We start from the raw sequence: 115343 nt of genomic DNA on the forward strand, positions 1-115343 counted from the left end.
CCATCGGCGAGTACGACCCCGATTACCCCATCCCTGCCTCATGATATTGACGTTCAATTGATCGACTGCGAAGCCGACGACGCTCCTGTCGGACAGCCCCGGCCGCCGCTCAAGCGGCCGTTGCTGCTGCTGTTGGGGCTGGTGCTGGTGGCGTTGAACCTGCGGCCTGCACTGGCGAGCATTGCGCCGTTGCTCAACGGTGTTTCCACCAGCCTGGGGTTGTCCGCCGCCGAAGCCGGTTTGCTGACCACGCTGCCCGTGCTCTGTCTTGGATTGTTCGCGCCGTTGGCGCCGAGGCTGGCGCGCCGGTTTAGCAGTGAGCGGGTGGTGTTCGGGATTTTGCTGATGCTGGCGGCGGGGATCGTTTTGCGCAGTTGTTTCGGTGTGGTCGGGCTGTTCACGGGCAGCCTGCTGGCCGGGGCCAGTATCGGCATTATTGGCGTGCTGTTGCCGGGCATCGTCAAGCGGGACTTCCCGAAACAGGCGGGGGCCATGACCGGCGTCTACACCATGGCGCTGTGCCTGGGCGCGGCCATTGCGGCGGGTTCGACGGTGCCGTTGAGCCAGCACTTCGATGACAGTTGGGCCATTGGCCTGGGCTTCTGGATGATCCCGGCGCTCCTGGCGGCCATCGTGTGGTTGCCTCAGGCGCGGCGCGGGCATGGCGTGCACCACGTGGCGTATCGCGTGCGAGGCTTGCTGCGCGATCCGCTGGCGTGGCAGGTCACGTTGTACATGGGCCTGCAGTCGTCCCTGGCGTACGTTGTATTCGGCTGGCTGCCGTCGGTGCTGATCGGCCGAGGCATGACGGCCACGCAAGCCGGTTTGTTGCTGTCCGGTTCGATCATGGTGCAACTGGTCAGCGCCTTGACCGCGCCATGGCTGGCGACACGGGGCAAGGATCAACGCCTGGGCATTCTGCTGGCCATGGCATTGACGCTGGCGGGCCTGTTCGGCTGTCTGTATGCGCCGCTGGACGGCCTCTGGGGTTGGGCCATCGTGTTGGGTTTGGGGCAGGGCGCGGCGTTCAGCCTGGCGCTGACCCTGATTGTCCTGCGTTCCCGGGATTCCCACGTGGCCGCCAACCTGTCGGGCATGGCCCAAGGTATTGGCTACACCATTGCTTCCATCGGGCCTTTCGCCGTGGGCGTCGTGCACGATGTCACCGGCGGCTGGGACGCCATCGGCTGGATATTCGGGGTAATCGGCGTCGCGGCAATCGTCGCAGGTATGGGCGCGGGGCGGGCGCTGTATGTGCGGGTCAGCAGTGAAAAAGTTTAAGTCCCGGCATTTGCCAGGCGAATGGGCATGGCAAATCCTCGGTTGGCCGCTTATCGTGCAATCACCTTTTGCTCCAATGGAATTGCCTGCATGAGTGATGAAGACAAACGCCTGATCAACAACGCCCTGATCACGCGCTTTTATGAGGCGTTCAATCGGCTGGACGCGGAGGCCATGAGCGCGTGCTACACCGACGACGTGGTGTTCAGCGACCCGGTTTTCGGCGAGCTGCGCGGCGCGCAGGCCGGTGATATGTGGCGCATGCTCACGTCTCGCGCCAAGGATTTCTCCCTGACCTTCGACAACGTGCGTGCCGATGAGCGAACCGGCGCTGCGCACTGGGTGGCGACTTACCTGTTCACCCAGACCGGCAACACGGTGGTCAACGACATTCAGGCGCGTTTCGTGTTTCGTGACGGCAAGATCTGCGAGCATCACGATCACTTTGACCTGTGGCGCTGGTCGCGTCAGGCGCTGGGTGTCAAAGGGCTGTTACTGGGTTGGACGCCGCTGGTGCAGAACGCCATTCGTGCGCAGGCGCAAAAGGGCTTGAAAGCGTTTCAGGCCGTGCGTTGAGGCTCTGCTAGAATCGCCGCTTTCGCGTCTATCGACTTGCCCGCCATGCACGACACGTCATCCGCCGTTATCGACACGCCCTCCGAACCCGCCGCGAGCAAGCCCTGGTTCGTCTATTTGGTGCGTGCGGCCAACGGCTCGTTGTATTGCGGCATCAGTAACGACCCGCAACGTCGCTTTGCCATGCACCAGAGCGGCAAGGGCGCGCGCTACTTCAGCTCCAGCCCCGCCGTGGCGCTGGTGTACGTCGAAGCCTGGCCGGACAAGGGCGAGGCGCTGCGTCAGGAGCGGTTGATCAAGAAGCTGAACAAGCGCGCCAAAGAGTGCCTGGCCGCGAGTTTTCAAGGCGAGTCGATCCATCCCTGTGATGACGCAACATCAGGCTGCTCGGACAGGCCCGCAGGCGGTTAAGCTGTTGGCTTTCCATCTGCCGGACAGCCGATCATGACCGAACTCATCCTGCACCATTACCCAGCCTCCCTTTTCGCCGAAAAAGCCCGCTTGATGCTGGGCTTCAAAGGGTTGTCCTGGCGCTCGGTGATCATCCCGTCGATTATGCCCAAACCCGACCTGACGGCGCTCACCGGTGGTTATCGCAAGACGCCGGTATTGCAGATCGGCGCTGATATTTACTGCGACACGGCGTTGATCGCCCGTCGCCTGGAGCAGGAAAAGGCGTCCCCGACGCTCTATCCCGAAGGTCAGGAGTTCACGGTCAGCAGTTTCGCGGCATGGGCAGACTCGACGTTGTTCCTGCATGCCGTGAGCCTGGTGTTTCAGCCGGAGTCGCTGGCCGCACGCTTCGCCAAGGTACCGCCTGAAATGGCCAAGGCGTTTGTTGCCGACCGCGCCGGTATGTTTGACAGCGGCAACGCTAGCCGACTGCCGGCGGTGCAGGCGCGGCATCAATGGCCGACGCTGATGTCTCGTCTGCAATTGCAGTTGTCGCGCAACGGTGACTTTCTGTTTGGCCAGCCTTCCATCGCTGATTTCACCGTGGCGCATACGCTGTGGTTCCTCAAGCAGACCCCGGTTACTGCGCCTTTGGTGGATGAATACCCCGACGTTGTTGCCTGGCTTGGTCGCGTTTTGGGTTTCGGTCACGGTGCGTCCAGCGAGTTGAGTTCAGCCGAGGCCTTGGACATCGCCGCCAGATCGACGCCAGCGGCGCTGCCGGACGAGGTTTTTGTCGACCCCAATGGCTTCAAGCCCGGCGATCACGTGGCGATTGCCGCCATCGACTATGGTGTTGATCCGGTTGAAGGCGAACTGGTGTTCAGCGGGCGCGAGGCGTTGATCCTGCGTCGTGAGGATCAACGCGCGGGCGTCTTGCATGTGCACTTTCCACGGTTCGGATTCGGGATTGAGAGGCGCTGAATAGCGGGGTGGGCCGGTGCGTTGTAACAGTAGCCTTCCCGGCTAAAGCCGGTCCCACGAAGGTGAACTGACCCCGAAAAGTTGGACGGTCTTGTCAGGCAACTCGCGGCTGGGTTCCGTAGGCGTCGCACAATGTTCCTGACACCGTGGGACCGGCTTTAGCCGGGAAGGGGTATTTCAGTCGATGCAGATGCAGCAGACGCCTGGCCTCTTCCCGGCTAAAGCCGGTCCCACGAGGTGAACAGTAATTCCCGGCTGAAGGCGGCCGATGGAGGATAGGTTTGCGTTTTGAACGGTGCTGAATATTTGCCCATGAAAACGCCCCAAAGTCTGGAGAAGTGCCCAGCTTTTGGGGTGCAGTTCAAGCAATCACTTCAACGCCGCCAGAATTTCCTCTTCGCTGAAGCCCCGGATGATCGTGCCATTCACGTCAATCATCGGGATGCCACGGCCGCCAAGGGCCTCATACGCCTTGCGGCCTTCCGGGGATTTCTCGATGTCGTATTCCTTGAAGGGAATGCCTTTGCTGTCGAGAAAGCGCCGGGTCTGTTTGCAGTAGCCGCACCAGTCGGTGGCGTACAGCACCACCTGGGCTTGAGCCTGGGTTTGCGCCGTGACCCCGGTTGAGGGGATGAAGAAGTGTTCGATCTTGCCCCAGTTCTGGTAAGCCACCACGAACAGCATGATCAATACGACTTTCTTCAGGGTGCGCATCAACATCGCGTCAGGCCCTCAGCGGCGTTTGAGTTGATCGGTGAGCTGGGTCGGCAGGCCTTTGATGATCAAGGTGCCGGCTTCTTCGTTGTATTCGATCTTGTCGCCCAACAGGTGGGCTTCAAAACTGATGGACAAGCCTTCTGCACGACCGGTGAAGCGCCGGAACTGATTGAGGGTGCGCTTATCCGCCGGGATCTCCGGCGACAGGCCGTAATCCTTGTTGCGGATGTGCTCGTAGAACGCACGGGGGCGCTCTTCGTCGATCAACCCGGACAACTCTTCCAGGCCCATGGGTTCGCCCATTTTGCTCTGGCTGCTGGCGTAGTCCACCAGGGTCTTGGTTTTCTCGCGGGCAGACTCTTCCGGCAGGTCTTCGCTTTCCACGAAGTCGCTGAACGCCTTGAGCAGCGTGCGGGTTTCGCCGGGGCCGTCGACCCCTTCCTGACACCCGATGAAGTCCCGGAAGTACTCCGACACCTTCTTGCCATTCTTGCCTTTGATGAACGAGATGTACTGCCTGGAGCTTTTGTTGTTCTGCCATTCGGAAACGTTGACCCGGGCCGCCAGGTGCAGTTGACCGAGGTCCAGATGCCGCGACGGGGTCACGTCCAGCGCATCGTTCACCGCCACGCCTTCGCTGTGGTGCAGCAGGGCAATGGCCAGGTAGTCGGTCATGCCTTGCTGGTAGTGGGCGAAGAGAACGTGGCCGCCCACGGACAGGTTGGACTCTTCCATCAGCTTTTGCAGATGCTCCACCGCGATCCGGCTGAACGCGGTGAAATCCTTGCCGCCGTCCAGGTACTCCTTGAGCCAGCCGCTGAACGGGTGCGCGCCAGACTCGGCATGGAAGAATCCCCAGGCCTTGCCTTGTTTGGCGTTATAGCTCTCGTTGAGGTCGGCCAGCATGTTCTCGATGGCCTGGGACTCAGCGAGTTCGGAGTCGCGTGCGTGGAGGACTGCGGGCGTACCGTCGGGTTTTTTGTCGATCAGGTGGACGATGCAATGACGGAACGGCATAGGCTTCTCGGCTGTATGTGAGCGAGCGGGGTGGCTCGATTGAACGGCGGCCAGTGTAACGCACCAGAGACCCGAAACGGCCTTGTACCCCTTGGTTTTGGCCTTGATTCGGCCGTAACCCCCGTTATTTTGGGCTGAAACACTTTAATCCTGTCCAAACGGGTAGGTTAGTGCGGATATTTACGCGGCTCTGTGCTAGTTTTGCGCGGTCTTGCGCACTACAGCGCGCTAAGCACCGCAGTTTGTGTGTGATCGAGCCGAACCAAAGCCCGGTTTCAGTATCTACATTTCGTGATTAATCGTGGCTGCTACTGGAGGGCCAGGTTCATTGCCTGGCCCCAGGCCGACACCGCATCCTGCAATCCAAATGAATTTGATAGGGAAGGAACACCACCATGGCTCTGACTAAAGACCAATTGATCGCCGATATCGCTGAAGCTATCGACGCGCCAAAAACCACCGCGCGTAATGCTCTTGACCAATTGGGCCAGATTGTTGCCGACCAACTGGAAAGCGGCGCTGAAATCACTCTGCCGGGTATCGGCAAGTTGAAAGTGGCAGAGCGTCCAGCTCGCACTGGCCGCAACCCTTCGACTGGCGCAGCCATCGAAATCGCTGCCAAGAAAGTTATCAAGTTCGTACCAGCTAAAGCGCTGAGCGACTCGATCAACAAGTAAGCGCACGCTTGCTGTGAAAAAGCCGTGCTCCGGTTTACCGGAGCACGGCTTTTTTGTGGGCGTCAGATGCCGGATCTGTTGGAGCGAGGCTTGCCCGCGAATCAGGCACCTCGGTGGCTCAGATCCACCGCGTTAGCGTTCTTCGCGGGCAAGCCTCGCTCCAACGGGATCTGCTAAACCCAACGCTCCTGCCGCCAGGCCGCTTGCTGGGCCTTGTCCAGAAAGGTCCAGGCCACAAAGCGGCTTTGCTTCTGGCCTTGGCCCATCTCGATGATGCGGCTTTCAAACACGCCGGCTTTTTTCAGCGTGCTTTGAATCAACGGCAGGTTCGACGCCTTGGACACCAGCGTGCTGAACCAGAACACCTGTTTCGGCAAACGCGTGCTCTCGTTGATCAACTGCGTCACGAAGCCGATCTCGCCGCCTTCACACCACAGCTCCTGGGATTGCCCGCCAAAATTCAGCACGGGCAGTTTGCGTTTAGGGTCGGCTTTACCCAGCGCCCGCCATTTACGCTGGCTGCCGCGTTGCGCTTCGTCGATGGACGAATGGAACGGCGGGTTGCACAGGCTGACGTCGAAGCGTTCATCGCTCTTGAGCAAATCCAGCAGGATCTGTTTGCGATTGGCTTGCAGACGCAAGCTGATGGCTTTGCTCAGGCTGTTGGATTTGACGATGGCAGTAGCGGCGGCAATAGCGGTCGGGTCGATATCCGACCCCAAAAACTGCCAGCCGTAATCGCTGTGACCGATCAACGGGTAGACGCAGTTGGCACCCATGCCGATGTCCAGCGCCTTGATCGACAGGCCACGGGGGATAACGCCCTCGTTGCACTCGGCCAGCAGGTCGGCCAGGAAGTGCAGATAGTCCGCTCGGCCCGGAATCGGTGGGCACAGGTAATCCGCCGGAATATCCCAGTGAGCCACACCGTAGAACGACTTGAGCAGCGCTCGGTTGAACACACGCACGGCTGAAGGGTTGGCAAAGTCGATGCTTTCCTTGCCATACGGGTTGAGGATCACGAATTCTGCAAGCTCAGGGCTGCTTTTGATCAACTTGGGGAAGTCGTAGCGGCCCTGATGGCGGTTGCGCGGATGCAGCGTGGCCTTTTCCCGTGGCTCGGCAGGTTTTGCCTGACGCTCGGTTTGGGGCTTCTTGCGGGGTGTCTTGGGTTTGTCTGGGGTGGTCATAGGTTGATTCTGGTGGTGCGGGCGCAACACCCCTGTAGGCGCGCGCTTGCCCGCGATAGCGTTTGATTGAACGCCGCGCCATTACGATCGGATCGTGGACGCCAGGGCTGGCCCCATCGCGGGCAAGCGCGCTCCTACAGGAATCTATGTGTGATCGGCCGGCCTGTTTCCAGGCTGGCCGATCTGTTGCTTACAAGCTGGAAATACGCGCGTGCTGCTCTGCCAGTTTGCCCAAGGCCTGTTCAGCCTCGACCATTTTGGCGCGTTCCTTGGCGATGACTTCCGGCGGTGCCTTGTCGACGAATGCAGCGTTGGACAGTTTGCCGCCGACGCGTTGCACTTCGCCTTGCAGGCGCTGGATTTCCTTGTCCAGACGCGCCAGCTCAGCGGCCTTGTCGATCAGGCCGGCCATGGGCACCAGCACTTCCATCTCGCCCACCAGTGCGGTGGCGGACAATGGCGCTTCGGCGCCCGGCTCCAGCACCGTAATGGATTCCAGCTTGGCCAGTTTCTTCAGCAGGTAGTCGTTTTCCTGCAGGCGGCGCAGGTCTTCGGCATTGACGTTCTTGAGGAACAGTTGCAGCGGCTTGCCGGGACCGATGTTCATCTCGCCACGAATGTTGCGGGTCGCGAGCATCAGGCCCTTGAGCCATTCGATGTCGTCTTCGGCCGCCTGATCGATGCGTGCTTCGTTGGCCACGGGCCAGGGTTGCAGCATGATGGTCTTACCCTGGACGCCCGCCAGCGGTGCCAGACGTTGCCAGATTTCTTCGGTGATGAACGGCATGAACGGATGCGCCAGACGCATTGCCACTTCCAGCACGCGAACCAGTGTGCGGCGGGTGCCACGCTGACGTTCAACGGGTGCGGTTTCGTCCCACAGAACCGGCTTGGACAGTTCCAGGTACCAGTCGCAATACTGGTTCCAGATGAACTCGTACAAGGCCTGCGCCGCGAGGTCGAAGCGGAACTGATCCAGTTGGCGGGTCACTTCGGCTTCGGTGCGCTGCAGTTGCGAGATGATCCAGCGATCCGCCAGGGACAGTTCGACCGCTTCGCCGTTCTGACCGCAATCTTCGCCCTTGTCCAGCACGTAGCGGGCGGCGTTCCAGATCTTGTTGCAGAAGTTGCGATAGCCTTCGACGCGGCCCATGTCGAACTTGATGTCGCGACCGGTGGACGCCAGCGAGCAGAACGTGAAGCGCAGGGCGTCGGTGCCATAGCTGGCGATGCCGTCGGCGAACTCGTCACGGGTCTGCTTTTCGATTTTCTTCAGCAGTTTCGGTTGCATCAGGCCCGAGGTACGTTTCTGTACCAGGTCTTCGAGCTCGATACCGTCGATGATGTCCAGCGGGTCCAGGACGTTGCCTTTGGACTTGGACATCTTCTGACCCTGGCCATCACGCACCAGACCGTGCACATAAACGGTCTTGAACGGGACTTGCGGCGTGCCGTCTTCATTCTTCATCAGATGCATGGTGAGCATGATCATCCGGGCAACCCAGAAGAAAATGATGTCGAAGCCGGTTACCAGTACGTCGGTGGAGTGGAAGGTCTCCAGAGCCTTGGTTTTTTCAGGCCAGCCCAGCGTCGAGAAGGTCCACAGCCCCGAACTGAACCAGGTGTCGAGCACGTCGTTGTCCTGTTGCAGCGCAACGTCCGGGCCCAGGTTGTTCTTGGCGCGCACTTCGGCTTCGTCGCGGCCGACGTAAACCTTGCCGGACTCGTCGTACCAGGCCGGAATGCGATGGCCCCACCAGAGTTGACGGCTGATGCACCAGTCCTGAATGTCGCGCATCCACGAGAAGTACATGTTTTCGTACTGTTTAGGCACGAAGGCGATGCGGCCGTCTTCAACGGCGGCAATGGCCGGTTCGGCCAACGGCTTGGTGGACACGTACCACTGGTCCGTCAGCCACGGCTCGATGATCGTACCGGAACGGTCGCCTTTCGGGACTTTCAGAGCGTGGTCATCGACGCTGACCAGCAGGCCCGCAGCCTCGAAGGCAGCAACGATCTGTTTGCGCGCTTCGAAGCGATCCAGGCCGGCGTATTCAGCCGGCAGGCTACCGTCAATGGTTTCGTTCAGCGTGCCGTCGAGGTTGAACACCTGGGCGGCGGGCAGCACGTGGGCGTTCTTGTCGAAGATGTTCAGCAGCGGCAGGTTGTGGCGCTTGCCGACTTCATAGTCGTTGAAGTCATGGGCCGGGGTGATTTTCACACAGCCGGTGCCGAATTCCGGATCGCAATAATCGTCGGCGATGATCGGGATGCGGCGGCCCACCAGCGGCAGCTCGACGAATTTGCCGATCAGCGCTTTATAGCGCTCGTCTTCCGGGTTCACGGCGACGGCGGCGTCACCGAGCATGGTTTCCGGGCGAGTGGTGGCAACGATCAGGTAATCCAGGCCGTCAGCGGTTTTCGCGCCGTCAGCCAGTGGATAACGCAGGTTCCACAGGAAACCCTTCTCGTCGTGGTTTTCCACTTCAAGATCGGAAATTGCCGTGTGCAGTTTGGTGTCCCAGTTGACCAGACGCTTGCCGCGATAGATCAGGCCGTCTTCATGCAGGCGTACGAACGCCTCACGGACCGCGTCGGACAGACCGTCGTCCATGGTGAAGCGCTCGCGGCTCCAGTCCACGGACGAGCCCAGGCGACGGATCTGACGGCTGATGTTGCCGCCGGACTGATCCTTCCATTCCCAGATTTTTTCCAGAAACCTGTCGCGACCCAGGTCGTGACGGTTCAGGCCCTGTGCCTCGATCTGACGCTCCACCAGCATTTGCGTGGCGATACCGGCGTGATCGGTACCCGGCTGCCACAGGGTGTTGCGACCCTGCATGCGGCGGAAGCGGATCAGGGCATCCATGATCGCGTTGTTGAAACCGTGGCCCATGTGCAGGCTGCCGGTGACGTTCGGCGGCGGGATCATGATGGTGTACGGGTCACCCGAGCCTTGAGGCGCGAAATAATTCTCGGATTCCCAGGTTTGGTACCAGGAAGTTTCGATGGCGTGGGGCTGGTAGGTCTTGTCCATGCGCGGCGGGAACCTAATTGGCATTAATTCAGGAAAGCCGACAAGTATAACGGGGATGAACGGCTTGGCGTAGAGCGGGGCGATGATGGGTGGTGAAAAGTCTCGATCCAGAGTCGGGTGATGCTTTGTTGGAGCGAGGCTTGCCCGCGAAGCTTTCTGTCAGGCGTCGCAGATGTGGCGAATGTACGGGCCCTTCGCGGGCAAGCCTCGCTCCAACGGAGCGGCGTCAATTCTGCTGTTGGCTGAGCAGTCGCTCCATCCTGGCTTCAAGACGGCGTTTGATTTCGGTCTCGATATGCGGGGCGAAGTCGTCGATGACGTCTTGCATGATCAGTTGCGCGGCGGCGCGCAGCTCGGTTTCCAGATGCAGCAGGGTATCCGGGTTGGCGGCGGGTTTCTGAGGCGCTTGTGCCTGAGCGGGCTCGGCCTGATGAGCCGGCGGCTGCGGTGTGAGCGTCGGAATGTCGGCTTCGTCGGTGTCGAAGTCCAGATCATGGCTCAACGCAGGCCGGGTGCCCACTACATCGAACAACAACGGGATCTGCGTTTCGCTTTTGACGGTGTCGGTCAACAGCGGTGGCTGCAGTGAGTCATCGCCCAGCAATTGCCGGATCGACTCCAGGTCGTCCAGAAGGTTGGCAGGCTGTTTCAGGGGTTTGGAAGTATCCATCGTATGCTCAAAGACGCTGTAGACGGTGATCTTGCAGAGGATAGCCGTGTTCACGGTAGAAGCGGAAACTCTCTCGTGCGGCCAGACGTATAACCGGGTCTTCCACGACGATTTCGGCCACGCGGGCAAACCGTTTGAAAAATTCGGGGATGCGCAAATCGAGGTTGACCAGCAAATCCTGGTGTTGCCCCGGATCTTCACCCAATCCCAGCACCACGGGGCAGACGTCATCGTCTTCAGCGGCACTGTGGGGGACGAAGCTTTCGCCCTTGAAGCGCCAGAGCCGTGCATCCAGGTCATCACGTTGCGCGGCATCGCTGCAATGCAGGTAGACGCGGTGACCGAGACGCCAGGCTTTTTCCGTGAGCTTGCAGGCAAAGTCCAGGCGAGCCGAAGGTTCGGCGCTGGGGAGAATATAGAAATCGACTTGGGTCATAGAGCTTGGGTCATGTGGTCATCCGGTGCGCAAATCGCGCCTGCCCGAAGGCAGGCACGCTTATGCAGGCCGTTATACGCCGGCGCGGTCAAGCAGGTATTGAGTCAGCAGCGGGACCGGACGGCCAGTGGCGCCCTTGTCTTTGCCACCGCTTAGCCAGGCCGTACCGGCGATGTCCAGGTGCGCCCACTCGTAGGCCTTGGTGAAGCGCGAGAGGAAGCACGCCGCGGTGATGGTGCCGCCTTTGGGTCCGCCGATATTGGCGATGTCAGCGAAGGGGCTGTCCAGTTGTTCCTGATACTCGTCGAACAGCGGCAGTTGCCAGGCGCGATCGTCTGCCATTTTGCCCGCGTCCAGCAATTGGTTGATCAAGGCATCGTTGTTGCCCAGCAGGCCGGAAGTATGGCCGCCCAATGCCACGACGCAAGCGCCGGTCAGGGTGGCAATGTCGATCACGGCCTGGGGCTTGAAGCGCTCGGCGTAGGTCAAGGCATCGCATAGCACCAGACGGCCTTCGGCGTCGGTGTTGAGGATTTCGACGGTCTGGCCGCTCATGGTCGTGACGATATCGCCAGGGCGTGTCGCGGTGCCGCTGGGCATGTTCTCGGCACACGCCAGGACGCACACGACGTTGATCGGCAGTTGCAACTCAAGCACGGCGCGCAGGGTGCCGAACACACTGGCGGCACCGCACATGTCGAACTTCATTTCGTCCATGCCGGCTGCAGGTTTGATGCTGATGCCGCCGGTGTCGAACGTAATGCCCTTGCCGACCAGCACAAACGGTTTTTCGCTTTTCTTGCCGCCCTGATAGTTCATGACGATCAGGCGTGGCGGCTGAGCGCTGCCTTGGGCGACGGCCAGGAATGAACCCATGCCCAGTTCAGCGAGTTTCTTCTCGTCGTGAACCTCGACCTTGAGATTCTTGTGAGCCTTGCCCAATGCCTTGGCCTGCTCACCCAGATAGGTGGGGTGGCACAGGTTGGGCGGCATGTTGCCCAGGTCACGGGTCAATGCCATGCCGGTGGCAATCGCTTGGGCGTGGGCGGAGGCGCGCTCCACGTCGGCAACGCTGAGCTTGTCGGTCAGCAGGGTGATTTTTTTCAGCGCTTTGGGTTCGGCTTTCTGGGTCTTGAAGCGATCGAAAACGTATTCGCCATCGGTCAGGGTTTCTACCAGCAGGCGAGTCTTGCCATAGGTGTCGCGGTTTTTCACGGCCAATGGATCAATGGCGATGGCCGCGTCTGTGCCGCCCAGACCCTTGAGATTCGACAGCACGCAGCTGACGACTTTCTTGAACTGACGGTCGGACAATTCCGCGTCTTTACCTGTGCCGACCAGAAGCACGCGTTCGGCTTTCAGGTTGGGCAGGTTGTGCAGCAGCAGGCTTTGGCCGACCTTGCCGGCCAGGTCACCACGCTTGAGCACTGCCGAGATGGCGCCACCCGCGAGGGCGTCGATGGCTTTTGCAGCGTCGCCGAGCGTGCGACCTTCGCCCACGGCAACCACCAGCGTGGCGGTCTTCAAGGTTTCTGGACTTACGCTTTTAACAACCAATTCCATGTCGGGGTCCCCGAATAAACGATGAGCTATGCGAAATGAATGACGTGCGCGGCAGGGCAGAGGTGTCTCGCATGACGATGCCAGCGACAAGGCCCGCAGTTTGACCCCGGCAGACGACCCCTGACAACCCCGTAAAACTCGGGGGTGAGGCCGCGTGTAGGACGTGTACGTGCGAACTATCCCCAGTGCGCAGTGACAGACCACCTCAATCACAGGATAATGCCGCATATTTTTTTGGTGGTTCCCTGTTTGTCGGGTTTAAACCGTATGACCGCTGATACCTTTTTCTTGTCCGGCCGCGTGTGCCGGGCAACCCTGGAGTGTCTGGTTTGATTGTCTTCCGTTACCTGTCCCGAGAAGTGCTCGTTACGCTGAGCGCCGTCAGCGCCGTGCTGCTGGTCATCATCATGAGCGGACGCTTCATCAAGTACCTGGCCCAGGCCGCGTCCGGCGCGCTGGACCCTGGCGTGCTGTTCATGATCATGGGGTTTCGTCTGCCAGGGTTCCTGCAGCTGATTCTGCCGCTGGGTCTGTTTCTGGGCATTCTGCTGGCTTACGGCCGGCTGTACCTGGAAAGCGAAATGACCGTCCTCGCCGCCACCGGCATGAGCCAGCAACGCTTGCTGTGTATCACCATGGCCCCGGCGGCGCTGGTGGCGCTGCTGGTGGCGTGGTTGAGCTTCAGTCTCGCGCCACAAGGGGCGACGCAGTTTTCCCTGTTGATCAATCAGCAGGACGCGATGACCGAGTTCGACACGCTGGTCCCGGGCCGTTTCCAGACCTTGCGCGATGGCAGTCGGGTCACGTACACCCATGACCTGTCTGACGACCGCTCGAAGCTGGGCGGCGTGTTCATTTCTGAAAAGCGCATGTCCGGGGACAAGTCCAAGGATCGCGGCATCACCGTGCTGGTTGCCGAGAAGGGCCATCAGGAAGTCAAACCCGATGGCAGTCGCTTCCTGATTCTGGAAAACGGGTATCGCTACGACGGCAATCCGGGCGAAGCCAACTACCGCGCCATCAAGTACGACACCTACGGTGCCTTGCTGCCCAAGCCGGAGATCAGCGACGAAGTCACCGACCGCGATGCGATCCCCACCAGTGAGCTGTTCGGCAATGACACGCCTCGCTATAAAGCTGAACTGCAGTGGCGCATCTCCCTGCCGATCCTGGTGTTTATCGTGACGTTGATGGCGGTGCCGCTGGCTCGCGTCAATCCGCGTCAGGGTCGCTACCTCAAATTGCTGCCTGCCATTCTGCTTTATATGGCTTACCTGACTATCCTGATTGCCGCCCGTGGCGCCCTTGAAAAAGGCAAGCTGCCCCAGGCGCTGGGATTGTGGTGGGTTCATGCCCTGTTTCTGATGATTGGCCTGGGACTTCTGTACTGGGAACCGCTGCGCCTGAAAATGGCAAGTCGCCGCAGCGCACCGGAGGTGACCCGTGGTTAAGCTCGATCGCTACATCGGCAAAAGTGTTTTTGTCGCGATTCTCGCTGTGCTCGGGATCATCCTCGGGCTTGCCTCGCTGTTTGCCTTCATCGATGAGATGGGTGACGTCAGCGACACCTATACCTTGTTCGATGCCAGCAGCTTTGTGTTGCTCACCGCGCCGCGCCGCCTGTATGAAATGCTGCCGATGGCCGCGCTGATCGGCTGTCTGATCGGCCTGGGCAGTCTGGCCAGCAGCAGCGAGCTGACGATCATGCGTGCGGCAGGTGTGTCCATCGGGCGCATCGTCTGGGCGGTCATGAAGCCCATGTTGGTGCTGATGATCGCTGGCGTGTTGATTGGCGAATATGTGGCGCCGGCCTGCGAAAACCAGGCACAGGCCAACCGCTCGCTGGCGCAAGGCACCGGTGACGCACAAAGCGCACGGCATGGCTTGTGGCATCGTCAGGGCGAGGAATTCATTCACATCAATACCGTCCAGCCCAATGGTCTGCTGTACGGCGTGACCCGTTACCGCTTCGACGATCAGCGCCATATGCTGTCGTCCAGCTTCGCCAAGCAGGCCAACTTCAAGACCGATTACTGGGAGTTGAAAGACGTCACCACCACGTTCTTCCGCGACGGCAGTACCGAGGTGATCAACACCCCTGACGAGCGCTGGGACGTCGCGCTTAGCCCGACGCTGCTGAGTACCGTGGTCTTGCCGCCGGATTCCCTGTCCATCAGCGGCTTGTGGAACTACGCGCACTATCTGACGGATCAGGGGCTCAACAGCGGTCGTTACTGGCTGGCGTTCTGGACCAAGGTGCTGCAACCCCTGGTGACCGTGGCGCTGGTCCTGATGGCGATTTCCTTCATCTTCGGTCCGCTGCGTTCGGTGACGCTGGGCCAGCGGGTGTTTACCGGCGTGCTGGTGGGGTTCACCTTCAGGATCGCGCAGGACTTGCTCGGGCCATCCAGCCTGGTATTCGGCTTCTCGCCCCTGTTTGCGGTGCTGGTTCCCGCCGGGGTCTGTGCACTGGCCGGGATAGTGTTGCTGCGTCGGGCCGGGTAGCGGTCAGTCGTATTGCAGATGCAAAAAAGCCGACGTCAAGTCGGCTTTTTCGTCTGTGGAGTCCGGCCTGTCGGTGCTCGGGCCAGCGCCAGGGCATTGATGTAATCACCGGGATCCCCAAATTCAGTCCTGCGACAGCGTCAGGCAAGGCGCCCTGAAAAGCGGCTGTTGCTGTCAAACCGGCTGCGACTGTAACTACCGTCACTTCAATCCCTTGCTTACTGTCATGGCTCAACCTTACGGAGTGATGACCATGCCGGACGCCGCCAATCTCTATCTTTTCGTTATCGCTGCCTTGCTGCTGTTGATCGTGCCGGGGCCGAACATGGCGTTTGTGACCAGCCATGCGTTGGCCCACGGTTGGCGCGCGGGGTTCGCTGCTGCTCTGGGTATTTCCGTCGCTGATTTGCTGATGACCGCGATGGTGAGCGCAGGTATTGGCGCTCTGGTCATGAGCTGGTCCCCGGCGTTCGAAGTGCTGCGCTGGGCCGGGGCGTGCTATCTCATATGGATCGCCTGGCAGGCTTTGAAAACGCCGGCAGCGGCTCAGGGCGCTCAACGTCAGCTGGCTTCCCTGTGGAAAATCTTCGGCCGAGGCACTGTTAACAGCCTCTTGAATCCCAAAGCGCTTTTGTTCTTTATGGTTTTCCTGCCTCAATTCGTCAGCGTAGAAACCGGCAGCATTAGCCTCCAGCTGATGTTCCTTGGCGCACTCCTTGCGCTCATTGCGCTACTCTTCCATGCCGCACTTGGGCTGTGTGCCGTGCAGCTAGGCGCAAAACTGGGCGGCGGCAACCTCTCCAGGCGTCTAGGGACGTATGGATTCGCCTTGGTGATGGCAGCGTTAGCGGCACGCCTGGTGTTTCTTGAGCGTCCGCGTTGACCCGGCAGGCCGTCCAGCACGCCTTGTGCGTTTAAAAAAGGAGACAGGTATATGGAAGTGCATTGCACATCAATCGAAGAGGTTCGCCAGCACATAGACCGCATTGACCGCGATGTGGTCGCACTTCTCGCCAGGCGCGGCAACCTCGTTACCCAGGCGGCAGCCTTCAAGAAAACTGCTGAGGATGTGCGCGCTCCAGCGCGGGTTGAACAGGTCATCAGCAAAGTGCGCGCCATTGCAGACGATGCCGGCGCCTCCCCTGATGTCGTGGAGCGGGTATACAGAGCCATGATTGCTGCGTTCATAGACGAAGAGTTGAAAGCCCATTCAGTCTTGAGATCCCAGTCTTGAATAGGGCAGCTTTCATGATTGCCGAGTCAGCGCGGGGCTGAAATCCTGGCTCCGCGACGTCAAGACGCTGATCCCGGTGTTCACTTCTGCTTCGGAATGCGCACCAGTTGGCTGCCGGAATACAGGTCATGCCAGCTGCGTTTTTGTTTGTCGAACAGCGACCACACAAAGCCCAGCCCCAGGCACAGCCAGGAGGCAATGGAAACCACGAAGCGCAGCAGGGCTTGCCAGAGGCTGATGCCGGTGCCGTCGGCGTTCTGCACGCGGATGCCCCAGACCTGCATACCCAGGGTTTGCCCGGAGTGGGTCCAGAATTTGGCGAAGAAACCAAACAGGACGAAGAACAGAATAGTCGACAGCAACGGGTCGCCGTCCAGCGCGCCTGATTCTGATAACGCGCGCAGCCGGGCTTCACCCACGAAGGCCATCAGCACCAGTTTGTAGATAAACGCCGTCACTATCAGCAGCGCGAAGCACAGCAAGGTGTCATAGCCGATCGCCGCAAGCCGTCGACCCAGCCCCACAGGCGGAAATTCACCTTGTGGACGCAGCAGATGTTTGGACATGGGGAGGCTCTCGGACTGGGGAAGATCCGCATTTTACGGAATCGCACCCAAAAAAAAGCCCCTGATGTCAGCATCAGGGGCTTTTTTTGGTGGCGGTCGTTAACCTTCCGCTTGAACCTCGTCCGCCTGCATGCCTTTCTGGCCTTGCACGGCAACGAAAGTCACCTTCTGACCTTCTTTAAGGCTCTTGAAGCCGTTGCCTTGAATAGCGCGGAAGTGCACGAACAGATCCGGTCCGCTCTCTGGAGTGATAAAACCAAAACCTTTCTCGTCGTTAAACCACTTGACGGTACCGCTCTGACGTTCAGCCATTTTCTTATTTCCTTGAAACTCAAAATTAATGACAGCTTCTTTCTGGTGAAAGAACTGGGCTGGTTGCAGGAAGTAAGAAACGTAGAGCGGGATGTAGCAAAACATTGAGCTACTGCCCAGGTCCCGATTCAAGCGACCTATGCAAACACAGTGAATAAACTCTACGCTATCTCTTGTTACAAACACAAGCCCCCTGAGAGCCCCGTTTTTGCTGGCTTGCAGGGTATTTTTTAAAATATTAACCAACGTGCAAGGTTTGATAGTTTTTAACTTTCAAGTGCGCTTTTCAGGTGCGCCCCGTGAGCGGTAACTGTGCTCTTCCAAACAGTGAAATGGGGGTGTGAAACTTTGTATCGGTGTTGTCACACACCCACCCATTTTTTTGACGGCGGTTATTAGCCGCGGAAGTAACGTTGTGCAACGAAAGGCATTTTGCTTACCACCATGGGCACTTGCTTGCCACGCACAATGGCCCATACCGGTGTATCCAGCGCGGTAAAGGCGTTATCCACGTAGCCCATGGCCAGCGGTCCGCCCAGGCTCGGGCCGAAGCCGCCACTGCAAACAGTACCAATGGTCTTGCCGTCGCCATCGACGATTTCCGCACCTTCACGCACCGGGGTGCGCTCTTGTGGCAGCAGGCCGACGCGTTTGCGTGCAGGTGCCGATTGTTGCTGGGCGAAAATCCGTTCCGCGCCGGGGAAGCCGCCAGCACGCGGGCCATCAGCGCGGCGTACCTTGGAAATGGCCCAGAGCAGGCTGGCTTCGATGGGCGTGGTGTCGGTGTTCATGTCGTGACCATAGAGGCACAGGCCCGCTTCCAGGCGTAGCGAATCCCGGGCACCGAGGCCGATGGGGGCCACTTCCGGCTCTGCCAGCAAGCGCCGCGCCAGTGCCTCGGCCTGATCGGCCGGAACGGAAATTTCATAGCCGTCTTCCCCGGTATAGCCGGAGCGACTGACGTAACACTCAACGCCCATCAACGTGACGCTGGCAAATTGCATGAAGGTCATCTTCGCGACCTCCGGTGCCAGGCGCGCCAGAACGGTGACCGCTTGTGGGCCTTGCAGGGCGAGCAGGGCGCGCTCGTCGAACAACGGCTGGATTTCACAGTGGCCGGCCAGGTGTTTGCGCAGGTGGGCGAGGTCTTCGTTTTTGCAGGCGGCGTTGACCACCAGCATCAGTTGATCGTTGCCGAGGTTGGCGACCATCAGGTCGTCCAGAATGCCACCGGTTTCATTGGTAAACATGGCATAGCGTTGCATGCCGACGGGCAGGTCAATGATGTCCACCGGCACCAGAGCTTCCAGCGCTTTGGCGGCTTCGGCACCGGTCAGACGGATCTGGCCCATGTGCGAAACGTCGAACAGGCCGGCTTTTTCCCGGGTGTGCAAATGTTCCTTCATAACGCCTGCCGGGTACTGGACCGGCATGTCGTAGCCTGCGAACGGGACCATCCTGGCACCCAGTTCGCGATGCAGGGCGTGCAATGGGGTCGTGAGCAATTGTTCGGTGGTCATGGGTGAATCCTTTTCAATAGTGGCGCTGACGCGTGGCAATCGCCGTGGGGCCGGCTAAAGCCGGTCCCACGCTAAAGGATCACGCCTCTTGATAGCTCTCGATGGACGGGCAGGCGCAAACCAGATTGCGGTCGCCGAACACGTTGTCGACACGGCCAACCGGCGGCCAGTACTTGCCGTCGATCAGCGATTCCACCGGATACACCGCTTGTTCGCGGCTGTACGGATGGTTCCACTCGCCTACGATTTCCGCGGCCGTGTGCGGCGCGTTTTTCAGCGGGTTGTCTTCTTTATCCAGCGTGCCGTTTTCCACCGCGCGGATTTCCTCGCGGATCTTGATCATGGCATCGCAGAAGCGATCCAGCTCTTCCCTGGATTCGCTTTCAGTCGGCTCGATCATCAGGGTGCCTGCCACCGGGAACGACATGGTGGGGGCGTGGAAGCCGAAGTCGATCAGGCGCTTGGCCACGTCATCAACGCTGATGCCGCTGCTGTCTTTCAGAGGGCGCAGATCAAGGATGCATTCATGCGCGACCAGCCCGCTTGTACCGGTGTAGAGCACCGGGTAATGCTCTTCCAGACGACGGGAAATGTAGTTGGCATTGAGGATCGCCAGTTGTGAGGCACGCTTGAGGCCTTCGCCGCCCATCATACTGATGTACATCCAGGTGATGGGCAGAATGCTGGCGCTGCCCAGGGCCGCTGCGCACACCGCGCCTTCCTTGCGCTCCAGAGTACCGTGGCCCGGCAGGAACGGCGCCAGGTGTGACTTGACGCCAATCGGGCCCACGCCCGGGCCGCCGCCGCCGTGGGGGATGCAGAAGGTTTTGTGCAGGTTCAGGTGGGACACGTCACCACCGAACTTGCCCGGCGCGCACAGGCCCACCATGGCGTTCATGTTGGCGCCGTCGATGTAAACCTGCCCGCCGTTGTCATGCACGATGCCGCAGATTTCCCGGATGCCTTCCTCGAACACGCCGTGGGTCGACGGGTAGGTGATCATCAGGGCCGCCAGGTGGTCGCGGTGTTCGATGGCTTTGGCGCGCAGGTCTTCGATATCGACGTTGCCTCGTGCATCACACGCGGTGACGACGACGCGCATGCCCGCCATGTTGGCGGTGGCCGGGTTGGTGCCGTGGGCCGACGACGGGATCAGGCAGATGTCGCGGCGCTCGTCGCCCCGGCTCTGGTGGTAGGCGCGAATGGCTAGCAAGCCTGCGTATTCGCCTTGCGAACCGGCATTCGGCTGCAAGGAAATGGCGTCGTAACCGGTGGCGGCGCAGAGCATCGCTTCCAGTTCCTGGGCCAATTGTTGATAACCGGCGCTCTGTTCGGCGGGGGCGAACGGGTGCAAGTTGCCGAATTCAGCCCAGGTAACCGGGATCATTTCGCTGGCGGCGTTAAGCTTCATGGTGCACGAACCCAGCGGAATCATGGTGCGGTCCAGGGCCAGGTCCTTGTCGGCCAGTTTGCGCAGGTAGCGCATCAGCTCGGTTTCGGAGTGATAGCGGTTGAACACCGGGTGGCTGAGAATCGCTGATTGGCGCAGCAAATCTTTGGGCAAGTGCGATTTAACGCTGTCTGCCAAGGCCGCGAAGTCCGGCAGGCTCTGGCCTTCGTCGGCGAAAATGGCCCACAGGGCCTGGATCGCCGAAGGCGACGTGGTTTCGTCGAACGACAGGCCCAGGCGCTGATCATCGATTTCACGCAGGTTAACCTGCTGTGCGCGGGCCTTGGCATGCAGCGCAGCGGTCCTGGCACCCGTGGTCAGGGTCAGGCTGTCGAAAAAGAATTCCTGTTCGACGTTGAGCCCCAGTTCGGCCGCGCCCCTGGCAAAAATCGCCGTCAGGTGATGCACGCGATGGGCGATTTGCGTCAGGCCACGTGGGCCGTGGTAGACGGCGTACATGCTGGCAATGTTCGCCAGCAGCACTTGCGCGGTGCAGATGTTGCTGGTGGCTTTTTCGCGACGGATATGTTGCTCGCGGGTCTGCATGGCCAGGCGCAAAGCCTGCTTGCCATGGCGATCCACGGACACGCCTACCAGACGTCCCGGCATGTCGCGCTTGAACGCATCGCGTGTGGAGAAATACGCCGCGTGCGGCCCCCCGAAACCCAACGGCACACCAAAACGCTGAGCGCTGCCAATGGCGACATCAGCGCCGAATTCACCCGGCGGCGTCAGCAAGGTCAAGGCCAGCAGATCGGCCGCTACCGCTACCAATGCGTTAGCGTCATGGAAACGCTGCACCACTTCGCGGTAATCGAACAGGTCGCCATTGCTGGCCGGGTATTGCAGCAGGGCACCGAAGAACGGGCTGACATCGCCCAGCTCGGCTTCGTCAGCCACCACCACGGTAATGCCCAGCGGCTCGGCACGGGTGCGCAGCACGTCGAGGGTTTGCGGGTGGCAGTGGATGGAGGCAAAGAACTGATGGCTGCTTTTGTTCTTGCTCAGGCGCTTGCAGAAGGTCATGGCTTCAGCGGCGGCCGTGGCTTCATCCAGCAGCGAGGCGTTGGCAATCGGCAGGCCGGTCAGGTCGCTGATCAGGGTCTGGAAGTTGAGCAGCGACTCCAGACGACCTTGGGAAATTTCCGGCTGATAAGGTGTGTAAGCGGTGTACCAGGCCGGATTCTCCAGCAGGTTGCGCAGGATCGGCGCTGGCGTGTGGGTGTTGTAGTAGCCCTGGCCGATGTAGGTGGTGAACAGCTGATTCTTGCCGGCAATGGCTTTGATCGAGGCCAGCGCATCGGCTTCACTCAGACCCGGCGCCATACCCAGCACGCTGGTGCCCTTGATGCTTTCCGGAATCACGCTGGCGCTCAAGGCCTCCAGCGAATCGAAACCCAGCGTCGCCAGCATGGCTTGCTCATCGGCGGCACGCGGGCCGATGTGGCGGGCGATGAATTCGTTGGCGGTGCTCAATTCGATACGGTCAGTCATGTCGTGCTCCTCAGGCTTCAGCGTTGGCTTTGATCAGGCGGTCGTAAGCGTCCTGATCCAACAGGCCATCAATGGCGCTGGCGTCTTGCGGGATGAAACGGAAGAACCAGCCTGCGCCCAAAGCGTCTTCATTGACCAGCTCCGGCGTGCTGTCGAGTGCGGTGTTGACCTCGACCACCTCGCCATCAAGTGGCATGTTGATGCTGCTGGCGGCTTTCACCGATTCTACGACCGAAGCCTCGGCGTGTTGACGATAAGCCTGCAATTCCGGGAGTTGCACGTACACCACGTCGCCCAGGGATTCTTGCGCATACGGCGTGATGCCTACCGTGACGCTGCCGTCGGCTTCGGCACGCAGCCATTCGTGGTCAACGGTGAATCGCAACTCGCTCATAAAAACTCCTCAAGGGAACAAAGGCTCGTGACAGGCGCGAGCGTAATGGCAATGTCCTTAGCAAGTTTGCGGCCAATATGGTTTTAGGCAATGAAATCAGGGGTGTGAAGGGTTTTCAGTGAGTGGGTCGAGCGGTGCCTGTAGCGAAATCAATACAGGTGAGGGCGCGTAAAAATTGCTTAGGCGTTCAAGGCCTTGGCGCGCGTGGGTGTACTGATTATGTAGCGATATCGTTCCGGTGTATCGAAATCAGTACGGGCGGGCGCAGTGAATCGTTTCTTACAAGACTGGCTTCAGCCGGGAAGAGGCCCAGGCGTTCGCTGCATGTGCATCGCCTGAAATACCCTTCCCGGCTGAAGCCGGTCCCACTGCCAGTGCTCAGCCTTTCCCTGAAATCCCATACTTGCGCAGCCGGTGGGCAATGGCCGTATGTGACGTCCGCAAACGCGCTGCCAGTTGGCGGGTGGAGGGATGTTCGCTGTAGAGCTTTTCCAGCAATGACTTCTCGAACTGCTCAACGGCCTGTTCAAGACTGTCGACTTCGCCATCATTGGCCCGGGCGACGGCGGTGCCTGCGATGTCCAGGTCGCCGATGTCCACCAGATTGCTTTCGCTGATCGCCGCCGCACGAAAAATCACGTTCTGGAGTTGGCGCACATTGCCGGGCCAGCGGTTGCCCAGCAGTGCAGGGTAGGTGGCGGGTGCCAGGCGGCACACCGGACGCTGGATCTGGGCACAGGCCTGCGCCATGAAATACCGCGCCAGCAGCAAAATATCCTGGCCGCGATCACGCAAGGGTGGCACTTCGAGATTGAGTACGTTCAGGCGATAGAACAAGTCTTCGCGGAACGTGCCTTCGCTGACCATCTTTTCCAGGTTGCGGTGGGTGGCGCTAAGGATGCGCACGTTGACGTTGACTTCCCGGTCGCCGCCGACCCGGCGGAAACTGCCGTCATTGAGAAAACGCAGGAGTTTGGCTTGCAGGTAAGGCGACATTTCGCCGATTTCATCGAGAAACACCGTGCCCTGGTTGGCCAGCTCCATCAGGCCGGGTTTCCCGCCCCGTTGTGCGCCGGTAAAGGCGCCGGGGGCGTAGCCGAACAGCTCGCTTTCAGCGAGGTTTTCCGGGAGCGCCGCGCAGTTCAGGGCCAGAAACGGCGCGCTGTGCCGGGCACTGGTGGCGTGGCAGGCGCGCGCGACCAACTCTTTGCCGGTGCCGGTTTCGCCCTGAATCAACAGCGGGGCATCCAGCGTGGCAACCCGTTGCGCCCGGTTTTTTAAAGTGCGGATGGCCGCAGATTCGCCCAGCAAGGCATCGAAACCTTCAGCGTGATCGTGATGCAGCGCAGACAGGCGCTCACCAATTCGGCTCGGCTGGTACAGGGTCAACAGCGCGCCGGCATCGGTGATCGGTGTGGCGTCCAGCAGCAAGGCTTCACCGTTGAGGGTGACTTCCCGCAGTGGCAGGCGAAAGCCGTTTTCCAGCAGCGCGCTTTGCAGTCCCGGATCAGCGAACAGTTCAGCCACTGCCTCGCCCGCTGGCTCGCGGCCGATCAACGCGATCAGTGCCGGATTGGCCAACAGCACATGGCCTGCGCTGTCCAGGGCCAGGACCGGATCGGTCATGGCGGCGAGCAAGGCGTCCAGTTGCAGGTGGCGGCGCTGGCCGGGGAGGATATCCACCACGGTGATGGCTTCGACGCCGCGCACCCGGAACAAGGCGTCCTTGAGTTCTTCAAGCACCTGATGGCTCAACGTCGGCGCATCGATATACACGTTGGGCGGCACCATTTCCACGGCGTCGAGGTTCAGATTACGCCCACCCAGAATCGCCAGGACTTCCTGGGTAATGCCGACTCGGTCGATAAAACTGACGTGGATGCGCATGGAAGGCTTGGGTTTCCGGGCCGCGAGGGCGGCAATTATGCCAGTAATCGTGCGAAGCGATGGTGCCCGGCGTTACGCGAGGCAGGCGGGCGGGACGGATCGGGGCACGCAGAAGGGCGATATTCGAAGTAACACCGGGCCGCGGGAGCATCCATTCGCTCCCACGGACCTGATGCGAGAAGCCGGGTGTTCTGTCAGATCAAATGTTCCGGTTTCACCGGTTCACCTGATTCGGCGTGCAGTTTCTGGCGCACGTCTTCGAACATCTGATCGTAGTCCTTGTGCATCGCCAGCGGCAGTGTCGCAAGGGAAGGCAGGCCATGCTTGATGGCGATGCGATTGGCGTCGTGAGCGAAGTTGAAGGCCAGGTCCCTGGGCAGTACGAATTCATCCTGAAACTGATTCCCCGCAACCTCACCTTCCATGGCGAAACGCATGCAGGTGCCTTCACCTTCGGGTTGGCAGACCTCATAGCGGATGTGGATGTTGTAGCCAAAATCGGAAGCTTGCAGCGGTGTACGGATGATGTGCAGGTGACCGGGTTCGAACATGTGCGTGCCCAATGGAATAAGTAGAAATGTTCAAACAGAGCCTAGGCTCTGTTCGGGGTTTGGCGGCAGTCTGTTCTCAACCGTAGACAATGCTCGTACAGGCGGTGCTGATGCGGGTGCCAGCGGTGCCTTTGACGATGTCATCAATGTCCGCCAGCGAGCCGATCACCGCAGGGTTGCCGGTATGACGCGCGAACTCGCAGGCAGCCTGAACTTTAGGCCCCATTGAGCCTGCTGCAAAGCCCAATTTTTCCATGTCGTCAGGATGAGCCTCGATAATGGCTTTCTGGGTCGGTTTGCCCCAGTCGATGAACGCTGCGACGACATCGGTGGCGATGACCAGCAGGTCGCTGTCCAGTTGCTCGGCCAGCAACGCGGAACACAGGTCTTTATCGATGACCGCTTCGACACCCTGCAACTTGCCGTCTGCGCCGTACATGGTCGGAATGCCACCGCCGCCTGCGCAAATCACGATGCTGCCTTTTTCCAGCAGCCATTTGATCGGGCGGATTTCGAAGATACGTTTAGGTCTTGGGCTGGCGACCACGCGGCGAAACTTGTCACCGTCAGCGGCAATGCTCCAGCCTTTTTCCTCGGCCAGCCGTTCAGCGTCTTCTTTGCTGTAGACCGGGCCAATGGGCTTGCTCGGGTGCTGGAAAGCCGGGTCGTTGCCGTCAACCTCCACTTGGGTCAGCAAGGTGGCGAAGGGCTTTTCGATGGGCAGCAGATTGCCCAGTTCCTGTTCGATCATGTAGCCGATCATGCCTTCGGTTTCTGCGCCCAGCACGTCCAGCGGATAGGGAGTGACGCTGGTATACGCGGCCGCCTGAAGTGACAAAAGCCCGACTTGCGGGCCATTGCCGTGGGCGATCACCAGTTCGTTGCCTTCGATAATGCGAGCGATTTGTTCGGTGGCAACGCGGATGTTGGCCCGCTGATTGTCAGCGGTCATCGGCTCGCCACGGCGAAGCAGGGCATTGCCGCCCAGTGCTACGACGATACGCATGGTGGGTTTCCTTCAATAAGTTCGGGGCATGGGCACATCCATCTTGCCGGGAGGGGGATCAGCCCCTCCCGGCGGTCAGTGCTTAGATATCCGCCAGTGCGGCTACCAATATCGCCTTGATGGTGTGCATGCGGTTTTCAGCCTGCTCGAACGCGATATTGGCGGGCGATTCGAAGACTTCTTCAGTGACTTCCACGCCGCCTGCCAGGTTCGGGTAGCGGGCGGCGATGTCCTTGCCGACTTTGGTTTCGCTGTTATGAAACGCTGGCAGACAGTGCATGAACTTGACCCGCGGATTGCCCGAGGCTTTCATCATCTGCGCGTTGACCTGGTAGGGCAGCAGTTGCTCGATGCGCTCATCCCAGGCTTCTACGGGCTCACCCATGGAGACCCAGATGTCGGTGTGGATGAAATCCACGCCCTTGACGGCTTCTTTCGGGTCTTCGGTGATGGTGATTCGCGCGCCGCTTTCTTCGGCGAACGCCTGGCATTGGGCGATGAAGTCTTCATGGGGCCACAGGGCTTTGGGCGCGCCGATGCGCACGTCCATGCCCAGTTTCGCGCCGATCATCAGCAGCGAATTGCCCATGTTGTAGCGGGCGTCACCCAGATACGCATAGCTGATGTCGTGCAGCGGCTTGTCGCTGTGTTCGCGCATGGTCATGGTGTCAGCGATCATTTGCGTCGGGTGGAACTCGGCGGTCAGACCATTGAACACCGGAACGCCCGCGAACTTGGCCAGCTCTTCGACGATTTCCTGTTCGAAGCCGCGGTACTCGATGGCGTCGAACATGCGACCCAACACACGGGCGGTGTCTTTCATGCTTTCTTTGTGGCCGATTTGCGACGAAACCGGGTCGATGTAGGTGACGTGAGCGCCTTGATCATGGGCGGCCACTTCAAACGCGCAGCGAGTGCGGGTCGAGGTTTTTTCGAAGATCAACGCGATGTTCTTGCCCTGCAGGTGCGGACGCTCGGTGCCGGTGTACTTGGCGCGTTTGAGGTCGCGGGACAGGTCCAGCAGGTAGTGCAACTCGCGAGTGGTGTGGTGCATCAGCGAGAGCAGACTGCGGTTGCGCATGTTGAAAGCCATGATGTGAATCTCCTCGTGGAGCGCAGTGAAATCGGGTTTCACTGCGTCACACGTCAATGATCGGAATGTTAGTAGTCGATAGGGTCGCGGATGATCGGGCAGGTCATGCAGTGACCGCCGCCACGCCCACGGCCCAGCTCGCTGGCGCTGATGGTGATGACTTCAACACCCGCCTTGCGCAACAGGGTGTTGGTGTAGGTGTTGCGGTCATAGCCGATGACGACACCGGGCTCCAGTGCCACTACGTTGTTGCCGTCGTCCCACTGCTCGCGTTCGGCGGCGAAGCTGTTGCCGCCTGTCTCGACGACCCGCAGTGCCTTGAGGTTCAACGCCGATGCAACCGTGTCGAGGAAATTGCTCTCTTCGCGACGAATATCGATGCCACCGGGTTTGCTCTCATCCGGGCGCAGGCTGAACGCAACGATCTGGGCGACGACGTCCGGGAAGATCGTCACCAGGTCGCGGTCGCAGAAACTGAACACCGTGTCCAGGTGCATGGCCGATCGCGACTTGGGCAGCCCGGCGACAATCACCCGCTGCACGGCGTTGTTCTTGAACAGGTTCAGGGCCAGTTGACCAATGGCCTGGCGTGAAGAACGTTCACCCATGCCAATCAACACCACGCCATTGCCGATGGGCATCACGTCGCCGCCTTCAAGGGTGGCGTTGCCGTGGTCCTGGTCGGGGTCGCCGTACCAGACCTGGAAGTCGGCGTTGACGAAGTCCGGGTGGAATTTATAGATCGCGCTGGCGAGCAGGGTTTCCTGACGTCGTGCAGGCCAGTGCATAGGGTTCAGCGTCACGCCGCCGTAGATCCAGCAGGTGGTGTCCCGGGTGAACTGGGTGTTGGGCAGTGGCGGCAGAATGAAGCTTGAATGCCCCAGGAAGTCGCGGAACATCTCGATGGTCTTGCCGCCGAAACTGTTCGGCAGGTCGTCGGCGGAAACACCGCCAATCAGGAATTCAGCGATTTTGCGGGGTTCCAGGCTGCGCAGCCAGGCGTCCACTTCGTGGACCAGACCGATGCCCACCATGTTGGGTGTGACTTTGCGTTCGAGAATCCAGGTCAGCGCTTCCGGGATCGCTACGGTGTCGGTCAGCAGGTTGTGCATTTCCAGCACATTGATTCCGCGTTCGCGCATTTTAGTGACGAAGTCGAAGTGGTCACGCTTGGCCTGGCTGACCCAGAGCACGTCATCGAACAGCAACTCGTCGCAGTTGTTCGGCGTCAGGCGCTGGTGGGCCAGCCCCGGCGAACACACCATGACCTGGCGCAATTTCCCTGCTTCGGAATGGACCCCGAGTTTGATTTTGTCAGTGGACATATCTGTTCTCCTCCAATGGACTGCTTGCGGGTTACAGGGTCAGGAAGCCGTCGTACAGCCCGAAGGCGGCGACCAGCGCACCGATGACCACTGCGGCGAATATGAGTTTTTCGACGGTGTTGAAAACGGGTTGGCCGGACTCGTGCTTCGCCTTGGCGAAGAGAATGACGCCGGGGGCGTACAGCAGCGCAGACAGCAGCAGGTATTTGACGCCGCCGGCGTACAGCAGCCAGACCGCGTAGGTCAGGGCAATGCCGCCGATGATCAGGTCCTTGCTGCGCTCGCCCGGTGTTTTTTCATAGGTTTCGCCACGCACGGCCAGCAGAAAGGCGTAGGCCGCCGACCACAGGTAGGGCACCAGAATCATTGAGGTGGCCAGGTAAATCAGCGACAGATAAGTGCTGGCCGAAAACAGGGTGATGACCAGAAAGATCTGCACCATGCCGTTGGTCAGCCACAGCGCGTTGGCGGGCACCTGCTTGGCGTTTTCCTTTTTCAGGAAGGCCGGCATGGTGTGGTCCTTGGCGGCGGCGAACATGATTTCGGCACACAGCAGCACCCATGACAGCAACGCACCGAGCAGGGAAATGACCAGGCCGACGCTGATCAACACTGCGCCCCAAGGGCCTACCACGTGTTCCAGTACGGCTGCCATCGATGGATTCTGCAGCTTGGCCAGTTCCGGCTGGGTCATGATGCCCAGGGACAGGACGTTCACCAGCATCAGGAACAACAGCACGGTAATGAAACCGATCACGGTCGCCTTGCCCACGTCAGAGCGTTTCTCAGCACGGGCGGAAAAAATGCTGGCACCTTCGATACCGATAAACACCCAGACAGTGACCAACATCATTTTGCGTACTTGATTGGCAACCGAACCCAGGTCCGGGTTTTTCATGCCCCAGATATCGGCTGTGAAAATATCCAGCTTGAAGGCGAAGAGGGCGATCAGGATAAATAACAACAGCGGCACAACTTTTGCGACGGTGGTGACCAAGTTGATAAACGCCGCTTCCTTGATGCCGCGTAATACAAGAAAGTGAACAGCCCACAACAAGAGTGACGCGCCGATAATCGCGGCGACGGTATTGCCTTCACCGAAAATGGGGAAGAAGTACCCCAAGGTACTGAATAACAATACGAAATAACCAACGTTACCCAGCCAGGCACTTATCCAGTAACCCCAGGCCGAGGAAAAGCCCATGTAGTCACCGAACCCCGCCTTGGCGTAGGCATAAACCCCGCCGTCCAGATCCGGCTTACGATTGGCCAGGGTCTGAAAAACGAACGCCAGGGTCAGCATACCCACTGCGGTAATTGCCCAGCCTATGAGGATCGCACCGACATCGGCGCTGGCCGCCATATTTTGCGGCAGTGAGAAAATACCACCGCCAATCATTGAGCCAACGACAAGTGCAACTAACGCGCCAAGTCTGAGTTTACCGGAAGTTTCGGACATTTCATCGTTCCATCCGTGAGAGAGGGGAACAGGTTAGTCCAACAATGTTATAGAAATTTGATCCCGATCAGCTCAAAGAGATATTTAACGTGTTACTGCCATTTGCGAATGAAAATGTCGCATTTCAATAAGCGTATGGCATGAGGTCTTGGTTTATTTCAAGCCCATTGATTTAGCAGGCTGAGTTAATTGATTTCCGGTAGGGGTTCAGGCCGTGACCATATCCAGAGATTACCCAGACTCATGCCCGCTACGGCGGCATAAAGCGGCCAGCTGTGGGGCATCAGGCTGAACATGAGGATCGCGCAGGCCAGCATGCTGATCGTCGCGCTGATCTTGGCCCGGCGTGCGACGAGTTTGCCATTGCGCCAGTTGCTCAAGATCGGGCCGAACAGGCGATGGTTTTCCAGCCAGGCGCTCAGGCGCGGCGAACTTTTGGTGGCTGCCCAGGCGGCCAGCAGGATGAATTCCGTGGTGGGCAGGCCGGGCACAACGATGGCGATCAGGCCAATGCCAAGGCTGACATAAGCGAGCAGGGCGAACAGGCAGCGAGCAATTCTGGACCGCGGAGGTTTGCTGGTCATGGTCTCGTCAGTGGTCGATGGGAACATTGGCTCTCATGGAAATCCCGGCCAGCTTAACAGGCCGGGCTGGCTTTCAGGAGGTGGCCATTTCAGCCGGCCTGGCCGTGGCGTAAGCGTGTTGCAGCAAAACGTTGAAACGTTCAAACGCTTCGATGGCACCTTGCTCAGCCTGTGCTTGCTCGTCGGCGCTCAATTGCTGGCTGTCCAGGATGCGTGTGAACGTCTTCCAGCCTTCAGCGCGGCCACCTGCCGGCTCGCCAAGATGGCGGGCACCGAAGGTGTCGCTCAGGTTCAGCGCGGCGGCCCGCTTGATCAGAAACGCAGCGCCCAGTTTCGAGCCTTCGGAGACGAACAACCAGCCCAGCGCCTGAGCCTTGGTGGGCTGGCGCAATGCGCCGCTGACCGGCGCGGGAAGGTCGGTGTTCAGGTCGGCAAGATCAGCCATGGCCTGTTCGGCTCGGCAGCGGCCTGCCAGGTCGGGGAAAATACTGATCAGTTCGGGGTCGGTATACAGCGCCTTGAGTTCAGCCTGGAACAGGTATTGCGCCACCACGAAACGGGCATAACTGCCCAGGGTTTCGAACGGCGCGTTGGCCTTGACGGCCTTGTCCAGTTGCTCGTGTGGCGCGTGTGTTACCTGATTCAAGCGCTGGGAAAGCAGGGCTGAAGATTCATTTGCGGGAGTCATGGTTCTTCCTTGTAAAAGCGACGGGCTTGTTAACGAAACGATCCGGGTCGTTCTTTGCGTAAAAAAAGCGCCGCCGATGATTCGGCGACGCAGTAACCGGATCAGATATCCCACACCACATTGACGGCGAAGTTGCGCCCCGGCTGGGTCAGGCGATCCAGTGAGGCCGGGCTGGTGACACCCGCTTCGCCGACACCGTCGTAGCCGCGCACGTCGTCCCACTGCCAGTACTTTTTGTCCGTGAGGTTATAAAGACCGGCGTTGAGGGTGACGTCGCGGGTGACCTTGTAGAAACCCGCCAGGTCCAGCACGCCGTAACCGGGGGTCTTGAACTGGCTGGAGGAGCCATCCGGCGCATGAAAGTTGGTGCTGTCCACGCGGTCCTTGCGCTTGACCAGGGTCCAGCTCAGCAGGCCGCCATAATTGTCCTGCTCGTAGCCCAGGCCGAGCACACCCTTGAGCGGGTTGACGCTGTTGATCGGCTCCCCCGTGTCGTCATTGCGGCCATATTGGTAGGCGGCAGAACCCAGGGTGTAGAGGCCGTCCGGTGCGCCGAAGGTGTCGAGATTCAGGCGACCCTTGAGTTCGACACCCTTGATGGTGGCGTGCTTGATGTTGTTGGCCTGGAACACCGCCTCGGTGGCGGTTGCCGGCTGGATCGCGTCCTCGTTGATGAAGTCGCGGTACTTGTTGTAGAACACCGCGACGTCGAACGACCCAGCATCAAAAAGGCCGCGCAGGCCGGTCTCATAGCTCTTGCTCTTCTCCGGCTCCAGATTCGGGTTGGGCTCGACGATGTAGCCGGTTTGCAGGTTTTCGAAGCGGCCGTAAAGGGCTTTGGCGCTGGGCGTGCGGAACCCTTCGGCATATTGGCCGTACCAGGTGTACTGGTCGCTCAGGGCATAAGTAACGCCGAGCTTGGGCGACAGGCGATGCCACGTCTTGTTCTCGTCACTGACTTGTCCGCCGCCCGTCGGGTTGACGGTATTGAGGAATTCCTGAGTGATGTGCGGGCTCAGGTCAACGTAGTCGTAACGCGCGCCGGGCGTGAAGGTCCAGTCGTTCCAGTGGATCTGATCCTGGGCGAACAGGCTGTAGGTGTTGATGGTCGGGTCCGGGAAATCACTGGAGGGCGTCAGGCTGTCCGAGGCCGTCGGGCTGGTGGCTCCCACAACGCGACAGGTGCCGAGCACCGCGGCGCAGGTTGCGTTGCCGCTGCGCAGGCCCGTGACTTTCTGTTGTTTGAGCGTGGTGCCGTAGGTCAATACGTGATCGGTGTCCGCGAGACTGAACGCCTTGTCCAGCTGGGCGTCGAGAATCCATTGGCGATCCTTGTAGTACGTATCGCGGGAGCGCCATACATCGCGGGAACCGGGCACGTAGCGTTCCAGGGTGCTCTGGTCGGTCTTGGCGATCTGGTAGTTCAGGCTCAACTTGACGTTGTCCACCAGCAGGCTGTCCAGCGCGAAGCTGTTTTCCAGGCCGAACCGCTCGCGGGTGATGGTGTCGTTGCCGGTTCGTGATCGATAGAAGCCAAAGCCGGTGCCGGCATTGAACGGGCCGCCCACCGCGCTCTTCTGGTTGGTGTCGCGGTCATCCTTGTATTTTTCGTAGGTCAGGCCCAGGCGCGCGCCATCGTTGTAGTTCCAGCCCAGCTTGGCCAGAACATTGGTGGTGCGTGCGTCTTCAGGATTGGCCTCGGTGCGTTGCAGCCCCGTGCCGCCCGTGCTGCCGTAGGATTCGGTTTCATGACCGTTGCGCTGGCTCAGGTGCAGCAAACCGTCGAAATCGCCCTGGCGACCGGCGACGGTGGCAGAGGTCAACCAGCTGTCATCGGCGGAGCTGTAGCCGGTCTTGAGGCGTGCGCCCACATCCTTGCCGTCCTTGATGATGTCGCTGGCATCCAGTGTGTAATAGCTGACGGCGCCGCCGATGGCGCTGCTGCCGTACAGCGCCGACGCCGGGCCGCGTAGGATCTCCACACGCTTGACGATTTCCGGATCGACGTAGTTGCGATGAGTGTTTGCGTAAGGGCCGGAGAAGAAACTGTCCGGGACTTCGACGCCATCGACCTGGGTCAGAATCCGGTCACCGTCGATACCCCGGATGTTGTAGCCCGTGGTGCCCGCGCGCTGGCCAGCGCCGCCCACTGACACGCCCGGCTCGTAGCGCACCAGGTCGCGAATGGTGTTGACGTTCTGGCGATCCAGATCGGCGCGGTCCTGAACGGTCACGCTATTGGGCACCGAGGTGACGTCCTGCGCCTGACGGGTGGCGCTGACCGTGATCTGGTCCAGAGCCACCACGCCCGCTGTGCGTTTTTCCAATGCCACGTTGTTGTTGCCCAGGTTTCGATAGCCCAGATGAGTCCCCGCCAACAAGCGTTCCAGTGCCTTGCCTGGCGACAGATTGCCGGTTGCGCCGGGTGACGTGACGTTGTCGGCCAACGCGGAGGAAAGGCCGACCTGCCAGCCGGTAATGCGGCTGAATTCGTTCAGTGCTGACGTCAGCGGCTGTTGCTGGATGGCAAACGTGTAGGTCCCGGCAGGGCGGCTGGTGGGCTGGACGCCGCTTTCCGGACTGGGGCTGGCGGCGATGGCCGCCGGGCTGGCGGCGAGTACAGCGAGGGTCAGCAACGATAGGGCAAAGCATTGCAGGCCCGAAGTGGGTGTCTTGGCAAAACGCGTGTCGGGCTTGAACGTGAACGACATCGATAGGGCTCCCTGTCTCGCTGGCAATAGTGTTGCAACTGATTACTAATGCGAATCAGTTGCATTGGCTATGACTAGACGAGCGACGAGCGGTTATCGCGTAAAAATAATTTCCTCAGTTCAAAATCACCAGCGCTGGCAGTTCATGCAGGCTGGCAGAGGTGATGTGGGCCAGGGAGCGGACGACCTCAATCGGGTTGTCCAGACGGTAATTGCCGGTGACGGCCACGTGCTGGAGCCGGTCGTTGGTGTTGACGATCCAGCCGGGGTAATAGCGCCGCAGCTCAGCCAGTACGTCGCTCAACGGACAGTTGTCGAACACCAGACGGCCCTGGACCCAGGCCAGGTCCGCATTGCGATCCAGCGCCTGGCGATGGCTGGCGCCTTTGGCGTCAACGCTGATGCTGTCTCCGGCCAGGACCACTTGCGCTTTGTTTTGCGGGGTCCGCACGTTCAGAGCGCCCCGCTCGACGAAAATCTGCGCCACGCCATTCAGGTAACGCACGGCGAACGCACTGTCGCTGGAGCGCAGGCTGACGGTCCCGGCCTGAACCTCCAGCGGCGGGTTCAGGCTGGCAGGCACTTCGAAGAACGCTTCACCTTGCAGCAGATGCGCCACGGGGCCTTTGCCGGTCATATCGCTGGATAACGCTGAATGGGTGTTGAGCAGCACTCGGGAGCCGTCTTCCAGCTGCAAACGCTGGCGCTCACCCACGGCCGTCAAATGATCGGCCTGCAAGCGCACGCCCAGGTTGCTGAAGTTGAACACCGCGATCAGTAACACCGCCGCCGTGGCCAGCGGTTTCCAGTACGCAGCCGTGCAGCGACGCCAGAACGCGGGGGACGAGGGCTGCAGGGCCTTGGCCGCTTGTTTCACCGGTTGCGAATGCCAGACCGCGTGAACCCTGTCGAAGGCTGTGCGATGGGCAGGGTCAGCCGCCAGCCAGGCCTGGAAACGCGCCTGCTGTTCGAGGTCGTCATTGTCCAGTTCGATCAGCCAGTTCAAGGCTTGGTCCATCGCGCTATCGTTCAGGACATCCTGAGCGATGGAAGGCGCGCGAAGGGTTTCAGGATCCTTCACGGATGATCCTCGGTAGTGCTTGTTTGTCGGACGCCGAACGGCAGGCCGATGCCCGGATTGCCCGCAGCCTGCTGCAACACCTAAAGGTGGTCAAGCTTTGCCGCCACCGCGACGCATATCGCCATGATCAATTTCAGTTCCTTTTGCACGGTACTGGCCGACACACCCAGTTGCCCGGCGATCTCCAGGTAACTGCAGCCATTGAGGCGACTCAGGGTAAATATCTGCTGTTGGCGCGGAGTCAGTTTGCTCAGGCTCTCGTTGAGACCTTCAAGCAGTCGCGTGGCGTGAGTGGCGTCTTCCAGCGGGTTGATCGGGGCGACAACGTTCTCGATATCCGCCTGAGTGGTGTCATCGTCGACAGTTCGAGCCACTACTCGGCGGGCGCGCAGATGATCCAGCGCCAGGTTGCGGGCGGTCTGGTAGACGAAAGGTTCCAGATGATCAATGGCCCGGCTGCTCAAGGCGCGTGTCACGCGCAGGTAAGTCTCCTGCAACAGGTCTTCAGCGGTGCTGCGGTTGCTGACCAGCCTTTGCAGGGTGCGCAAAAGGACCGGGCGTTGGGACAGAAATACTTCATTCAAGCGTGATTGACTCACGGGAATACCCGACCTGGGAAAAGCAGCGGATGATAATGCGTATCATCTACGTCCGTGGTCAAGTGATGTTTGTGCAATTCATTGGGGCGGGTGGCGTGCCTGCCTGTTCGCTACGTATCTGCGACCAGGCGTCGGCGACTGGTTGGCTAATGAAATGCATCTTTTTGCCTGCGCGTGTTGCGTGGTGGCGGAGCGTGTTGGATCGGGTGGCAGCAACAGCATTGGCGGTGCTGCGGCTTGAGGTTCCGTCCTGTCGGCCGGGTCCATTTTGTCGTGGCAAAATAGACGAAAACCGTTTGCGCTGACGTCCGGCCCCTGCTTCGCAGGGGTTCCTTCGCTACGGTGCCGTGGTGTGGGTACGCGCCGACGGGCCATCCATGGCCCAGCGGCGCTCGCCCGGCATCCATGCCGGTCGCCCCACCCCACGCCACCTCCACTCAGCCTCCCGACGCGCGTTTGGCGGTGTCTGGGCCATCGCGGCGATTAAAAGCAAAAGCAGAAGCAAATCTGCGGTGAAGAGTCTTCAGGTGCATATTTCTAGCTGATTGAACACCAGTCTTGGGCCGGTGAATGCACGCAACTCGTCCAGACAACGCGATTGCGACTTGTGGCCGGCCGAACGCAGGCATTGCGCAGTGGGGAACCCGGCATGGATGCCGGGTTAGCCGCACTGGGCCATGGATGGCCCTTTGCGGCGACCCACGGAGTAATGCCGGAGTGAGGGAACCCCTGCGAAGCAGGGGCCGGACAAAGGAGCGGACGGTTTTTACTTTGCCAAGACAAAGTGGCTTTTTGTTTTATAGGCAGCCGTAAGGACGCAACGGTGAACCTGCGTCACGCCGCTTCTGGATACGCAGGGTATTCCGGCGATATCCAAAGGCATCATGAATAACATCGCCATCACTGCGCGTTATGCAGCGCCAGGCAGTTATCCAGCATGCGGTTGGAAAACGCCCATTCGTTGTCGTACCACGCCAGAACCTTGAGCAGCTTGCCGCTGACCTTGGTGTGGTTGGCGTCGAAAATCGACGACAGCGGGTTGTGGTTGAAGTCGTGGGAAACCAGCGGCAGGGTGTTGTAACCCAGCACTTTCGAATGCTGGCTGGCCTCTTTCATGATTGCGTTGACTTCCTCCACCGTGGTCTCGCGACTCAGGTGCAGGGTGAGGTCCACCAGCGACACGTTGATCACAGGCACCCGCACGGCCATGCCGGTGAGTTTGCCTGCCAGTTCCGGCAACACCAGACCCACGGCTTCGGCGGCGCCGGTCTTGCTCGGGATCATCGACTGAGTGGCCGAGCGGGCGCGGTACGGGTCGGTGTGGTACACGTCGATCAGGTTCTGATCGTTGGTGTAGGCGTGGATGGTGGTCATCAGACCGTTTTCGATGCCCAGTTCACGGTGCAGCACCTGAGCCACTGGCGCGAGGCAGTTGGTGGTGCATGATGCGCTGGAGATGATTTGGTGGGACTGGCGCAGGGAGTCGTGGTTGACGCCGTACACGATAGTGGCGTCCGCGCCTTTGCCGGGTGCCGAGATGATCACTTTGCGCGCGCCGGCGGTCAGGTGGGCAGCCGCCTTGTCACGACTGGTGAAAAAACCTGTGCATTCGAACACGACGTCGATGTTCTGCGCTTTCCACGGCAGCTCGGCAGGGTTGCGAATGGCGCTGACCGCAATTCGGTCACCGTTGACGGTCAGGCTTTCGCTGTCGCATTCGACGGTGCCGCCGAACGGGCCGTGGACCGTGTCGAAGCGCAGCAGGTGAGCGTTCATCTCGCTGTCGCCCAGATCATTGATGGCGACGACTTGCAGGTCCTGACGATAGCCTTGGGTATAGAGTGCGCGTAGGACGTTGCGGCCGATGCGGCCAAAACCATTGATAGCAATACGAAGAGTCATTCAGCCGTCCTCACAGAATTTGTTGTTGGAATTACAAGATTATTCGCATAAAAATAGAAAACAAGCCTTTTTAGTGGCAATATTTTGTTTTATCTACAAATAGAAGCCTGTAAGACCAGTTCAGTTGATCGAGATCATGCTTTTAGAGACAAGGCTTGGGCCTCGATCCCTGGAACAGTCTGAGCGGGTGACCACATACGTTAGTCTGGAGTTCATCACATGCATCCCCGCGTCCTTGAGGTAACCCAACGGCTGATCGCCCGCAGTCACGATACACGGCAGCGCTATCTGCAACTGATCCGAGGCGCTGCGAGCGAAGGCCCGGTACGTGGCAAGCTGCAATGCGCCAACTTTGCTCATGGCGTCGCAGCCTGCGGTCCTGAAGACAAAAACACCCTGCGCATGATGAACGCCGCTAACGTGGCCATCGTTTCTTCCTACAATGACATGCTCTCGGCGCATCAGCCCTATGAGCATTTCCCGAATCAGATCAAACAGGCTTTACGTGACATTGGTTCGGTCGGTCAATTCGCCGGTGGCGTGCCGGCGATGTGCGACGGTGTCACCCAGGGTGAGCCGGGCATGGAACTGGGCATCGCCAGCCGCGAAGTCATCGCCATGTCCACCGCCGTGGCGTTGTCCCACAACATGTTCGACGCCGCATTGATGCTGGGCATCTGCGACAAGATTGTGCCGGGCCTGATGATGGGGGCGCTGCGTTTTGGTCACTTGCCGATCCTGTTTATTCCCGGCGGACCGATGGTGTCGGGGATCTCCAACAAGCAGAAAGCCGACGTGCGGCAGCGTTATGCGGAAGGCAAGGCCACTCGCGAGGAGCTGCTGGATTCAGAAATGAAGTCTTATCACGGGCCGGGCACCTGCACCTTCTACGGCACCGCGAACACCAACCAGTTGCTGATGGAAGTCATGGGCCTGCATTTGCCGGGCGCTTCGTTCGTCAATCCGTACACGCCGCTGCGTGACGCGTTGACCGTCGAAGCATCGCACCAGATCACGCGCATGACCATGCAGAGCGGCAACTTCATGCCCTTGGGCGAGATCGTTGACGAGCGTTCGCTGGTCAACTCCATCGTGGCCTTGCACGCCACCGGTGGCTCTACCAACCACACCTTGCACATGCCGGCGATTGCCCAGGCAGCGGGCATTCAGTTGACCTGGCAGGACATGGCCGATCTTTCGGAAGTGGTGCCGACCCTGACCCACGTCTATCCGAACGGCAAGGCTGACATCAACCACTTCCAGGCGGCGGGCGGCATGTCGTTCCTGATCCGCCAACTGTTGGGCGCCGGTCTGCTGCACGAAGACGTCAACACGGTCGTGGGCCGTGGCCTGAGTCGTTACACCCAGGAACCTTTCCTGGAAGACGGCAAGCTGGTCTGGCGCGAAGGCCCGACCGAAAGTCTGGATGAAGACATCCTGCGTCCGATCACGCGGCCGTTCTCTCCCGAAGGCGGCCTGCGCGTGATGGAAGGCAATCTGGGGCGCGGTGTCATGAAAGTGTCCGCCGTGGCCCTTGAGCACCAGATCGTTCAGGCACCGGCCAAGGTCTTTCAGGATCAGCAGGACCTGGCTGATGCGTTCAAGGCGGGCGAGCTGGAATGTGATTTCGTCGCCGTGATGCGTTTCCAGGGGCCGCGCTCCAACGGCATGCCGGAACTGCACAAAATGACGCCGTTTCTGGGCGTGTTGCAGGACCGCGGTTTCAAAGTGGCGTTGGTTACTGATGGACGCATGTCTGGCGCATCGGGCAAGATCCCGGCGGCGATCCACGTTTGCCCGGAAGCCTTTGATGGTGGCCCTTTGGCACTTTTGCGTGATGGCGACATCGTGCGGGTGGACGGTGTAAAAGGGACGTTGCAAGTTCTGGTCGAACCGGCAGAATTGGCGGCCAGAGAACCGGCAATCGGTCAGCTCGACAATGGTGTCGGTTGCGGGCGTGAATTGTTCAGTTTCATGCGCATGGCCTTCAGCTCGGCAGAGAAGGGCGCCAGCGCCTTTACCTCGAGTCTGGAGACGCTTAAGTGAAGTTGGCCCTGGTCGGTGATATTGGCGGTACCAATGCACGTTTTGCCATTTGGGAAGATGAAAAGCTGCATTCCATCCGGGTATTCCCGACCATCGACTACGTCAGTCCCGAGAAGGCCATCGAAGTCTATCTTCAGGATCTCGAGCTGCAACGCGGCGATGTCGGTTTCGTATGCCTGGCCGTAGCCGGCCCGGTGGACGGGGACGAATTCCATTTCACCAACAGCCATTGGCGGTTGAGCAAGTCCGCGTTCTGCGCCAACCTGAAAGTGGATGAGTTGCTGCTGATCAACGACTTCACGGCCATGGCCCTGGGCATGACCTGCCTGAAAGATGACGAATACCTGACCGTTTGCCATGGCATCAGCGAGGCCGATCGGCCACGTGTGGTGGTCGGGCCGGGCACGGGCCTGGGTGTCGGCACGCTGCTCAGCGTCGGCGTCAATCGCTGGATGGCGCTGCCGGGCGAGGGCGGTCATGTCGACCTGCCGATCGGCAATGCCCGGGAAGCCTTGCTGTGGATGCGCTTGATGGCCGATCACGAGCACGTCAGCGCCGAAACCGTCCTCAGTGGTGCCGGTCTTTTGCTGCTGTATCAGGTCAGTTGCGCGCTGGACGATATCGAGCCGGTGCTCAAGTCACCCGCGGCGATTACCTCGGCGGCTGTGGCGGGCGATCCGGTAGCGGCTGCCGTGCTGGATCAGTTCTGCGTGTTTCTTGGCCGGGTGGCCGGGAACAACGTGCTGACCGTCGGCGGTCGGGGTGGCGTGTACATCGTCGGCGGCGTGGTGCCGCGTTTTATCGACTTTTTCATGAACAGCGGCTTCAGCCGTGCGTTTGCTGAAAAGGGCGTGATGAGCGATTACTTCAAAGGCGTGCCGGTGTGGCTGGTGACGGCCGAGTACCCCGGGTTGATGGGTGCAGGCGTGGCATTGCAACAGGCGTTTGGTGACATGCTGGAGGGTGAAGAAGTTTGAAACCCGTTGGCGCGAGGCTTGCCCGCGAAGCGATTGTTCAGGCTCTGGATAGGTTTTGAGTTCACCGGTTTTTTCGCGGGCAAGTCTCGCTCCAACGAGCTTCATATCCAAGTGTCACTCAAAACAATAACGATCCACTCCAGAAGGACCGCATAACGTGAGTTCAGTCAGTAAATCGATCCTGCTGGTCGATGATGACCAGGAGATTCGTGAATTGCTGCAAACCTACCTGAGTCGTTCCGGCTTTCAGGTGCGCACGGTCGGTGACGGCGCGGATTTCCGTCAGGCCTTCAACGACGAACCCAGTGACCTGCTGATTCTGGACGTCATGCTGCCCGATGAAGACGGCTTCAGCCTGTGTCGTTGGGTGCGTCAGCACAATCGTCAGCCCCACGTGCCAATCATCATGCTGACGGCCAGCTCCGACGAAGCCGACCGGGTCATTGGTCTGGAGCTGGGCGCGGATGATTATCTGGGCAAACCCTTCAGCCCCCGTGAGCTGCTGGCACGAATCAAGGCGTTGCTGCGGCGTGCGCAATTTGGTCAGGAACGTGTGGGCGGTGATGTGCTGGTGTTCGATGAATGGCGTCTGGACATGGTCAGCCACCGGCTGTTTCACAACGATGGCGAAGAAGTGATCCTGTCTGGTGCTGATTTCGTGCTGCTCAAGTTGTTCCTCGACAATCCCCAGCAGATTCTCGATCGCGACATGATTGGCAACGCCACCCGTGGTCGTGAGTTGATGCCTCTTGAGCGAATTGTCGATATGGCGGTCAGCCGTTTACGTCAGCGGCTGCGCGACACCGGCAAGTCGCCGAGGCTGATTCGTACCGTGCGTGGCAGCGGCTATTTACTGGCGGCCAATGTCCAGTCCGCTCATGGTCATTGACGCTTGATCAGGTCCAACATCCGGCGGCGTTTGCCATTGCCGCGTTCGTTGCTGGGGCGCATGTTGCTATTGACCCTGCTGGCGGTGCTGCTCGCCCAGACGCTGTCGAGTGTGATCTGGCTGTCGCAGTTGCGTGCCACACAGATGGAGGGGCTCATCAACAGCGCCCGTAGCCTGGCCCACTCCATGGCGGCCAGCGCCAGTTACTTCCGTTCGCTGCCCTTGGCCTATCGCCCGCTGGTGCTGGACCAACTGCGCAGCATGGGCGGTACCCGATTTGTCGTGACGCTCAATGACCGGCCCCTGGACATGGTCACGCTGGAGCTGACACCCCGCAAACAAGCGGTACTGGATGTGGTCGGGCAGGTCTTGCGCGAGCATTTGGGCAGCGGGCCGGATATTTCGGTCCGCTTCGTCCGGCCCGAAGACCTGCGGATCTTCAACAGTGGCCTGAAGCTCGATGAGCTGCCGCGCTCATGGGCGCATTACGCCCTGAGTCTTGAACCGGTGAACCCGCCGGTGCTGGTTACGCAAATCCAGATGGCACCGGGCGAGTGGCTGTATATCGCCTCATTGTTGCCTGAGCCTTACACCACGCTGGAAGAGCAGGAACTGCCGATCTCGCAAGTCTGGTTCATCGCCCTGACAAGCATGTTCCTGCTGCTGTTCATCGGTCTGCTGGTGCATTGGCAGAGCCGCCCGCTCAAGCGCCTGGCACGCACCGCCCGTGACATGTCGTTGGGTGCCGACGTGGAGCCGGTGATCGAAGGAGGCGGCAGCGAGGTGGTCGAAGTCAGCCGGGCGTTCAACGCTATGCGGACCCGGATCAGTCGTTACCTGACGGAACGTGGGCAGCTGTTTAGCGCTATTTCCCATGACTTGCGCACGCCCATCACGCGCCTGCGCCTGCGGGTCGAGTTGCTGGAAGATGAGACCCTGCAAACCAAGTTCGGTCGTGACCTGGACGAGCTCGAATTGCTCGTCAAAGGTGCACTGCAATGCGTGAAGGACACGGATATCCACGAGAACATTGTCGATGTGGACCTGAATCACGTCCTGGATGTGTTAGTCGAACCCTATCTGCTGCCCCAAGGCAATGGCGACGTGACCCAAGAGGGCAGGCCGCTGGCGCCTTACCCTGGCAAACCGCTCGCCCTCAAGCGCTGCATCGGTAACCTGATTGATAACGCGATCAAATACGGGCATAAGGCCCATTTGAAAATCGAAGACAACGCCAAGGCTTTCGTGCTGCACGTTGATGATGAAGGACCGGGTGTTCCGGAGCAGCGTCTGGAACAGGTATTTCAGCCGCATTTCCGCTTGGCAGGCAGTCAGCAGCAGGGTTATGGCCTGGGCCTGGGCATCGCCCGCAACATCGCCCACAGCCACGGTGGCGAAGTCAGCTTGCAAAACCTCCGTGAGGGCGGGCTGCGGGTGACGTTGTATTTGCCCAGGTCAGTGGAATGAGAGCGATCAGAGCGAGTGCGGCCTTACAAGCCCTATCTATATAGGGCATCCCCTGCCGCACTCTGGTTCTGCTCTTTCATTTTGTGCCGATAATGCGATAAATCTTGTTTGCACCAATGTTCTGAAGCGCGGAAGTTAAATAGCAGTCGCCTTCAGAGCTTTCAACCAGTGCATCCAGACTTCCGAAGTCTTCATAAATGCGCACACCTTTGTAGCCAAGATGTTCATCAACGTGGCCGTCGCGATTAACCCGGCCGAGGAATCCACGAGTGTACTGTCCTGGGCCTAGTTGGCGTCCGGCCACGACAACCCGGCCGGCACGGTCCAGCACTGCGGTGAACGTGCGTAGTGCAGCGTCTTCTGTTGTATTCGGTGCCAGACGGGCAACGATAGACGATGGATTGTTTCCGTTCTCGTCGAGCGTACACGCTTTCGTGAGACCCTTGCCTACGATAGTGTGAGCACCATTATGGCCGACACAGGCGATGTTGCCGTTTTTATGACTCAGCAAAAAATGCCAGCGTGTGTAGTCATAAGGCCCGAAATCAATGAAATGCCCATCTTCGGCGAACGTATTATCCAGCGATCCGTCACGATTGAATCGAGCAGTGAATCCGATGCCGTTCCGACGCGACCCCGGTGGAGGGTATACGCCGCTGATGACGAAGGCTTCGTCGTTCTGTACGACCATGGCATGCGCCACAAACGACGTACAACCCACAGGCTCCATAAGGCCGTTACCGTTGAAGCCTGGATCGATATCACCATTGCCGAGCAGCTTCAGTACGTAGGAACGGTAGGTGCCGGCGTCAATATCTTTTACGCTCATGAGTACGAAAAGCGTGCCGTCAGCCTGAACTGAAAGATCTCCAGACACCCGGTCGGGAAAACGGTTTGGGCTGGTGGCAATATCAATTGAATCCAGATGACGGTACAGTTTCCGCAATAGCGGTGGCAGCGATGCACCGCCGGGAAGAGGATAGAGGCGAACGCCGTCCTGGCCAAAGTCTGGATCACGCTGTCCGGTTGAGGTTAAACGCACAAGCGCGAGGCACGTCAGTCGTGTGTCATCTATCTCGGTAACCGTTTCAATGCGCAGGATATAACCGCCGTCCGGCAGTCGATCAATACTCTCAAGGCTGTAAGGTGTTTGATCAAGTTGTATCAATACGTAGCCGTTATCGCCAAACGTTGTGTCAAGTTCGTGGTCTGCCTTGAACTTGACGATCACGCAAGGCGAACAGCCCAGAATCATGTCGCCGTTGGCAAGTAGCAAGATGATATAGGGATCAAGGTTTGCGCCCTGATCTGGATCGGGCACGCTGATGGGGGGGAAGCCTGTATCAATATCTCCGGGCGCCGGAGCCTGTTTGCTGTTCATGATTCATTCCTTTGAGAGTAATACGCGGCACTCTTTGACGGGCCACGGTTTAAAGGTTAGTTGCTGAGAAAAAAAACAAAGCGCCGACGTTAGCCTGTTTAGCGATTGTTTAGTGGGCTTGTAACATCAATCGCACTATAAGCTCAGACCATGGTCTTGGTTGGATCGGTTTAAGCACGTCATTGAGCCGTTTGCAACCCGGCGTCAGTCTCGGCGTCGTCGCAAATGTGCAAGAGCTGCTTTTTTGTCAAAGGGGGCGGTAGTGCTCCGGTTATTCTCGAGAGCAGATAAGGATTTCAGTCAGCCCGGATTTTGCCGACAGAACGGGTTTCGTTTTCTCCCCCTTCATTCCTCTGAAAAGCCCGTTCCAGAGCCATTTTTTCCGGTACGCTGGGAATGTAACCATCCTGTGACCATCGCGCATCCCTTCGTTACTGTTCTTTCAAAACCCTTGGTTAGACTCCATGCAGCGCAAGCACAGACTTGCTCATGCATAACAACAAGAAAGGTTAAATCGATGAATTCAATTTCCCGTCTCGCTACCCTCATTTCTCTCGCCTCGTTGTTCCCGCTGAGCGCCCTTGCCGCCGATTCCAAAGGCACTGTCGAAGTGGTCCATTGGTGGACGTCCGGTGGCGAAAAAGCCGCTGTCGATGTCCTCAAGGCTCAGGTCGAAAAAGACGGCTTCATCTGGAAAGACGGCGCTGTGGCCGGTGGTGGCGGTTCAACTGCCATGACCGTGCTCAAAAGTCGCGCTGTCGCCGGCAACCCGCCTGGCGTTGCCCAGATCAAAGGTCCGGATATCCAGGAATGGGCATCCACTGGCCTGCTCGATACGGACGTGCTCAAAGAAGTGTCCGAGTCGGAAAAGTGGGACAGTCTGTTAGACAAGAAAGTGTCCGACACCGTGAAGTATGAAGGTGATTACGTAGCTGTCCCGGTGAACATTCACCGGGTCAACTGGCTGTGGATCAACCCGGAAGTGTTCAAGAAAGCCGGGATCACCAAGAATCCGACCACCCTCGCAGAGTTCTACGCAGCCGGTGACAAGCTCAAGGCTGCGGGCTTCATCCCTCTGGCCCATGGCGGTCAACCTTGGCAGGACAGCACCGTTTTCGAAGCCGTCGTGCTTTCGGTAATGGGTGCCGACGGTTACAAGAAAGCCTTGGTAGACCTGGATGAAAAAGCGCTGACCGGTCCGGAAATGGTCAAGTCGCTGACCGAACTGCAAAAGGTCGTCACTTACATGGATGCCGACGGTAAAGGCCAGGACTGGAACCTGGAAGCCGCCAAGGTCATCAATGGCAAGGCGGGCATGCAGATCATGGGCGACTGGGCCAAGAGCGAGTGGACGGCGGCCAAGAAAGTCGCGGGCAAAGACTACGAGTGCGTAGCGTTCCCCGGCACCGAAAAAGCCTTTACCTACAACATCGACTCGTTGGCAGTGTTCAAGCAGAGCAAGGACAAGGAAAGCACGGCTGCCGCGCAGCAGGACATCGCCAAAGTGGTGCTCGGGGAAAACTTCCAGAAAGTCTTCAGCATCAACAAGGGCTCGATCCCGGTTCGCAACGACATGCTGAACAACATGGATAAGTTGGGCTTCGACTCTTGCGCACAGACCGCCGCCAAGGACTTCCTGGCTGACGCCAAGACTGGCGGGCTGCAACCAAGCATGGCCCACAACATGGCGACCTCGCTGGCCGTGCAAGGCGCGTTCTTTGATGTCATCACCAACTTCATCAACGACCCAAAAGCTGATCCGGCCAAAACCGCCAAGCAGTTGTGGGCGTCGGTGAAAGCTGCGAAGTAATCGTTTCGCGCCCTTGTAGATCACAGGGCGCAGTTAAACCCGGCCGCAGTTCGTGCTGATGAAACCGTCTCATCCGGTTTCACGCACGGCTGTGGTCTGGATCAACGGGTTCAGGTGGATGCTTCCCATGAGTTCTACTGCTGTGTTCAGCAAAGCCTCGCCGTTCGATGCGTTGCAGCGTTGGCTTCCAAAACTGGTGCTGGCGCCAAGCATGTTCATCGTGTTGGTGGGCTTCTACGGCTATATCTTGTGGACGTTTGTACTTTCGTTCACCACTTCGACCTTTCTGCCTTCCTACAAGTGGGCCGGACTGGCGCAATACCAGCGCCTGTTCGATAACGATCGGTGGTGGGTCGCAAGCAAAAACCTCGCGGTGTTCGGTGGCATGTTCATTGGCATCAGCCTGGTGGTTGGCGTCGTACTGGCGGTTTTCCTGGACCAGCGCATCCGTCGCGAGGGGTTTATCCGCACCATTTATCTCTACCCGATGGCGCTCTCGATGATCGTCACCGGTACTGCCTGGAAATGGCTGCTCAACCCCGGCATGGGACTGGACAAACTGCTGCGGGACTGGGGCTGGGAAGGCTTTCGTCTGGACTGGCTGATCGACCCTGATCGCGTGGTCTATTGCCTGGTGATCGCTGCGGTCTGGCAAGCATCGGGCTTCATCATGGCGATGTTCCTGGCCGGCCTTCGCGGGGTCGATCAGTCGATCATCCGCGCCGCGCAGATCGACGGGGCAAGCCTGCCGACCATCTACCTCAAGGTTGTTTTGCCAAGCCTGCGTCCGGTGTTTTTCAGCGCCGTGATGATCCTTGCGCACATTGCCATCAAGAGCTTTGACCTGGTCGCGGCGATGACGGCGGGTGGCCCCGGCTACTCCTCGGATTTGCCGGCCATGTTCATGTACTCGTTCACTTTCAGTCGCGGCCAGATGGGCATGGGCTCGGCCAGTGCAATCCTGATGCTCGGGGCGATCCTCGCCATCGTCGTGCCTTATCTGTATTCCGAGCTGAGGAACAAGCGTCATGAGTAACCAGATCGGGACACCTTCCTTGAATATCAGCCGGATCGCGATTCACGCGGTGCTGATCCTGGCTTGCCTGCTGTACCTGGTGCCATTGGTGGTCATGCTGCTCACCAGCTTCAAGACCCCGGAAGATATCAGCACCGGCAACCTGTTGAGCTGGCCGACCGTGGTCAGCTCCATTGGCTGGATCAAAGCCTGGGCGACGGTAGACGGCTACTTCTGGAATTCGATCAAGATCACGGTTCCGGCCGTATTGATCTCCACTGCCATCGGCGCGCTCAACGGTTATGTGCTGTCGTTCTGGCGGTTTCGCGGTTCGCAACTTTTCTTCGGCCTGCTGCTGTTCGGCTGCTTCCTGCCGTTCCAGACCGTTCTGCTGCCAGCGTCCTTTACGCTGGGCAAGATGGGGCTGGCGAGCACGACCACCGGGCTGGTGTTTGTGCACGTGGTTTACGGTCTGGCGTTCACCACGCTGTTCTTCCGTAACTACTACGTGAGCATTCCGGATGCGCTGGTCAAAGCCGCACGCCTGGACGGTGCCGGGTTCTTCACCATCTTCACGAAGATCATCCTGCCAATGTCGACGCCGATCATCATGGTTTGCCTGATCTGGCAGTCCACGCAGATCTGGAACGACTTTTTGTTCGGGGTGGTGTTCTCCAGCGGTGACTCGCAACCGATCACCGTAGCCCTGAATAACCTGGTCAATACCAGTACGGGCGCCAAGGAATATAACGTTGATATGGCGGCGGCGATGATTGCCGGTCTGCCGACACTGCTGGTCTACATCGTGGCAGGCAAGTATTTCGTGCGCGGTCTTACAGCCGGCGCGGTTAAGGGGTAATCATGGCAACGCTCGAACTACGCAATGTAAACAAGACTTACGGCGTTGGCCTTCCGGATACGCTGAAGAACATCGAACTGCAGATCAAGGACGGCGAGTTTTTGATTCTGGTCGGGCCTTCCGGGTGCGGTAAATCCACCCTGATGAACTGCATCGCGGGCCTGGAGAACATCAGCAACGGCTCGATCCTGATCGACGACGCCGATGTCAGCGGCATGAGCCCCAAGGACCGGGACATCGCCATGGTGTTTCAGTCCTACGCGCTGTACCCGACCATGACCGTGCGCCAGAACATCGAGTTCGGCCTGAAAATCCGCAAGATGAGCGCTGCCGCCATCGATGAGGAAGTCACGCGGGTTGCCAAGCTGTTGCAGATCGAACACCTGCTCAATCGCAAGCCTGGCCAGTTGTCCGGTGGCCAGCAGCAACGTGTGGCCATGGGCCGCGCGCTGGCGCGGCGGCCGAAGATCTACCTGTTCGACGAGCCGCTGTCCAACCTGGACGCCAAGCTGCGGGTCGAGATGCGCACCGAAATGAAACTGATGCACCAGCGGTTGAAAACCACCACGGTTTACGTGACCCATGATCAGATCGAAGCGATGACCCTGGGTGACAAAGTGGCAGTCATGAAGGACGGGATCATCCAGCAGTTCGGCACGCCTAAACAGATCTATAACGATCCGGCCAACCTGTTCGTGGCCAGTTTTATCGGTTCGCCGCCGATGAACTTCATTCCCCTGCGCCTGCAACGCAAGGAAGGTCGCCTCTACGCGCTGCTCGACAGCGGTCAGGCCCGTTGCGAACTGCCCATGGGCATGTCGGAGGCCGGGCTTGAAGATCGCGACGTCATTCTGGGCATGCGCCCCGAGCAGATCGTGCTGGCACCGGCTGAACCCAACGGCCTGCCGACCATTCGCGCGGAAGTGCAGGTCACCGAGCCCACCGGCCCGGACACGCTGGTATTCGTCAACCTGAACCAGAGCAAGGTCTGCTGCCGTCTGGCCCCGGATGTTGCGCCACAGGTGGGTGAAAGCCTGACCCTGCAGTTCGATCCGGCCAAAGTCATGCTGTTCGATGCCGCGACCGGTGAGCGTCTTGGCGCGCTGGCCCAGCCTCAGCCTGCCGAACGTGTCGGCAATGTCACGCAGATCAACCGCAACTGAAACCGAGCACCGCTGGTTGAGCGACCGCTGCCGTAAGCCGGTCGCGCACCCTGCGAACACCCAGCAACCGATGTCGATGCCGTTAAAAAGCCAATAACAATAAAACGAGGATTTAAGGGATGAAGAAGCTACGCAACAAATCGCTTAACCAGTTCCAGCTTGTCGGTGGTTTGTCTGTTTTGAGTGCGCTGGCGTTTTCGGGAACAGCCAGTGCCCTTGAACCGTTCGACGCCAACGCCCACATGACCGGCGATTGGGGCGGCTTGCGTCAGGAACTGTATGACAAGGGCTACGACTTCTCGCTTGAGTACGTGGGAGAAATGGGCGCCAACGTGCATGGCGGCTACAACGATGACAAGACGGCCCGCTACAGCGATCAATTCGCCCTTGGCGTGCAGATGGATCTGGAAAAAGTCCTGGGCTGGAAAGACGCCGAGTTCAAGCTGGCGATTACCGAGCGAAGCGGCAACAACATCTCCAATGATCGAATTGGCGACCCTCGCGTGGGCACGCTCAGTTCATCCCAGGAAGTCTGGGGCCGTGGCCAGACCTGGCGTTTGACCCAAATGTGGGTCAAGCAGACTTATCTGGACGGCAAGCTCGATATCAAGGCCGGTCGTATGGGTGAGGGCGAGGATTTCGGCAGCTTCCCTTGCGACTTCCAGAACTTGACCTTCTGCGGTACCCAGGCCGCCAACTACGTGAACACCTGGTACAACTGGCCGGTGAGCCAATGGGCGTTGCGCGTGAAGTACCACATCACGCCTGAGGTTTTCGCCCAGATCGGCGTCTACGAACAGAACCCTTCGTATCTGGAAACCGGCAATGGCTTCAAGCTGAGCGGCAGCGGCGCCAAGGGCACCCTGGTGCCGGTAGAAGTCGTCTGGTCGCCAACGGTCAATTCGATGCCGGGTGAATACCGTCTGGGTTACTACTTCAGCAGCCCGAGCGCCGACGATGTTTACGAGGATCGCAACGGACAGCCACAGGGCATCACCGGCGGCGAGTTCAAGACCCGTAACGAAAAGACTGGCTGGTGGGTCGTGGCGCAGCAGAAAGTCATGTCCTTCGGCGGCGATCCGTCCCGGGGCCTGAGTCTGTTCGCCAACGCGACCGTGCATGACAAGGACACCAACTTTGTCGACAACTTCCTGCAGGTGGGCATGGTCTTCAAAGGTCCGTTCGCGGCCCGTCCGAAGGATGACATCGGCATCGGTATTTCGCGCATTCACGTCAACGAAGACGTTCAGGATCGCGCTCGCCAGATCAACGCCCAGAATGGCATCGACGACTACGACAATCCGGGTTATCTGCCGATCCAGAAAAGTGAATACAACTCTGAAATCTACTACGGTGTGCACGTCACCGACTGGCTGACCGTCCGTCCCAACCTGCAATACATCAAGTCCCCGGGCGGTGTGGATGAGGTGGATAACGCGCTGGTGGCCGGTATCAAGCTACAGACCAAGTTCTGATTATCGATCAAGGGTCGTGATGTTTTTCGGGCAGCCTGGCTGCCCGTTTTTTTGGGGCGATTGTCGTATGCCCGTGTGACCGGCTTTAGGCGGGAAGGGGTCGGTAGATCCGCTGGATTTATCGCGTCAGGAATGCAGTCTTCCCGGCTGAAGCCGGTCCCACGGTCTTTTTTATCTACCAACAGGACAGCAATGACCATCAAGGAAGCAGGGGTGCTGGAGCATCCGTTGCAACGATTTTTCAAGTCCAGACGCGCCAGACCAACGTTCGAGTGGGAGCGTTATCAGCTCCGCGATGTCCTGATCATTGATCACCCGCAATGCCAGGCAGCCTTCAGCCGTCAGGGCGGTCAACTGCTGCATTTTCAGCCCAAGGGCCAAAAACCCTGGTTGTGGTGCGCTTCCCAGTGGCCGCAGGTGGGCGCGATTCGTGGCGGTGTTCCGGTTTGCTGGCCGTGGTATGGCCGTCACCCCAGTGAAGGCGTATGGCCTGCGCATGGCTGGGCGCGTCTGCTGGACTGGAAGCTGATAGACAGCGGCGAAAGCGAGGAGGGCGTGAACCTGCATTGGCGTCTGCAACTGTGGGACTGGCAAGTCGACCTGCACGCCGAACTGGGGCAGGGCATGGAATTGCGTTTGACCACACGCCATCAGGACAGCGAACCGTGTCAGTTCAGTCATGCGTTGCACGCCTATTGGCGGATCAGTGATGTGCAGGAGGTGGCGCTGGAGGGCCTTGAGGGCGCCCAAGGCTGGGATCAGCTCAGTCGACAGGCGTGTCAGCAGGAAGGCGAATTGCGCGTCGCGGGGGGATGTCAGCGGGTGTTTGACCATACCGGGCCCTTGCAGCTTCAGGATCAAGCCTGGCAACGGCGGCTGAGGATTGATACGGGCGACAGCACCAACACCGTGGTCTGGCACCCCGGCAACCGGCCATTGATGGGCGTGGCGGGTAGTGAAACGGGCGGCTTCGTCTGCGTCGAGGCCGCATCAGGCGGTAGCGACAGCCTGAGTCTGGCACCGGGCGAGCGTGCGGAGTTGAGTTTGCAGGCGTATTTGGTGCATTGATTCAATACCTGAACCTGTTGGAGCGAGCGGGCAAGTCGGAACGCCGCCCGCTCGCTCCAACGAGCCCGTGCTCAACCCTGATCCTCAATCGGATACCGGCTGTCATTGAGGCTTTCCTTGATTTTGCGCAGGTGCGGCTGGAAGTCGACACCTCGGCGCAGGGTCATCCCGGTGGCGAGCACGTCGAGCACGGTGAGCTGAATGATCCGCGAGGTCATCGGCATGTAGATGTCGGTGTCTTCAGGCAGCGGAATGTTCAGGCTCACGGTGCTGGCTTTGGCCAGGGGCGAACCCGCGGCCGTCAGGCCCAGGACCGACGCCCCGTTGGCCCGGGCGATGCGCGCCACTTCGACCAGTTCGCGGGTGCGGCCTGTGTAGGAAATGATCACGAACAGTTCGCCGGTGTGCGCCACCGAGGCAATCATGCGCTGCATCAGCACGTCGGCATGGGCCGTCACCGCCAGGTTGAAGCGAAAGAACTTGTGCTGAGCATCCAGCGCCACGGGCGCGGAGGCACCGAGGCCAAAGAAGTGGATTTGTCGGGCCTGAATCAGCATGTCCACGGCCTTGCTGATCAAGGCCGGGTCAAGCTGCTGGCAAGCGCTGTCCAGGGACGCGATGGCGCTGCCGAAGATTTTCTGGGTGTACGCCTCCGGATTGTCATCGGCCTCGACGGCGCGGCTCACGTAAGCGGCGCCGCTGGCCAGGCTCTGGGCAAGCTGCAACTTGAGTTCCGGATAGCCACTGACGCTGAACGAGCGGCAGAAGCGATTGACCGTCGGCTCGCTGACCTGCGCGGCCTGAGCCAGCGCAGCAATGCTGAAACGGGTCGCCTGCTGCGGATTGAGCAGGATCGCCTCAGCGACCTTGCGCTCAGCCTTGTTCAGCTCTTCGAGTCGGCCCTGAATCTGTTCCAGGAGGTTTCTTGTACGGTCCATTCAAAGTCCTTGTCGCAGCAGTTTGCCCAAGTTTGCCCCCGCCTCTTTAGCCTGTAGCAAAGGTGGCCTATCGTACTGAGGGCCTGTGTTGATCACCACTGGAATATGATTACGGATAGAATGTTGTGGTTATTACTACATTTGGCCTTGAGTAACGCCTTTAAAAAAGGTATTTGTAGCCTAACTTGATAAAAGAACCAACATTATGCTCTCGATAACGGTTGAACCGTGCACTTTTGCCTTGTTTGGCGCCTTGGGCGACCTGGCGGTGCGCAAGCTGTTCCCGGCCCTCTATCAGCTCGACCGCGCCGGGTTGCTGCATGCCGACACGCGAATCCTGGCGTTGGCGCGCGAAGCGGGCCACGATCAGCAGCATCTGGCATACATCGATAAATCCCTGCGGCGCTTCGTTCCCCCGGCCGAGCTTGAGCCCGAGAACGTGGAGCGTTTTCAGGCACGCCTGAGTTACCTGCACGTGGACTTCCTCAAGGCTGAGGATTATGTGGCGCTGGCCGAACGGGTCGCCGATGCCGAAACCCTGATCGCTTACTTTGCCACGCCGGCGTCGGTATACGGCGCCATCTGCGAGAACCTCGCATCGGTGAATCTTACCGAGCGCACCCGCGCCGTTCTGGAAAAACCCATCGGTCACGACCTGGCGTCGTCGCGTCGGGTCAACGATGCCGTGGCACAGTTTCTTCCGGAAAGCCGCGTTTACCGCATCGACCACTACCTGGGTAAAGACACCGTCCAGAACCTGATCGCCCTGCGGTTTGCCAACAGCCTGTTCGAAACCCAGTGGAACCAGAACCATATTTCCCACGTGGAAATCACCGTGGCGGAGAAGGTCGGCATCGAAGGTCGCTGGGGCTATTTCGACCAGGCCGGGCAACTGCGCGACATGATCCAGAATCACCTGTTGCAGTTGCTGTGCCTGATCGCCATGGACCCGCCCAGCGATCTGTCCGCTGACAGCATTCGTGACGAGAAGGTCAAGGTGCTCAAGGCGCTGGCACCGTTCACGCCGGAACGCCTGGCGACCCAGGTTGTGCGCGGCCAGTACATCGCAGGCTACAGCGAAGGCAAACCGGTGCCCGGTTACCTGGAGGAAGAAAACTCCAATACCCAGAGCGACACCGAAACCTTCGTCGCCCTGCGTGCCGATATTCGCAACTGGCGCTGGTCCGGCGTGCCGTTCTACCTGCGCACCGGCAAGCGCATGCCGCAAAAGCTGTCGCAGATCGTGATCCATTTCAAAGAGCCGCCGCACTACATCTTTGCCCCCGAGCAGCGCATGCAGATCAGCAACCGCCTGATCATTCGCCTGCAGCCGGACGAAGGCATTTCCTTGCAAGTGATGACCAAGGACCAAGGCCTGGACAAAGGCATGCAGTTGCGCAGCGGCCCGCTACAACTGAATTTTTCCGACACCTACCGCAGTGCGCGCGTCCCGGACGCGTATGAGCGGTTGTTGCTGGAAGTGATGCGCGGCAATCAGAACCTGTTTGTTCGCAAAGATGAAATTGAGTACGCATGGCAATGGTGCGATCAGCTGATCGCTGGCTGGAAAAAGGCGGGCGACATGCCCAAGCCTTATTCCGCCGGATCCTGGGGGCCGATGAGCTCCATTGCACTGATTACTCGTGACGGGAGATCGTGGTATGGCGATATGTGAACTTGAACTGCCAGCGGGCCTTGTCGCGCGCGAGTTCGACAACCCGGCGCTGCTGGCCCAAGCGTTGGCAGCCCATGTGGCCGGGCAACTCAAGACGGCTATCAGCGACAACGGCATTGCGACGCTGGTGGTTTCCGGCGGCCGCAGCCCGGTGGCTTTTTTTCAGAGTCTGGCCGAGCAACCGCTGGATTGGTCCAACGTGGTGGTCAGCCTGGCTGATGAACGCTGGGTGCCGGTGGAGCACGCCGACAGCAACGCGGGCCTGTTGCAGCGTTACCTGCTGCAAGGGCCGGCGGCCCAGGCGAAGTTCCTGGGTTTGTACAGCGTTGCGCCCAGCGTTGAAGAGGCGGCCGAAGCCGCCGATCAGGCCCTGGCCGAACTGCCGCCCATCGACGTACTGATTCTGGGCATGGGCGATGACGGGCACACCGCGTCGTTGTTCCCCAACAGCCCGAACCTGACCGAGGCGCTGAGCCTTGAAGGCGATCGTCGCTGTCTGCCGATGCTGGCGCCCACTGTGCCGCATCAGCGCCTGACCATGACCCGCCGTTTGCTGGCATCGGCGCGTCTGCCGATCCTGTCGGTTTCCGGTCAGGCCAAACTTGACACCCTGCGTGCGGCGCTGGCCGGTGATGACCTCACCGAAATGCCGGTTCGCGCCTTCCTCAACTCTTCCCTTGAGATTTACTGGTGCCCATAAGCAAAGGATCCGCCGCCATGAAAACAGTCGAAAACAATCAGCCGCTTAACAGCATGGCGAACAAGATTTCCCAGATCGATGAGCTCTGCGCCAAGGCGAAGATTTTGCCGGTGATCACCATTGCTCGCGACCAGGATGTTCTGCCACTGGCGGACGCGCTGGCGGCGGGGGGCATGACGGCGCTGGAAATCACCTTGCGTTCGGCCTTTGGCCTGAGTGCCATTCGTATCCTGCGCGAGCAGCGTCCCGAGCTGTGTGTCGGTGCCGGTACCATTCTGGACCGCAAGATGCTGGCGGATGCTGAAGCGGCCGGCTCGCAGTTCATCGTGACGCCAGGCAGCACGCAGGACCTGCTGCAAGCGGCCCTGGACAGCCCGCTGCCATTATTGCCCGGCATCAGCAGTGCCTCGGAAATCATGATCGGTTACGCCATGGGCTATCGCCGGTTCAAACTGTTCCCGGCTGAAATCAGCGGCGGCGTTGCAGCCATCAAGGCCCTTGGCGGCCCGTTCAATGAAGTGCGTTTCTGCCCCACCGGTGGCGTCAACGCGGACAACCTCAAGAGCTACATGGCCCAACCCAATGTCATGTGCGTTGGCGGTACGTGGATGATTGATAACACCTGGGTCAAGAACGGCGATTGGGGCCGCATTCAGGAAGCCACCGCTCAGGCGATGGCGTTGTTCGATTGATTGCCTGACTGAACCCTTCGCGGGCAAGCCTCGCTCCAACGGTTATGGAGCTGTTGGAGCCCGCGAATCCTGAGTTGGAATGCAGTCCTGTTGGAGCGAGGCTTGCCCGCGAATCAGGCGCCTCGGCAGGCCAGGCCCACCAGGTTATCGTCCTTCGCAGGCAAGCCCCGCTCCAACGGGTTTCAAGGCGTTGGTTTCTTTGAGTTGTTGGCTTTACGGTGCGCCCTGGTCCGGCGCACCGTGTTTTTTCAAGCCAGTGCCCTCAATGCCTCCACCAGCAGGTGCATGTGCGCCGCAGGGGTGCTGAACCCCGGTGTGATGCGAATGCACGGGCCGCACGCTGAACCTTCCCGCGCCACCGTGAACAGGTTGTGTTCTTCCAGCAAGCGCTGCGCCATGAGTTGCTGATCGTCATGCCGTGTAAAGCGTAATGCCGTGATCCCGCAATACAGCCGTGGATCGTCCGGCGTCAGAACTTCCACCCCTTCCAGCTTCCGAGCCGGCTTGACCCAAAGGTCACGCAGGTAGCTCAGCCGTGCGCCTTTGGCGGCGGAACCGCCCATGGCCAGGTGCTCGTCGAAGACCTTGGGCAGCGTCATCCACGCCGGAATATTAGGCGTGCCATAGGGCACCAGCGCCCGGATGTCGTTCTTCGCGTAGCGTGTGTCGCCCATGTCGGCGTCAACCGATTCCAGATGGTCCTGTGCGACGTACACAAAGCCCAGGCTCAAGGGCGCGCCCATCCATTTCTGCAGGTTGTAACCGGCAAACGCGACGCCCAGTGCATCAAGCCTGAAGTCCAGCTGACCGAGGGCGTGGGCGCCGTCCAGAATCACGTCGATGCCGCGCGCCTTGGCCAGCGAAGCAATCGCCTGCACGGGCATGACCAGCCCGGTGCGATGGGTGACATGAGTCAGGGCCATGAGTTTGAGCCGCGGGGAGCGCTCGAGCGCCGTCTGGTAACTGTTCATCACGGTTTCAAAGCTGGCCGGATGGCGGTGCTGGACCTCGACGACTTCCACACCCCTGCTCTTGGCCAGCCAGCGCATGGCACTTTGCACGCTGAGGTAGTCCAGATCACTGATCAGCACCTGATCGCCCGGCTGCAACCGGTTGTAGTTGCGAATCAGCGATTGCAACGATTCGGACGCGCACCGGGTAATGGCGATTTCCTGAGGTGACACCCGCATCAGGTTTGCCAACTGGTTGTGAATGACCTGGCTATCGATTTCGTCGAACTGGTGGCGCACGAACACTGAGTTGCTGCGGTTCACGTAGTCGATGTTGCGCCGGTACGCCTCCATGACCTCGCGGGTCATGCGGCCGAAATACCCGTATTCCAGATTGATGGGGCCTGGTTCAACGTCATAGCGCCCGGCAATGTCGGCCCAGAACGCCTCATCGCGTGCGTGTTGCAGTACTGCCGGGTGTACCGGTGCATATTCCATTGCCATCTCGCTTGTGATCAGCCTTCTTTGAATTGCCGCGGTCGCGTGCGCAGCGGGTCGAGCAGTTCCGACAGACCGTTGTGGTCAATTTCCTGCATCAGCGCCAGCAACCCGCCCAGTTCGCTTTTCGGAAAGCCTTCCCGGGCAAACCAGTTCAGGTATTGCCCCGGAAGATCAGCGATCAACCGGCCTTTGTATTTGCCGAAAGGCATTTCCCGGGTGACGAGCAGCTTGAGTTTTTCCGGGTCCATCTCTGAGCCTCTCTGTGGTTTCGCGTGGAGAGCCACGATACGTGCATTCTGCATGCAGGCCAAAGGACAGTTCATGCAGAAATCACGATGCGTCTGTATGGGTTTTTCTATAAGTTGTTGAAAAATATGAAAATTAATCTGACGAAAAAGCTGGCACGCCTGCTGCAACTACCCAGTCATCAAACGTTTTTACTTTCGTATCAACCTGCCATTAAGGAAATTACCCATGACTGATATCAATAAAGAATCGATCTCTATCCTGAATGACCTGATCGAAACCAGCAAAGACGGCGAGAAAGGTTTCCAGACCAGCGCTGAAGACATCAAGAACCCGGCTGTAAAGGCGTTCTTCCTCAGCCGTTCCGCTGAAATCGCGACTGCTGTTCGCGAGCTGCAAGCTGAAGTACGTGCTTTGGGCGGCGATCCGGAAACCTCTTCCAGCGTCAGCGGCACACTGCACCGCGCCTGGGTTGACCTGAAGTCGACGCTGACCGGCAAAGACGACAAGGCCGTTCTGGAAGAAGTTGAGCGCGGCGAAGATGTGGCCAAAAAGGCTTACCGCGAAGCGCTGGAAAAAGCTCGCGAGAAAAACCTGCCTATGAACGTCATTTCGTTGATTGAAAAGCAGCAGGCCGGCGTTCAGGCAAACCATGACAAGGTTAAAGCACTGCGTGACGCAGCTCGCGCCGCTAGCTGATATCTGGCCCGCTTCGCCAACTGACGAGTTGGCGAACAGGTTTAGTGCATAAAAAACGCCAGTTTATCTGGCGTTTTTTTATTGTCCGGTGTTTGCCGGTTTGTCCGGGGTTTTTCTGGCATTGAGCCCCCGTCATCCAGATGCCGCGCTGTCGCCTATTGACTCACAGCCCTGCAACTTCCACGCGATTGCGGCCACGGTCTTTGGCCTCATACAACGCCTTGTCGGCCGCGTTGATCAACTCCGACAAGACCTCTCCGCTTTTCACCACCCTGGCAGCAAGTCCGATGCTCACCGTCAAGGGGTGAGTGCCTCCGCCATAGACGGGCATTGCCTGAACGCCTTGCCTGATCGTCTCCGCGATGATGCGAGCACCTTCCAGGTCGGTCTCGGGCAGGACGACGACAAACTCCTCGCCGCCGTAACGGGCCACAAAGTCGCCGGGTCGGCGAATGTTGCGCGTGATCGCCCGTGCCACATTGCGCAAGGCCTCATCGCCGCCATGGTGGCCGTGGCGAGCGTTGAACGCTTTGAAATCATCCACATCAACCATCAGCAATGCCAACGGCTTACTGGAGCGGATGGCTCGCAGCCATTCGACTCTCAGGACCTCGTCCAGTTTGCGCCGATTGGCCAGACCCGTTAGCGGATCGGTCTCGGCGCGCACCTTGAGTTCCGTCTGGGCCTGGCGGCGCAAGCGCAACTCCCGGCCCAGCAAGAGGGTCAAGCCGAAAATCCCCAGGCACAGCACACTGGTGGCGATGCCGACCAACTGCGCATTGCGTCGCCAGATGGCGTAGACCTCGCTCATGGATTGGCCCACGACCACGATCAACGGCAGGTCGCCCACGCGGGAAAACGTATAAAGGCGCTCGGTGTTGTCCAGTGCCGAAATACTGGTAAAACTGCCGACGCCTTCCTTGAGGATGCGCTTGAAATTAGGCGTCTGGCTAAAGTCCTCGCCGATCAGCTCCCGCCCTGCCATCTCGGGATGGCGAGCCAGCATGTAACCCTGGGTGTTGATCAGGCTCACACTGCTGCCTGGCCCGATGTCTACAGTGCGAAACAGCTGCTTGAAGTAACTCAGGCGCATGGCGCCACTGGCAATGCCCATGAACGAGCCGTCAGGAGCCGACATGCGTCGACTGAAGCTGATGCACCAATCCTTGAAGCCCCACCGCGATTTGAAAGGGCCGCCGACTTTCAAGTCCGGCGACGGGGTTTGGGCATGTTCTTGAAAATGGGGGCGGTCAGACACGTTCTCGGGCCTGGGATAAATGGAGGTGGAGTCGGCGAGGATATAACCGTTTTTGTCCAGCAACAGAAGGTCGCCCTTGAAGCGGGCGGAGGTGAAACGATCAAACAGCACCAAATGGCGCAGTTCGGGAGAAAGGTTTATCAAGTCCGGGCGCTGCCAGGCTTTGATCATGCCCTGCAAAGACGTGTCGTAAAGTTCGGCGTTGCGCAACACGTCAGCCTCAATCAGCTGCACGATGTTGGACGCCGCGCGGGCGGCATCCTCCTTGGCCTCGTGATGCTCCTGGCTCAGCAGCGAGATGATGATTAACAGCAGTGCGCCGACCGCGAGGGAACTTCCGCCGATCAGGATGAATTCTGGCTGGCGCCATTTCTTGCGGAGATCGGGGCTGAAAAAAGGAGCAGTCATTGCGCTGAGAAAGGCTCGATGAATAGGCTGACTGCCTCAAGTACCTTGTGGGTTGCTTGGGTAGTCGGCTTGAAAGTGAAGGTAGTTCAGGTATTTATAACCTCATCTTGAGGGGGCGCAACACAATGTATTTTTGCTGGCGAGTACAAAGTCTTCTCAATTTGAGTCAAGACTGTGCCAATCAGGCTTATTGTTGCTGCTTGGGTAATAAATGGCGCACAAAAAAGCCGCTGAAGATCAGCGGCTAAAACAATCAATCATGGGCTGTACGCCCGATCAATTGTGGAGGGAAGCGAGGTGGCCGTCAGGTCAGCCTTTTTCGGCAGTCTGATCGGGCTGCTGTTTGACCAGCTTCTGGCGTGTGCGCAAGTCTTGCGCCTTTGTCGCGGCCTGCTGCTGTGATTTCTCCAGCTGCGCCTGGCGGGCGGCGTTGCGAGCGACGAATGTCTGAGACTCGCTGGCGGATACCAAAGGGGAAAAAACCAGTGAAGACACCACGAAAAGACTGGCAATACCCATACTGTTCGACATCTTTGTAACCTTGCCCATCGGCAGTCGCTCATTAAGTGCGACAACGATATAGGGGGCCAGGCGCCAAAAAAAGAACAATGTAGATGAATAACTGTTGCTTTAAATGCAATAGTCTCAAGCGTCTGGGCTCAGGGGTAAATTGATTCCAAACGTGTTGAAGCCAGCCTGGCTACGCACAAACACCGTGCCGCCATGCATCAGGGCAATGGCTTTGACGATCGCCAGCCCAAGACCGTGATTGGCCCCGCTGTTACTGCGTGACGCATCCACCCGATAGAAGCGCTCGAACAGTTTGGGCAGGTGTTCCTGAGCAATTTCACTGCCAGGGTTGGCCACGGCGATGCTCACGTGATCCGGGTGTTCGACGATCTCGACCTGGATGACGTTTCCGGGCTCGGTGTGTTGCACCGCGTTGTGCAACAGGTTGATCAGCGCCCGGCGCAGGTGCGCTTTTTCGATGGGAACGCTGGCATCGCCCAAGACATGAACCTGCACCTTAGCGTCTTCGAGAATGAAATCCAGGTAGTCCAGCGTGGTCCCGACCTCCTGCGCCAAGGACGTGCAGGTCAGCTCGGTCACTTTGCTGCCCTGGTCGGCGCTGGCCAGAAACAGCATGTCGTTGATGATCGAGCGAAGGCGTTCCAGTTCCTCAAGATTGGATTGCAGCACTTCGAAATAATGCTCGGCCGAGCGCCCGCGGGTCAGGGCCACCTGGGTCTGGCCGATCAGGTTGGTCAGGGGCGAGCGCAATTCATGGGCAACGTCGGCATTGAACGATTCCAGGCGGGAATAGGCTTGCTCGACGCGCTCCAGAATCGAGTTGAACGAGGTGACGAACTGGTTCAGTTCAGGTGGCAACGGTGACAGTTTCAGGCGCCCGGACAGACGTGGCGGGGCGAGTTTGCGAGCCTCCTGGGACAGGCTGGTCAAAGGCCGCAGGCCGATACGTGCCACCCAGTAACCCAGTACCGAAGCCAGCAAAATGCCGACCACCGCGAGGCTGATGAGGGCAATCAGCAGCGAGTGTTGGGTCTGCCAGAAGGTTTCGGTGTCGATGGCGATGAGAAAGCGCAACGGTGGCCGTTGGTCCTTGGCGGCGAATTGGCTGACCAGCACTTTGAACGGGTATTCATGGCCCGCCAGTTCCAGATCGCGCATGCCCAGCGGACCCTTGGCGAAGGCTCGAATCCGGGCGTCAGGATTGCCGAATTCATAGCTGGGGTTGTCGCTCACTATCCAGAAGTGCAGTCGCTTGTCTTCCTCACTGAGCAATTTGAGTTTGGCGTTGATCTTCACCCAATGCTCTGGCGTGCCGAAGCGATTGACCGCCGATTCCAGCACGCTGTAACGCGCATCGACCTCTGCTTCGGGCAGCAGGCCCAGGCCTTTGTCCACCTGCAAATACAGCGCCCAGCCGATCAGGGTGAAGACCAGCAAGGCGACCAGCGCAAACATGCCGCTCAAGCGCAGGGCGATGGAATCAGCCTTCACTGCGGTTCTCCAGTACGTAACCCATGCCGCGAATGGTGTGCAGCAGTTTCTGCTCGAACGGCCCGTCCAGCTTTGCACGCAAGCGTTTGATGGCGACTTCGACAACATTGGCGTCGCTGTCGAAATTGATGTCCCAGACCATCTCGGCGATAGACGTCTTGGACAGGATCTCGCCCTGGCGGCGAGCCAGCACGCTGAGCAGGGAAAACTCCTTGGCGGTGAGATCCAGACGTGTGCCCGCCCGCATGGCCTTGCGGCTGATCAGGTCGATCCACAGATCAGCGACGCTGATCTGGACCGGTTCGTGGGCGCTGGTACGCCGGGTCAGGGCTTGCAGCCGGGCGACCAGTTCCAGGAACGAAAAGGGTTTGCCCAGGTAATCGTCGGCGCCCTCGCGCAAGCCGCGAATACGATCATCCACCTGTTCCCGTGCCGTGAGCATGATGACCGGGGTCTGCTTGCGGGCACGCAGGGCGCGCAGCACGCCGAAGCCGTCCAGGCCAGGCAGCATGACGTCGAGGATGATGACGTCGTAGTCACTTTCCAGGCTCATGTGCAGGCCTTCAATGCCTTCCCGCGCAAGGCTCACGGTATACCCCTGTTCCGTCAGACCGCGATGCAGGTAGTCGGCGGTTTTCTCTTCATCTTCAATAATCAGGACGCGCATGAAGCAAGTCTCACTGGGTTGTCGCCAGCGTCCGGGCCGGCTTGGCCGCGGCGGCTGGATGGCGTCGATGGAACACATGCTCAAGCTGCAAGTAGATCACGGGCGTGGTGAACAGTGTCAGGGCCTGGCTGACCAACAAGCCGCCGACCACCGCGATGCCCAGCGGCTGGCGCAATTCTGCCCCCACGCCATAGCCGAGCATCAAGGGCAACGCGCCGAGCAGTGCCGCCAGCGTCGTCATGATGATTGGCCGAAAGCGTGTCAGGCACGCTTCATAAATGGCTTCCTGCGGGCTCAGACCCCGTTCCCGTTGGGCTTCCAGTGCGAAGTCCACCAGCAGAATGCCGTTTTTCTTGACGATGCCGATCAGCAGCACCACACCAATCAACGCCATGATCGAAAAATCCTGGCCCATCAGCCAAAGCAGTAACAGTGCGCCGATCCCGGCGGAGGGCAGGGTGGAGATGATTGTCAGCGGATGCACGAAGCTTTCGTACAACACACCGAGAATGATGTACACCGCCACCAGCGCGGCGAGGATCAGCCAGGGCTGATTGGCCAACGAACTCTGGAACGCCTGCGCCGCCCCCTGGAAGTTGCCGGAGATCGCCGCCGGCATACCGATCTCGGCCTTGGCTTGATCGAGCATACGCACCGCATCGCCCAGCGCGACGCCTTTGGACAGGTTGAACGAAAGGTTGGCGGCCGGGAACATGCCGTCATGACTGATCGACAACGGCCCCATGGTCGGCGCCCCGACTTTCGCCAGTGCCGAGAGCGGCACCATCTCCCCCGTCAGGGGTGAACGCAGATAGAAGTACGCCAGGCTTTCGGCCTTGCCCCGCTGTTTGGCGTCCAGTTCAAGAATCACCTTGTACTGATTGATCTCGGTCTGGAACTCACTGATCTGCCGCTGCCCGAACGCATCGTAGAGGGCCTGATCCACGTCGGTGGTGGTCAAGCCGAAACGCGCGGCGGCGCTGCGATTGATGTCGATGTGGGTCACGCTGCCACCCAGTTGCAGGTCGTTGGACAGGTCGCGGAAAGCGGGATTGGCGCGCAGCTTTTCGGTCAGCCGTTCGGTCCAGGTATTGAGCAGCGGGCCATCGTTGCTCTTGAGCACATATTGATACTGGCTGCGGCTTGGGCCGGAGCTCAGGTTGATGTCCTGACCGGCGCGCAGGTACAGGACGATGCCCGGTATTTTCGCCAGCTTGGGACGTAGCCGGTCGATGAACTCACTGACGGACACATCGCGATCACCACGTGGTTTCAGGGAAATCCAGAACCGGCCGTTGGCAATGGTCTGGTTGCTGCCGGTTACGCCCACGGAATGAGAAAACGCCAGGACCGCAGGGTCTTCACCGACGATTTTCGCCAACGCCTTATGCTTTTCAACCATGTCCGGGTAGGAAATATCAGCGGCGGCCTCGCTGGTCCCGAGTACGAAAGCAGTGTCCTGCACCGGGAAAAACCCCTTCGGAATGATCACGTAGCCCACGACGGCCAGAACCAGCGTCAGGCCGAAAATGCCCAGCATCACCCGTTGATGGGCCAGCGCCTTGCGCAACCCGCGTTCATAAAGCGCCAGCAAGCGCTCGCCAAAGCCTGGCTTGGCGTGAGGATTGTGCTTGGGGGCGCGCATGAACAGCGCGGCGAGGGTGGGCGCGAGGGTCAGGGAAACCACCACGGAAATCAGAATGGTGGCGGTCGCGGTCAAGGCGAATTCTTTGAACAACCGTCCGACCACACCGCCCATGAACAGCAACGGGATAAACGCCGCCACCAGAGAGAAACTGATGGACACGACGGTGAAGCCGATTTCCCCGGAACCCTTGATGGCGGCCTCGCGCATGCCGTCACCGGCTTCCAGATGGCGGTGGATGTTTTCCACCACCACGATGGCGTCGTCCACTACGAAGCCGACGGCCACCACGATGGCCACCAGCGTCAGATTGTTCAGGCTGAACCCGAAGATATACATCACGGCAAAGCTGGCGATCAACGAAACGCCCAGAACCGCGCTGACAATCAGGGTGGCCGAGAGCTGCCGCAGAAACAATGCCATGACCGCGACCACCAGTAATACCGCGATCAGCAAGGTCATTTCCACTTCGTGCAGGGACGCCCGGATGGTGCGGGTCCGGTCATTGAGCACGGTGACTTCAACGGATGCGGGGAGCATTTCTTGCAGCCTTGGCAGTTCGCTTTGAATCCGGTCCACGGTTTCCACGATATTGGCGCCGGGCTGGCGGAAGATCACCACGTTGACACCCTGTTGCTCGCCGGACCAGGCCCGCACGTAGGCGTTTTCCGAGCCATCCACCACCCGCGCCACATCCCGCAGATGCACTGGCGCGCCGTCTTTATAGGACACGATCAACTGCGCGTAGTCCTGCGGCCGAAACAGTTGGTCGTTGGCGGAAATCGTCGACACGCTGTCCTTGCCATACAGCGCGCCCTTGGCCAGGTTCAGGCTGGTCTGCTGCACCGCCTCGCGAATGTCAGCCAGGGTCAGGCCCAGGGCCGCGAGTTTTTCCGGGGCAGCCTGTACGCGAATCGCCGGCCGTTGCTGCCCGACGATGGAAACCTGGCCGACGCCGTCGATCTGGCTCAACTGCCGCGCCAGCAGCGACTCAGTGACGTCGCTCAGTTCCGTGCCCGGCATCAAGGTCGAACTGACGGTGAGGATCAGTACGGGACTGTCCGCCGGATTGACCTTGCGCCAGGTCGGCAGGTTGGGCATGTCGGCGGGCAGACGGCCCGCCGCCGTATTGATCGCGGCCTGAACCTCCTGTGCGGCGGTGTCGATGCTTTTGTCGAGGGTGAATTGCAAGGTCAGGTTGGTCGACCCCAAGGCGCTGCTTGACGTCATTTGGGTCATGCCGGGAATGGCGCTGAATTGCACTTCCAGCGGCGTTGCCACCGAAGACGCCATGGTTTCCGGGCTGGCACCCGGCAGTTGCGCCGACACCTGAATGGTCGGGAATTCCGCCTCCGGCAGTGGCGCAACCGGCAGCCTCGGGAACGCGATAACCCCCAGCAGCACCAAGGCAAAGGTCAGCAGCAGCGTGGCAACCGGGTGATCCACGCACCATGCCGAAACGGAACCGCGGCCTTTCATCGTGCGGTCTCCAGGTCGGCGGTGTCTGCGCCAGTCTCCTGGCGTACCACTTCGATACGTGAGCCTGGCTTGAGTCGGGACTGGCCATCACTGACCAACACATCGCCAGCGCGAGGGCCGGTGATCAACGTCAGGTCGCTGTCCTGATAGAGCACCTGCACCGGCACCACCTCGACTTTGCCGTCCGTGACCCGATAAGCAAAGTGCCTGTCCATACCGCGCTGAACCACCTGTGGCGGGACTTTCAAGGCGTCGCGCTCGATGCCTGTCTGGATCTTCACGGTGACCAGTTGACCCGGCCAGAGCAGTTGTTTCGGGTTGTTGAACTCCGCCTTGGCGCGAATGGTGCCGGTGGTGGCCGAAACCTGATTGTCGATCAGTTTCAGTTGGCCTTCACCGAGCAAGGTGCCATTGTCGCCGTCACCCAGGAAGGCCTTGACGGCAGCGGGTGTGCTGGCCGTGAGCAGACCCTGCAACGTCGGCAGCATCTGTTGCGGCAGGGAAAACTCCACGGAGACCGGATCGATCTGCGTGACGGAAAACAGCCCTTGGGTATCGCTGACCCGCAGGAAATTGCCTTCATCCACATTGCGGATGCCCACACGACCCGTCACGGGGGAGCGAATCTGCGTGTAGGAAAGCTGCACTTGCGAGGCGTTGATGGCGGCCTGATTGCCCAATACCGTCGCCTTGAGCTCGTTGACCAGTGCTTGCTGTTGATCGAAGGTCTGTTTGGAGATGCCGTTTTCCGCACTCAGCAGGCGATAGCGTTTCAGGTCCAGTTGCGCAACGCTCAGTTGCGCCTGGCTTTGCGCCAGTTGGGCCTTGGCCTGATCCAGCGCGGCGCGAATCGCCCGGTCATCAATGATGGCCAGTAGATCCCCGGCCTTGACGGCCTGACCTTCCTTGACCAGCACTTTGGTGAGGGTGCCGTCCACTTGCGTACGGATGACCACACTTTGCAGCGACATCACGGAGCCGATGCCCGTCACGAAGCGCGGCACATCCTCCTCGACCACACTCACTACCTTGACCGGAACCGCAGCGGGGGCGCTGACCCTGGCCGTTGCAGGTCGGGTCAGGCTCCAACTGACGAGGGCAATCAGGCTCGCAACGAGCGTGATCACGAGGACGGTTCTGGTTTGTCTACGCATGCGAGCGGCGCCGGGAAGGTCAGGAAACGGGGAGATTGTAAACAGCGCCTCCTTTATAGCGTGCCAACCCGGTCAAGAGAATGACTGCTACCTGTCAGAAATGTCAGCAAACCTATAGAAACCACCCGAGCCATCATCAAGAAAAAAACAGGGCGGGCGATATCTGATAACGAAAGGTGCATGTTTTCAAGAGATGCATTTTTTGTTCGGAGCATCTGCGGTGAGTCGAAAGATCCCATACAGACGTGTTTGCACCGAAATCAATCATTTCAAGGTGGAAAGGCGGAGTCATTGCAAATGAAAAATGAACAATTGGATGTGGCGTACTCTGTGAAAGCGTGCATGAAAAAGATTGCTGTACTGCTTATTGCTGTTCCACTGTTAGCGACACCCGTCGCGGTGTCAGCCAGTAATGGGGTCATCAGCTTTCGCGGGCAAATAACCAACCCCACCTGTGCGGCATCGCAGCCCGCAACTGTGATGCCTGCACGCACGATTGAGCTTGCAAACGTTTCGGCGCAGATTACAGTCATGGTCGAGTCTTCACGAACAGCTTGCGGACAACAGGCTGCTCCCTTTTCAACCCGTTTCACCTTGCTACCGATACTTGAAAATCCTGTCAGTCGGTCTGAAAAAACCGGTACAGAAGGCCGTGCGGGCATATTGACCATGAGTTATGAGTAAGGCACGTGCGACGCCTGCTGCGCTGCGATATCACGTCTTCACAACGTGACGTTGCTGCGCAGCAAAAAAGAATAACCCGCTGTGCATAAGTCAATAACGACTTCGGTACTTTGCCTGATCTTTTTAATCGGGTATTCCCTGTACTGCCCCGATTCATTGGCCAATGAGTGAAAGTCGTTTATTCCTACAGAATGATCCCGCGCCCCTCGTTGGATAATCCCTTTTATTAAAGTAACGATGCTGACAGCGATCAAATAGATCGAACCCTATAGTGCGTGGCGTCCGATTCAGGGCATACACGAAATAACACAAGGAATGTCGTTAGCATGAAAAAACTTACGTTTGGTTTGATAGCAGCAGGTGCATTGTCGTTGGGAATGGCAGGTACCGCCAACGCCGCAAACAACGGCAAACTGGTCTTCAGCGGTACGCTGACTAATATTTCCTGTGATGTCGCGCCGGGTACGGGCACTTCTCCCGGTGCCGATCCGGGTGAAATTGCTGTGGATATGGGCAACGTATCGTTTTCCGAAATCGGTACTTCGTCGCAAGCCGAACTGTCCACCGCCCGACCTATTCAGTTGCTGGTCAACTGCACTTCCGGTGTCGATCAATACAATCTGGTGAAGATGCGCTTCTCCGCTCGCTCCGGCAGCGGCCTGGATAATAACGACGCCAAGTTGCTGCGCACCACCGGCGCGGCGGACGGTGTGGGCATTGGTCTGTTGAATGCCGCGAATCAGATCATGGACCTGGGCGGCACCGAGACAATCGACAAGCCGCTGATCAAGGATGGCGTGGGCGGAGCGACTGCCGAGCTTAATTTTGGCGCGGTCTATGTCCTCAATGGCACCACGACCAACCCCGGCAATGCTGACGGCTTTATGCCTTTCGTTCTGGATTACGAGTAATCCAACAGGCGGGGCGAGCCTGGCTCGCTCCGCCTCACTCTGGACTCAAGGCGGCACCTTCATGATTTCTCCCCTTTATCGCTGCGTGGCGTTACTCGCCGGTGTCCTGCTGACGATCAACAGTCACGCGGGCATTGTGCTCAATACCACGCGAATCATTTATCCCGCACAAGACAAGGAAGTCAGCTTCGGTGTGCACAACACCGGCAGCGCGGAAATTCTCTTGCAGAGCTGGCTTGAACCTAACGTGGACAATCCCGATCCGGGCAGACTTCCCTTTGTTGTCACCCCGGCGCTGGCCCGGATGGCGGGCGATGGCAAACAGTTGCTGAGGATTATCTACGCGGGCACCGATATGCCTCGGGACCGTGAGTCAGTGCTTTGGCTCAATGTGCAGGAAATTCCTCAGGCCGCGCCGGAAAACTCATTACAGGTCGCTATCCGCCAGCGAATCAAAGTGTTCTTCCGCCCCGAGGGTTTGCAGGGCGACCCCGCCAAGGCTGCGCAGACCTTGCGGTGGCGGCTCGGGCCGGACGTACTGGTGGTGGAAAATCCAGGGGCCTTTTACGTGTCCATGGTGAAAATCCAGTTACGCCAGGGCGCCCGGACACTGCTTGGCAAAGACAGCCAGATGATCGCGCCGGGGCAGAGCGTGCAGATCCCTTTCGAGCACCGGCCCAAGGTGGCGGCCACGGACCTGAGTTTCATCAGCATCAATGACTTCGGGGGCCAGGACGCTTATCGCGCCCGTCTGAACGCAGAGCAGACCGTGCAGGCGGTCAAGGCCGAACCGCGTTAGCCCAATAAAACCTGATGTATCCGTTTACGAGCCTCGCCCTGCGGCGGCTCTGTCGTCATGCGTGTGCGTGAAAGGATCTCGCTACCCGCGCAATGCCTGAATCGAGTGAAACCGCTAATGGAATGGCTATATCTGAAAACCAGGGAGTTCACCCCGGCACCTGTGCCACGCATGGCCTGTGCCACCATGTCGAGCATCATCTTGGCAGGCGGATTGATGAGTGGCGCGCTGCTGCTTTTTGCGCCGCTTTCCTGGGCGGCTGACCGCCGTGACGCGCCCGCCGTGAAGTTCAATACGGCGTTTATTCAAGGCAGCGATCAGCCTCCCGAACTCACCGAGTTCCTGAAGGCCAACAGCGTGCTGCCCGGTTCTTATCGGGTCGACATCTACGTCAATCGTGCATTGAGCGGGCGGCGCGACATCACCTTCAGCCAGAACCCCGTTTCTGGCCGTGTCGAGCCTTGCCTGACGCTGCCGATGTTGCAGGCGTTCGGTCTGGATCTGGAGCGACTGCAAGCCTCGGCACCGCCGCAGCAGGCGGAGCAAAGCTGTTTTGATCTGTCCCGGATCGAGTTTGCCCGTGTCGACTATCAGCCTAATGCGCTGCGCCTGAGTATCAGCGTGCCGCAAGTCTTGATGACGCGCAGTGCCAGAGGCTTCGTTGCACCTGAGCTCTGGGATGCGGGCGAGCCGGTGGGGTTCGCGAACTACAGCTTCAATGCCAGCCGCCGCCGGAATCAGCGGGAGGAGGCCGACCAGTATTACCTGGGGTTGCGCAATGGCGTGAACCTTGGCGCGTGGCGTCTGCGCAACGAGTCCTCCCTGGTTTACGGCGATGACCAGCCGTATCGCTTTCGCAGTAATCGCACCTTTGTGCAGCGCGACGTCAGCGCGCTGAAGAGTCAGTTGACCCTGGGCGAAACCTTCACGGATTCCCGGGTGTTCGACAGTGTGCGGTTCAGAGGTGCCGCGCTCGCCTCTGACGACGGGATGCTGCCCGACAGCGAACGCATCTTTGCGCCGACCATTCGCGGCATCGCTGAAACCAATGCCGCAGTAGAAGTGCGGCAGAACGGGTTTCTGCTGTACAGCGGCAACGTTTCGCCGGGGCCTTTTGAGATCACGGACATCTACCCCAGCGGCTCGAACGGCGACCTGCAAGTCACGATCATCGAAGCTGACGGGCGACGGCGCGCGTTCACCCAGGCCTATGCGTCGCTGCCGATCATGGTGCCGGAAGGTGCGTTGCGCTTCAGTCTGGCGGCGGGGCAAGTGGACGACAACGGCAGCGATCGACAAACACCGACCTTTGCCAGCGCAGCGTTGATCTACGGTGCGTCAGAGCGGATCACTGGTTTTGGCGGCCTGCAAGTTGCCGAGGATTATCAGGCCAGCAATGTCGGCGCGGGGGTGAATACGGGGTTCGGCGCGCTGTCCGCCGACGTGACGCAGTCGATCAGCGAGGTGCGTCGCCAAAGCAGTGTCGGCCAGAGCCTGCGCCTGCGTTACGTCAACACCCTGGACGTGACCGACACCACCCTGGCCATCGCCGGTTATCGGTATTCAACCGAGAAATACCGGACCTTGAGCGAGCATGTCGATGAGCTGGCCGGCCCTGCCGACCGTTTTTCCGCCGGTCGCGCCAAAGACCGTTTCGAGCTCAACGTCACCCAGACATTCCCCGGGCAGTCCGGCAGCCTGGGCCTGACCGCTTCGGAGCAGCGTTACTGGAACCTGCCCGGCAAGACGCGCCAGTTTTACCTGTCCTGGAATGCGGCGTGGCGCAGCCTCAGTTACAGCCTGTCTCTGGAAAGCAATCGCGAGGTGGGCGGTTCCGGACGAGACGAGAGTGACCGGCGCATTGCCTTGAGCATGACCTTACCCTTGGGTTCAAGCCCCGGTTCCTCGCGTCTGTCATTCAACGGCGTGCGGGACACATCAGGGGACTACAACGCGCAAGTGGGCCTCAACGGTCAGGTGCTGGAGCAGCGCAACACGTTTTATTCGGTTCAGGTCGGGCAGGACAGCAGCTCCGGCAGCTTCGGTTCCGGCAAAGTCAGCACCACGACGTCGTTTGGTCGTTTCGAGGCCGGCTACAGCCAGGGCCGAGACTACGATGCGTTCAGCGTTGGCGCGGCAGGGTCGTTGGTGGCGCATGAGGGCGGTATCAATCCTGGCCAATCCCTGGGGGAAACCTTTGCCCTCATCGAAGTCCCTCAGGTCAGCGGCGCCCGGCTCACCAGTTTCAACAACGTCGAAACCGGCGCCAACGGCTATGCCGTGCTGCCCTACGCACAGCCGTATCGCACCAACTGGATCACCCTCGACACGCGGCGGTTGGGCGCCGATGTCGATCTGGATCATGCCATTACCCAGATCGTGCCTCGCCGTGGCGCCATGCCGGTGGTGCGGTTCAAGGCAGCGGTGGGGCGGCGCGTGCAGTTCCGGTTGCTGCGCGCGGATGGCAGCAAGGTGCCCCTGGGGGCCAGTGTCGAGAGCGCGGATGGCAAGTCGTTGGCGGTGGTCGATCCCACGGGCCATGCCTTGGTGCTCAGTGAGCAGGACAGCGGCGAGCTGACGGTCAAGTGGGCCGACACGCTATGCCGGGCCACGTACGCCTTGCCCGCCAAAGATCCCAAGCGCGCCTATGAGCGCGTCACGGTGAGGTGCCAATGAATCGCCCCATTCTGTTGATCGTGTTGGTTTATCTGATCCTGACCGCGCTGATTTCGTGGCCCGGCCTGAAAGCGTTTGGCGCGGTTTCCCTGACTGGCACGCGGTTGATCTTCGACGGGCGCTTTCCTGAGACCAGCATCGTGGTCACCAACCACAGTGCCCATCAAACGCTGATTCAGGCCTGGCTGACGGATGCCCGCGACGAAGAGGGTAACCCTGGCCAGACCCGCAGCGACCTGCCGTTCGTGCTCACGCCCCACCTGTCGCAACTGGACGGGCACGGCAGGCAGACGTTGCGCGTGCTGTATCAGGGTGAAGGCATGCCTCGGGACAAGGAGTCATTGCTGCACCTGTACGTGCTGGAAATCCCCCGGCGCGAGCAAGGCAAAAACCAGCTGAGCATTGCCGTGCGCCGCCGCATCAATGTGTTCTATCGGCCCGACAGGCTGGCGGGCGATCCGGCTGAAACAGCGAGTCTGCTGCGCTGGACACTGTCCGCGCACAGCGGGTTGCGTGTCGAGAATCCCACGGCCTTTCATGCCGCACTCCTTGACGTGAAGCTCGATGGCGTCGAACTCACGGATCACCTGCTGCTGGCGCCGGGCGCCAGCCAGACGTTTGCCCCCGCGCCGGGAGGGCGACGCGTGTCGTTCAGCGCGCTTACCGACTACGGCGCGCCTCGTGCCTATTGCGCCCATGTGAAGGCAGGCGAGCCGTTCAGCGCTCGTTTGCTCAATCCAGTTCCTCAACCGCTAAAGGAATGCTGACCATGAATACTCCCCAACGCCCTCGCTGGTGTCAGCTGTTGTTCGTGGCCGTGTTGTTGAGCCCGGCCAGCTGCTTCGCTCTGGTGTGCAAAACCCAGGGCTCAGGCCAGACGCTGATTCGCGACGATCTGGACAGCAGCGTGGCGATTGCCGCCACGCTGCCCGATGGCGACATTGTCTGGCGTTCGCCGCGTCACGACATCCATGTCGAATGCGCCAAGGACGGTACACCTGGGGTTCAGGAAGAAATCTTCGTTTACCTGAACCCCGACAATCTGCAGATCGGCCAGGGCATTCGCGCAGGCTTGACGCTGGGCGGCGTGGATTATCTGCAAAGCGGCGGTCGGATCGCTACCGGTCAGTTTTTGCCGGTGTGCCATGAGGCAGAGGCCGATATCGATGCTTGCCCCAAGGCGATTTTCAATCTGGGATTTTCGGTGTTCATCCAGAAATTCGGGCCGACCCCACCGTCCGGGGTAGCCAGTGACTTGCAGGACTATCGGCTCTTCCAGCTCGACAGCCTTTCCGGGCCCAATCCACTGCCTGGCCACACGTTCAGTTACCTGATCAACAACTTGTCCGGGCTGCGCTTTGTGGCGTGTGACGCCCAGTTACAGGTCGTGCCGGAGACTGTCGAGTTCGGCACCATTGCCATTGCGCGCGTGGGAGTAGGCAACGTCATTGATCGCCGACCGTTTTACCTGACCACCCGGCGATCCTGTGATTCACCCTTCAGCCTCGGGGCGCGTTTCAGGGCCGTCACGGGAACAGTGTCCGGGGATTTCCTGGTTCCGGCGGCCAATAACGGGGTAGGTATTCGTATCGTCAATGGTCTGGGCGGCACGATCCTGCGGTACAACGAGCCGTTCCATCTGGCCGATATGCTCGGGGACACGCAAACCGCGAGTGTCGGCTTCAACGCAGAATTGGTGTGGCAAACCTCAGCCCCCAAAGCCGGGCCGTTCGAAGCGGAGGTGATGGTGGATTTGTTTTATAAATAGCGTCAGCCGATGAGAGGTGAGGAAGGCGACAGGCGGGTCACGAGGGATTCAGGTATGCTGCGCGGCCGTTCGACGACCGAATCCCCATTTCTGGAGCCTTCCATGACTTCTGCTGACCAAACACCCGCTCCCGAAACCGTCGTCGATGAGTCGGCCACCGAAAAGAAGGCGGCGATTCCAGCGTTCAGCTTCCCGTTCAAGCCTGCGGATTTCGCGCAGACCAAGAACGATCAGCCCTGGTATCAGCAGTCGAACAAATCCGGCCACCACAAAACCCCTGGCGTCGCCCCGCATGGCACGCGCAAGACCATGGGTAAGCGTTGATTGCCAAGTGTTAGAGGGTGGCGTGTTGCTGGTGGCGCGCAAGCAGTGCGCCAGCGACGGTGAGCGTCGCCGGCAGATCATTGCAGGGGATTACTTTTTCGGCGTTGGGGTGAGCGTGTTCCACTCCGTCACCGTTGCCTTTTTACTATGGCGGTTGTACAGGCACAGCTCGGTGCCCGGCTGATTTTTCATGTGAGGCTGGGGGTAGCGGCCTTCGAGCATCATGGCCTCATAGCCCACGCTGTCATCGAAGCCTGCCTTGCCCAAAGGTTTGACGCTTTTGAGCTGGCTGGCCTTGATGCAGCTGTCCACCACGGTCTTGTCCAGTGCTTTCCAGGCATCGGTGCTGGAAGCATTGGCCTGGCCGACGAAGGCGACCAAGGCGATCAGTAACGCGCTAGACGGTTTCATGTCCATTTCCATTGGCATTGTCGGGGTGAGAATTATGCCAGACAGGGGCTGGTCATTTCCCGACGCTGCACATAGCGCATCCCGGCTTTCTCATAGAGTCGTCGAGCGGCCAGGTTATTTTCGATCACGTTGAGGTCTACCGCGCCTTCACCGCGCAGGCTAAACGTGGTGAACGCTTGATTGAGCAGCGCCAGCCCGACTCCCTGGCGTCGAGCGCGTGGATGGACAACCAGATCCTTGATAAACGCGCTGGTACAGCACTGAATGACGCCCGCCAGTTGCGGGCCATTCCAGAGGCTGTAACAGAGGGCTGGATCGAACTCGGGATCGTTTTCAAAGGCGCGCAACCAGTCTGAATAGGCCGGCACGCTGCCGCCGCCGTTTTGATAACCCAGGGTCAGCAACTGATGGATCTGCACCGCGTCCCTGATTGAAAAACCTTCACGGATCGCGGTGTGAGCACGGTTATCGACCCGCTCCTGAGGCCCTAGATCCCGACGCATCAGCCAGCAATGCCGGTCCGACTGGTCGATGGGTTGAGCAGGAAGCCGGGTGCGCAGGCTCTGCCAGATCAGTGCTGACGGGCGTGAACCGCGCGTGCTGCCGTGATCAAACATTTGGTCAGCTCAGGGGACGAGAATTTGGTCAGTACGGCATTGGCACCTGCCGCCTGGGCTTTTTCGCTGTTCATCGCGCTGTCCAGCGAGGTGTGCAGGAGCACATAAAGATCGTTGAAATCGGGGGTCTCGCGCAAGGTTCGCGTGAACGCATAGCCGTCCATCTCGGACATTTCGATATCCGAGACCACTACGTTGATTTGCGCGGGCGAACCTTGCAGTTCCAGCAGCACATCAATCGCTTCCTTGGCGCTGCGGGCCGTGTGGCAGTCGATGCCGAGGTTACGCAGGGTAATCAGCGATTGCTGCAGGGCCACCTGACTGTCATCGACCACGAGGATTCGCGCGGCGGCCAGCAATTCGGCCTCTTCCATCGTCAAGGCATCCGGATCGACAACGATCTGCGCCGGTGCGATGGCGTGGATGACTTTCTCGATATCGAGCACCTGCACCAACACACCGTCAACCTGTGTCACGCCGGTGATGAATGATTTGCTGCCAGCGCCAAAGGGCGGCGGGCGGATGTCAGTGGTCAGGCAATGGATGATCTTGCTCACGGCCTGAACATGCAGGCCCTGCTTGGACCGGCTCACGTCCGTGACGATCAGGCAGCCGCCGTCCGGGTCCACCAGGGGTTGCTCGCCAATGGCGCGACTGAGATCGATCACTGACAACGCGGCGCCACGCAACGTTGCCACGCCTTTGACGTGGGGGTGCGATTCAGGCAGCCGGGTCAGGGCGGGGCAGGGGATGATTTCGCTGACCTTAAGCAGGTTGATTGCCATCAGCTTGCCGCTGCGCAATGTGAACAACAGCAGCGAGAGGGAGTCTGCGCGGACGTTCTGGGAGGACATATGAACCTTCTGGCCTTAGGTGTCTCGCTGCAATCGGCAGCAAACAGCTTTCTATGGAGGGTATCGACCTGTGACACGCTCGCTTTAGGATTTTTCTGCGAAAAACACAGAAATCGTTGTGGCTCTCCAGGCGAACAGCTCACTGTCATGACGCGTAATGCGTTCATAGTCAAAAGGACTGCTTAAAGTCATTATGACCTTTCAAGTGAAGTTGTCATTATGACCTTTGGTACTCCAGGTCACTGATTTTATTGAGATAACCAGGTGGCACGAATTCTGATACAGCAAGGTACATCTAATAAAGCCCTGCGTGCCTGGAGTACCCATGTTGAAAGCCTCGGATCGTGCCATTGTCAAAGCCACCGTGCCACTGCTCGAAAGTGGCGGCGAAGCACTGACCACTCACTTCTACCAAAAAATGCTGTCGGAATATCCTCAAGTACAACCGTTGTTCAACCCGGCCCACCAGGCCAGCGGTGCCCAGCCAAAGGCACTGGCCAACGGTCTGCTGATGTACGCCCGGCACATTGATGAGCTGGAGCAACTGGGTGACTTGCTCGCCAAAATCATCAATAAACACGTTGCGCTGCAAATCCTTCCCGAGCACTACCCGATTGTCGGCACTTGTCTGCTGCGCGCCATTGCCGAAGTCCTGGGTGAGGACATTGCCACCGAAGAGGTCCTGCAAGCCTGGGGTAACGCCTATCAGCAACTGGCGGACATCTTGATCGGTGCCGAACGCGCCGTTTACGATGAAAAGGCCCAGGCTCCAGGCGGCTGGCGCGGGACCCGTGAATTCAAGCTGGCGGCCAAGGTGGTGGAAAGTGACGAAATCACTTCGTTCTACCTCAAGCCTGCGGACGACGGTCCGGTTCTGGCGTTTACGCCCGGTCAATACCTGGGCTTGCAGTTGTTCATCGGCGGCATCGAGATGCGTCGCAACTATTCGCTGTCAGCGGTCCCCGGCGAAGGGCAGTACCGAATCAGTGTCAAGCGCGAGCCCCATGGCAAGGTGTCCAACTATCTGCACGATCAGGTGCAGATCGGTGACAGTCTTCAGGTGTTCACGCCGTCCGGGGAGTTCGTGCTCACGACCAGTGACAAGCCACTGGTACTGATCAGCGGCGGGGTAGGGATCACGCCCACCCTGGCGATGCTCGAATCCGCGCTGGCCACGTCACGTCCGATCCATTTCATCCACTGCGCGCGCAATGGTGGCGTGCATGCTTTCCGTGGTTGGGTCGATGACCTGGCGGCCCGTCATCCGCAACTCAAGCGCTTCTACTGCTACGACGAAGACGACGGCGTCAGTCCAGCGGCCGATGCCTTGGGTTTGCTCGACCAGGCCCAACTGGAGCAATGGCTGCCAGAGGATCGCGATCTGGATGCGTACTTCCTCGGTCCCAAGGGATTCATGGCGGCCATCAAACGCCAGCTCAAGCTTGCCGGTGTTCCAGAAAAGCAAAGCCGCTTCGAGTTCTTCGGTCCAGCCTCTGTTCTTGAGTAAGCTGCGACAAAGCGTCGCATCCTTCTATATATAGAAGGATGCACTGCGACAAAAAGCCGCATCCTTCTATATATAAGAAGGATTCGGCTTTTCGCGTTTCAGAGGGGGGGGCCGTATGCCGAGTACTGATGCCGGTTGTGCATGAAGATTTTTTTACGATTGCCTGACGTGGGTCATGGTGCCGAACACCATCTGGACGCTAAATACACCCGTATGGCGGGTACAGGCTTGAGTTGTCCGGCAGTGCCCTTGATTATCCCGAGCGATCGGGCCGTTGTGCATTTACACTCTCGTGGTTGAGAACCCACGACTAGCTCCAATGGGCCCAGGCATGGATTGAACGATCCATATGGACACCCTGACAAAAGGTATGTGAATGAGCGACAACATGTTGTACCTGAGACGCGAGAAACGCTTTCTGGTTTTGCTGGGCATCATCTGCCTGGCCCTGATCGGTGGTGCTTTGTACATGCAGGTCGTACTGGGCGAGGCGCCATGCCCGCTGTGTATCCTGCAACGCTATGCGCTGCTGCTCATCGCCATCTTTGCCTTCATTGGCGCCGCAATGCCGGGCAGCCGCAGTATCACGATCTGCGAAGCACTGGTGACCCTGAGTGCTGTCGGTGGGATCCTTGCCGCTGGCCGTCACGTTTACATCCTTTCCAACCCCGCCGCGAGCTGTGGCATTGACGTGCTGCAACCGATCGTCGATGGGCTGCCTCTGGCGCTGGTCTTTCCGCTGGGATTTCAGGTCAGCGGTTTCTGCACGACCCCTTATCCGCCGGTGCTCGGTTTATCACTGGCCCAATGGGCGTTGGTAGCCTTCATCCTGACTGCGGTGCTGGTTCCCGTCGGCATCCTGCGTAACCGCCGTAAAGGTCACGGTTTTCAAGGCCTGTAAGGCAAGACGCCCCGCTGAAACGGGGCGTTTTATTTGTGAAAATCCTGTCATTGTCAGGTGATTGTTACGTATTCCGAAACAAACTGTTGCTAAATAAAGCATAGTCATAAAAAACTTACATATCTACAATCCCCGCACTTACCGCTTCGGTCCAACGAGTGATAAGCAGTTTCGAGGTCCACAAGCGTCTCTTCGCACGCTGTGAAGGCAGCGCTCTGCGCCCTCTGTTTGCACTCGAAATGTCCGCGCCAAAGGGATTTGGCCTGCAAAACAGGCCCGATGCCACCATTCAAACAAGAAACTCAAGATAACGTCGGATTTGTCGTTACGCTTGCATGCGTCCTGACAGGGCCCTGTTCAATCCAAAAATATGCCAGCACCGGCGGGCTTTAGTGTTGGCGGTCGAAAACCAATTGCACTGCGCAAGCTGCTTTTGCTTTTAGAGGTCGTGAGATGAGTAAAAAAAGGTACCCCAGGTTTTTTGGCTTCTTGGCCCTTTTCAGCATGCTTTTGCTCAGTGGTTGCGAGGGTGTTCCTCTGCTTGATCCGAAAGGACAGGTCGGGATGGACGAGCGAAACCTGATTATCACCGCCACACTGTTGATGCTGATTGTCGTGATTCCGGTCATTTTCATGACCATTATCTTCGCCTGGAAATATCGCGCATCGAACACAAAAGCGACGTACACGCCTGACTGGTCGCACTCCACGAAGATCGAAATCGCTGTATGGGGCATCCCGCTTGCCCTGTTGATCGTCCTGGGCTACATCACCTACGTGTCTACTCACGCTCTCGATCCGTATCGCCCTATCGATTCCGACGTCAAGCCGGTGACGATCGAGGTGATCGCTATGGACTGGAAGTGGGTATTCATCTACCCCGAGCAGGGCATCGCGACCGTCAACAAGATCGTGTTCCCGGCCAACACACCGGTCAATTTCAAAATCACTTCTGACTCGGTCATGAACTCGTTCTTCATTCCAGGTCTGGGCGGGCAGGTGTACGCCATGGCGGGCATGCTGACCAAGCTGCACCTGATCGCCAACGAGAACCATGAATTCAACGGTATCTCCGCCAACTACAGCGGTGCAGGTTTTACCGGCATGAAATTCAAGGCGATCTCGACGTCTCAGGCTGACTTCGACGCCTGGGTCGCTGACGTGAAGAATTCACCTAAAAAGCTTGAAACGGCTGAATACGCAGCCTTGCTCAAGCCAAGCGAACGTAATCCCGTCGAGCTCTACTCCAAGGTCACTCCGAACCTGTTCCAGATCGTCATCGATAAGTATGAAGGTATGAAACCAGGCAAGGCGAACCCTCACGAGCAGGAAGGTAACGCTCACGAGCAGGCAGAGCATGCCGGTATGGAAGGGATGGACATGGGTAAGCATTCAGCTGCTGGGGCAGAGGAGTAAACGATGTTTGGTAAATTAAGTCTGGACGCGATACCGTTCCACGAACCGATAGTCATGATTACGCTGGCGATGATCGCGCTCGGCGGCATCGCGTTGATCGCGGCGATCAGCTACTTCAAGAAGTGGACCTATCTGTGGACCGAATGGCTGACCTCTGTCGACCATAAAAAAATCGGTGTGATGTACATCGTCGTCGCCATGGTCATGCTGCTGCGTGGTTTTGCCGACGCAGTCATGATGCGTACTCAACTGGCGATGGCCACCAACGGCTCGGAAGGCTATCTGCCTCCTGAGCACTATGACCAGATCTTCACCGCTCACGGTGTGATCATGATCATCTTCATGGCGATGCCATTCTTCACCGGCCTGATGAACATCGTCGTGCCGTTGCAGATCGGTGCCCGTGACGTTGCGTTCCCGTTCCTGAACTCCCTGAGCTTCTGGTTGCTGGTGTCCGGCGTGATTCTGGTCAACCTGTCCCTGGGCGTCGGCGAGTTCGCACGTACCGGTTGGGTTGCCTATCCACCTCTGTCTGAACTGGGCTACAGCCCGGGCGTGGGGGTCGATTACTACATCTGGGCGCTACAGCTATCGGGACTCGGGACGACACTCACGGGTGTCAACTTCCTGGTCACCGTGCTGAAAATGCGTACGCCTGGCATGAAGTTGATGGAAATGCCGATCTTCACCTGGACCTGCACCTTCGCCAACATCCTGATCGTGGCTTCGTTCCCGATCCTGACGGCGACGCTGGCCCTGCTCACGCTTGACCGCTACATGGACTTCCACATTTTCACGAACGAGTTGGGTGGTAACCCGATGATGTACGTGAACCTGTTCTGGGCATGGGGTCACCCTGAGGTTTACATTCTGGTGCTTCCGGCATTCGGTGTGTTCTCCGAGGTCATCTCCACGTTCTCCGGTAAACGTCTGTTCGGTCACAAGTCGATGATCTTCGCCAGCGGCGGGATCACCGTGCTGGGCTTCATGGTCTGGCTGCACCACTTCTTCACCATGGGTTCGGGTGCCAACGTCAACGCCTTCTTCGGGCTGGCGACGATGCTCATTGCGATTCCGACGGGTGTGAAGCTGTTCAACTGGCTGTTCACGATCTACCAGGGCCGTCTGCGCTTCACCGCGCCGGTTCTCTGGACCCTGGGCTTCATGATTACCTTCTCGATCGGCGGCATGACCGGCGTTCTGTTGGCAATCCCGGGTGCTGACTTCGTGCTGCACAACAGCCTGTTCGTTATCGCTCACTTCCACAACGTCATCATCGGCGGTGCGGTCTTCGGTTACATCGCTGGCTTTGCGTTCTGGTTCCCTAAAGCGTTTGGCTTCAAGCTGAACGAAAACTGGGGCAAGGCTGCCTTCGGTTTCTGGATCACCGGCTTCTTCGTTGCGTTCATGCCGCTGTACTTCCTGGGCTTCCTGGGCATGACCCGTCGTTTGAACAGCACCGATAACCCTGAGTGGAACCTGTATCTGCACATCGCCTTCTGGGGCGCGATGCTGATCGCTTGTGGTATTGCCTGCCAGTTGATCCAGCTGTACGTCAGTATCCGTGATCGCAAGCAGAACATGGACGTGACCGGTGACCCTTGGAATGGCCACACCCTGGAATGGTCCACTTCGTCGCCACCGCCGTTCTACAACTTTGCTGAACTGCCGAAAGCCAACGAGATCGATGCATTCACCGCGAACAAGCGTGCGGGCACGGCGTACGCCGTACCGGCTCACTACTCCGACATTCACATGCCTAACAACACCGCCACTGGCGTGGTGATGGGTCTGCTGTTGACGGTGTTCGGATTTGCCATGATCTGGCACATCTGGTGGTTGGCGATCGCCAGCCTGGTGGGGACCATCGCTTCCTTCGTGATTCACGCCGCACGTGACGACCAGGGCTACCATGTTCCGGCCGCAGACGTTGCACGTATCGAAGGTGAGCAGCACAAAGTCCTCGTGGCTAACGGCGCATACACTCCTGTCAATTCCACACTGGAACAGGTTTAAACATGTCGAACTTAGTATTGAATCCGGGAGATGCCCACGGTCACGACCACGGGCATGATCACCACGACGCAGGAGCCATGACCGTCTACGGTTTCTGGCTCTACCTGATGACCGACTGCGTGTTGTTCGCCTCCTTTTTCGCGACCTACGCAGTGCTGGTCGGTAACGTGGCTGGCGGGCCTTCGGGCCACGACATCTTCGAACTGCCGTTCGTGCTGGTCGAAACTGCTTTCCTGCTGTTCAGTAGTATCACTTATGGCTTTGCCATGCTTGGGCTGCACAAGGGCAAGAAGAATCAGGTGCTGGGCTGGTTAGCCCTGACCTTCCTGTTCGGTGCCGGCTTTATCGGCATGGAGATCTTCGAGTTCCACAAGCTGATCTCCGAAGGCTTCGGTCCTAACCGTAGCGGCTTCCTGTCGGGCTTCTTCGCGCTGGTTGGCCTGCACGGCCTGCACGTGACGAGCGGTCTGATCTGGATGGGCATCATGATGTATCAGGTCAAGACTCGCGGCCTGACAGCGACCAACGCCACACGCCTGAGCTGCCTGAGCCTGTTCTGGCACTTCCTGGACGTGGTCTGGATCTGCGTCTTCACCGTTGTTTATCTGATGGGAGTCCTCTGATGGCTAACGCACATATCCACGCTGAAGAAGCCGGTCACGGCAGCGTCAGGTCTTACGTTATCGGCTTTGTTCTGTCGGTCATCCTGACGGGTATTCCGTTCTGGCTGGTGATGAACCCGGTCATGTCCAAGACCGCGACGTTGTGGACCATTCTGGTGTTTGCAATTGTCCAGGTCTTCGTTCACCTGGTGTATTTCCTGCACCTGGATCGCTCGGCAGCGCAGCGCAACAACGTGATCTCCTTTGCTTTTGCCGGGTTGGTCATTGTCCTGTTGGTTGGTCTCTCGTTGTGGATCATGTTCAGCATCCACACCGTCATGATGGCGCACTGAGGAAACCTGAATGTCCCTTAAGCACTTTATCCAAATCACCAAACCGGGGATCATTTTCGGTAACGTGCTTTCGGTGGCAGGTGGCTTCTTTCTGGCTTCCAAAGGGCAGATCGACTTTGGCCTGTTTCTGGCCGCAGTCATCGGCACTTCGCTGGTTGTCGCGTCCGGTTGCGTGTTCAATAACTGCATCGACCGTGACATTGACGTGAAGATGGAGCGCACCAAGAACCGCGTTCTGGTGCAAGGTCTGGTTTCCTTGAAACTGGCCTTGCTCTACGCGACCGTCCTGGGGGTTGTCGGTGTTGGCCTGCTGTATACCAGGGCCAACCCGCTGGCGGCGTTGTTTGCGGTCATCGGCTTTGTGATTTATGTCGGCTTTTATAGCCTGTACCTGAAGCGCAAATCGGTGCACGGCACCCTGGTGGGCAGTCTCTCGGGGGCCATGCCTCCGGTGATCGGTTACGTCGCGGTCAGCAACAGCTTCGACTTTGCGGCCCTGACGCTGCTGGTGATGTTCAGCCTGTGGCAGATGCCGCACTCGTACGCCATTGCGATCTTCCGTTTCAATGACTACCTGGCCGCCAAGATTCCGGTCCTGCCGGTCGAGCGCGGTATTCTGGTCGCCAAGCGCCACATCCTGATGTACATCCTGGCGTTCCTGGTCGCCACCCTGATGTTGACCGTCGGCGGTTACGCTGGCCTCAACTACATGGCGGTTGCGGCGGCCATGGGCATGTACTGGCTGTACATGGCCTGGAAAGGCTACAAGGCGGTGGATGACATCGTCTGGGCACGCAAGCTGTTCGTCTTCTCCATCTTCACCATCAGTGCCTTGAGCGTGATGATGTCGCTGGACTTTCAGGTAACCAAAGAGTTGTTGGTGACTTACGCCTTCTGATTCCAGGCCCGCCTGAACGATAAAACCCCGTTGCTCGGTTGAGGAACGGGGTTTTTTTATGGCGCAACCGGGGGAGTGCACCCTGTGGCCTTCCAGGCCGGGGGTGATGAGGCAGTGAACCCCAGCGGTTATGACACCTGAATGGAGACAACAGGACACTGTTTTCCAGTAACCGAGGGATTCAAACCATGACAAAGGGGGGTTATTTGCAGCATGATGTATCCGTTTTGTAGGTAACTGGTGTCTGGTCTGTAGGACCGCGCCATCGAAAGGCTTCGAAATTGAATTTATGACCGACGAAAATATTTCAGAACAAAAAAAGGCAATGGATACGCCGCCGCTCGTATCGATTATTGCCCCTTGTTACAACGCCGAAAAATTCCTCGAAGACGCGATGGCCAGTATCTTCGCGCAGGATTATGGAAATTTTGAGGTCATTGTTGTCGATGACGGTTCGACCGATAACAGTTACGCAATGTTAGAGGCGCTCCAGGCCCGTTATCCGTTCCAGCTCTACCGGCAAGCGAATCAAGGCGTGAGCGCTGCACTCAATCACGGCCTCAAGTATGCAAAAGGCGTGTACGTCTCCACGCCAGACCTGGACGACATCATGCTGCCATCCTCAGTGCGTATCCGCGCTGAGTATCTGGACAAACATCCCCATGTGGGCTGCGTGGGCGCGCTGATCATCTACATGGACAGCGAAGGCAATAACACCAAGTTCCAGAAGTTGAAGGAAATCAAACACTTCGATTTCGACGAGATACTCAGTGACGCCATCGTGGTGGGCGCGCCGGTGTCGTTGTATCGGATGGACGCCCTGAAGGCTGCGGGCCTCTACGATCCCGATATCAGGGTTCAGGATTTCCAGATGACCTTGAAAATTGCCCACCTGGGTTATGGCATTGACGTCCTGCCCGTCAGCGTGACCCGTTATCGACGCCATCCCAACAACCTTTCGCGCAAATACAAAGTGCTGCTGGATGCCGATCTACAGACCATAGCGCCCTATCTCGCGCATTCCGCCTATCAGAGCGGCCGCACGGCCATTCTTAACAAGGCACTTAAATACGCCGTAGTCACCGATAAAAAACATGCCTGGAGCCTGTTGCGCTCGATCCCCATGCGGCACTTCAACATGACGACCTTCCGTCGCTTCAAGCGTTTTCTCCTGCACCGCCAAAACAGTTAAACGCTACTGGTTCGATTCCCCCGTTACTTCATTTGCAGATAGTTATGAAACTCCTCGACCTGTTGAAAAAGAGAACCACCCGTAAACGCTTGCGCAGGATGGACAAGCTGGAACGAGCTCCGGAAAAAATCAGGCTGGAATACCCGCGTTACTCCATCGGGGTGGGCACCTACGGCATCCCTGAAGTGTTCGAATTTGGCGACGACACTGTTTTGCAAGTGGGCTCCTATACCTCCATTGCCGGTGGTGTGCGAATTCTCCTCGGCGGGGAGCATCGCACCGACTGGCTCACCACTTATCCATTCCCGGCCATGATGAGTGGTCTGGAAGACATCAAGGACTACTCGCCCAGCAAGGGCGACGTGGTGATTGGCAGCGACTGCTGGATTTGCACCGATGCGATGATACTTTCCGGCGTGACGATTGGGCACGGCGCCATCGTCGCTGCAGGCGCCGTTGTGACTCGGGACGTCGCACCGTTTGCGGTGGTTGGCGGCAACCCGTGCAAGTTCATCCGCTGGCGCTTCGAAGAAGAGGTGCGGGAGTTGCTGCTGCAGACAGCGTGGTGGGACTGGCCGATGGAAGAGGTCAAATCCGTGGCCCGCCTGCTGAGTGGCTCTGACCTCGACGCCTTTCTGGAGTATGTCCGCCAGCGCAACGGATAAGCCCCATTCCGAAAACGGGCTTATCAGCAAGGCAGGCAACCCGGCGCAGGGTCCGCGGCCTGCCCGAATTCAATGCCCCTCGGTAAGACCTCATCTCACGGACAGCGGACTACTTCGCAAACAACTGTCCGATGTCCTTGAACGCCTTGAACTCCAGCGCATTGCCGCACGGATCAAACAGGAACATCGTCGCCTGCTCACCCACCTGGCCCTTGAAGCGCACATAAGGTTCGATCACGAACGGGATGCCTTGCGAACGCAAGCGCTCTGCCAGCACCTCCCAGTCTTCCCAGCTTAATACGACCCCAAAATGTGGGACGGGAACATCATGCCCGTCCACGGCGTTGGTATGAGCGGACTCCTGGGAAGCGGTCTTGGGGTGTTCGTGGATCACCAGTTGATGCCCGTAGAAATCGTAATCCACCCAATGCTCGCTGGAGCGACCTTCGGCGAAACCAAAGACATCGCTATAGAAGTGTCGGGCGGCAGCCAGGTCATAAACCGGAATTGCCAGATGAAAGGGAGAAAGGCTCACGGGAAGATCCTGTTATTAGGAGAACGGTTTATTTTAGATAGAAAGAAATTTATACAAAGCGGATATATTCGCTGCTCAGCTCAAATAATTTCGATCAACCGAGGCGTTCATGCTGCGAGAACTGAGAACATTTGTTGCCGTTGCACGGCATGGCACGTTCGCCGCCGCTGGCATGCACATAGGTTTGACTCAATCGGCGGTCAGCTCCCAGATCAAGAATCTGGAGCAGGCGCTGGGTGTGCGACTGTTCGACCGCACCGGCCGTCAGGCAACCCTCAACGCGGCTGGCATCCGCGCCTTGCCTCTGGCACGGGAAATGTTCGAGTTGTTCAGCCAGATGTCGATCCCGCAAGATCCCGATGAGTACCGTGGCGAAATGAGGATCGGCGCCATCGCCAGCGCCCAGACCGGTTTTCTGCCGCAGGCCCTGCTACGCCTGCGTCGTGCCGCACCCGCGGTAGACGCGAAGCTGGTGCCGGGCGTGTCTCTGGATTTGCTCAGTCAGGTGGATGCCGGGGACCTGGATATTGCCATCCTGATCCAGCCGCCCTTCGAGCTGCCCAAGGAGCTTTGCGTTCAGGTTCTGGAGACCGAGCCTTTTGTTTTGATCGTCCCACTGGATGTCGACGGCGATGACCCCCTGACGTTACTGGCCGAACAGCCTCAGGTGCGCTACGACCGTTCTTCGTTCGGCGGCCGACAGGTCACCCGGTTTCTGCGTGAACAGCGGATCGAGGTGCGCGTCGCGCTGGAACTGGATGAGCTGGACGCCATCGTCAAATTCGTCGAAAGCGGCCTGGGGGTATCACTTATTCCCCGGGCCGGTCTGTGGCTGGAGCGAGACGTAAAGCTGCGCGTCATCCCCTTGGGCGACCTGACCTTCCATCGCGAAGTGGTGCTCTTGATGCGCCGTAGCCAGCGGGATCTTCCCCTGCATCGCCTGTTCACTCGCTGCCTGTCGAAGGCCGATTCGCCGGATGAAAATTCGGTGCTGCCGTCCCCATGAACATCGCGGCAAGGTTTATGTGGATTTGAAGCCTCAGCGTGCGGATGATCTGGCAGAATACGGGCTTGGCCTGATTCGTCCAGGCAGCTGCTAATGACAGAGGGCGTTATGAGTCACGAAAGTATCAATTGGGACAAACTGGGTTTCGATTACATCAAAACTGATATGCGCTACCTCTCTCACTGGCGTGATGGCGCCTGGGACGAAGGCACACTGACCGAAGACAATGTCTTGCACATCAGTGAAGGGTCCACGGCGCTGCATTATGGACAGCAATGCTTTGAAGGCCTCAAGGCTTATCGCTGCAAGGACGGTTCGATCAACCTGTTCCGTCCTGATCAGAACGCCCTGCGCATGCAGCGCAGTTGCTCGCGTCTGTTGATGCCCCACGTCCCAACTGACGTGTTCATCGAAGCCTGCAAAAAAGTCGTCAAGGCCAACGAGCGCTTCATCCCGCCCTACGGTTCCGGCGGCGCGCTTTACCTGCGGCCGTTCGTGATCGGTGTGGGTGACAACATCGGCGTGCGTACCGCCCCCGAATTTATCTTTTCGATCTTCTGTATTCCGGTTGGCGCCTACTTCAAGGGCGGCCTGAAGCCGAACAATTTCGTGATTTCCGGTTACGACCGCGCAGCCCCCAACGGCACCGGCGCGGCGAAAGTCGGCGGCAACTACGCCGCCAGCCTGATGCCGGGCTCTGAAGCCAAGAAAAACCACTTTGCCGACTGCATCTACCTGGACCCGCAAACCCATTCGAAGATCGAAGAAGTGGGTTCGGCCAACTTCTTTGCCATTACTCAGGACGACGTATTTGTCACGCCCAAGTCTCCATCGGTATTGCCGGGTATTACCCGCCTGTCGCTGATCGAACTGGCGCAAAGCCGTCTGGGCCTGAAAGTCGTGGAAGGCGACGTGTTCATCGACCAGATCGCAGACTTCAAGGAAGCCGGTGCGTGTGGTACTGCTGCGGTCATCACCCCAATTGGCGGGATTTCCTACAAGGACAAGTTGCATGTGTTCTACAGCGAAACCGAAGTCGGCCCGGTCACTCGCAAGCTGTACGCTGAGCTGACGGGCGTTCAGTCCGGTGACGTTGAAGCGCCTCAGGGCTGGATCGTCAAGGTTTGATTTGAGCTGCTCAATAGCTTCGTGCGGCTAACCCGGCATTCATGCCGGGTTTTCTCACTGCGCAATGCCTGTGTTCGGCCGACCACACGTCGCAATCGTATTGTCTGGACGATTGGCGTTCCTGACACCGTGGGACCGGCTTTAGCCGGGAAGGGGGATTTTCAGGCGATGCAGATGCAGCGAATGCCCTGGCCTCTTCCCGGCTGAAGCCGGTCCCACGAGGTGAACAACAATTTCAGTGGTACAGCGCAATCACCGCAACCTTATTGCCCAGGCACCGCCAGCCAGTGCCCGACCACCGTCTGATACGTACCGGTGGCCTTGCTCAGATGCAGCCATTGATCCACAAAGCCCTTCCAGGTCGTGTCATCCCGAGGCAACAGGTACGCTTTCTCCCCATACTGCATGTACTGCGCCGGATTGATCGCGCAAAGCCCGGGCATGCGTTTTTGCTGGTACAAGGCCTCGGAAGCGTCGGTGATCATCACGTCAGCCTTTTTATCCAGCAGCTCCTGAAAGATCGTCTTGTTATCGTGAAACGCCAGTTGCGCCTTGGGCAAGTACGCGCGCACAAAGGCCTCGTTGGTGCCGCCCGCTGGTTCGACCAGGCGCACGGTGGGTTTATTGATCTGCTCAATGGTTTGATACAGCGCCTGGTCTTCGCACCGGGTCAGCGGGATCTTGCCGTCGATATCCAGCGTGTTGCTGAAGGACGCTTTCTTCTGACGCTCAAGGGTCACTGAAATACCGCCCATGCCGATGTCGCACTTGCCTGCGATCATGTCCGGCATCAGGGTTTTCCAGGTGGTGGGCACCCACTGGATTGTCACGCCGAGGCTTTGCGCCAGCGAACGAGCCATTTCGATATCGATCCCTTCGTACTCACCGTCTTCGCGCAGGAAGGTATACGGCTTGTAATCGCCGGTGGTGCACACCGACATTTGTCCGGTTTGCAGAACCTTGTCCAGATGAGACGCCGATGGCGCTTCGGCCAGAGCAAAGCCGGAAACGCTACACAACAGGGTCGCAACTGCGCTGTACTTAAGGGTTTTCATGCAGAGGTGCTCACTTCTGGCGATCGTAATCGTGAGGGATTGTTGTTGTAGCGCAGGGCTTCAACTCTCTGGCTTCCAGCTCAGCCGGGTTATCTCGATACTGCCGTCCCGGCTTTGCCGATAAACCGTGTAGGGCAGGGCAACGGTGTCCAGTACGACACAGACTGCGGCGTCGAGCAGCAAACCCGGCATGTTGTACCCGGACTGGCGTGTTTTTTCAGACTCCGGAGCCGGCGCGTTGAGCAGACAGAAGTCGTAATAAACCCCGCTGTAAACACGCGGTACGGTGGTGCAATAGGACTTTTCTCGAGTCAGTTCGCGGCTGGTGACGTCATCCCCGCGTACCACCGTATTGATGCTGCCACAGCCGCTCAAAGCCAGACACAGTACAAACAGACCTGCCACTTTCATTTAATGCATCCTTGCCGGAAAACCCTGAGCATAACGGTGCTTGGGCCTGGCGCGAACACTTTTCCCTACTGATGGGTTGGAAATAAAGCGGTTCGATATTTGCGCTTGAACATTTCGTAAAAAGGCGTAATGTTCACGACATGATTCTTGAACAGCTCAAAGCGGTCGGTAATGACACTCGCATGACCATCATGGAGTGGCTCAAAGATCCGCAAGCCCATTTCCCTCCCCAGGACCACGGTGATCCGGCGATTGGCGTGTGCATGTCGCATATCCAGCGCAAGGCCAGCCTGTCGCCGTCCTCGGCGTCGGCGCACCTGGCGATTTTGCAAAGGGCGGGGCTGCTTCAGGCAACACGAATCGGTAAATGGACCTACTTTCGACGTGACGAATCGGCCATCGACCAATTCGCCGCACGACTGAAAAACGAACTCTGATTTTTAGCCATACATTTCGTCATTATGCGGAATGATGAATCGAATAGAACCATTTGGAGCGAGTCCGCTCACATAAACATTCCTGGTTTCATTAGTTGAGGATCACACCATGAGCAACAAAACCATTTACGTACAAGCAGGTGGCGGTTACGAGCGGGTCACCATTGGCGACAGCGAAGTGCGGGCGCCGCAGGCGGGCGAAATCAGCGTGCGGTTGCGGGCCAACTCCCTGAACTACCATGACTTCGCGGTTGTCAGCGGCATGTGGGGCCCTAGCGAGGCGCGCATTCCCATGGCCGATGGCGCTGGCGAAGTCATTGCCGTGGGCGAAGGCGTCAGTGAGTTCAAGGTGGGTGATTCGGTCGTCAGCACGTTTTTCCCGGACTGGATCGACGGCACGCCATTGGTTGAAGGCTTTGTCAGCGTGCCCGGTGACGGCATCGACGGTTACGCGCGGGAGCAAGTAACCGCACGGGCTACCTCGTTCACCCTGGCCCCTGTCGGCTACAGCCATGCCGAGGCCGCGACGCTCACCACGGCGGGTTTGACTGCCTGGCGCGCCTTGATGGCCGACGATTCACTCAAGCCTGGCGATACCGTGTTGATTCAGGGCACCGGCGGCGTATCGATCTTCGCTTTGCAGTTTGCCAAGATGGCGGGCGCTACGGTTATCGCCACATCTTCCAGCGACGAGAAGCTCAGCCGCTTGAAAGCCATGGGTGCCGATCACCTGATCAACTATCGCAAGGACACTCAATGGGGTGAGACCGCACGCGCCTTGACCGGTGGCCGGGGTGTGGATCACGTCATCGAAGTGGGCGGGCCCTCGACACTGGAGCAATCGATGATTGCTGCGCGAGTAGGCGGGCATATTTCGGTGATTGGTATTCTGACCGGTGTCGCCGGGCAGCTTTCGTTTGTGCCTGCATTGGTCAAGCAATTGCGTTTGCAGGGCGTACTGGTGGGCAGCCGCACTCAACAGCAAGACATGATTCGTGCGATTAACGCCAATGGCATGCGCCCGATCATTGATCGCCATTTTCCCATGAGCGATATTGTTGAAGCGTTCCGTTATCAGGAAACCAATCAACACTTCGGCAAGATTTGTCTGGATATCTAACTTCAGCCAAAGCGAGCAAGCCTGCTAGCAGGCTTGCTCTTTATTGAGCAACTTACCTTCTATTGTCACGATTTTTTTGACTTTCCTGATGGATGAGCCAGCGACGCATAGTTATGGTTCGCCTTGAGGCTCGTCAATGCAACGGCAATGCCCGCCACCCGAAATGAGCGGATAGCCTGATTAACCTGAAAACCCCGTCTGATATCCCGAGCCTGAATATCAAAACGTTTCACGGTTGATTCAAACGTCGCCGCGCCCGTCAGCCGTTCATTAAGCGCCTCGTCATAGGCCGGTCGAGCGTCATCTTCAGACACATACATCGTCTATCTCCTTTCTATCAATCTCGATCAGTCATTAAAGACGTTAGCGATAGGCCTTAAAGGTCTTTACCTTGCGCGTAACCCGAACCCAGATCCGCACCCGTCACAGGATCGGCCTGAGGATCGGACTTGGTACGTTCTTTCATGGTTAACAGCACGGCTTCGTCATCTGTCGACAGTTCGACCGATGCCAGACCGTCACCACCGCCTACAGCCGGTTCTGGCGACTCGACATATTCCCACTCGTCACCTTCATTCCAGGGACCGCGCAGGTTGGGATCGCCCGCAGACATGTTGTAATACACGTTGGCGAACTCCGGCATGCCAGGCAGTTTGCCTTGTGGGAAGTTCGGCTGGATCGAGTGCAATGCTTTCTCGAACGACTTCTGGTGAGCAATTTCCCGGGTCATCAAAAAGCCCAATGCTTCCTTGATGCCTGGGTCATCAGTGACATTCATCAGGCGCTCATAAACAATCTTGGCCCGAGCTTCCGCAGCGATATTGGAGCGGAAATCCGCGGTCGGCTCGCCGATGGTGTCGACATACGCGGCAGTCCATGGCACGCCAGCCGAGTTGGTCAGGGGCGCACCGCCGCCATAGAGCAGGCTGGTGATGTGGGAGTCGTTACCCGCACCATTGATGGCCCGATACAGTTCGCCTTCTTGCTGCACGCCTTCAGCCAGCTGACCTTTGCCGCCGCGGTTCAGCATGCAGATAATCGAGCCAATGATTTCCAGGTGGCTGAGTTCTTCGGTGGCAATGTCCATCAGCAAATCTTTACGACCTGCATCTTCTTCTGCCAGCGCTTGAGTGAAGTAACGGGCGGCCGCTGCCAGTTCGCCCTGAGCGCCACCAAACTGCTCCAGAAGAAGATTGGCCAACCCCGGATCAGGTCGCGCGACACGGACGGTGTATTGCAGACGCTTATTGTGAATAAACATGGTTCGGTTCCTCATCTCATTGAGCCAGTACGGCTGTCGGTGGACATATTATTGTCCACAGTAAAGGGAGCCCCGAACTTTGAGCGCTGTTCCGAAAAGTTGACGAATGGTCGATAAAAGTCTTTTTGGGTGGCTAAAGCGATTCATACGAAACGTTAATGAGTTGACGCTAATCCATTTAGATTGTTTTTATTCGCCACTGAGTTTACAAAAGTGTCCTGGTTTTTCGGGGCGAGTCGGGAACATTGGACGCGCTTACGTATAAGCCAATAGCCGACCACACAGCACGACGCCAAGCCACAACCCGATTGAAAGCACCGCCTGAATCTGCGCAATCGCCGGTGCCGCAACGCCTGTGTTCCAGTGTGCAACGGAGCGATAGGTACCCACGTGGAACAGCGCTGCATTAACCCCTGCGGTCGCGATCAAACCCAGCTTCAGGAGAAAAATGTTGTTACCGGCGAAATCGTGAGGGTGTGCTGAAAACATCATCAGACCGGCCGGTACGATCAACAGCAGGGCGGCCACGGCAAACCTCAACAAGTGACGGGCCAGCGCCGTCACCGCGATCTCCCGCGACAACCCGAGCACCCGCAGGTCGAACATCACGACTGAACCGACCAATACGCAAAAGCCAACGATGTGGACGACTTCGGTCAGCGGATACAACCACAGGTCACTGCGCATGGCCGAACCCAGTGGCGATGCGTCCAGCCGGTCCAGCCAACTGTCCGCCCCCGCGCGGGCCTGAACGGTTTGCATCAGCGCAACTCGATGGTCTTGTCGCCAACAGTGATGCGTTCTGCCCTTAACTCATCAGGCTTGCTGCGATTCTGGTAACCCATCACGCTTGCCTGACTGCCGGTCTTGAGCATGTCCTGAGTCAAACCCCGGTTCTCCATGCGCGATGGCGGTGCCAATACCACGGTCCAGATTTTATCGGCGGTTTTCAGCCGCACAAACCCATGGGGATGCTGATAACCCGACGCTTCGATCGTCCCTTGTAGCTGCAAGGCGTTGCTGGAGTCGTATTCACTCCAGCCGTGATGGGCGAAAACCGTTGTCGCAAACAGCGCTGACGACAATCCGACGCACCTGAGCATGCCTTTCATGACGCGGCCCTCTTGTTGTCCGTTATTCTGTGCAGAGCGAAAGTGTAGACGGGACTGGGGCGTGGCGAGGGCAGGGCAGCCAGGAGGTGTGCGGGGAGTTGATGTCAGTGAGTGAGTTGGCTGGTACAAGACGCTGTACGCAGCCAATGCCGTCAATTCAGACGCTGCTTTTCCGGTTGATAAGGCCCGCCCGAATCTCGGAGGCGTAACTCATCAGACTGGCCTCGGCTTCCTGATAGTTGGCCGAAAGTTGCACCAGCGCTTCGGATTCGGCGGATTTCCCTGCATCCGCGAGGCTGTTGGCATCTTTGAGCATGTTGGCCGTAGACCACCTGAGCAGGTGGGCCGCAGAGACAAGAGCATCCTGAAGTTGTTGGTTTTCTTTGGTAAGACCCATGCCGACTCCCTTCCAGGTCAGTGCCGCGCCAGACGATATGGCGGTTTAACGTCGCCGGAATATACCAAACCTCACGTCTTTTTTTGCGGAATTTGGCCGTCTGGTCAATATCCATTTAAAAACGAGCACAAAAAAAACCGGCTCCAATGGCCGGTTTCCTGGGTATCACAAAGTCGATTGGCCCGCGCCAATCGAGCCTTGACCGTTAATGGCGCTGACTGACGGCATCAGAGCCGGATCGGACTTTAGGCCCAGCGACGAGCCACGCCAACAGCCCGAAAACCGGGATGAACACCAGCACGAGGATCCATAGCCCCTTGCTCTCACGGTTGCCTTCGCTTTTGATCACACGCGTCACCGCCCAAAGCACCGCCAGAATGAGCAGCGTCACGAGCGAAATCCACACCAGCGGCGCATCCATAATGTTCGCCAGCACGTCCCAGATTTGTTTGAGTTCCATACATCACCCCCTTGGTTGTAATGCTTAGGCAGGGGGGGGCGAAAAGGGTTCAGTGATTGTTCAGGGCGTGGGGTGGGCAGTTAACGAGGACTGATGGACCGAAGTTCCACGTTATGAGGGGCTCCTGCCGGCCAGCAGGCATATGCTGACGCGATGACGTGTGCTCTGGCCCGGGAGTCGCTGTTGCCTCGCGCTCTTGGCGATCAGTTGCCAATTCTACAACGGCTAGAAGCTGGCGATGCGTAATCCCACACGACATGTAGATGGGACACAACCAAGATTTGCAGCCAATGCATCGGCTACGCGTGCTCGTGATTCGGCCAGGGATGTGATTAGCGTAACTCGATGTAGCAATTTGAGTGGCCTGGAACATTCAAGCATCTAGCCTCTTCCCGTAACTCGACGTGATTTTTCCGACCATGGATAAATCAACAACGAAATCCCGACAGCTAGCAATGCGCCCCCCAGGCTGTTGCAGACTCGAAGGACGGTCAGACCCAATTCTGACGTAGACGGCTGGCCTAATTCTGCGACGAGAATAAAGTGAGGCGTCAGAAACACGGTATACATCCGATAACTGATGGTGCGACCCGCAAGCGTGCCAATCGAGAGCGGCAAGACCAGTGCCGCAAGCAGTAGCGGAGAGTGAATAAACGATCCTAGAGCAGCTGCCACCAGGCCGCCGAGCAACGTGCCAATGACACGTTCCAGCGAGGTTTTTAAGGTGCCGAAAAATTGTGGCTGCATAATGAATAAGACAGTCACTGTCATCCAATAACCGTGATCCAGCGACCAATATTGGACCAGCCCTACTGATATCGCTGCGGCTAGGGCGACCCGCAATCCGTGAAGGGCGAGATCGGGCGTGAGCACTAAACGGGTCTGCGCGGCCGCTTTCATTGACGTTACATGGTGTTTTTCAACGCGCCACAGCAGCAGGGAAAAAACCGTGGCCCACAGGTTGCCACAGAGAAAGTACGCGCCGTAGATCACACCATGGCTGAAGTCTTTACCGGGGAAAGCGGTTGAAATGGCGAAAGCCGTCGCCGCCAACAGCGCGGGTAGCCCGATTCGCGCCCCGCTGCCTTGGGCCACGGCGCCGCCAAAACCGATGGTCGCAGCGAGCACTAACACAATGGGCAGGCAGGCGGCCGTCCAGGCGCCAACCGCCGAGGCAAGCGCGCCCGCGACACCGAATGACAGAGCGAGTGACAGTCGCGTCCAGAACCTGCCCGTGACCAGCGACAGATAGGTCCAAAAGGCGGCAATGGCGGACCAACTGAATAGGGGGTTATGCAGATAGGCCGCCAGCAACGCCGGTGCGGTGCATACAATTCCTCCGCACACGACTTCGCCCACGGGGATATCGCGCAGCCGACGCAGGGATTCAAATGCTTTTATGGGCAATGATGAGTGCATGGCAGGCCATCAGCCCGCTGATTGAGCCAGGGTTGTGGCGTCGATCTGCCCAATCGAAGTCACCCCGGTCAACGTCATGGCTACGCGCATTTCCTTAGCGAAGATATCCAGTAGGTTTTCCACGCCACGCTGCCCATCGGCGGCCAACGCGTAGACCGTTGAACGACCGATCAAAACGCTTTTGGCACCCAATGCGAGCATGCGCACCACATCAAGACCGGAGCGAATACCGGAGTCGACCAATACCGTTAGGTCATCGCCGACCGCCTGTGCAATGGGCGGCAGTGCTTTGGTCGTGGATAGCACGCCGTCCAGCTGCCTGCCCCCGTGGTTGGAGACGACAATGCCGTCCGCTCCGAAGCTCACGGCATCCTTTGCATCTTGGGGGTCGAGAATGCCTTTGATGATCATCGGGCCTTTCCAGAACTCGCGGATCCACTCCAGATCTTTCCAGCTGATAGAGGGGTCGAAGTTGTTTGCCAACCAGCCAACATAGTCTTCCAGCGTGGTGGCCTTTCCCAGGTATTTGGAAATATTGCCCAGATCATGGGGGCGACCGAGGAGACCTACGTTCAACGCCCAGTCAGGCTTGGTCATGGCTTGCAAAATTCGCCGAGGCGCGGCGTATGGCCCCGACATGCCGGAGTGGGCGTCACGATAACGGGCGCCGGGCGTGGGCATATCGACCGTGAACACGAGCGTCTTGACCCCGGCAGCCTGAGCGCGCTCCAAGGCGTTCCTCATAAAGCCCCGATCTTTGAGTACATAGAGCTGGAACCAGATTGGCTGCGGGCTTTGCGACGCCACTTCCTCTATGGAACATACCGACACCGTCGACAGGCAGAGCGGGATGCCCTTGTTTGCCGCGGCCTTGGCTGCCTGCACTTCCCCCCTGCGCGCATACATGCCGGTCAGCCCCACGGGGCTGAGGATAATCGGCATCGCCAGTGGTTCGCCGAAAAGCGTGGTTGTAAGGCTCAAGCTGTCGACATTCTTGAGGATGCGTTGACGCAAACTGATATCAGCCAGGTCGGAAGAGTTCGCCCTCAGCGTGTGCTCGGCGTATGCGCCGCCGTCGATATAGTCAAACAGGAAGCGTGGAAGTTTGCGCTTGGCCGCAGCGCGATAGTCAGAAGCCGATGAAATAATCATGGCAAAGTTTCCTTGGGGAGAAGTCCACGACCGAAGCTGCAAGGCGTTCGCTGAAGGTTTAGAGTACGGAAATGTCGACTATGATAAAAACGACTTTTATCACTGAAAATAAGTCGGAGAATGAATAGCTATGAACCTTCGGACGTTACGCACGTTTGTAGAAGTCGTACGGCAGGGCGGGTTTTCTCAAGCCGCCGAAGTGGTCTCCCTCACCCAGTCGACCGTCAGCAAGGCAGTCAAGACTCTGGAAGATGACTTGGGCACGCCACTGTTAAATCGAATCGGCCATCGAAGCGAACTGACCGCCGCAGGGGCGATCGTTTATCGCCGCGCCCTCGTCCTGTTGGCCGAACGCAACGATCTGATTGCCGAAATCAAGGCCCTGCGCGGACTCGAGTGCGGGGTGCTCCGCATCGGCTTGCCGCCTGTAGGCAGCGGCGCACTCTTTGCTGCGATGTTCACCGAATACCGCGCCCGATACCCAAATATTGAAATTCAACTGGTCGAATACGGCGCCAGCAAGCTGCATGAATGCCTTGAATCGGGAGAAGTGGATCTGGCGGCCTTGTTAAAACTAAAGTCCTTCAATGAAGAGTTCTATTACCAGGATGTACGCATCGAACCGCTGGTGGTCGTTATACCCAAGAGCCACCCCCTGGCCGAAAACATTAGCGTCAATTTCACAGATTTGGCCGATACGCCATTCATTCTCTTCGAAGCCGGGTTTGCCCTGAATGCGGTAATACAGGCGGCATGCGAGCGCAAGGGTGTTACTCCCAAGGTCACGGCACACAGTGGCCAGGTCGATTTCATTGTGGATCTGGTTTCAGCTGGGCTGGGCGTGGCTTTTTTGCCGAGGATGCTGGCGCAGAAGCACCTGCATCACGGGATCAGGCTGGTGCCTCTGGATGAGCCGGAGACGGATTGGCACATTGCCTTAGCCTGGAGAAAAAACGCGCATTTGTCACCGGCTGCGGAGGCTTGGCTGGCGTTGGCTCGGGAATGGCCAGGTAGCGAAGGTCGACCGGGTCATAGTGTCTAGGTTTATATGAGCGTATACAGCGGCCAACCGCTTGATCTACTCCGGATCGTGACAACAGACGCAAAGCTTGTTTCCTTCAGGGTCTCGAAAGTACGCCCCATAAAAATTCGGGTGGTATTCGGGTCGCAGGCCCGGAGCGCCTTCGCATGTTCCATCCAATGCCAACGCCAAGGCATGGGCGTTGCGTACGATCTGTCGATCAGGTGCCAGCAGAGCAATCATTTGCCCATTTCCTGGCGTCGCAGATTCGCCGTCGAACGGTTTGCCCACTACGAAAAGAGGGCGTGCAGTGCCGGGGTGTTTCCAGGCCGCCCATGGGCGTTCAAGGTCTGTGAACTTGAGGTCAAGTCCGAGTATCTGCATGACCCCTTGATAAAACACAAGTGCTCGATTGAAGTCATTCACTCCGATGAATACATGTGAAATCATTTTTTTGTCCTGAAAAGAGGAAGCCTTCTCGCACCATACCAAGAATTTCCAGGCTGTTTTCAACTCCTGACCTGAAACATACTCCGTCGGTCTTGGAAGCTGTTTTTACACACGCTGGGCCGGAAGCTGCCTGCCGAACTTGAATGCAACGGAAGCTTTCGCGAGCTTCCGCTTATCCTCATCACCGGCTTTTCAGCTTTTGCTCGATTAGCCGCATTTCTGCCTTGATCGCAGTGATAGTGAGTTGTTGCGTCGCTGTGTTTTCCCCGATGTTGGTGTCCACGATCTTGAGGAGGGCGGTAGAGGGATACAAACCTTAAGGGGGGAATAGAGGTAGAAAGCCAGCCACAAAATCTATGGTCACCCCATTTTTGCAATACTGATTAACGGATGAAGTGGTTGGCTTGCTTTAATCTATCCGGCGTCTGTTTGAGGCATCGCCTCCCGCCACGATGAGAGTCGCGCCTGACGATCCTAAAAAGCCCGCCGGCTTCTAGAGCCGATTTTTGTGTCAGGATCTTCGCCAGGCCGGTGTGCCGTTCACATCATCTGTTGTTCAGCTATCGGTATCCGTCCGGCGAAGTCATCTAGCCACTCTGCGAACAAAGATATCCTTTGCATTCAAATTTAGGTGCCCACCATCGCAGTAAGCGATGGCATTAGGAAGGTGCACTGCCCAGACGGTTACGCAGCAGTAATGGAAGCTTGGTAATACCACAAGGAGAGGTGCGTCCATCTGGCATCCATCATTCGCAAAGCAACGCCCACCTCACTACAATCTCGGCAGATCGACCAATCCAAAGGTGAACCGTGGAATTCAAACGGGACAGATTCAACGGCGTCATTGTCGACGCCGCTTCGCTGCCGGACGACCCGCAAGCCTTGCGTGGCGCCGTCGACGCGTTAGTCGCCCTCATCGAGCACGAGCGCCTGGCTCTGGCCTGGGTCACACTGCCGATCAGCAACGCTCAAGGCATTCCGGTCTTCACCGCCGCCGGTTTCTCCTTCCATAGCTGTCTGACCGATCAGCTGACCCTAGTGCGCCGCCCATTCGAGCAGGCATTCGTCCCATTCATACCCACCCATACCGTAGGGGCGGGCGCCATCGTCATTAACGACGCAGGGGAACTCCTCGTCATAAGGGAACGAGGTACCACCGGGTTCAAGCTACCGGGGGGCCATGTAGACGCCGCCGAGCGAATTCAGGATTCGATCGAGCGCGAGGTGCTGGAGGAGACTGGGATCGAATCGAAGTGCGAATCCATCGTGGCGTTTACCACCAAACACCCCTACCAATTTGGCAAATCGAACATTCACTTTATCTGCCGAATGACAGCCTTGACGCAGCGTATCAACGTACTGGACACCGCCGAGATCGAAGAAGCTAAATGGGTAGCGCTGCAAGCCTACCTGGCAGACTCCTGCAACAGCCTGTCCAACCGGCAGCTGGTCAGCGATGTAGCGTTCAGCCAAGGGCTTGTCTGCACCGAGTATTCCGCCAACATCGGGCTTCACAAAAAACAAGAGATTTTCACGGCTGCTTGCTGATCAATCGAAAAATCCGCCTCTAGGCATGCGTCCAAGCATCACGTCTTGTGTGATTAAACCGGCTGCCATATATGCGGAAGCAACTGGTCGATCTCACTTGCCTGTTGCGTCGGCAGGCGCGTGAGCACGTCCTTCAAATAAGCATACGGATCATGCCCGTTGAGCCGTGAAGACTGGATCAAACTCATGATCGCTGCCGCCCGTTTTCCACTGCGTAACGACCCTGCGATGAGGTTGTTCGTCCAGCTGCAGCGCCTTCACTGATAAGGCCCCCAGCGGGATGCGGTACCTCGTGAACACAGCTGCAGGCCTTAAAAACAGTGGAGCGGGTGAAGGGAATCGAACCCCTCGTTATCAGCTTGGGAGTCTGGCTGTAATGGGGCAACTCCCAGGCCATCAGCCAGAGCCCGACTACTTGGGTCTAGGGGGTCTCAAACATCTCGGCTTCACGCCAAAATTACGCCGGACGAAAAAAAGGCCTTGATAATCAAGGCCTTTCTTTATTGAGCTGGTGCCCGAGGGAGACTCGCGTGTTCCATATATCCTGTGGCTTTCAGGCCGAATTTTGACCTGGGGATACACGTAGGGATACACGCTGCCGTCTGTTAGGCCACCAGTTTAATAAGGTGCTGCTACGATTGCGCCTGCAGGAGGCTATCAAAAAGGAAAACCATGCGCATAGATTTTGAAGAAGATTTTCTTACCTTTGTCCTATCAAAATTGAAAAGCTTGAACGTCGTGGCTCCCAACCGGGACGTCACAGCTTGTGCGCTTCTACTTTTCAAACTTCAACGTAGATGTCCCGTTGCTGTAACTAGACGTACCGAATCCGCTTCCTCCTTTACCGTTCCCTCTGATTTGCAGGGGGGATTCGACGGGCTTTGCTTGGCGATCCACCAAGGCCAGCCTCTTTTTCCCTATTTGAGTAGGTCTACCTTCAGTGTAGATAAAGTCGATGGGCTGCTCGATGACTGGGGGATTTTGCATTTTCACCTCGGCAGTGAGCGATTGCAGAACGGTTTGATCAAGGGTACCCGGACCGTTGCTTTCGGCTTGGTACGTCCAGACTGCATCTATTTCATAGATACCCATCCTCATGGTGCCGGCCACTCCGATGTCTGGGTACGAGAGCAATTGATCCACACCATTGAGGAGAATTGGCCGAGCTTGCTACCCGCGAATGCAAGCTCGTTGACACCGGATACGCTCACGGCTGAGCAGCGAGCGAACTGCAGGAAGAAATCAGTAAACGTCACGGTAACCAAGCTGTCCGGCGAAGTGATCTTTCCACCTGGTGGGGGCGTCATGTGTGATGGAACAGCTATCAATGACTTTATGCAGTTGCAGAAAATTTATTCACAGTTCGATTGGGCTCGCAAAACGTGCGACCTGAACGAGCAGTCGATACGCAACGCTTTGGGTTTAGGCGCCCAAGACTTCCGTCTACATATGGGTTTTGTCGATCGGCAGCTTTACCTGTATGAAGGCAGCACAGGCGCTCGTATCGAGTTCGCAGGTGGAAGCTAGCGCGTGTTTCACGCACCGCGCTCATCCGGCCGCCCAAAATAGCCGGGGGCCCCTGAGGTTTTCCTAAGGATACGGGGTCGGAAACCCGCGACATCGTGGTAGCGACAGGTTCCCCACCTTACTGAAATTTCAACGTTGAAATTGAAAGAAGCTTGGAGAAAAAAAGGCATCGTTACCGTGTGGGTAAAGATGCCCCTTTGTGTTGCTGATAACGCACGCATGGCGTTCGTCAGCCGAGTCAACTCCGTCAACCTGTCAACCAACTTCAAAAATCCAGCCGCTAACACGAACGCGCGGGTTTTCTGCCCCGCACCAATTCCAATTGCCCAGGGTCCCCGGCAACCACCCACACCATAGGGCAAATGCACAGGTGAATCGCAGTTTACCCGGTTCACCTGTTCACTAAGCTGGGCGCCTGTCCGCTAAAAAGTTTGGGCGGGTTACTCGCCCCGTGCCGAGGGGCATTCCTCAGGGGCCCCGGCACAATCTGGGTGCCTGTTAACCTGGACACCTGAGCTCGCGGGTTTCCGACCCCGTGGCGAAAAGGAGTTATTCAGGGGGCCTGTCAGTTCTCGAAAGCTTCTCGCCGTTGCTACCGTTTTAATCGCTGATGGCGTCATCACCTACGGGGTGCAGGGGTAATGAAAAAGTCGTGTTACAGGTGTAACGAATGTTACTAGATTCGATAACCTATTGAATTTATTATAGATTTACTCTCGTTACACATTGGTCAGACGTTACGAGAGATGAATGTTACGGGCCCGTTTGGTGTTACGAAAAATGCACAGTTTCGGATTGCAGTCCAAGCTGCTAGCGACCATCAGCAGCTTAACCTAGTACTTACATGCTAACGGCGCCCTGCTCAGAGGTAGATATTTAGGTTAATTTACGAAATGAACGCGATTCGATCATACTTGGAGGTACAGTAAATCTATGAGTACTCTGATCAAGTCCGCGTAGAGTGCGCCATATTTTTATGATCAAAAAATGATCAACTACAATTTGCATGGATCTTGTTGCGGGTAGGTACGTTTATAGCTCACTTTGAGCAAATGGAGGATGTTCTGGCAGACTTATCAGCATTGTCGGATAGCTACGATAACGTGACAACGCATGTTATTTTTTTGCACGGTTTGGACGGTGACAAAGAAAAAACATGGCTTTCTAGCAGCACGCCTCCTGAACTCTGGCCGTGCTGGCTCGCGATTGACTTTAGTAACGTTGGAGTCTGGAGTGTTGGCTACGATTCAGCAGCGACAAGGTGGCTGGGCTCTAGTATGCACCTGCCAGATCGAGCAGAGAATATTTTAGCGCTTATTTTAGCTGAACGACGTCTCACTGACGGGAACATTATTTTCGTAGGTCATAGTCTCGGCGGGTTAGTAATCAAGCAGATTCTCAGAAGTGCAGACAGAGATGCTTCACGGAGTCGTATAGCCGAATCATTTTTACACCGCGTAAGGCGTGTAGTATTTCTAGGCACACCTCATTTTGGGGCGAGCCTTGCCAACTTTGCAAAAATCATTGGCCCTCTACTACGTCGCTCGTCATCGACTAAAGCGCTTGAACGTAACGATCCAAATCTCCGTGATTTAAATAACTGGTATAGACAATACTGTATCGAACACCAAGTAGAAAATTTAGTGCTTACCGAAACTCGATCGGTCAAGTTACTTGGAGTAAAACTGCCGGAATGGGTAGGTCATATTGTCCTTCCAGATAGTTCGGATCCTGGCGTAAATGCTACACCTATACCAATAGATTCAGACCACATATTAATTTCTAAACCTTCAGGTAGAGGGGCGGAGGTGTATGTACATATCGGAAATTTTGTGAGTAAGCCATTCGAGTTGGCTCACAAAAGCGTGCTAATTTCCGAAGGGATGAAAGAACAAACTACGGCAATCGGTTTGTTAACGGAAGCCTCTGAAAGGCAAGCGAAAGCCCTTGGGACGGTGCAAAAAGCAATAAGCACAGTTGAATTGCTGGCAACTTTACCTAGAAATGCAGATGTAGAATCTACAAAAATTATTGATGCTGAGGCTACACACAGACTTCTATCTATCCTAAAGTCTCGGTTTTTTGTTGGGTTTGACTTACAAGCACAGTCAAGGACGCTCTTAGAAAGTATTCAGGTTGGAGATTTAGCTAGAGCATCGAACTCTATTAAGGTAGAAGTGATCAGTTGGTGTGTGCGCTTTCTTTCGGTGTCTGATATTACATTGGCAAAGGAGCTTTTACAAAGCATTGATAATTATAATGACAGCGAGGCGGCTACAATAGCTAAGGCCTTTGTTACGGCTAATACGGGAGACTCTGCTTCAGCGCTTGAGTCCCTAAGCCAAATAAAGACTGCAGCATCAAAGTCAGCAGCATTTATATTGGTCAGAAATAAAGAAGGATCTGATGCTGCTTTGAGCTGGTTTAAAAACTCCGGTTTAACAACGAATGATCTGGATGCGGATGGTAAATTTTTCCTAATCCAAAGTTTTATAGAAAGAGAAGACTGGGAGAGCGCGTTACAAATAGTCGAATTCATCACCGAAGACGAATATGAGGTTGCCCCCGCACTTATCCACCTGGCGGCGCTTACGCATTTAGCTATAGTTGTGCCAGACGAACTACGTGTACAAATACATGATACTCCACCCTTTGAGGCTAGAAACTTTCCCTTGGCTAGCGACCAAGGTGCAATTCAGCACAGGCGAAAAGCACAGGAACTATTCGAAAAAGCATCTAATTGCGCTGCTCGATTAGGCGTTATTGGCGCGTCTAATACTGCGAGCGACAGCGCTTTGTGGCTTGCTCTCAGAGATATAGATCGGCGCGATTTAGCGCGTATCGAGCTTGAAAAAAGCATGAGAGACCCTGATGTCTCATTAAGGCGATTACCATTAGCGCTTCAATTCGGATTAAATATCGATTTGGCCGCTCTTGAGCGTGAAATTGAACGAAAAACCGCTTTAAGTGGAGGGAAGTCGGCTGATGCTGCCGTCGCTAGGTTTGCGCTCGCATTCAAGCAGGGTAGTCCACGGGAAGTAGCTTCATATATTGATCGTCATAGAACCCAACTAATTGAACAGCTGAATTACAAATCAGTTGGTTTTCTAGAAATAGAGATGTTGGTTCAGTCTGGCCAAAAAAAATCTGCAGAAAGTCGGCTCAAAGAACTTGTTGGTATGGGGTTGACAGACCTTGAAAAAACTCGAGTGGAGCGACGGGTTTTCGAGGCGACCGATACAGACTCAGTTGCGCATCAAATTGACTTGTATGAATCAAGCGGCTCTATAACAGACTTAAATAATTTGGTGTCGTTGCTTGAGGATCAACAGGACTGGGTTAAGTTAGTTAGCTATGCTCGTACTGTATTCAACCTAACGCGAGACGTTGCTGATGCAAAGCGTTACGTGAGATCACTCTACAATGCCGGAAAACTTAATGAGCTTCTAGAGTTCACAAGGGAGTTTTCTATATTCTTACCGCAGTCAGAAGACATTCAAAGACTTCGCTGCTGGAGTCTTTATGAAAGTGGTTTGTTTTTAGATGCTCGTGATGCGCTACAACAACTTAAGAAAAATTTTAGTCGCTCGAAACAGCATATGTTGACTATTAGCATCGCAGTGGCTTCAGGTGATTGGGAGTCACTTCAAGTTAATGTCGAGGAAGAATGGAATTTGAGGAGTGAAAGATCTGCAAAAGAATTAATCCAAGTTGCAAAACTCGCACAGCTAATTCAATCTCCTCGACTGAAAGAGCTAGTTTATGAGGCGGCACAGAAGGGTGCGGCCGATCCTGCTATTTTGATAGCTTGTTATGGAATTGCCACAGAATGTGGGTGGGAAGAAAGTGACAAGGTCTTTAGCTGGATGCAAGCTGCTAGCGATATGTCAGATGAGAGTGGGCCTGTACTGAAAATGACTCTACAGGAGATTGTCGATAGACAACCTAGCTGGGAGAATCAAACAAACCAAGCATATGAAAATCTATTGCAAGGTAATATTCCAATATTTGCTGCCGCCCGTCTTACAAATCAAAATTTATTGGGGCTTTTCCTGACTCCAGCCCTAAATAATCAAAATGAAGTAGATGTAAGGAAGCGCAACCTCATATTTGCATTTGCGGGCTCTAGACCCATGATTAACGCTGAGCCAAATAAAATCGCGATGGATGCGACAGCGTTATTAACGTCAGAGCTGTTGGGTATTACATCATTAATTTTTGATACTTTCAGTGAGATTTTTATATCTCACAGCATGCTAGGGTGGTTATTTGAGGAAAAGCGACGTTTATCATTTCACCAGCCGAGTAAAGTCACAGAAGCGCATGAGTTGCGGCAATTAGTTGCACATGGAAGTTTGCAGCCATATGAAGCAACAAGTTCAAAATCTACAACGTTGTCAAATGCAGTAGGGGACACATTAGCGTCAATGCTTACAGATGCTTATGTCGAGCGTTCCGATAGTGATGTGCAGCGCCTAGTTGTCCACCCTGGCCCTGTTCATCGAGTAGGTTCTCTCGTGCATGAAGAAGCTGATCTCACAGCATATCAAGGTTGTCTTTGTAATTGTCAATCCGTCGTAGACAAGCTGGTAGAGCGAGGGGTTTTAACTGCAACTGAAGCGAAGATTTGTACAGATTTTCTTTCTTCGCGAGAGCAGCCATGGCTAGGTGCTCCGCAAATAAATGACTCTGCGCACTTATATCTAGATGACATAGCTGTTTCGTATTTCCAGCATCTGAAGCTTCTCCCCAAGCTGCATAGGGCCGGGCTTACTATCTTTATTTCCTTGCGCGAAGTTACAGAGTCAGATGTGCTTATCAATTACGAAAATCAAGCCTCCCAAGCGATGTCTGTAGTAGAGAGTCTTCGGAAGAAACTGCGAGATGGTATTAATGTTGGAAAAGTCATAGTTGGACAGCTAAAAAGAGAGGAAGACGAGGACCAAGAAAACCCTATGCGCTCTCACCCTTGTTTCGCTATTTTTAATGTCATGGACTCTACTCATGCAATTGTCTCCGATGACAGGTATATAAATAAATACTTGACTATCGATGTTGGTGGGGTTCCTCGTAGTTTGCTCACATCCCTAGATATTGTGAGTTTGCTGAAAACGAGAAATGCAATAACCGAGGTGCAACTGGCGGAACTCAAGACAAATATGCGACGTTTTGGAATGGCTCTTATACCTCTTGACCCTATTGAATTACAGTATCACCTGTCAGACTCCAAAGTCACTGGTGGTAAGGTTGTAGAGAATGCGGGTCTCAAAGCAATACGCGAGAATGTGCTTCGCGTAAGAATGTCTGACATGTTGCAAGTGCCTCAAGAGCTTCCTTGGTTAAACTCACTTTTCGAGGCTGGTTTTGAGGTGATGAAGTTGCAGTGGTATGAGGGTGCCGATGAAAGCATTGCCAGTGCAAGGTCGAACTGGCTTCTGGAGATCATGGATATACGGAAATGGGCGCATCGCCTGATCGAGGAAGACACAACAGTAGAAGAACGCTACGAAACTCAACTAATGGCTCTTATGATTTTGCCTAATCACAATCCTTTGTCAGTTCGAGTGATTTACTGGAAATGGCTTGAAAACCGAATATTGCGAGATGTTAAAGACGAAAGTCGTGAGATGTATGAACGTCTAGTGTCAAGAGTTTCGAAGGTAATTGAGCATGGGCTTCGAAATCTACCAGGCATGAGGAATGAAGATGAATAGTAAAAAATACACACCCCTCATGATCGATATTGTCTTAAGTTTATTCCCTGAGATAATAAGAAGTTCCCTTGTTGACGATCAGGATTTTTTGAGTCGCGCTGGAGTTAAAACAAATTCAAGAATAATACTAACAGAAGTCGGTACATCTTTCGATAGCGTGGAGTTTTTTGATGGTATTCGAAAGGCTCTAGCAAGTACTAATGTAAAGCATAAGGTATCGGATGACCAAGGAAACGCTTGGGAATTTGGCGTAGAAATAAATGAAGGTGTTGGATTTACTTTGCTAGAGTTTGAAAAAAAACGAATTCGCCTTCCTTATTTTTGGCCGTTGTCGCCTTTTCAATCCATACGCTTAACAGAGCTTGCGAGAGAGGCGCGTGTTTCCAATCTGCATGGCCCTGCCTTAAAATATTGGGAGGCAAGAATATCTGCCGCGCCGCTTGAGGTGGATGAATATAATCGATTTCGTGCAGATGTGTTACTCACGCCTCTAGGTTTTTCTGAGCACTTATCCAGCAGTATAGATTCTGGTGAGTGTACTATCGAAGACTTGGTGCCTAATGATGCACGATATTATGAGAGACTAGTTGGTTGCCCATTGGTAGAAGACGACCTTTCGAAATACGCTGGCGGAGGGGCAAAAATCCACAGTGATCAGCTAATGTACTGGTGTCATATAAAGGGATTGGAATTCTCATTGCTTTCATCTTGTCACTCCTCCCTGATTTCAAGCATTGACTTGACTCCTTTGTCAGATAAGGAGCTCGAATCAGTTTTTAGATCAATTGAAGTGAGAGGCGATTTCTTCTCTAAACTCGGTGCGATTGAGTTAGGATTCGCTAGTTTGGAAAAGAGGCCGGAGCTTGAGCCGATTATAGAGCGTCTGGTTGATGAGATTTTAGATGATAATCCTGATGTTCCTTCCGGAAGATTCTCTTTTCTATCTGGGTTAATTGTACTAGTGATCGGTGAGTTGGCTAGAACGAAGCTGTTTCACAATAGATCACCCTTCTGGATTCGGCTCGCAGCCATCGCTCATGCATCCCATATTGAACGAGTGTATGTTTCCAATCAATCCATTCCTAATGACTTCTCGAGCTGGGTATTTGGACTGCGAGGGTCTTTGTTTTTTCTGCAGTCACTCATAGATATGAGATTAGAACCTCGATGGCAGCCAGATTTTATTTCCCCAGCTCAGCTGAAGTCCGAGTTTCTTGGGCGAATAGCAAGTTCTGCCTCAATTAATCAGAAAGGAGTTTCATCACTACGATTAAGAGAGATGCTGATTAATGACGATAGCAGTGGCAAACAGAAGCTTCTGACTTTTCCATATTCTTTTTTGCCGGGACCTTTAGAGGGGGGGCATGCTCCTAGCTTGGAAATGCCGCAGGATCTTTTACGCGACTTAGAAGGCCAACTCGCTGCAGACGGGGTAAGTCAGGACTCATTTTCGTCCCTGGTCAATTGCTCGCTATTATTTAATATAACTTCTGATCATGCTCGTTTAGCTGCGGTTGCGCTAAGAAAGGTTAAATATCAACTGCAACAAACTAATACCAATCCCAAGGTTTTTTCATTAATAAGTGGGCTAGCTACTGTGGCAGCTGTAACTCGTAGCAATGAGCTTGCGGACGAGGTCAGGATTTTAAGCAGAGTAACAAGGAGGCAAAAAAGGGCAGATATAACCCTGGAGGATGAAATGAGGATCGCTATGATAGCCGCTGCTTCCTTAAAGGATATTACTGATTGGGCAAAGTTTGCAGGAGAATGGCTAACTGAGATTGCATTTGAAACGGTGGTCCAAGAAGAGGCTGTGCGATTGTTAGCACACGTAAGGTTACTTATAAAGTTACAGCCAGAGCTAGCAGTAACTTGTGCAAGAGCTGAGGCGGCATTGTCCGCTAGTGCGCAGTGGTGAAATTTTGCAGATGTATGGATAGACCAGTAACGGAAGCCAAAATTGGCTTCCGTTTTAGCCCTAGTTTCGATTTTTCAGCCGGTACTCTATAAGACTCAGTTCTGCCTTTATTGCAATCATGGTTAGGGTTTGTGTTGCTTTGGATTTTCCCGGCTTGGTGTCAATGATATTGAGCAATGCTTTCAAATGTACTTTTCTTGCTTTCAGGGTCTCGGATATATTTGAACCGTCCTGTATTAGTGTCGCTATGGCTTTGGTCGTTGGGGTTGTTAAACAGCCCGCGTCGGCAGGCTGTTTCAGGAAGGGCGGACTGTTACATCGTGAGCACGTCCTGCACACCGTACTGACCCGCTCGATCTGCCAGGTCCCCCCGCTTCCAGCTACCGAGGTTCTCACCCTGTTCCGGGATATCAAGTTTAAAAAACGACACAGGATCTCGATTAATCAGACGGGCAGCAGCATAGAGCTTGCCACCCACGTCGAGCAGTGCCCGGGCCGCTTCATTCCACTTCTCTTCTAGCGCGGTATGCGCAAGGTGCAGTGCTTTGTCCTCTATTTTTTTGTGTTCCTTTTGGGCTTCATCTATGTGCAGGTCGACGGTGACCAGTTCTTGCTCCAGCGCCGTGATAATCAATTGTTGGCGACGATGTTGTTCGGTTGCCGTCGCGAGGTTTATGGCGGCTGTCTGTGCGTCGGCGTTGGCAGTGTTTTCACCTTCGGTGTCGCCCCATGCAACCGCTTGTGCATAAGCCGTTGCAGCAACAGTCTCGGCCTGGCGAGCGCTTGCGATATCCTCCTGAGCTTGCTTTCTGATCTCATCAAGGCGGGTACTGAGGCTCTGGCGTTTTTCGTTGAGTTCCAGCTCATCCGTTACCCAGTTCGCCATCTCTTCGATGTAACCGGCTATCAAGCTTCCTTGATTGGCCAATGCCTCCCGACGACTCAGTTTCTGATCCAGCATATAGATCTGATGGTCAATCGAGTCGATCTTTAGTTTTCGACTGCTGATCTCATGCCTGACGTCGCTCTCTCGGCCTTGGTTGATGACCTCCGCGCTTTCAAGTGCCGCCTCAAAGGGCGGTAGCTCCTTCTGGATACCTTCCATTTCAATGACCAGCTTTGCGCGGGTGTCTTTCAGTGCTTGGATACCGTTCATGTTTCTTGTCCTGTGTAATTCGATTGTGGGTTAGATGAGTGGCTGGCGAGGCCGGAACGAAGCCGGCGCTACCTCGATCAGTAGGCTGGCCATCAGGCTGCCTGAGCCTCGCTCTCATCTAGGCCCGGAACCGTTTTCACCACGTAGCAGCGCTGGGTGCCGAGGCCGGGCAGACGAACCAAGCAGGATGCTTTGCCATCGCTACCAGGCTCCAGCACGCCACGGCGTAATAGCTCCTTGTTCACGGCATTGATGTTCATGCCTTTGAACACCTCGGAGCGCCATGCTTCCGGCAGCACGTAGTAGGTGTTAGTGGTGTGGAGAGCGTCCCCTAATCCATGCTCCAGCGACTTGCGAAAGCCGAGGCGGTCGATGGTGCGCGGACCGTGTTCATCGATCTTTGCGGCAGCCGATTCCCAGCGGGTGAAACGGCTTTCACCGAAACGCTCGATGACCTGTCGCAGCCGGGCAAGGATGGCGTCACCTTCGAAGTTGCCGGCACCGCCACGCTCATTCAGCCAAGCGCTGAGGCACACCCGGGCAGCCGTGGTAGCGGTGCCATCCGGCCAGCCGGTAATGCCCATGGCGGTGGCCAGCTCTCCGGCCGCTGCCGCCAGACCGAAGCGAGCGGCGGCGCGGTGCACCTGGCCACTGGCCGAGGCGGGTAACGCTTTGGCAATAAATCCCTCCAAGGTGTGGCGCAAGATGACCGACCAGCCATGCAGCTTGCCGGGCTCGCAGAGGGCCGACAGGAAGGCGGTGAGGGGCGTGCCGTAATACTTGGCCACGCGAGCCTTGAGCGCATCGGAGAGGGCGGCAGCATCATCGAAGCCGTTCAGCACGTCGAACATGCCGAGGCCTTTACTGGCATCCGCTGGCACGGCGAGCATGCGCACCTCCATGCCGGCTTTCAGTTCCTTGTTGGCTTCGGCCATGTGCTGCGCCAAGGTCTTCTCGCCGGTCGACAGAAACAGCAAACGCCACTCCTGAACCTGTCGGCCCGCTTGTCCTCGATCATTGGCGCGAGCCTTACCGGTGCCGTTGCCAAGCATGTACACCGTTTCACCAATGATGCGCGGGTCGCACATGCCGATTTCATCCAGCACCAGGAGCCCGTCGGAGTGCGCGGCGGCGATGGATTCCAAGGCGTTATCCGTGGAGCGCCACGATCGCACCAGACGCGGTCCGCCGTAGATCGAGGCAGCCACTTGCAGGTGGGTGGTCTTGCCGCCTGAACTGTCGCCGTAGAGGTGGAAGCCGCCCGACTCATGTCCGAGCATGTGCAGCAGCGGACCGGCAAACGCCACGCTGGCCACAAATGCCAAGCGGTGATTACCGATGCATCAGGCGCCGATTTGTTCTTGCCATTGCTCCAGAGTGCCGGCTTCGCTGATGGGTGGAAGCTGCGCGCCGGCCTCATAGAAGTACATGTGTTAGACGTGCGAGCCGTCTGCGCGCTTCATCCTTGTATCCCAAAGTTCGGTATTTCTCTCAGGAGCAAGCAGGGACAAAGTGGTAGGGATACAAACCTTAAGGGGGGAATAGAGGTAGAAAGCCAGCCACAAAAAAACCGGCTCAAATGGCCGGTTTCTTTGGGTCCGTGAGTCGGTAGAAACTCACGGTTGTTGCTATTTGGTGCCCCGAGGGAGACTCGAACTCCCACTCCTTTCGAAAACGGATTTTGAATCCGCCGCGTCTACCAATTCCGCCATCAGGGCTCAATGGCGGCGAAGTCTACAGACGGTATTACCGTTGGTCAATCACCTTTCATGGTCAATTTTGTCTTCTTCCGCTAAACTTCACGGCCCTGCTAGACGAACCCCATCATGCGCGTTGCTGACTTTACTTTCGAACTCCCGGATTCCCTGATCGCTCGCCACCCTTTGGCTGAGCGCCGCCGCAGTCGTTTGTTGACCCTGGACGGGGTGAGCGGCGCGCTGGCACACCGTCATTTCGCTGATTTGCTGGAGCATGTGCGCCCGGGCGATTTGATGGTGTTCAACAATACCCGTGTGATTCCGGCCCGCTTGTTCGGCCAGAAGGCGTCCGGCGGCAAGCTGGAGATTCTGGTGGAACGGGTGCTGGACACGCACCGTGTGCTGGCCCATGTGCGCTCGAGCAAGTCACCCAAGCCGGGTTCGACGATCCTCATCGAGGGTGGGGGCGAGGCTGAGATGGTGGTGCGTCACGACACGCTGTTCGAGCTGCGGTTTGCCGAACCGGTCCTGCCGTTGCTGGAGCGCGTCGGGCATATGCCGTTGCCTCCTTATATAGACAGGCCCGATGACAGCGCCGACCGCGAGCGGTATCAGACGGTTTATGCCCAGCGTGCCGGTGCCGTGGCTGCGCCCACGGCGGGTCTGCATTTCGATCAGCCGTTGCTGGATGCGATCGTGGCCAAGGGCGTCGAGCTGGCGTTTGTGACGCTGCACGTCGGTGCCGGGACCTTTCAGCCGGTGCGCGTCGAGCGCATTGAAGATCACCACATGCACAACGAATGGCTGGAGGTCAGTCAGGAGGTGGTGGATGCGGTTGCTGCGTGTCGTGCGCGGGGCGGTCGGGTGATCGCCGTGGGCACGACCAGTGTGCGTTCGCTGGAAAGCGCGGCTCGTGACGGCGTGTTGAAGCCGTTCAGTGGCGACACCGATATCTTTATTTTTCCGGGGCGTCCGTTTCATGTGGTCGATGCCCTGGTGACCAACTTTCATCTGCCGGAATCCACGCTGTTGATGCTGGTTTCGGCGTTCGCCGGTTACCCCGAGACCATGGCTGCCTACGCGGCGGCGGTGGAGCATGGCTACCGCTTCTTCAGTTACGGTGATGCGATGTTCATCACCCGCAATCCCGCGCCGACCGCTCCTGCGGCATCGGACCCAGAGGATCACGCATGACCCGCACCAGTCGTATGTCTTTCGAGTTGTTGGCCACTGACGGCAAGGCGCGTCGCGGCCGTTTGACCTTCCCGCGGGGCGTGGTGGAAACCCCGGCGTTCATGCCGGTCGGCACTTACGGCACGGTCAAGGGCATGCTGCCACGGGATATCGAAGCCACGGGGGCGCAGATCATCCTTGGCAATACCTTTCACCTGTGGCTGCGTCCTGGCACCGAGGTCATCAAGGCTCACGGCGACCTGCACGATTTCATGCAGTGGAAAGGCCCGATTCTGACTGACTCGGGCGGTTTTCAGGTCTTCAGCCTGGGCGCCATGCGCAAGATCAAGGAAGAAGGCGTGACCTTTGCTTCCCCGGTGGATGGCGCCAAGGTGTTCATGGGGCCGGAAGAGTCGATGCAGGTTCAGCGTGACCTGGGCTCGGACATCGTGATGATTTTCGACGAATGCACGCCGTACCCGGCCGATGAAGATGTGGCCCGGGTTTCCATGGAGTTGTCCCTGCGCTGGGCCAAGCGTTCGAAAATCGCCCACGGCGAAAGTACGGCGGCGCTGTTCGGCATCGTGCAGGGCGGCATGCATGAAAACCTGCGTATGCGCTCCCTCGAAGGGCTGGACCAGATCGGCTTCGACGGCCTGGCCATTGGCGGTTTGTCGGTGGGCGAACCCAAGCACGAGATGATCAAGGTGCTGGATTATCTGCCCGGGCAGATGCCGCCGGACAAACCTCGTTACCTGATGGGAGTGGGCAAACCGGAGGATCTGGTTGAAGGTGTGCGCCGCGGAATCGATATGTTCGATTGCGTGATGCCGACCCGCAATGCCCGCAACGGTCATTTGTTCATTGATACAGGTGTGCTGAAGATCCGTAACGCGTTCCATCGTCATGACGATTCGCCGCTGGATCCGACGTGCGACTGCTACACCTGCAAGAACTTCTCCCGCGCTTATCTGCATCATCTGGACAAGTGCGGCGAAATGCTGGGGAGCATGCTCAATACCATCCATAATTTGCGGCATTACCAGCTGCTTATGGCTGGTTTGCGCGAGGCTATTCAACAGGGTACATTGGCCGCCTTTGTCGATGCCTTCTACGCTAAGCGTGGCCTTCCCGTGCCGCCTTTGGATTGATTGAACCGGGTTTTTCCGTTTTATTAACTTTGCAACTGGAGTGCTAAATGAGCTTTTTCATCTCTTCCGCTTTCGCGGACGCTGCTGCACCGGCCGCGGCCCCTATGGGTGGCGGCTTTGAATGGATTTTCCTGGTCGGCTTTCTGGTCATCTTCTATCTGATGATCTGGCGTCCGCAGGCCAAGCGCGCCAAAGAGCAGAAGAACCTGCTCGGCAACTTGCAGAAGGGCGACGAAGTTGTCACCTCCGGCGGTATTGCTGGCAAGATCAACAAAGTGACTGATGACTTCGTTGTCATCGAAGTGTCTGACACCGTTGAACTGAAAATTCAGAAAGGCGCTATTGCCGCCACCCTGCCAAAGGGCACCCTGAAAGCGATTTAAGGTTTCAGTCTTTTACCAATCGACGGGGCGCGCAAGGCGCCCCGCGTTATAAGCGGGCGGCGTGATGCTGAACAAATACCCTCTGTGGAAATACGTGCTGATCCTGGCAGTGCTGGTGATCGGCTTTATTTATTCCGCACCCAATCTCTATCCTGATGACGCGGCGATTCAGATCACCGGCGCGAGCACTGCGCTGGAGGTCAATCAGGCGGACCTCGATCGCGTCAGCAAGGCACTTGCCGATGCAGGTATCGCGGTCAAGGCCGCCTCTCTGGCTGAGAATGGCAAAGGCGGTTTGTTGCGTCTGAGCAGGCAAGAAGATCAGTTGCCAGCCAAGGATGTTGCGCGCAAGGCGCTGGGTGATGACTACGTTGTCGCACTCAACCTGGCCCGGACCACGCCGACGTGGTTGCGCGATCTGGGTGCCAGCCCGATGAAGATGGGTCTGGACTTGTCCGGTGGTGTGCACTTCCTGCTGGAAGTCGACATGGACAAGGCGCTGGATGCGCGCATGAAAGTCTACGAGGGTGAAGTCAAAAGCCTGTTGCGCAAGGAAAAGGCGCGTTATCGCAGCCTGCCGCAGCTCAATGGCGCTATTCAGTTGGGTTTCAGCGATGAAGCCGCCCGCGAAGAAGCGCGTACACTGATCCGCAAGAATTTTACCGATTTCGATATCGTCCCGGCTGATCTGAACGGTATTCCCGTGCTGCGTCTGGCGATGACACCCGTCAAAGTGGCCGAGATCCGCGAATATTCGCTCAAGCAGAACCTGACCACGGTGCGTAACCGGGTCAACGAACTGGGCGTTGCCGAGCCTCTGGTCCAGCGTCAGGGCGCCAACCGCATCGTGGTTGAGCTGCCGGGCGTACAGGACACCGCTGAAGCCAAGCGTATTCTGGGCAAGACCGCCAACCTTGAGTTCCGTCTGGGCGCAGGTCCTGATGATTCCAAAGCCACTACCGAAATGTTCGAGTTCCGCGAAGGCGGTCGTCCGGCGGCAGCGGTTGAACGTGGCCTGATCATCACCGGTGACCAGGTCACTGACGCCAAGGCTGGCTTTGACGAGCACGGTCGTCCGGAGGTGAACATCAAGCTGGATGGTCATGGCGGCGATCTGATGAGTCGCGCGACGCGCAGCAATGTGGGTCGCAGCATGGCGGTGATCTTCATCGAGCAGAAGCCGACGACCACCTACACCAAGCAAATGGTGAGCGGCGTCGAGAAAGATGTGCCGGTTCAAACATTCAAGGAAGAGAAAAAGATCATCAGTCTGGCGACCATCCAGTCGCCGCTGGGCAGTCAGTTCCGTATTACCGGTCTGAACGGTCCGGGTGAGGCTTCCGAGCTGGCGCTGCTGCTGCGTGCCGGTGGTCTGGCTGCCCCGATGTACTTTGCCGAAGAGCGCACCATTGGCCCGAGCCTGGGTGCCGAC

Annotated in this window: 102 protein-coding genes, 1 tRNA gene and 2 pseudogenes (2 of these 105 only partly in view); 52 read left to right on the forward strand and 53 right to left on the reverse strand. The window is 57.6% G+C overall.

Going from position 1 to position 115343, the window contains the following annotated elements; all coding sequences use genetic code 11:
- The 4 genes from ACP7B0_RS09705 to ACP7B0_RS09720 all read left to right on the forward strand — a co-directional run.
- On the forward strand, positions 1-1281 hold the 3' portion of the coding sequence (locus ACP7B0_RS09705; protein ID WP_426141056.1) for a CynX/NimT family MFS transporter. The gene continues 15 nt to the left of window position 1, outside the view; 1281 of the gene's 1296 nt are visible here — the last part of the coding sequence; the start codon falls outside the window, past its left edge; the stop codon is at positions 1279-1281.
- A gap of 90 nt (positions 1282-1371) precedes the next feature.
- Entirely contained in the window at positions 1372-1857 is a 486-nt protein-coding gene (locus ACP7B0_RS09710) for a nuclear transport factor 2 family protein (protein ID WP_426141057.1), read from the forward strand.
- A gap of 45 nt (positions 1858-1902) precedes the next feature.
- On the forward strand, positions 1903-2268 hold the full coding sequence (locus ACP7B0_RS09715; RefSeq protein WP_426141058.1) for a GIY-YIG nuclease family protein: 366 nt from the start codon (positions 1903-1905) through the stop codon (positions 2266-2268).
- 33 nt (positions 2269-2301) lie between these two features.
- The gene (locus ACP7B0_RS09720) at positions 2302-3234 is read left to right on the forward strand and encodes a glutathione S-transferase family protein (RefSeq protein WP_426141060.1); all 933 of its coding nucleotides are present in this window, start codon (positions 2302-2304) and stop codon (positions 3232-3234) included.
- 369 nt (positions 3235-3603) lie between these two features.
- Here the strand turns inward: ACP7B0_RS09720 and ACP7B0_RS09725 are convergent, their stop codons facing one another.
- Together ACP7B0_RS09725 and yejK are read right to left on the reverse strand one after the other, a co-directional pair.
- Positions 3604-3954, reverse strand: a complete 351-nt coding sequence (locus tag ACP7B0_RS09725; RefSeq protein WP_426141061.1) for a glutaredoxin family protein — start codon at positions 3952-3954, stop codon at positions 3604-3606.
- A gap of 12 nt (positions 3955-3966) precedes the next feature.
- The gene (yejK, locus tag ACP7B0_RS09730) at positions 3967-4968 is read right to left on the reverse strand and encodes a nucleoid-associated protein YejK (RefSeq protein WP_426141063.1); all 1002 of its coding nucleotides are present in this window, start codon (positions 4966-4968) and stop codon (positions 3967-3969) included.
- A 395-nt stretch (positions 4969-5363) separates the two neighbouring features.
- Between yejK and ACP7B0_RS09735 the strand changes: the two genes are divergently transcribed.
- A complete protein-coding gene (locus tag ACP7B0_RS09735; protein WP_426141065.1) occupies positions 5364-5645 on the forward strand; it encodes an HU family DNA-binding protein in 282 nt (93 codons plus the stop codon).
- 173 nt (positions 5646-5818) lie between these two features.
- Here ACP7B0_RS09735 and rlmF read toward each other — a convergent pair whose 3' ends face one another.
- From rlmF to ACP7B0_RS09760, 5 genes are all read right to left on the reverse strand, one after another.
- On the reverse strand, positions 5819-6835 hold the full coding sequence (rlmF, locus tag ACP7B0_RS09740) for a 23S rRNA (adenine(1618)-N(6))-methyltransferase RlmF (RefSeq protein WP_426141066.1): 1017 nt from the start codon (positions 6833-6835) through the stop codon (positions 5819-5821).
- A 190-nt stretch (positions 6836-7025) separates the two neighbouring features.
- On the reverse strand, positions 7026-9872 hold the full coding sequence (locus ACP7B0_RS09745; protein WP_426141068.1) for a valine--tRNA ligase: 2847 nt from the start codon (positions 9870-9872) through the stop codon (positions 7026-7028).
- A gap of 226 nt (positions 9873-10098) precedes the next feature.
- Positions 10099-10542, reverse strand: coding sequence for a DNA polymerase III subunit chi (locus ACP7B0_RS09750; protein ID WP_426141070.1), 444 nt, complete (start codon positions 10540-10542; stop codon positions 10099-10101).
- 7 nt (positions 10543-10549) lie between these two features.
- Positions 10550-10978 (reverse strand): DNA polymerase III subunit chi, encoded by a 429-nt coding sequence (locus ACP7B0_RS09755; RefSeq protein ID WP_426141072.1) that lies wholly within the window; start codon positions 10976-10978, stop codon positions 10550-10552.
- Between the two features lie 72 nt (positions 10979-11050).
- A complete protein-coding gene (locus ACP7B0_RS09760; protein WP_426141073.1) occupies positions 11051-12541 on the reverse strand; it encodes a leucyl aminopeptidase in 1491 nt (496 codons plus the stop codon).
- 329 nt (positions 12542-12870) lie between these two features.
- On the opposite strand from ACP7B0_RS09760, the gene lptF reads away from it, so the two are divergent.
- The 4 genes from lptF (at position 12871) to ACP7B0_RS09780 (ending at position 16280) form a co-directional block, all read left to right on the forward strand.
- Entirely contained in the window at positions 12871-13992 is a 1122-nt protein-coding gene (gene lptF, locus ACP7B0_RS09765) for an LPS export ABC transporter permease LptF (protein ID WP_426141075.1), read from the forward strand.
- Positions 13985-15046, forward strand: coding sequence for an LPS export ABC transporter permease LptG (gene lptG / locus ACP7B0_RS09770; RefSeq protein ID WP_426141076.1), 1062 nt, complete (start codon positions 13985-13987; stop codon positions 15044-15046). Before lptF ends, lptG begins: the two co-directional genes overlap by 8 nt.
- Positions 15047-15299: 253 nt before the next feature.
- Entirely contained in the window at positions 15300-15929 is a 630-nt protein-coding gene (locus ACP7B0_RS09775) for a LysE family translocator (protein WP_426141545.1), read from the forward strand.
- Positions 15930-15980: 51 nt separating this feature from the next.
- Positions 15981-16280, forward strand: coding sequence for a chorismate mutase (locus ACP7B0_RS09780; protein ID WP_426141077.1), 300 nt, complete (start codon positions 15981-15983; stop codon positions 16278-16280).
- An 80-nt stretch (positions 16281-16360) separates the two neighbouring features.
- On the opposite strand, the gene ACP7B0_RS09785 is transcribed toward ACP7B0_RS09780, so the two are convergent.
- The 17 genes from ACP7B0_RS09785 to gap form a co-directional block, all read right to left on the reverse strand.
- Entirely contained in the window at positions 16361-16846 is a 486-nt protein-coding gene (locus ACP7B0_RS09785) for an RDD family protein (protein WP_426141079.1), read from the reverse strand.
- Positions 16847-16945: 99 nt separating this feature from the next.
- Positions 16946-17158, reverse strand: coding sequence for a cold-shock protein (locus tag ACP7B0_RS09790; protein ID WP_003365337.1), 213 nt, complete (start codon positions 17156-17158; stop codon positions 16946-16948).
- A 395-nt stretch (positions 17159-17553) separates the two neighbouring features.
- Positions 17554-18678 carry a glycine cleavage system aminomethyltransferase GcvT gene (gene gcvT / locus ACP7B0_RS09795; RefSeq protein WP_426141080.1) on the reverse strand — a complete coding sequence of 375 codons (1125 nt, stop codon included), beginning with the start codon at positions 18676-18678 and terminating at the stop codon, positions 17554-17556.
- Between the two features lie 79 nt (positions 18679-18757).
- Positions 18758-21622, reverse strand: a complete 2865-nt coding sequence (gene gcvP / locus ACP7B0_RS09800) for an aminomethyl-transferring glycine dehydrogenase (protein WP_426141081.1) — start codon at positions 21620-21622, stop codon at positions 18758-18760.
- Positions 21623-21632: 10 nt separating this feature from the next.
- A complete protein-coding gene (gene gcvH / locus ACP7B0_RS09805; RefSeq protein ID WP_426141082.1) occupies positions 21633-22016 on the reverse strand; it encodes a glycine cleavage system protein GcvH in 384 nt (127 codons plus the stop codon).
- Positions 22017-22394: 378 nt separating this feature from the next.
- A complete protein-coding gene (locus ACP7B0_RS09810; RefSeq protein ID WP_426141083.1) occupies positions 22395-23903 on the reverse strand; it encodes a sigma-54-dependent transcriptional regulator in 1509 nt (502 codons plus the stop codon).
- A gap of 194 nt (positions 23904-24097) precedes the next feature.
- Complete coding sequence (locus ACP7B0_RS09815; protein ID WP_426141085.1) at positions 24098-24454, reverse strand: DUF5064 family protein; 357 nt, start codon at positions 24452-24454, stop codon at positions 24098-24100.
- Positions 24455-24530: 76 nt separating this feature from the next.
- Positions 24531-25460, reverse strand: a complete 930-nt coding sequence (gene arcC, locus ACP7B0_RS09820; protein ID WP_426141086.1) for a carbamate kinase — start codon at positions 25458-25460, stop codon at positions 24531-24533.
- A gap of 82 nt (positions 25461-25542) precedes the next feature.
- On the reverse strand, positions 25543-26553 hold the full coding sequence (locus ACP7B0_RS09825; protein WP_426141088.1) for an ornithine carbamoyltransferase: 1011 nt from the start codon (positions 26551-26553) through the stop codon (positions 25543-25545).
- A 68-nt stretch (positions 26554-26621) separates the two neighbouring features.
- Positions 26622-27878, reverse strand: coding sequence for an arginine deiminase (gene arcA, locus ACP7B0_RS09830; protein ID WP_426141089.1), 1257 nt, complete (start codon positions 27876-27878; stop codon positions 26622-26624).
- Positions 27879-27909: 31 nt separating this feature from the next.
- Complete coding sequence (gene arcD, locus ACP7B0_RS09835) at positions 27910-29337, reverse strand: arginine-ornithine antiporter (protein ID WP_426141090.1); 1428 nt, start codon at positions 29335-29337, stop codon at positions 27910-27912.
- A gap of 185 nt (positions 29338-29522) precedes the next feature.
- Positions 29523-29948, reverse strand: coding sequence for a YbaN family protein (locus tag ACP7B0_RS09840; RefSeq protein WP_426141091.1), 426 nt, complete (start codon positions 29946-29948; stop codon positions 29523-29525).
- Positions 29949-29994: 46 nt separating this feature from the next.
- Positions 29995-30609, reverse strand: a complete 615-nt coding sequence (locus ACP7B0_RS09845; RefSeq protein ID WP_426141092.1) for a biliverdin-producing heme oxygenase — start codon at positions 30607-30609, stop codon at positions 29995-29997.
- Between the two features lie 101 nt (positions 30610-30710).
- Entirely contained in the window at positions 30711-33320 is a 2610-nt protein-coding gene (locus tag ACP7B0_RS09850; RefSeq protein ID WP_426141093.1) for a TonB-dependent receptor, read from the reverse strand.
- Between the two features lie 115 nt (positions 33321-33435).
- Positions 33436-34401: a FecR family protein gene (locus tag ACP7B0_RS09855; RefSeq protein ID WP_426141094.1), complete on the reverse strand. Its 966-nt coding sequence runs from the start codon at positions 34399-34401 to the stop codon at positions 33436-33438.
- Between the two features lie 80 nt (positions 34402-34481).
- A complete protein-coding gene (locus tag ACP7B0_RS09860) occupies positions 34482-35000 on the reverse strand; it encodes an RNA polymerase sigma factor (protein ID WP_426141095.1) in 519 nt (172 codons plus the stop codon).
- A gap of 900 nt (positions 35001-35900) precedes the next feature.
- On the reverse strand, positions 35901-36902 hold the full coding sequence (gene gap / locus ACP7B0_RS09865; protein WP_426141096.1) for a type I glyceraldehyde-3-phosphate dehydrogenase: 1002 nt from the start codon (positions 36900-36902) through the stop codon (positions 35901-35903).
- Between the two features lie 219 nt (positions 36903-37121).
- Here gap and edd point away from each other — a divergent pair, with 219 nt between their 5' ends.
- The 4 genes from edd (at position 37122) to ACP7B0_RS09885 (ending at position 42281) form a co-directional block, all read left to right on the forward strand.
- A complete protein-coding gene (gene edd, locus ACP7B0_RS09870; protein WP_426141097.1) occupies positions 37122-38948 on the forward strand; it encodes a phosphogluconate dehydratase in 1827 nt (608 codons plus the stop codon).
- The gene (locus tag ACP7B0_RS09875; RefSeq protein WP_426141098.1) at positions 38945-39925 is read left to right on the forward strand and encodes a glucokinase; all 981 of its coding nucleotides are present in this window, start codon (positions 38945-38947) and stop codon (positions 39923-39925) included. The genes edd and ACP7B0_RS09875 overlap by 4 nt, the downstream gene beginning before the upstream one ends.
- 157 nt (positions 39926-40082) lie before the next feature.
- Positions 40083-40814: a response regulator gene (locus tag ACP7B0_RS09880; RefSeq protein ID WP_426141099.1), complete on the forward strand. Its 732-nt coding sequence runs from the start codon at positions 40083-40085 to the stop codon at positions 40812-40814.
- A gap of 60 nt (positions 40815-40874) precedes the next feature.
- Positions 40875-42281, forward strand: a complete 1407-nt coding sequence (locus ACP7B0_RS09885) for an ATP-binding protein (RefSeq protein WP_426141546.1) — start codon at positions 40875-40877, stop codon at positions 42279-42281.
- 76 nt (positions 42282-42357) lie between these two features.
- On the opposite strand, the gene ACP7B0_RS09890 is transcribed toward ACP7B0_RS09885, so the two are convergent.
- Positions 42358-43662 (reverse strand): hypothetical protein, encoded by a 1305-nt coding sequence (locus ACP7B0_RS09890; protein ID WP_426141100.1) that lies wholly within the window; start codon positions 43660-43662, stop codon positions 42358-42360.
- A gap of 517 nt (positions 43663-44179) precedes the next feature.
- Here ACP7B0_RS09890 and ACP7B0_RS09895 point away from each other — a divergent pair.
- The 6 genes from ACP7B0_RS09895 (at position 44180) to ACP7B0_RS09920 (ending at position 51052) form a co-directional block, all read left to right on the forward strand.
- Entirely contained in the window at positions 44180-45472 is a 1293-nt protein-coding gene (locus ACP7B0_RS09895) for an ABC transporter substrate-binding protein (protein ID WP_426141101.1), read from the forward strand.
- Positions 45473-45599: 127 nt separating this feature from the next.
- On the forward strand, positions 45600-46508 hold the full coding sequence (locus ACP7B0_RS09900) for a carbohydrate ABC transporter permease (protein ID WP_426141102.1): 909 nt from the start codon (positions 45600-45602) through the stop codon (positions 46506-46508).
- On the forward strand, positions 46501-47346 hold the full coding sequence (locus ACP7B0_RS09905; RefSeq protein WP_426141103.1) for a carbohydrate ABC transporter permease: 846 nt from the start codon (positions 46501-46503) through the stop codon (positions 47344-47346). The genes ACP7B0_RS09900 and ACP7B0_RS09905 overlap by 8 nt, the downstream gene beginning before the upstream one ends.
- 2 nt (positions 47347-47348) lie before the next feature.
- Entirely contained in the window at positions 47349-48509 is a 1161-nt protein-coding gene (locus tag ACP7B0_RS09910; protein WP_426141104.1) for an ABC transporter ATP-binding protein, read from the forward strand.
- A 119-nt stretch (positions 48510-48628) separates the two neighbouring features.
- A complete protein-coding gene (locus tag ACP7B0_RS09915) occupies positions 48629-49984 on the forward strand; it encodes a carbohydrate porin (protein ID WP_426141105.1) in 1356 nt (451 codons plus the stop codon).
- 192 nt (positions 49985-50176) lie between these two features.
- Positions 50177-51052, forward strand: coding sequence for a D-hexose-6-phosphate mutarotase (locus ACP7B0_RS09920; protein ID WP_426141106.1), 876 nt, complete (start codon positions 50177-50179; stop codon positions 51050-51052).
- Positions 51053-51123: 71 nt separating this feature from the next.
- Here ACP7B0_RS09920 and ACP7B0_RS09925 read toward each other — a convergent pair whose 3' ends face one another.
- Complete coding sequence (locus ACP7B0_RS09925) at positions 51124-51990, reverse strand: MurR/RpiR family transcriptional regulator (RefSeq protein WP_426141108.1); 867 nt, start codon at positions 51988-51990, stop codon at positions 51124-51126.
- A 205-nt stretch (positions 51991-52195) separates the two neighbouring features.
- Here ACP7B0_RS09925 and zwf point away from each other — a divergent pair, with 205 nt between their 5' ends.
- The 3 genes from zwf to ACP7B0_RS09940 are packed head-to-tail and all read left to right on the forward strand — an operon-like array spanning position 52196 to position 55057.
- The gene (gene zwf / locus ACP7B0_RS09930; protein WP_426141109.1) at positions 52196-53665 is read left to right on the forward strand and encodes a glucose-6-phosphate dehydrogenase; all 1470 of its coding nucleotides are present in this window, start codon (positions 52196-52198) and stop codon (positions 53663-53665) included.
- Entirely contained in the window at positions 53652-54365 is a 714-nt protein-coding gene (gene pgl / locus ACP7B0_RS09935; protein WP_426141110.1) for a 6-phosphogluconolactonase, read from the forward strand. Before zwf ends, pgl begins: the two co-directional genes overlap by 14 nt.
- A 17-nt stretch (positions 54366-54382) precedes the next feature.
- Positions 54383-55057: a bifunctional 4-hydroxy-2-oxoglutarate aldolase/2-dehydro-3-deoxy-phosphogluconate aldolase gene (locus ACP7B0_RS09940; protein WP_426141111.1), complete on the forward strand. Its 675-nt coding sequence runs from the start codon at positions 54383-54385 to the stop codon at positions 55055-55057.
- 248 nt (positions 55058-55305) lie between these two features.
- On the opposite strand, the gene ACP7B0_RS09945 is transcribed toward ACP7B0_RS09940, so the two are convergent.
- Together ACP7B0_RS09945 and ACP7B0_RS09950 are read right to left on the reverse strand one after the other, a co-directional pair.
- A complete protein-coding gene (locus tag ACP7B0_RS09945) occupies positions 55306-56505 on the reverse strand; it encodes an aminotransferase class V-fold PLP-dependent enzyme (protein ID WP_426141112.1) in 1200 nt (399 codons plus the stop codon).
- Positions 56506-56522: 17 nt separating this feature from the next.
- Positions 56523-56756 carry a DUF3820 family protein gene (locus ACP7B0_RS09950; RefSeq protein ID WP_426141113.1) on the reverse strand — a complete coding sequence of 78 codons (234 nt, stop codon included), beginning with the start codon at positions 56754-56756 and terminating at the stop codon, positions 56523-56525.
- 226 nt (positions 56757-56982) lie between these two features.
- Here ACP7B0_RS09950 and ACP7B0_RS09955 point away from each other — a divergent pair, with 226 nt between their 5' ends.
- Entirely contained in the window at positions 56983-57453 is a 471-nt protein-coding gene (locus ACP7B0_RS09955) for a PA2169 family four-helix-bundle protein (protein WP_426141114.1), read from the forward strand.
- Between the two features lie 163 nt (positions 57454-57616).
- Here the strand turns inward: ACP7B0_RS09955 and ACP7B0_RS09960 are convergent, their stop codons facing one another.
- The 6 genes from ACP7B0_RS09960 to ACP7B0_RS09985 form a co-directional block, all read right to left on the reverse strand.
- The gene (locus tag ACP7B0_RS09960; protein WP_426141115.1) at positions 57617-59119 is read right to left on the reverse strand and encodes a sensor domain-containing diguanylate cyclase; all 1503 of its coding nucleotides are present in this window, start codon (positions 59117-59119) and stop codon (positions 57617-57619) included.
- Between the two features lie 309 nt (positions 59120-59428).
- A complete protein-coding gene (locus ACP7B0_RS09965) occupies positions 59429-59650 on the reverse strand; it encodes a hypothetical protein (protein ID WP_426141116.1) in 222 nt (73 codons plus the stop codon).
- Positions 59651-59764: 114 nt separating this feature from the next.
- Complete coding sequence (locus ACP7B0_RS09970; RefSeq protein WP_426141117.1) at positions 59765-61141, reverse strand: heavy metal sensor histidine kinase; 1377 nt, start codon at positions 61139-61141, stop codon at positions 59765-59767.
- Positions 61131-61808: a heavy metal response regulator transcription factor gene (locus ACP7B0_RS09975; protein WP_426141118.1), complete on the reverse strand. Its 678-nt coding sequence runs from the start codon at positions 61806-61808 to the stop codon at positions 61131-61133. The genes ACP7B0_RS09970 and ACP7B0_RS09975 overlap by 11 nt, the downstream gene beginning before the upstream one ends.
- Before the next feature lie 10 nt (positions 61809-61818).
- The gene (locus ACP7B0_RS09980) at positions 61819-64932 is read right to left on the reverse strand and encodes a multidrug efflux RND transporter permease subunit (RefSeq protein WP_426141120.1); all 3114 of its coding nucleotides are present in this window, start codon (positions 64930-64932) and stop codon (positions 61819-61821) included.
- Complete coding sequence (locus ACP7B0_RS09985) at positions 64929-66086, reverse strand: efflux RND transporter periplasmic adaptor subunit (RefSeq protein WP_426141121.1); 1158 nt, start codon at positions 66084-66086, stop codon at positions 64929-64931. The genes ACP7B0_RS09980 and ACP7B0_RS09985 overlap by 4 nt, the downstream gene beginning before the upstream one ends.
- A gap of 297 nt (positions 66087-66383) precedes the next feature.
- Here ACP7B0_RS09985 and ACP7B0_RS09990 point away from each other — a divergent pair, with 297 nt between their 5' ends.
- The 7 genes from ACP7B0_RS09990 to ACP7B0_RS10020 all read left to right on the forward strand — a co-directional run bounded on the left by ACP7B0_RS09990 (position 66384) and on the right by ACP7B0_RS10020 (position 73248).
- Entirely contained in the window at positions 66384-66770 is a 387-nt protein-coding gene (locus ACP7B0_RS09990; protein ID WP_426141122.1) for a hypothetical protein, read from the forward strand.
- 326 nt (positions 66771-67096) lie between these two features.
- Complete coding sequence (locus ACP7B0_RS09995) at positions 67097-67681, forward strand: fimbrial protein (RefSeq protein ID WP_426141123.1); 585 nt, start codon at positions 67097-67099, stop codon at positions 67679-67681.
- Positions 67682-67742: 61 nt separating this feature from the next.
- Complete coding sequence (locus ACP7B0_RS10000) at positions 67743-68480, forward strand: fimbrial biogenesis chaperone (protein ID WP_426141124.1); 738 nt, start codon at positions 67743-67745, stop codon at positions 68478-68480.
- Between the two features lie 186 nt (positions 68481-68666).
- Positions 68667-71156 (forward strand): fimbria/pilus outer membrane usher protein, encoded by a 2490-nt coding sequence (locus tag ACP7B0_RS10005; protein WP_426141547.1) that lies wholly within the window; start codon positions 68667-68669, stop codon positions 71154-71156.
- Positions 71153-71923, forward strand: coding sequence for a fimbrial biogenesis chaperone (locus tag ACP7B0_RS10010; protein WP_426141125.1), 771 nt, complete (start codon positions 71153-71155; stop codon positions 71921-71923). Before ACP7B0_RS10005 ends, ACP7B0_RS10010 begins: the two co-directional genes overlap by 4 nt.
- Before the next feature lie 2 nt (positions 71924-71925).
- Positions 71926-72924: a fimbrial protein gene (locus tag ACP7B0_RS10015; protein ID WP_426141126.1), complete on the forward strand. Its 999-nt coding sequence runs from the start codon at positions 71926-71928 to the stop codon at positions 72922-72924.
- A 102-nt stretch (positions 72925-73026) separates the two neighbouring features.
- Positions 73027-73248: a hypothetical protein gene (locus ACP7B0_RS10020; protein WP_426141127.1), complete on the forward strand. Its 222-nt coding sequence runs from the start codon at positions 73027-73029 to the stop codon at positions 73246-73248.
- A 90-nt stretch (positions 73249-73338) separates the two neighbouring features.
- On the opposite strand, the gene ACP7B0_RS10025 is transcribed toward ACP7B0_RS10020, so the two are convergent.
- The 3 genes from ACP7B0_RS10025 to ACP7B0_RS10035 are packed head-to-tail and all read right to left on the reverse strand — an operon-like array spanning position 73339 to position 75130.
- Positions 73339-73659, reverse strand: a complete 321-nt coding sequence (locus ACP7B0_RS10025) for a hypothetical protein (RefSeq protein WP_426141128.1) — start codon at positions 73657-73659, stop codon at positions 73339-73341.
- Positions 73660-73691: 32 nt separating this feature from the next.
- Positions 73692-74276, reverse strand: a complete 585-nt coding sequence (locus ACP7B0_RS10030; protein WP_426141130.1) for a GNAT family N-acetyltransferase — start codon at positions 74274-74276, stop codon at positions 73692-73694.
- Positions 74231-75130, reverse strand: a complete 900-nt coding sequence (locus tag ACP7B0_RS10035) for a chemotaxis protein CheW (RefSeq protein WP_426141131.1) — start codon at positions 75128-75130, stop codon at positions 74231-74233. The genes ACP7B0_RS10030 and ACP7B0_RS10035 overlap by 46 nt, the downstream gene beginning before the upstream one ends.
- A gap of 325 nt (positions 75131-75455) precedes the next feature.
- Between ACP7B0_RS10035 and hmpA the strand changes: the two genes are divergently transcribed.
- The 9 genes from hmpA (at position 75456) to ACP7B0_RS10080 (ending at position 84680) form a co-directional block, all read left to right on the forward strand.
- Positions 75456-76637 carry an NO-inducible flavohemoprotein gene (gene hmpA / locus ACP7B0_RS10040; RefSeq protein WP_426141132.1) on the forward strand — a complete coding sequence of 394 codons (1182 nt, stop codon included), beginning with the start codon at positions 75456-75458 and terminating at the stop codon, positions 76635-76637.
- Between the two features lie 376 nt (positions 76638-77013).
- Positions 77014-77538: a disulfide bond formation protein B gene (locus tag ACP7B0_RS10045; RefSeq protein ID WP_426141134.1), complete on the forward strand. Its 525-nt coding sequence runs from the start codon at positions 77014-77016 to the stop codon at positions 77536-77538.
- 453 nt (positions 77539-77991) lie between these two features.
- Positions 77992-78954: a ubiquinol oxidase subunit II gene (gene cyoA, locus ACP7B0_RS10050; protein WP_426141135.1), complete on the forward strand. Its 963-nt coding sequence runs from the start codon at positions 77992-77994 to the stop codon at positions 78952-78954.
- A gap of 3 nt (positions 78955-78957) precedes the next feature.
- Positions 78958-80970, forward strand: coding sequence for a cytochrome o ubiquinol oxidase subunit I (gene cyoB / locus ACP7B0_RS10055; protein WP_426141136.1), 2013 nt, complete (start codon positions 78958-78960; stop codon positions 80968-80970).
- 2 nt (positions 80971-80972) lie between these two features.
- Positions 80973-81593: a cytochrome o ubiquinol oxidase subunit III gene (locus ACP7B0_RS10060; RefSeq protein ID WP_426141137.1), complete on the forward strand. Its 621-nt coding sequence runs from the start codon at positions 80973-80975 to the stop codon at positions 81591-81593.
- Entirely contained in the window at positions 81593-81925 is a 333-nt protein-coding gene (cyoD, locus tag ACP7B0_RS10065) for a cytochrome o ubiquinol oxidase subunit IV (RefSeq protein WP_426141138.1), read from the forward strand. The genes ACP7B0_RS10060 and cyoD overlap by 1 nt, the downstream gene beginning before the upstream one ends.
- Positions 81926-81935: 10 nt before the next feature.
- Positions 81936-82823 (forward strand): heme o synthase, encoded by an 888-nt coding sequence (gene cyoE / locus ACP7B0_RS10070; RefSeq protein ID WP_426141139.1) that lies wholly within the window; start codon positions 81936-81938, stop codon positions 82821-82823.
- A 289-nt stretch (positions 82824-83112) separates the two neighbouring features.
- Complete coding sequence (locus tag ACP7B0_RS10075; protein ID WP_426141140.1) at positions 83113-84015, forward strand: glycosyltransferase family 2 protein; 903 nt, start codon at positions 83113-83115, stop codon at positions 84013-84015.
- Between the two features lie 44 nt (positions 84016-84059).
- Complete coding sequence (locus ACP7B0_RS10080) at positions 84060-84680, forward strand: CatB-related O-acetyltransferase (protein WP_426141141.1); 621 nt, start codon at positions 84060-84062, stop codon at positions 84678-84680.
- A gap of 109 nt (positions 84681-84789) precedes the next feature.
- On the opposite strand, the gene ACP7B0_RS10085 is transcribed toward ACP7B0_RS10080, so the two are convergent.
- The gene (locus tag ACP7B0_RS10085; protein ID WP_426141143.1) at positions 84790-85215 is read right to left on the reverse strand and encodes a VOC family protein; all 426 of its coding nucleotides are present in this window, start codon (positions 85213-85215) and stop codon (positions 84790-84792) included.
- 109 nt (positions 85216-85324) lie between these two features.
- Here ACP7B0_RS10085 and ACP7B0_RS10090 point away from each other — a divergent pair, with 109 nt between their 5' ends.
- Together ACP7B0_RS10090 and ACP7B0_RS10095 are read left to right on the forward strand one after the other, a co-directional pair.
- Positions 85325-86221 carry a LysR family transcriptional regulator gene (locus ACP7B0_RS10090; protein ID WP_426141144.1) on the forward strand — a complete coding sequence of 299 codons (897 nt, stop codon included), beginning with the start codon at positions 85325-85327 and terminating at the stop codon, positions 86219-86221.
- 108 nt (positions 86222-86329) lie between these two features.
- Positions 86330-87349, forward strand: coding sequence for a branched-chain amino acid aminotransferase (locus tag ACP7B0_RS10095; protein ID WP_426141146.1), 1020 nt, complete (start codon positions 86330-86332; stop codon positions 87347-87349).
- 263 nt (positions 87350-87612) lie between these two features.
- Here ACP7B0_RS10095 and ACP7B0_RS10100 read toward each other — a convergent pair whose 3' ends face one another.
- The gene (locus ACP7B0_RS10100; RefSeq protein ID WP_426141147.1) at positions 87613-88404 is read right to left on the reverse strand and encodes a transporter substrate-binding domain-containing protein; all 792 of its coding nucleotides are present in this window, start codon (positions 88402-88404) and stop codon (positions 87613-87615) included.
- Between the two features lie 60 nt (positions 88405-88464).
- Positions 88465-88815, reverse strand: coding sequence for a YceK/YidQ family lipoprotein (locus tag ACP7B0_RS10105; RefSeq protein ID WP_426141148.1), 351 nt, complete (start codon positions 88813-88815; stop codon positions 88465-88467).
- A 140-nt stretch (positions 88816-88955) separates the two neighbouring features.
- On the opposite strand from ACP7B0_RS10105, the gene ACP7B0_RS10110 reads away from it, so the two are divergent.
- Positions 88956-89252 (forward strand): ArsR/SmtB family transcription factor, encoded by a 297-nt coding sequence (locus ACP7B0_RS10110; protein WP_426141149.1) that lies wholly within the window; start codon positions 88956-88958, stop codon positions 89250-89252.
- Positions 89253-89361: 109 nt separating this feature from the next.
- Positions 89362-90372 carry a zinc-dependent alcohol dehydrogenase family protein gene (locus tag ACP7B0_RS10115; protein WP_426141150.1) on the forward strand — a complete coding sequence of 337 codons (1011 nt, stop codon included), beginning with the start codon at positions 89362-89364 and terminating at the stop codon, positions 90370-90372.
- A 65-nt stretch (positions 90373-90437) separates the two neighbouring features.
- Here ACP7B0_RS10115 and ACP7B0_RS10120 read toward each other — a convergent pair whose 3' ends face one another.
- The 8 genes from ACP7B0_RS10120 to lldD form a co-directional block, all read right to left on the reverse strand.
- A complete protein-coding gene (locus ACP7B0_RS10120; RefSeq protein ID WP_426141151.1) occupies positions 90438-90692 on the reverse strand; it encodes a hypothetical protein in 255 nt (84 codons plus the stop codon).
- Between the two features lie 56 nt (positions 90693-90748).
- Entirely contained in the window at positions 90749-91633 is an 885-nt protein-coding gene (locus tag ACP7B0_RS10125) for a manganese catalase family protein (RefSeq protein ID WP_426141152.1), read from the reverse strand.
- A 255-nt stretch (positions 91634-91888) separates the two neighbouring features.
- Entirely contained in the window at positions 91889-92395 is a 507-nt protein-coding gene (locus ACP7B0_RS10130) for a DUF6644 family protein (RefSeq protein ID WP_426141153.1), read from the reverse strand.
- A complete protein-coding gene (locus tag ACP7B0_RS10135) occupies positions 92395-92745 on the reverse strand; it encodes a DUF6152 family protein (RefSeq protein ID WP_426141154.1) in 351 nt (116 codons plus the stop codon). Before ACP7B0_RS10135 ends, ACP7B0_RS10130 begins: the two co-directional genes overlap by 1 nt.
- Positions 92746-92902: 157 nt before the next feature.
- Positions 92903-93142: a hypothetical protein gene (locus ACP7B0_RS10140; protein ID WP_426141155.1), complete on the reverse strand. Its 240-nt coding sequence runs from the start codon at positions 93140-93142 to the stop codon at positions 92903-92905.
- A gap of 205 nt (positions 93143-93347) precedes the next feature.
- On the reverse strand, positions 93348-93602 hold the full coding sequence (locus ACP7B0_RS10145) for a PLD nuclease N-terminal domain-containing protein (protein WP_426141156.1): 255 nt from the start codon (positions 93600-93602) through the stop codon (positions 93348-93350).
- 381 nt (positions 93603-93983) lie between these two features.
- Complete coding sequence (locus ACP7B0_RS10150; protein WP_426141157.1) at positions 93984-95021, reverse strand: FUSC family protein; 1038 nt, start codon at positions 95019-95021, stop codon at positions 93984-93986.
- A 9-nt stretch (positions 95022-95030) separates the two neighbouring features.
- Entirely contained in the window at positions 95031-96173 is a 1143-nt protein-coding gene (lldD, locus tag ACP7B0_RS10155) for an FMN-dependent L-lactate dehydrogenase LldD (protein ID WP_426141158.1), read from the reverse strand.
- Positions 96174-96303: 130 nt separating this feature from the next.
- Between lldD and ACP7B0_RS10160 the strand changes: the two genes are divergently transcribed.
- Entirely contained in the window at positions 96304-97215 is a 912-nt protein-coding gene (locus tag ACP7B0_RS10160) for a LysR family transcriptional regulator (RefSeq protein WP_426141159.1), read from the forward strand.
- A 36-nt stretch (positions 97216-97251) separates the two neighbouring features.
- Here ACP7B0_RS10160 and ACP7B0_RS10165 read toward each other — a convergent pair whose 3' ends face one another.
- Positions 97252-97707 (reverse strand): VOC family protein, encoded by a 456-nt coding sequence (locus ACP7B0_RS10165; protein ID WP_426141160.1) that lies wholly within the window; start codon positions 97705-97707, stop codon positions 97252-97254.
- A 747-nt stretch (positions 97708-98454) separates the two neighbouring features.
- Between ACP7B0_RS10165 and ACP7B0_RS10170 the strand changes: the two genes are divergently transcribed.
- Positions 98455-99192, forward strand: a complete 738-nt coding sequence (locus tag ACP7B0_RS10170; RefSeq protein ID WP_426141161.1) for an NUDIX domain-containing protein — start codon at positions 98455-98457, stop codon at positions 99190-99192.
- 53 nt (positions 99193-99245) lie between these two features.
- On the opposite strand, the pseudogene ACP7B0_RS10175 reads toward ACP7B0_RS10170, so the two are convergent.
- Positions 99246-99434, reverse strand: a pseudogene (locus ACP7B0_RS10175) (transposase domain-containing protein); the annotation flags it as partial.
- A gap of 430 nt (positions 99435-99864) precedes the next feature.
- Between ACP7B0_RS10175 and ACP7B0_RS10180 the strand changes: the two are divergent.
- The 3 genes from ACP7B0_RS10180 to ACP7B0_RS10190 all read left to right on the forward strand — a co-directional run bounded on the left by ACP7B0_RS10180 (position 99865) and on the right by ACP7B0_RS10190 (position 108351).
- Positions 99865-100719, forward strand: a complete 855-nt coding sequence (locus tag ACP7B0_RS10180; RefSeq protein WP_426141162.1) for a hypothetical protein — start codon at positions 99865-99867, stop codon at positions 100717-100719.
- Between the two features lie 1052 nt (positions 100720-101771).
- Positions 101772-106433, forward strand: a complete 4662-nt coding sequence (locus tag ACP7B0_RS10185; RefSeq protein WP_426141164.1) for an esterase/lipase family protein — start codon at positions 101772-101774, stop codon at positions 106431-106433.
- Positions 106426-108351, forward strand: a complete 1926-nt coding sequence (locus ACP7B0_RS10190; RefSeq protein WP_426141165.1) for a hypothetical protein — start codon at positions 106426-106428, stop codon at positions 108349-108351. Before ACP7B0_RS10185 ends, ACP7B0_RS10190 begins: the two co-directional genes overlap by 8 nt.
- A 313-nt stretch (positions 108352-108664) precedes the next feature.
- Here the strand turns inward: ACP7B0_RS10190 and ACP7B0_RS10195 are convergent, their stop codons facing one another.
- The 3 genes and pseudogenes from ACP7B0_RS10195 to ACP7B0_RS10205 form a co-directional block, all read right to left on the reverse strand.
- Positions 108665-109507 (reverse strand): chromosome segregation protein SMC, encoded by an 843-nt coding sequence (locus tag ACP7B0_RS10195; protein ID WP_426141166.1) that lies wholly within the window; start codon positions 109505-109507, stop codon positions 108665-108667.
- 92 nt (positions 109508-109599) lie between these two features.
- Positions 109600-110940: pseudogene (locus tag ACP7B0_RS10200) on the reverse strand (DUF927 domain-containing protein); the annotation flags it as partial.
- Positions 110941-111140: 200 nt separating this feature from the next.
- Positions 111141-111225: transfer RNA gene (locus tag ACP7B0_RS10205), tRNA-Leu, on the reverse strand.
- Between the two features lie 108 nt (positions 111226-111333).
- Here ACP7B0_RS10205 and queA point away from each other — a divergent pair.
- From queA to secD, 4 genes are all read left to right on the forward strand, one after another.
- Entirely contained in the window at positions 111334-112398 is a 1065-nt protein-coding gene (gene queA, locus ACP7B0_RS10210) for a tRNA preQ1(34) S-adenosylmethionine ribosyltransferase-isomerase QueA (protein WP_426141168.1), read from the forward strand.
- A 14-nt stretch (positions 112399-112412) separates the two neighbouring features.
- Positions 112413-113528 (forward strand): tRNA guanosine(34) transglycosylase Tgt, encoded by a 1116-nt coding sequence (gene tgt / locus ACP7B0_RS10215; protein WP_426141548.1) that lies wholly within the window; start codon positions 112413-112415, stop codon positions 113526-113528.
- A gap of 47 nt (positions 113529-113575) precedes the next feature.
- Positions 113576-113911 carry a preprotein translocase subunit YajC gene (gene yajC, locus ACP7B0_RS10220; RefSeq protein ID WP_426141169.1) on the forward strand — a complete coding sequence of 112 codons (336 nt, stop codon included), beginning with the start codon at positions 113576-113578 and terminating at the stop codon, positions 113909-113911.
- Positions 113912-113975: 64 nt separating this feature from the next.
- On the forward strand, positions 113976-115343 hold the 5' portion of the coding sequence (secD, locus tag ACP7B0_RS10225) for a protein translocase subunit SecD (RefSeq protein ID WP_426141170.1). It continues 501 nt past the right edge of the window; 1368 of the gene's 1869 nt are visible here — the first part of the coding sequence; it begins with the start codon at positions 113976-113978; the stop codon falls past the right edge of the window.

The organism is Pseudomonas sp. DWP3-1-2 (assembly GCF_049896285.1).
Lineage (GTDB): Bacteria > Pseudomonadota > Gammaproteobacteria > Pseudomonadales > Pseudomonadaceae > Aquipseudomonas.

Coding starts and splice junctions, on each gene's coding strand:
- ACP7B0_RS09990 (WP_426141122.1), top strand. CDS start 66,384: ATGAAAAATGAACAATTGGATGTGGCGTACTCTGTGAAAGCGTGCATG.
- ACP7B0_RS10005 (WP_426141547.1), top strand. CDS start 68,667: ATGTCGAGCATCATCTTGGCAGGCGGATTGATGAGTGGCGCGCTGCTG.
- ACP7B0_RS09845 (WP_426141092.1), bottom strand. CDS start 30,609: ATGACTCCCGCAAATGAATCTTCAGCCCTGCTTTCCCAGCGCTTGAAT.
- ACP7B0_RS09725 (WP_426141061.1), bottom strand. CDS start 3,954: ATGTTGATGCGCACCCTGAAGAAAGTCGTATTGATCATGCTGTTCGTG.
- ACP7B0_RS09925 (WP_426141108.1), bottom strand. CDS start 51,990: ATGGACCGTACAAGAAACCTCCTGGAACAGATTCAGGGCCGACTCGAA.
- ACP7B0_RS10020 (WP_426141127.1), top strand. CDS start 73,027: ATGACTTCTGCTGACCAAACACCCGCTCCCGAAACCGTCGTCGATGAG.
- ACP7B0_RS10125 (WP_426141152.1), bottom strand. CDS start 91,633: ATGTTTATTCACAATAAGCGTCTGCAATACACCGTCCGTGTCGCGCGA.
- ACP7B0_RS10000 (WP_426141124.1), top strand. CDS start 67,743: ATGATTTCTCCCCTTTATCGCTGCGTGGCGTTACTCGCCGGTGTCCTG.
- ACP7B0_RS10045 (WP_426141134.1), top strand. CDS start 77,014: ATGAGCGACAACATGTTGTACCTGAGACGCGAGAAACGCTTTCTGGTT.
- ACP7B0_RS09955 (WP_426141114.1), top strand. CDS start 56,983: ATGACTGATATCAATAAAGAATCGATCTCTATCCTGAATGACCTGATC.
- cyoA (WP_426141135.1), top strand. CDS start 77,992: ATGAGTAAAAAAAGGTACCCCAGGTTTTTTGGCTTCTTGGCCCTTTTC.
- ACP7B0_RS09720 (WP_426141060.1), top strand. CDS start 2,302: ATGACCGAACTCATCCTGCACCATTACCCAGCCTCCCTTTTCGCCGAA.
- tgt (WP_426141548.1), top strand. CDS start 112,413: ATGTCTTTCGAGTTGTTGGCCACTGACGGCAAGGCGCGTCGCGGCCGT.
- ACP7B0_RS10035 (WP_426141131.1), bottom strand. CDS start 75,130: ATGTCCTCCCAGAACGTCCGCGCAGACTCCCTCTCGCTGCTGTTGTTC.
- ACP7B0_RS10095 (WP_426141146.1), top strand. CDS start 86,330: ATGAGTCACGAAAGTATCAATTGGGACAAACTGGGTTTCGATTACATC.
- ACP7B0_RS10190 (WP_426141165.1), top strand. CDS start 106,426: ATGAATAGTAAAAAATACACACCCCTCATGATCGATATTGTCTTAAGT.
- ACP7B0_RS09775 (WP_426141545.1), top strand. CDS start 15,300: ATGCCGGACGCCGCCAATCTCTATCTTTTCGTTATCGCTGCCTTGCTG.
- ACP7B0_RS10195 (WP_426141166.1), bottom strand. CDS start 109,507: ATGAACGGTATCCAAGCACTGAAAGACACCCGCGCAAAGCTGGTCATT.
- ACP7B0_RS10090 (WP_426141144.1), top strand. CDS start 85,325: ATGCTGCGAGAACTGAGAACATTTGTTGCCGTTGCACGGCATGGCACG.
- ACP7B0_RS10145 (WP_426141156.1), bottom strand. CDS start 93,602: ATGGAACTCAAACAAATCTGGGACGTGCTGGCGAACATTATGGATGCG.
- ACP7B0_RS10185 (WP_426141164.1), top strand. CDS start 101,772: ATGGAGGATGTTCTGGCAGACTTATCAGCATTGTCGGATAGCTACGAT.
- arcA (WP_426141089.1), bottom strand. CDS start 27,878: ATGTCCACTGACAAAATCAAACTCGGGGTCCATTCCGAAGCAGGGAAA.
- lldD (WP_426141158.1), bottom strand. CDS start 96,173: ATGATTATTTCATCGGCTTCTGACTATCGCGCTGCGGCCAAGCGCAAA.
- gcvT (WP_426141080.1), bottom strand. CDS start 18,678: ATGACCACCGAACAATTGCTCACGACCCCATTGCACGCCCTGCATCGC.
- ACP7B0_RS10015 (WP_426141126.1), top strand. CDS start 71,926: ATGAATACTCCCCAACGCCCTCGCTGGTGTCAGCTGTTGTTCGTGGCC.
- ACP7B0_RS10180 (WP_426141162.1), top strand. CDS start 99,865: ATGCGCATAGATTTTGAAGAAGATTTTCTTACCTTTGTCCTATCAAAA.
- ACP7B0_RS10150 (WP_426141157.1), bottom strand. CDS start 95,021: ATGCACTCATCATTGCCCATAAAAGCATTTGAATCCCTGCGTCGGCTG.
- queA (WP_426141168.1), top strand. CDS start 111,334: ATGCGCGTTGCTGACTTTACTTTCGAACTCCCGGATTCCCTGATCGCT.
- ACP7B0_RS09910 (WP_426141104.1), top strand. CDS start 47,349: ATGGCAACGCTCGAACTACGCAATGTAAACAAGACTTACGGCGTTGGC.
- ACP7B0_RS09980 (WP_426141120.1), bottom strand. CDS start 64,932: ATGAAAGGCCGCGGTTCCGTTTCGGCATGGTGCGTGGATCACCCGGTT.
- ACP7B0_RS09745 (WP_426141068.1), bottom strand. CDS start 9,872: ATGGACAAGACCTACCAGCCCCACGCCATCGAAACTTCCTGGTACCAA.
- ACP7B0_RS09895 (WP_426141101.1), top strand. CDS start 44,180: ATGAATTCAATTTCCCGTCTCGCTACCCTCATTTCTCTCGCCTCGTTG.
- ACP7B0_RS10110 (WP_426141149.1), top strand. CDS start 88,956: ATGATTCTTGAACAGCTCAAAGCGGTCGGTAATGACACTCGCATGACC.
- ACP7B0_RS09715 (WP_426141058.1), top strand. CDS start 1,903: ATGCACGACACGTCATCCGCCGTTATCGACACGCCCTCCGAACCCGCC.
- ACP7B0_RS10160 (WP_426141159.1), top strand. CDS start 96,304: ATGAACCTTCGGACGTTACGCACGTTTGTAGAAGTCGTACGGCAGGGC.
- ACP7B0_RS09940 (WP_426141111.1), top strand. CDS start 54,383: ATGAAAACAGTCGAAAACAATCAGCCGCTTAACAGCATGGCGAACAAG.
- cyoD (WP_426141138.1), top strand. CDS start 81,593: ATGGCTAACGCACATATCCACGCTGAAGAAGCCGGTCACGGCAGCGTC.
- ACP7B0_RS09965 (WP_426141116.1), bottom strand. CDS start 59,650: ATGTCGAACAGTATGGGTATTGCCAGTCTTTTCGTGGTGTCTTCACTG.
- ACP7B0_RS09710 (WP_426141057.1), top strand. CDS start 1,372: ATGAGTGATGAAGACAAACGCCTGATCAACAACGCCCTGATCACGCGC.
- gcvH (WP_426141082.1), bottom strand. CDS start 22,016: ATGAGCGAGTTGCGATTCACCGTTGACCACGAATGGCTGCGTGCCGAA.
- ACP7B0_RS10010 (WP_426141125.1), top strand. CDS start 71,153: ATGAATCGCCCCATTCTGTTGATCGTGTTGGTTTATCTGATCCTGACC.
- ACP7B0_RS09885 (WP_426141546.1), top strand. CDS start 40,875: ATGTTGCTATTGACCCTGCTGGCGGTGCTGCTCGCCCAGACGCTGTCG.
- gcvP (WP_426141081.1), bottom strand. CDS start 21,622: ATGACTGACCGTATCGAATTGAGCACCGCCAACGAATTCATCGCCCGC.
- yejK (WP_426141063.1), bottom strand. CDS start 4,968: ATGCCGTTCCGTCATTGCATCGTCCACCTGATCGACAAAAAACCCGAC.
- ACP7B0_RS09815 (WP_426141085.1), bottom strand. CDS start 24,454: ATGTTCGAACCCGGTCACCTGCACATCATCCGTACACCGCTGCAAGCT.
- rlmF (WP_426141066.1), bottom strand. CDS start 6,835: ATGACCACCCCAGACAAACCCAAGACACCCCGCAAGAAGCCCCAAACC.
- arcD (WP_426141090.1), bottom strand. CDS start 29,337: ATGTCCGAAACTTCCGGTAAACTCAGACTTGGCGCGTTAGTTGCACTT.
- ACP7B0_RS09920 (WP_426141106.1), top strand. CDS start 50,177: ATGACCATCAAGGAAGCAGGGGTGCTGGAGCATCCGTTGCAACGATTT.
- ACP7B0_RS09890 (WP_426141100.1), bottom strand. CDS start 43,662: ATGAACAGCAAACAGGCTCCGGCGCCCGGAGATATTGATACAGGCTTC.
- ACP7B0_RS09810 (WP_426141083.1), bottom strand. CDS start 23,903: ATGCGCATCCACGTCAGTTTTATCGACCGAGTCGGCATTACCCAGGAA.
- ACP7B0_RS10135 (WP_426141154.1), bottom strand. CDS start 92,745: ATGAAAGGCATGCTCAGGTGCGTCGGATTGTCGTCAGCGCTGTTTGCG.
- ACP7B0_RS10105 (WP_426141148.1), bottom strand. CDS start 88,815: ATGAAAGTGGCAGGTCTGTTTGTACTGTGTCTGGCTTTGAGCGGCTGT.
- cyoE (WP_426141139.1), top strand. CDS start 81,936: ATGTCCCTTAAGCACTTTATCCAAATCACCAAACCGGGGATCATTTTC.
- ACP7B0_RS10130 (WP_426141153.1), bottom strand. CDS start 92,395: ATGCAAACCGTTCAGGCCCGCGCGGGGGCGGACAGTTGGCTGGACCGG.
- edd (WP_426141097.1), top strand. CDS start 37,122: ATGCATCCCCGCGTCCTTGAGGTAACCCAACGGCTGATCGCCCGCAGT.
- ACP7B0_RS10115 (WP_426141150.1), top strand. CDS start 89,362: ATGAGCAACAAAACCATTTACGTACAAGCAGGTGGCGGTTACGAGCGG.
- hmpA (WP_426141132.1), top strand. CDS start 75,456: ATGTTGAAAGCCTCGGATCGTGCCATTGTCAAAGCCACCGTGCCACTG.
- ACP7B0_RS09960 (WP_426141115.1), bottom strand. CDS start 59,119: ATGACTGCTCCTTTTTTCAGCCCCGATCTCCGCAAGAAATGGCGCCAG.
- ACP7B0_RS09760 (WP_426141073.1), bottom strand. CDS start 12,541: ATGGAATTGGTTGTTAAAAGCGTAAGTCCAGAAACCTTGAAGACCGCC.
- ACP7B0_RS09735 (WP_426141065.1), top strand. CDS start 5,364: ATGGCTCTGACTAAAGACCAATTGATCGCCGATATCGCTGAAGCTATC.
- ACP7B0_RS09985 (WP_426141121.1), bottom strand. CDS start 66,086: ATGCGTAGACAAACCAGAACCGTCCTCGTGATCACGCTCGTTGCGAGC.
- ACP7B0_RS09915 (WP_426141105.1), top strand. CDS start 48,629: ATGAAGAAGCTACGCAACAAATCGCTTAACCAGTTCCAGCTTGTCGGT.
- yajC (WP_426141169.1), top strand. CDS start 113,576: ATGAGCTTTTTCATCTCTTCCGCTTTCGCGGACGCTGCTGCACCGGCC.
- ACP7B0_RS10080 (WP_426141141.1), top strand. CDS start 84,060: ATGAAACTCCTCGACCTGTTGAAAAAGAGAACCACCCGTAAACGCTTG.
- ACP7B0_RS10120 (WP_426141151.1), bottom strand. CDS start 90,692: ATGTATGTGTCTGAAGATGACGCTCGACCGGCCTATGACGAGGCGCTT.
- ACP7B0_RS09945 (WP_426141112.1), bottom strand. CDS start 56,505: ATGGAATATGCACCGGTACACCCGGCAGTACTGCAACACGCACGCGAT.
- ACP7B0_RS09755 (WP_426141072.1), bottom strand. CDS start 10,978: ATGACCCAAGTCGATTTCTATATTCTCCCCAGCGCCGAACCTTCGGCT.
- ACP7B0_RS09840 (WP_426141091.1), bottom strand. CDS start 29,948: ATGTTCCCATCGACCACTGACGAGACCATGACCAGCAAACCTCCGCGG.
- ACP7B0_RS09825 (WP_426141088.1), bottom strand. CDS start 26,553: ATGGCTTTCAACATGCGCAACCGCAGTCTGCTCTCGCTGATGCACCAC.
- cyoB (WP_426141136.1), top strand. CDS start 78,958: ATGTTTGGTAAATTAAGTCTGGACGCGATACCGTTCCACGAACCGATA.
- ACP7B0_RS09900 (WP_426141102.1), top strand. CDS start 45,600: ATGAGTTCTACTGCTGTGTTCAGCAAAGCCTCGCCGTTCGATGCGTTG.
- ACP7B0_RS09750 (WP_426141070.1), bottom strand. CDS start 10,542: ATGGATACTTCCAAACCCCTGAAACAGCCTGCCAACCTTCTGGACGAC.
- ACP7B0_RS09950 (WP_426141113.1), bottom strand. CDS start 56,756: ATGGACCCGGAAAAACTCAAGCTGCTCGTCACCCGGGAAATGCCTTTC.
- ACP7B0_RS09780 (WP_426141077.1), top strand. CDS start 15,981: ATGGAAGTGCATTGCACATCAATCGAAGAGGTTCGCCAGCACATAGAC.
- ACP7B0_RS09995 (WP_426141123.1), top strand. CDS start 67,097: ATGAAAAAACTTACGTTTGGTTTGATAGCAGCAGGTGCATTGTCGTTG.
- ACP7B0_RS10060 (WP_426141137.1), top strand. CDS start 80,973: ATGTCGAACTTAGTATTGAATCCGGGAGATGCCCACGGTCACGACCAC.
- arcC (WP_426141086.1), bottom strand. CDS start 25,460: ATGCGTATCGTCGTAGCACTGGGCGGCAATGCCCTGCTTCGCCGTGGC.
- ACP7B0_RS10025 (WP_426141128.1), bottom strand. CDS start 73,659: ATGAAACCGTCTAGCGCGTTACTGATCGCCTTGGTCGCCTTCGTCGGC.
- ACP7B0_RS09785 (WP_426141079.1), bottom strand. CDS start 16,846: ATGTCCAAACATCTGCTGCGTCCACAAGGTGAATTTCCGCCTGTGGGG.
- ACP7B0_RS10030 (WP_426141130.1), bottom strand. CDS start 74,276: ATGTTTGATCACGGCAGCACGCGCGGTTCACGCCCGTCAGCACTGATC.
- zwf (WP_426141109.1), top strand. CDS start 52,196: ATGCTCTCGATAACGGTTGAACCGTGCACTTTTGCCTTGTTTGGCGCC.
- ACP7B0_RS10075 (WP_426141140.1), top strand. CDS start 83,113: ATGACCGACGAAAATATTTCAGAACAAAAAAAGGCAATGGATACGCCG.
- pgl (WP_426141110.1), top strand. CDS start 53,652: ATGGCGATATGTGAACTTGAACTGCCAGCGGGCCTTGTCGCGCGCGAG.
- ACP7B0_RS10100 (WP_426141147.1), bottom strand. CDS start 88,404: ATGAAAACCCTTAAGTACAGCGCAGTTGCGACCCTGTTGTGTAGCGTT.
- ACP7B0_RS09790 (WP_003365337.1), bottom strand. CDS start 17,158: ATGGCTGAACGTCAGAGCGGTACCGTCAAGTGGTTTAACGACGAGAAA.
- ACP7B0_RS09975 (WP_426141118.1), bottom strand. CDS start 61,808: ATGCGCGTCCTGATTATTGAAGATGAAGAGAAAACCGCCGACTACCTG.
- gap (WP_426141096.1), bottom strand. CDS start 36,902: ATGACTCTTCGTATTGCTATCAATGGTTTTGGCCGCATCGGCCGCAAC.
- ACP7B0_RS10140 (WP_426141155.1), bottom strand. CDS start 93,142: ATGGGTCTTACCAAAGAAAACCAACAACTTCAGGATGCTCTTGTCTCT.
- ACP7B0_RS09905 (WP_426141103.1), top strand. CDS start 46,501: ATGAGTAACCAGATCGGGACACCTTCCTTGAATATCAGCCGGATCGCG.
- ACP7B0_RS09850 (WP_426141093.1), bottom strand. CDS start 33,320: ATGTCGTTCACGTTCAAGCCCGACACGCGTTTTGCCAAGACACCCACT.